85 protein-coding genes, 1 tRNA gene and 1 pseudogene are annotated in these 93,885 nt (G+C 60.6%); 40 read left to right on the forward strand and 47 right to left on the reverse strand.

Features of this window, described 5'->3' with window-relative positions; translation table 11 throughout:
• The 6 genes and pseudogenes from CKW07_RS22355 to cmoB all read left to right on the forward strand — a co-directional run.
• Positions 1-194, forward strand: a pseudogene (locus CKW07_RS22355) (DDE-type integrase/transposase/recombinase); the annotation flags it as partial.
• Positions 195-515: 321 nt separating this feature from the next.
• Positions 516-2,936, forward strand: coding sequence for an endopeptidase La (gene lon / locus CKW07_RS22365; RefSeq protein WP_095147081.1), 2,421 nt, complete (start codon positions 516-518; stop codon positions 2,934-2,936).
• Between the two features lie 146 nt (positions 2,937-3,082).
• Positions 3,083-3,475 (forward strand): protease inhibitor I42 family protein, encoded by a 393-nt coding sequence (locus tag CKW07_RS22370; protein WP_095147082.1) that lies wholly within the window; start codon positions 3,083-3,085, stop codon positions 3,473-3,475.
• Between the two features lie 2 nt (positions 3,476-3,477).
• Positions 3,478-4,113: a lysoplasmalogenase gene (locus CKW07_RS22375; protein ID WP_095147083.1), complete on the forward strand. Its 636-nt coding sequence runs from the start codon at positions 3,478-3,480 to the stop codon at positions 4,111-4,113.
• Between the two features lie 134 nt (positions 4,114-4,247).
• On the forward strand, positions 4,248-4,991 hold the full coding sequence (gene cmoA / locus CKW07_RS22380) for a carboxy-S-adenosyl-L-methionine synthase CmoA (protein ID WP_095147084.1): 744 nt from the start codon (positions 4,248-4,250) through the stop codon (positions 4,989-4,991).
• Entirely contained in the window at positions 4,988-5,944 is a 957-nt protein-coding gene (cmoB, locus tag CKW07_RS22385) for a tRNA 5-methoxyuridine(34)/uridine 5-oxyacetic acid(34) synthase CmoB (protein ID WP_095147085.1), read from the forward strand. The genes cmoA and cmoB overlap by 4 nt, the downstream gene beginning before the upstream one ends.
• Positions 5,945-5,982: 38 nt before the next feature.
• Here cmoB and tadA read toward each other — a convergent pair whose 3' ends face one another.
• Positions 5,983-6,480 carry a tRNA adenosine(34) deaminase TadA gene (gene tadA / locus CKW07_RS22390; RefSeq protein ID WP_095147086.1) on the reverse strand — a complete coding sequence of 166 codons (498 nt, stop codon included), beginning with the start codon at positions 6,478-6,480 and terminating at the stop codon, positions 5,983-5,985.
• Positions 6,480-7,856 (reverse strand): multicopper oxidase family protein, encoded by a 1,377-nt coding sequence (locus CKW07_RS22395; RefSeq protein WP_095147154.1) that lies wholly within the window; start codon positions 7,854-7,856, stop codon positions 6,480-6,482. The genes tadA and CKW07_RS22395 overlap by 1 nt, the downstream gene beginning before the upstream one ends.
• Before the next feature lie 576 nt (positions 7,857-8,432).
• Here CKW07_RS22395 and CKW07_RS22400 point away from each other — a divergent pair.
• Together CKW07_RS22400 and CKW07_RS22405 are read left to right on the forward strand one after the other, a co-directional pair.
• Positions 8,433-11,099: an AAA family ATPase gene (locus CKW07_RS22400; protein ID WP_095147087.1), complete on the forward strand. Its 2,667-nt coding sequence runs from the start codon at positions 8,433-8,435 to the stop codon at positions 11,097-11,099.
• Between the two features lie 157 nt (positions 11,100-11,256).
• Positions 11,257-12,261, forward strand: coding sequence for a protein NO VEIN domain-containing protein (locus CKW07_RS22405; protein ID WP_095147088.1), 1,005 nt, complete (start codon positions 11,257-11,259; stop codon positions 12,259-12,261).
• Between the two features lie 352 nt (positions 12,262-12,613).
• On the opposite strand, the gene guaA is transcribed toward CKW07_RS22405, so the two are convergent.
• The 4 genes from guaA to CKW07_RS22425 form a co-directional block, all read right to left on the reverse strand.
• The gene (gene guaA, locus CKW07_RS22410) at positions 12,614-14,191 is read right to left on the reverse strand and encodes a glutamine-hydrolyzing GMP synthase (protein ID WP_095147089.1); all 1,578 of its coding nucleotides are present in this window, start codon (positions 14,189-14,191) and stop codon (positions 12,614-12,616) included.
• A 99-nt stretch (positions 14,192-14,290) separates the two neighbouring features.
• Positions 14,291-15,760, reverse strand: a complete 1,470-nt coding sequence (gene guaB / locus CKW07_RS22415) for an IMP dehydrogenase (protein WP_095147090.1) — start codon at positions 15,758-15,760, stop codon at positions 14,291-14,293.
• 151 nt (positions 15,761-15,911) lie between these two features.
• Positions 15,912-16,460 (reverse strand): sugar ABC transporter ATPase, encoded by a 549-nt coding sequence (locus tag CKW07_RS22420; RefSeq protein ID WP_095147091.1) that lies wholly within the window; start codon positions 16,458-16,460, stop codon positions 15,912-15,914.
• Positions 16,461-16,549: 89 nt separating this feature from the next.
• Positions 16,550-17,317 carry a sulfite exporter TauE/SafE family protein gene (locus CKW07_RS22425; protein ID WP_095147092.1) on the reverse strand — a complete coding sequence of 256 codons (768 nt, stop codon included), beginning with the start codon at positions 17,315-17,317 and terminating at the stop codon, positions 16,550-16,552.
• Between the two features lie 102 nt (positions 17,318-17,419).
• On the opposite strand from CKW07_RS22425, the gene CKW07_RS22430 reads away from it, so the two are divergent.
• The 4 genes from CKW07_RS22430 (at position 17,420) to leuA (ending at position 22,618) form a co-directional block, all read left to right on the forward strand.
• Complete coding sequence (locus CKW07_RS22430) at positions 17,420-18,325, forward strand: LysR family transcriptional regulator (protein WP_095147093.1); 906 nt, start codon at positions 17,420-17,422, stop codon at positions 18,323-18,325.
• A gap of 77 nt (positions 18,326-18,402) precedes the next feature.
• The gene (gene xseA / locus CKW07_RS22435; RefSeq protein WP_095147094.1) at positions 18,403-19,782 is read left to right on the forward strand and encodes an exodeoxyribonuclease VII large subunit; all 1,380 of its coding nucleotides are present in this window, start codon (positions 18,403-18,405) and stop codon (positions 19,780-19,782) included.
• A 3-nt stretch (positions 19,783-19,785) separates the two neighbouring features.
• Positions 19,786-20,607: a M23 family metallopeptidase gene (locus CKW07_RS22440; protein WP_095147095.1), complete on the forward strand. Its 822-nt coding sequence runs from the start codon at positions 19,786-19,788 to the stop codon at positions 20,605-20,607.
• Positions 20,608-20,938: 331 nt separating this feature from the next.
• Complete coding sequence (leuA, locus tag CKW07_RS22450) at positions 20,939-22,618, forward strand: 2-isopropylmalate synthase (protein ID WP_095147097.1); 1,680 nt, start codon at positions 20,939-20,941, stop codon at positions 22,616-22,618.
• 93 nt (positions 22,619-22,711) lie between these two features.
• Here the strand turns inward: leuA and CKW07_RS22455 are convergent, their stop codons facing one another.
• From CKW07_RS22455 to trmJ, 21 genes are all read right to left on the reverse strand, one after another.
• Positions 22,712-23,503 (reverse strand): amidohydrolase, encoded by a 792-nt coding sequence (locus CKW07_RS22455; protein WP_095147098.1) that lies wholly within the window; start codon positions 23,501-23,503, stop codon positions 22,712-22,714.
• The gene (locus CKW07_RS22460; protein ID WP_095147099.1) at positions 23,491-24,639 is read right to left on the reverse strand and encodes a pyridoxal phosphate-dependent aminotransferase; all 1,149 of its coding nucleotides are present in this window, start codon (positions 24,637-24,639) and stop codon (positions 23,491-23,493) included. The genes CKW07_RS22455 and CKW07_RS22460 overlap by 13 nt, the downstream gene beginning before the upstream one ends.
• A gap of 191 nt (positions 24,640-24,830) precedes the next feature.
• Complete coding sequence (gene der, locus CKW07_RS22465; RefSeq protein WP_095147100.1) at positions 24,831-26,294, reverse strand: ribosome biogenesis GTPase Der; 1,464 nt, start codon at positions 26,292-26,294, stop codon at positions 24,831-24,833.
• A gap of 136 nt (positions 26,295-26,430) precedes the next feature.
• Positions 26,431-27,582, reverse strand: a complete 1,152-nt coding sequence (gene bamB, locus CKW07_RS22470; RefSeq protein ID WP_095147101.1) for an outer membrane protein assembly factor BamB — start codon at positions 27,580-27,582, stop codon at positions 26,431-26,433.
• Positions 27,575-28,216 carry a tetratricopeptide repeat protein gene (locus tag CKW07_RS22475; RefSeq protein ID WP_095147102.1) on the reverse strand — a complete coding sequence of 214 codons (642 nt, stop codon included), beginning with the start codon at positions 28,214-28,216 and terminating at the stop codon, positions 27,575-27,577. The genes bamB and CKW07_RS22475 overlap by 8 nt, the downstream gene beginning before the upstream one ends.
• A 40-nt stretch (positions 28,217-28,256) precedes the next feature.
• A complete protein-coding gene (gene hisS, locus CKW07_RS22480) occupies positions 28,257-29,546 on the reverse strand; it encodes a histidine--tRNA ligase (protein ID WP_095079953.1) in 1,290 nt (429 codons plus the stop codon).
• 22 nt (positions 29,547-29,568) lie between these two features.
• On the reverse strand, positions 29,569-30,678 hold the full coding sequence (ispG, locus tag CKW07_RS22485; RefSeq protein ID WP_095147103.1) for a flavodoxin-dependent (E)-4-hydroxy-3-methylbut-2-enyl-diphosphate synthase: 1,110 nt from the start codon (positions 30,676-30,678) through the stop codon (positions 29,569-29,571).
• 3 nt (positions 30,679-30,681) lie between these two features.
• Entirely contained in the window at positions 30,682-31,704 is a 1,023-nt protein-coding gene (locus CKW07_RS22490) for a RodZ family helix-turn-helix domain-containing protein (protein WP_095147104.1), read from the reverse strand.
• Positions 31,704-32,462 (reverse strand): type IV pilus biogenesis/stability protein PilW, encoded by a 759-nt coding sequence (gene pilW, locus CKW07_RS22495; RefSeq protein ID WP_095147105.1) that lies wholly within the window; start codon positions 32,460-32,462, stop codon positions 31,704-31,706. Before pilW ends, CKW07_RS22490 begins: the two co-directional genes overlap by 1 nt.
• Before the next feature lie 12 nt (positions 32,463-32,474).
• On the reverse strand, positions 32,475-33,623 hold the full coding sequence (rlmN, locus tag CKW07_RS22500) for a 23S rRNA (adenine(2503)-C(2))-methyltransferase RlmN (RefSeq protein ID WP_095147106.1): 1,149 nt from the start codon (positions 33,621-33,623) through the stop codon (positions 32,475-32,477).
• A 28-nt stretch (positions 33,624-33,651) separates the two neighbouring features.
• Positions 33,652-34,077, reverse strand: coding sequence for a nucleoside-diphosphate kinase (gene ndk, locus CKW07_RS22505; RefSeq protein WP_007916882.1), 426 nt, complete (start codon positions 34,075-34,077; stop codon positions 33,652-33,654).
• Positions 34,078-34,167: 90 nt separating this feature from the next.
• Positions 34,168-34,368: a Fe-S cluster assembly protein IscX gene (iscX, locus tag CKW07_RS22510; RefSeq protein WP_007941386.1), complete on the reverse strand. Its 201-nt coding sequence runs from the start codon at positions 34,366-34,368 to the stop codon at positions 34,168-34,170.
• A gap of 14 nt (positions 34,369-34,382) precedes the next feature.
• Positions 34,383-34,724 (reverse strand): ISC system 2Fe-2S type ferredoxin, encoded by a 342-nt coding sequence (gene fdx, locus CKW07_RS22515; RefSeq protein ID WP_095079940.1) that lies wholly within the window; start codon positions 34,722-34,724, stop codon positions 34,383-34,385.
• Positions 34,725-34,726: 2 nt separating this feature from the next.
• Positions 34,727-36,589: a Fe-S protein assembly chaperone HscA gene (hscA, locus tag CKW07_RS22520; RefSeq protein WP_095147107.1), complete on the reverse strand. Its 1,863-nt coding sequence runs from the start codon at positions 36,587-36,589 to the stop codon at positions 34,727-34,729.
• Between the two features lie 51 nt (positions 36,590-36,640).
• Complete coding sequence (hscB, locus tag CKW07_RS22525; RefSeq protein ID WP_095147108.1) at positions 36,641-37,162, reverse strand: co-chaperone HscB; 522 nt, start codon at positions 37,160-37,162, stop codon at positions 36,641-36,643.
• 8 nt (positions 37,163-37,170) lie between these two features.
• On the reverse strand, positions 37,171-37,494 hold the full coding sequence (gene iscA, locus CKW07_RS22530) for an iron-sulfur cluster assembly protein IscA (RefSeq protein WP_095147109.1): 324 nt from the start codon (positions 37,492-37,494) through the stop codon (positions 37,171-37,173).
• 34 nt (positions 37,495-37,528) lie between these two features.
• The gene (gene iscU, locus CKW07_RS22535) at positions 37,529-37,915 is read right to left on the reverse strand and encodes a Fe-S cluster assembly scaffold IscU (RefSeq protein WP_028620148.1); all 387 of its coding nucleotides are present in this window, start codon (positions 37,913-37,915) and stop codon (positions 37,529-37,531) included.
• A gap of 95 nt (positions 37,916-38,010) precedes the next feature.
• Complete coding sequence (locus tag CKW07_RS22540; protein WP_095147110.1) at positions 38,011-39,225, reverse strand: IscS subfamily cysteine desulfurase; 1,215 nt, start codon at positions 39,223-39,225, stop codon at positions 38,011-38,013.
• Between the two features lie 50 nt (positions 39,226-39,275).
• Positions 39,276-39,767, reverse strand: coding sequence for a Fe-S cluster assembly transcriptional regulator IscR (gene iscR / locus CKW07_RS22545; protein ID WP_019693470.1), 492 nt, complete (start codon positions 39,765-39,767; stop codon positions 39,276-39,278).
• A 183-nt stretch (positions 39,768-39,950) separates the two neighbouring features.
• The gene (cysE, locus tag CKW07_RS22550; RefSeq protein ID WP_095079929.1) at positions 39,951-40,727 is read right to left on the reverse strand and encodes a serine O-acetyltransferase; all 777 of its coding nucleotides are present in this window, start codon (positions 40,725-40,727) and stop codon (positions 39,951-39,953) included.
• Between the two features lie 2 nt (positions 40,728-40,729).
• On the reverse strand, positions 40,730-41,500 hold the full coding sequence (gene trmJ / locus CKW07_RS22555) for a tRNA (cytosine(32)/uridine(32)-2'-O)-methyltransferase TrmJ (RefSeq protein ID WP_095147111.1): 771 nt from the start codon (positions 41,498-41,500) through the stop codon (positions 40,730-40,732).
• A 302-nt stretch (positions 41,501-41,802) separates the two neighbouring features.
• Between trmJ and suhB the strand changes: the two genes are divergently transcribed.
• On the forward strand, positions 41,803-42,621 hold the full coding sequence (gene suhB / locus CKW07_RS22560) for an inositol-phosphate phosphatase (protein WP_095147112.1): 819 nt from the start codon (positions 41,803-41,805) through the stop codon (positions 42,619-42,621).
• A 333-nt stretch (positions 42,622-42,954) separates the two neighbouring features.
• Here suhB and CKW07_RS22565 read toward each other — a convergent pair whose 3' ends face one another.
• The 6 genes from CKW07_RS22565 to queA all read right to left on the reverse strand — a co-directional run bounded on the left by CKW07_RS22565 (position 42,955) and on the right by queA (position 49,052).
• Positions 42,955-43,503, reverse strand: a complete 549-nt coding sequence (locus tag CKW07_RS22565) for a glycine zipper 2TM domain-containing protein (RefSeq protein ID WP_095079924.1) — start codon at positions 43,501-43,503, stop codon at positions 42,955-42,957.
• A gap of 119 nt (positions 43,504-43,622) precedes the next feature.
• Entirely contained in the window at positions 43,623-44,537 is a 915-nt protein-coding gene (gene secF, locus CKW07_RS22570) for a protein translocase subunit SecF (protein WP_095147113.1), read from the reverse strand.
• Between the two features lie 9 nt (positions 44,538-44,546).
• On the reverse strand, positions 44,547-46,415 hold the full coding sequence (gene secD, locus CKW07_RS22575; protein ID WP_095147114.1) for a protein translocase subunit SecD: 1,869 nt from the start codon (positions 46,413-46,415) through the stop codon (positions 44,547-44,549).
• A 62-nt stretch (positions 46,416-46,477) separates the two neighbouring features.
• Complete coding sequence (yajC, locus tag CKW07_RS22580; protein WP_095147115.1) at positions 46,478-46,813, reverse strand: preprotein translocase subunit YajC; 336 nt, start codon at positions 46,811-46,813, stop codon at positions 46,478-46,480.
• A 44-nt stretch (positions 46,814-46,857) separates the two neighbouring features.
• Positions 46,858-47,973 (reverse strand): tRNA guanosine(34) transglycosylase Tgt, encoded by a 1,116-nt coding sequence (gene tgt, locus CKW07_RS22585; protein ID WP_176465364.1) that lies wholly within the window; start codon positions 47,971-47,973, stop codon positions 46,858-46,860.
• A gap of 14 nt (positions 47,974-47,987) precedes the next feature.
• Entirely contained in the window at positions 47,988-49,052 is a 1,065-nt protein-coding gene (queA, locus tag CKW07_RS22590) for a tRNA preQ1(34) S-adenosylmethionine ribosyltransferase-isomerase QueA (RefSeq protein ID WP_095147117.1), read from the reverse strand.
• 108 nt (positions 49,053-49,160) lie between these two features.
• On the opposite strand from queA, the gene CKW07_RS22595 reads away from it, so the two are divergent.
• The 5 genes from CKW07_RS22595 (at position 49,161) to CKW07_RS22615 (ending at position 52,298) form a co-directional block, all read left to right on the forward strand.
• Positions 49,161-49,245, forward strand: a tRNA-Leu gene (locus CKW07_RS22595).
• A 93-nt stretch (positions 49,246-49,338) separates the two neighbouring features.
• A complete protein-coding gene (locus CKW07_RS22600) occupies positions 49,339-49,668 on the forward strand; it encodes a hypothetical protein (protein WP_095147118.1) in 330 nt (109 codons plus the stop codon).
• Between the two features lie 71 nt (positions 49,669-49,739).
• Positions 49,740-50,513, forward strand: coding sequence for an alpha/beta fold hydrolase (locus CKW07_RS22605; RefSeq protein WP_176465365.1), 774 nt, complete (start codon positions 49,740-49,742; stop codon positions 50,511-50,513).
• A 318-nt stretch (positions 50,514-50,831) separates the two neighbouring features.
• Positions 50,832-51,719, forward strand: a complete 888-nt coding sequence (locus CKW07_RS22610) for a serine hydrolase (protein WP_095147120.1) — start codon at positions 50,832-50,834, stop codon at positions 51,717-51,719.
• 123 nt (positions 51,720-51,842) lie between these two features.
• A complete protein-coding gene (locus tag CKW07_RS22615; protein ID WP_095147121.1) occupies positions 51,843-52,298 on the forward strand; it encodes a glycine zipper 2TM domain-containing protein in 456 nt (151 codons plus the stop codon).
• 48 nt (positions 52,299-52,346) lie between these two features.
• On the opposite strand, the gene CKW07_RS22620 is transcribed toward CKW07_RS22615, so the two are convergent.
• A complete protein-coding gene (locus CKW07_RS22620) occupies positions 52,347-53,645 on the reverse strand; it encodes an ATP-binding protein (RefSeq protein WP_371850669.1) in 1,299 nt (432 codons plus the stop codon).
• A gap of 41 nt (positions 53,646-53,686) precedes the next feature.
• The gene (locus CKW07_RS22625) at positions 53,687-54,397 is read right to left on the reverse strand and encodes a response regulator (protein WP_095147122.1); all 711 of its coding nucleotides are present in this window, start codon (positions 54,395-54,397) and stop codon (positions 53,687-53,689) included.
• A gap of 168 nt (positions 54,398-54,565) precedes the next feature.
• Here CKW07_RS22625 and CKW07_RS22630 point away from each other — a divergent pair, with 168 nt between their 5' ends.
• The 9 genes from CKW07_RS22630 to CKW07_RS22670 all read left to right on the forward strand — a co-directional run bounded on the left by CKW07_RS22630 (position 54,566) and on the right by CKW07_RS22670 (position 63,323).
• The gene (locus CKW07_RS22630; protein ID WP_095147123.1) at positions 54,566-55,357 is read left to right on the forward strand and encodes a VacJ family lipoprotein; all 792 of its coding nucleotides are present in this window, start codon (positions 54,566-54,568) and stop codon (positions 55,355-55,357) included.
• Positions 55,347-55,625: a hypothetical protein gene (locus CKW07_RS22635; protein WP_095147124.1), complete on the forward strand. Its 279-nt coding sequence runs from the start codon at positions 55,347-55,349 to the stop codon at positions 55,623-55,625. Before CKW07_RS22630 ends, CKW07_RS22635 begins: the two co-directional genes overlap by 11 nt.
• A 179-nt stretch (positions 55,626-55,804) precedes the next feature.
• The gene (locus CKW07_RS22640) at positions 55,805-56,842 is read left to right on the forward strand and encodes a DUF1254 domain-containing protein (RefSeq protein WP_095147125.1); all 1,038 of its coding nucleotides are present in this window, start codon (positions 55,805-55,807) and stop codon (positions 56,840-56,842) included.
• Positions 56,843-56,967: 125 nt separating this feature from the next.
• Positions 56,968-58,890, forward strand: coding sequence for an alkaline phosphatase D family protein (locus tag CKW07_RS22645; protein ID WP_371850670.1), 1,923 nt, complete (start codon positions 56,968-56,970; stop codon positions 58,888-58,890).
• A gap of 111 nt (positions 58,891-59,001) precedes the next feature.
• Complete coding sequence (locus CKW07_RS22650) at positions 59,002-59,427, forward strand: VOC family protein (protein ID WP_095147126.1); 426 nt, start codon at positions 59,002-59,004, stop codon at positions 59,425-59,427.
• A 549-nt stretch (positions 59,428-59,976) separates the two neighbouring features.
• Positions 59,977-61,650: a monovalent cation:proton antiporter-2 (CPA2) family protein gene (locus CKW07_RS22655; RefSeq protein ID WP_095147127.1), complete on the forward strand. Its 1,674-nt coding sequence runs from the start codon at positions 59,977-59,979 to the stop codon at positions 61,648-61,650.
• Positions 61,651-61,835: 185 nt separating this feature from the next.
• Positions 61,836-62,558, forward strand: a complete 723-nt coding sequence (gene fnr / locus CKW07_RS22660; RefSeq protein WP_095147128.1) for a fumarate/nitrate reduction transcriptional regulator Fnr — start codon at positions 61,836-61,838, stop codon at positions 62,556-62,558.
• Positions 62,559-62,817: 259 nt separating this feature from the next.
• Positions 62,818-63,072 (forward strand): type II toxin-antitoxin system prevent-host-death family antitoxin, encoded by a 255-nt coding sequence (locus CKW07_RS22665; protein ID WP_095147129.1) that lies wholly within the window; start codon positions 62,818-62,820, stop codon positions 63,070-63,072.
• A complete protein-coding gene (locus tag CKW07_RS22670; protein WP_095147130.1) occupies positions 63,069-63,323 on the forward strand; it encodes a Txe/YoeB family addiction module toxin in 255 nt (84 codons plus the stop codon). Before CKW07_RS22665 ends, CKW07_RS22670 begins: the two co-directional genes overlap by 4 nt.
• On the opposite strand, the gene CKW07_RS22675 is transcribed toward CKW07_RS22670, so the two are convergent.
• The gene (locus tag CKW07_RS22675) at positions 63,317-64,507 is read right to left on the reverse strand and encodes an acetylornithine transaminase (protein WP_141234473.1); all 1,191 of its coding nucleotides are present in this window, start codon (positions 64,505-64,507) and stop codon (positions 63,317-63,319) included. The genes CKW07_RS22670 and CKW07_RS22675 overlap by 7 nt on opposite strands.
• A gap of 87 nt (positions 64,508-64,594) precedes the next feature.
• On the opposite strand from CKW07_RS22675, the gene CKW07_RS22680 reads away from it, so the two are divergent.
• Positions 64,595-65,506: a LysR family transcriptional regulator gene (locus tag CKW07_RS22680; protein WP_095147132.1), complete on the forward strand. Its 912-nt coding sequence runs from the start codon at positions 64,595-64,597 to the stop codon at positions 65,504-65,506.
• Positions 65,507-65,705: 199 nt separating this feature from the next.
• Here the strand turns inward: CKW07_RS22680 and msrA are convergent, their stop codons facing one another.
• From msrA to msrB, 3 genes are read right to left on the reverse strand one after another with little or no spacing between them, the layout of a single operon-like run.
• The gene (msrA, locus tag CKW07_RS22685) at positions 65,706-66,413 is read right to left on the reverse strand and encodes a peptide-methionine (S)-S-oxide reductase MsrA (protein WP_095147133.1); all 708 of its coding nucleotides are present in this window, start codon (positions 66,411-66,413) and stop codon (positions 65,706-65,708) included.
• A 39-nt stretch (positions 66,414-66,452) separates the two neighbouring features.
• Positions 66,453-68,261: a cytochrome c biogenesis protein DipZ gene (locus tag CKW07_RS22690; protein WP_095147134.1), complete on the reverse strand. Its 1,809-nt coding sequence runs from the start codon at positions 68,259-68,261 to the stop codon at positions 66,453-66,455.
• Between the two features lie 44 nt (positions 68,262-68,305).
• Positions 68,306-68,824, reverse strand: a complete 519-nt coding sequence (msrB, locus tag CKW07_RS22695) for a peptide-methionine (R)-S-oxide reductase MsrB (RefSeq protein WP_095147135.1) — start codon at positions 68,822-68,824, stop codon at positions 68,306-68,308.
• Positions 68,825-68,976: 152 nt separating this feature from the next.
• Between msrB and CKW07_RS22700 the strand changes: the two genes are divergently transcribed.
• The 3 genes from CKW07_RS22700 (at position 68,977) to CKW07_RS22710 (ending at position 72,113) form a co-directional block, all read left to right on the forward strand.
• Positions 68,977-69,693, forward strand: a complete 717-nt coding sequence (locus tag CKW07_RS22700; protein WP_095147136.1) for a response regulator transcription factor — start codon at positions 68,977-68,979, stop codon at positions 69,691-69,693.
• Positions 69,690-71,219, forward strand: coding sequence for a HAMP domain-containing sensor histidine kinase (locus CKW07_RS22705; protein ID WP_095147137.1), 1,530 nt, complete (start codon positions 69,690-69,692; stop codon positions 71,217-71,219). Before CKW07_RS22700 ends, CKW07_RS22705 begins: the two co-directional genes overlap by 4 nt.
• Positions 71,220-71,408: 189 nt before the next feature.
• Complete coding sequence (locus tag CKW07_RS22710) at positions 71,409-72,113, forward strand: hypothetical protein (RefSeq protein WP_095147138.1); 705 nt, start codon at positions 71,409-71,411, stop codon at positions 72,111-72,113.
• A 687-nt stretch (positions 72,114-72,800) separates the two neighbouring features.
• Here CKW07_RS22710 and cyoE read toward each other — a convergent pair.
• From cyoE to hmpA, 7 genes are all read right to left on the reverse strand, one after another.
• Positions 72,801-73,688 carry a heme o synthase gene (gene cyoE, locus CKW07_RS22720; RefSeq protein ID WP_095079872.1) on the reverse strand — a complete coding sequence of 296 codons (888 nt, stop codon included), beginning with the start codon at positions 73,686-73,688 and terminating at the stop codon, positions 72,801-72,803.
• 10 nt (positions 73,689-73,698) lie between these two features.
• Positions 73,699-74,040 carry a cytochrome o ubiquinol oxidase subunit IV gene (gene cyoD, locus CKW07_RS22725; RefSeq protein WP_095079870.1) on the reverse strand — a complete coding sequence of 114 codons (342 nt, stop codon included), beginning with the start codon at positions 74,038-74,040 and terminating at the stop codon, positions 73,699-73,701.
• On the reverse strand, positions 74,041-74,661 hold the full coding sequence (locus CKW07_RS22730; RefSeq protein WP_095147140.1) for a cytochrome o ubiquinol oxidase subunit III: 621 nt from the start codon (positions 74,659-74,661) through the stop codon (positions 74,041-74,043).
• Between the two features lie 3 nt (positions 74,662-74,664).
• Positions 74,665-76,695, reverse strand: a complete 2,031-nt coding sequence (gene cyoB, locus CKW07_RS22735; RefSeq protein ID WP_095147141.1) for a cytochrome o ubiquinol oxidase subunit I — start codon at positions 76,693-76,695, stop codon at positions 74,665-74,667.
• Between the two features lie 3 nt (positions 76,696-76,698).
• The gene (cyoA, locus tag CKW07_RS22740; RefSeq protein ID WP_095147142.1) at positions 76,699-77,643 is read right to left on the reverse strand and encodes a ubiquinol oxidase subunit II; all 945 of its coding nucleotides are present in this window, start codon (positions 77,641-77,643) and stop codon (positions 76,699-76,701) included.
• An 817-nt stretch (positions 77,644-78,460) separates the two neighbouring features.
• A complete protein-coding gene (locus tag CKW07_RS22750; RefSeq protein ID WP_095147143.1) occupies positions 78,461-78,970 on the reverse strand; it encodes a disulfide bond formation protein B in 510 nt (169 codons plus the stop codon).
• A 291-nt stretch (positions 78,971-79,261) separates the two neighbouring features.
• On the reverse strand, positions 79,262-80,443 hold the full coding sequence (gene hmpA, locus CKW07_RS22755) for an NO-inducible flavohemoprotein (protein ID WP_095147144.1): 1,182 nt from the start codon (positions 80,441-80,443) through the stop codon (positions 79,262-79,264).
• Between the two features lie 157 nt (positions 80,444-80,600).
• On the opposite strand from hmpA, the gene norR reads away from it, so the two are divergent.
• Positions 80,601-82,157 (forward strand): nitric oxide reductase transcriptional regulator NorR, encoded by a 1,557-nt coding sequence (gene norR / locus CKW07_RS22760; protein ID WP_095147145.1) that lies wholly within the window; start codon positions 80,601-80,603, stop codon positions 82,155-82,157.
• Positions 82,158-82,312: 155 nt separating this feature from the next.
• Entirely contained in the window at positions 82,313-83,215 is a 903-nt protein-coding gene (locus CKW07_RS22765) for a chemotaxis protein CheV (protein ID WP_095147146.1), read from the forward strand.
• 131 nt (positions 83,216-83,346) lie between these two features.
• Here the strand turns inward: CKW07_RS22765 and CKW07_RS22770 are convergent, their stop codons facing one another.
• The gene (locus tag CKW07_RS22770; RefSeq protein WP_095147147.1) at positions 83,347-83,592 is read right to left on the reverse strand and encodes a hypothetical protein; all 246 of its coding nucleotides are present in this window, start codon (positions 83,590-83,592) and stop codon (positions 83,347-83,349) included.
• 243 nt (positions 83,593-83,835) lie between these two features.
• Here CKW07_RS22770 and CKW07_RS22775 point away from each other — a divergent pair, with 243 nt between their 5' ends.
• The 7 genes from CKW07_RS22775 (at position 83,836) to CKW07_RS22805 (ending at position 93,719) form a co-directional block, all read left to right on the forward strand.
• Positions 83,836-85,005: an efflux RND transporter periplasmic adaptor subunit gene (locus tag CKW07_RS22775; RefSeq protein ID WP_095147157.1), complete on the forward strand. Its 1,170-nt coding sequence runs from the start codon at positions 83,836-83,838 to the stop codon at positions 85,003-85,005.
• Entirely contained in the window at positions 85,002-88,097 is a 3,096-nt protein-coding gene (locus CKW07_RS22780) for a multidrug efflux RND transporter permease subunit (RefSeq protein ID WP_095147148.1), read from the forward strand. The genes CKW07_RS22775 and CKW07_RS22780 overlap by 4 nt, the downstream gene beginning before the upstream one ends.
• 8 nt (positions 88,098-88,105) lie before the next feature.
• The gene (locus CKW07_RS22785; protein WP_095147149.1) at positions 88,106-88,783 is read left to right on the forward strand and encodes a heavy metal response regulator transcription factor; all 678 of its coding nucleotides are present in this window, start codon (positions 88,106-88,108) and stop codon (positions 88,781-88,783) included.
• Complete coding sequence (locus CKW07_RS22790) at positions 88,773-90,137, forward strand: heavy metal sensor histidine kinase (protein ID WP_095147150.1); 1,365 nt, start codon at positions 88,773-88,775, stop codon at positions 90,135-90,137. Before CKW07_RS22785 ends, CKW07_RS22790 begins: the two co-directional genes overlap by 11 nt.
• 177 nt (positions 90,138-90,314) lie before the next feature.
• Complete coding sequence (locus CKW07_RS22795; protein WP_095147151.1) at positions 90,315-90,539, forward strand: hypothetical protein; 225 nt, start codon at positions 90,315-90,317, stop codon at positions 90,537-90,539.
• A gap of 245 nt (positions 90,540-90,784) precedes the next feature.
• Positions 90,785-92,053 carry an OprD family porin gene (locus tag CKW07_RS22800; RefSeq protein ID WP_095147158.1) on the forward strand — a complete coding sequence of 423 codons (1,269 nt, stop codon included), beginning with the start codon at positions 90,785-90,787 and terminating at the stop codon, positions 92,051-92,053.
• A 157-nt stretch (positions 92,054-92,210) separates the two neighbouring features.
• On the forward strand, positions 92,211-93,719 hold the full coding sequence (locus tag CKW07_RS22805) for a sensor domain-containing diguanylate cyclase (RefSeq protein ID WP_095147152.1): 1,509 nt from the start codon (positions 92,211-92,213) through the stop codon (positions 93,717-93,719).
• Positions 93,720-93,885: the final 166 nt, after the last annotated feature.

Below are 93,885 nucleotides of genomic sequence, written 5' to 3' on the forward strand. Positions count from 1 at the left end.
TGATCACTGACGCCTACTCACGGAAAATCGTGGGTCATCATGTGCATGAGAGCCTGCACACCGCGTCAGTGATCAAGGCGCTCAAGAACGCCGTCGGACAGCGCCAAACCAAGCAGACGCTGATCCAGCGTTCAGACCGTGGCGCCCAGTACTGCTCCGATCTTTATCAGCGGCTGCACATCAAGCACGGCATGGTCAGATCCTCGGAATCGACCAGTGCCAGTTAAAGACTGTTACCTATGTGCTTGAACTGTTTTGTTACCTATGTGGGTGAGTCATACCGGCGAGACCTTTTGGGTACTTTTGGGGCGTTTGCCAAAAGTGCCTCGCCGTAAGGGCGAAACCGCCAGCCGCCATGACCGCAGCAACGGATATGTACACCAGAAAAAGAAGGTCGGCAGTCAGGCCACGTAACAACCCGCTTACCAAACAAATCCCCCCCAAAGCCCCCTGAACATTGAAACCGCCCCCCACCTGCCCCATCTAACTTTCATACCCCATTGCGCAGGTGCCCCATGAGCGACCAGCAAGCATTCCCGAAAGACCCCAGCGAATACGCCGCACCCGAAAACGCCGAACACCACCACGCCGCCGGTAAAGGCCTGGCCCTGCCCGAGCAGAACCTGCCGGACAAGGTCTACATCATCCCGATCCACAACCGGCCATTCTTCCCGGCGCAAGTGTTGCCGGTGATCGTCAATGAAGAACCCTGGGCCGAGACCCTGGACCTGGTGGCCAAGTCCGAGCATCACTCGCTGGCCCTGTTCTACGTCGACACCCCGCTAGACGACCCCCGGCATTTCGACACCTCCGCCCTGCCGCTCTACGGCACCCTGGTGCGGATCCATCACGCCAGCCGCGAGAACGGCAAACTGCAATTCGTCGCCCAGGGCCTGACCCGCGTACGCCTTAAAACCTGGCTCAAGCACCATCGCCCACCGTACCTGGTGGAAGTCGAATACCCGCACCAGCCGAGCGAACCGACCGACGAGATCAAGGCCTACGGCATGGCCCTGATCAACGCGATCAAGGAACTGCTGCCGCTCAATCCGCTGTATAGCGAAGAGCTGAAGAACTACCTCAACCGCTTCAGCCCCAACGACCCGTCGCCGCTGACCGACTTCGCCGCCGCCCTGACCTCGGCCACCGGCAGCGAACTACAGGAAGTGCTGGACTGCGTGCCCATGCTCAAGCGCATGGAAAAAGTCCTGCCGATGCTGCGCAAGGAGGTCGAAGTCGCGCGCCTGCAGAAAGAAATCTCCGCGGAAGTGAACCGCAAGATCGGCGAGCACCAGCGCGAGTTTTTCCTGAAAGAACAACTCAAGGTGATCCAGCAAGAGCTGGGGCTGACCAAAGACGACCGCAGCGCCGACATCGAGCAGTTCGAGCAGCGCCTGACCGGCAAGGTCCTGCCGGCACAGGCGCAAAAACGCATCGCCGATGAAATGAACAAGCTGTCGATCCTCGAGACCGGCTCACCGGAGTACGCGGTGACCCGCAACTACCTGGAATGGGCGACGGCAGTGCCGTGGGGCATTTATGGGGAAGACAAGCTCGACCTCAAGCACGCGCGCAAGGTGCTCGATAAACACCACGCCGGACTGGACGACATCAAGGACCGCATCCTCGAATTCCTCGCCGTGGGCGCCTACAAAGGCGAAATTGCCGGTTCCATTGTCCTGCTGGTCGGCCCGCCGGGCGTGGGCAAGACCAGTGTCGGCAAATCCATTGCCGAGTCCCTCGGGCGGCCGTTCTATCGCTTCAGCGTCGGCGGCATGCGCGACGAAGCCGAGATCAAGGGCCATCGCCGCACGTATATCGGCGCCCTGCCGGGCAAACTGGTGCAGGCGTTGAAAGACGTCGAAGTGATGAACCCGGTGATCATGCTCGACGAAATCGACAAGATGGGCCAAAGCTTCCAGGGCGACCCGGCCTCGGCACTGCTGGAAACCCTGGACCCGGAACAGAACGTCGAATTCCTCGACCATTACCTGGATTTGCGCCTGGACCTGTCGAAAGTCCTGTTCGTCTGCACCGCCAACACCCTGGACTCGATCCCGGGCCCGTTGCTGGACCGCATGGAAGTGATTCGTCTGTCGGGCTACATCACCGAAGAGAAAATCACCATTGCCAAGCGCCACCTGTGGCCCAAGCAGCTGGACAAGGCCGGCGTGGCGAAAACCAGCCTGTCCATCAGCGACAACGCCCTCAAGGCCCTGATCGACGGTTACGCCCGCGAAGCCGGGGTACGGCAACTGGAAAAGCAACTGGGCAAGCTGGTGCGCAAGGCCGTGGTCAAGCTGATGGATGATCCGCAATCCGTGATCAAGATCGCCCCCAAGGACCTCGAAGCCTCCCTGGGCATGCCGGTGTTTCGCAACGAGCAAGTGCTGTCCGGCACCGGCGTCATCACGGGGCTGGCCTGGACCAGCATGGGCGGCGCGACCTTGCCGATCGAAGCCACCCGCATCCACACCCTCAACCGCGGCCTCAAACTCACCGGGCAACTGGGTGATGTGATGAAGGAATCGGCCGAGATCGCTTACAGCTACATGACCTCGCACCTCAAGCAGTTCGGTGGCGATCAGAAATACTTCGACGAAGCCTTCATCCACCTGCACGTTCCGGAAGGCGCGACCCCCAAGGACGGCCCGAGCGCCGGCGTGACCATGGCCAGTGCTCTGCTCTCGCTGGCACGCAACCAGCCGCCGAAAAAAGGCGTGGCCATGACCGGCGAACTGACCCTGACCGGGCATGTGCTGCCGATTGGCGGTGTACGGGAAAAGGTGATTGCCGCGCGCCGGCAGAAGATTTTCGAACTGATCCTGCCCGAGGCCAACCGTGGCAGCTTCGAAGAACTGCCGGACTATTTGAAAGAAGGCATCACCGTGCACTTTGCCAAACGCTTTACGGATGTGGCCAAGGTGCTGTTCTGAGGTTTCTGTAGCGCCTGGACCGGCCTCTTCGCGGGTAAGCCCGCGAAGGCGTCGGCACTGACGACTGCATCCCGGTCTAACCGTCACAATTTGTCTCATCTTCGGTTATGCTCGCCGTTCGTCGCAAATCCGGAGCGCCTGACCCCATGTCCCCAACCCGCCTGTTGCTGCCCTTGAGCCTTGCCTTGCTGACCGCCTGTGCCACCCAGTCGAAACACAACGTGACGCTGGAGCAACAGAGCCAATGCCCGGTGCAGTTGAACAACGGGCAGAACCTGATCCTGACCCTGCCGAGCAACCCGACCACGGGCTATCGCTGGGCCATTCAGGATTCGGCGGGGGGCGTGCTGCGGGCGATCAGCCCTGAGGTGTACACCAACCCCGAAGAAAGTGGCCTGGTGGGTGCGGGCGGACAATCAACCTGGCGCTTTCAGGCCTTCGCCAGCGGTAACGGCCGCTTGCGTCTGACCTACCAGCAGCCGTGGGAGCCGGAAGCAGAACCGGCGCAGACCTTCGACTGCACGATCACGGTGAACTGACCATGGGCTGGCTGATTCTGGCGCTGATGGGCGCATCGACCTTTCTCTACGGGGTGAGTGTTCACGCCGAGTTGCTGTGCCTGCTGGTCAAGCCGTTGCCGGTGCTGGCCCTGCTGGGCTGGTTGCACGACGCACCGCCCAGCGAGTATCGACGCTGGATCAGCCTGGGCCTGATCTTTTCCCTGCTTGGAGACGTGCTGTTGGCGTGGCCCGGCGACCTGTTCGTGTTTGGCCTGGGCGCGTTCCTGGTGGCTCACCTGGCGTACCTCAAGGCTTACTTGAGCGATTGCCGACGCTTGGCACTGCTGCCGCTGATCCTGGCGGTCGTCGTGGGTGGACTGTTGCTCAGCCTGCTGATTTCCCACGGCCTGGGCCCCCTGCTGATTCCGGTGATTGTCTACGCCACGGCCATCAGCGCCATGCTCTGGCGCGCCCTGGCCCGCCTGGACAGCGATGTCCCCAAGCGTTCGGCACTGCTCGCCGCCGCAGGCGCCGTGGCCTTTGTGTTCTCCGACAGCGTGATCGGCATCAGCCGCTTCGTGATGCCGTTCGACGCCGCGCCCTACGTGATCATCATCAGCTACTGGCTGGGGCAATGGGGGATCGCGGCGTCGGCCTTTTCCCAGAAGCAACGTTGAACCACCGTGGCGAGGGAACAAGCGCCCTCGCCATACCCATTGCCTGATGCTGGCGGTTTATCAGACAACCCGCGCATCCACGCGCCAACTTGGCTAAAATACCGGCCTTTTCCACATCCGCCGCTGGAACCGCCGTGAGCAAACAACCCGATCGCCTTTTCGCCCAGCCTTTGGCCCAGGTGCCTGACTTCGCCTTTAACGAGGATGTGGTGCGGGTGTTCCCGGACATGATCAAGCGCTCGGTACCGGGTTATCCGACCATCGTCGAAAACCTCGGCGTGCTCGCCGCACAGTTCGCCCAGCCCAACAGCGTGCTCTACGACCTTGGGGCCTCCCTGGGCGCCGTGACCCAGGCACTGCGTCGTCACGTGCGCACCGACGGTTGCCGGGTGATCGCGGTGGATAACTCTGCGGCAATGGTCGAGCGCTGCCGTGAATACCTCAACGGCCAGGACTCGATGTTCCAGGAGTTGCTGCCGGTAGAAGTGATCGAGGGCGACATCCTCGCCCTGCAATTCCGCCCTGCCTCGGTGGTGGCGTTGAACTTCACCCTGCAATTCATCGCCCCGGACCAGCGCACGGCGTTGCTGTCGCGCATCCGTCAGTCGCTGTTGCCCGGCGGCGCCCTGATCCTCTCGGAAAAACTGCGCTTCGAAGACGAGCAGGAGCACGCGCTGCTCACCGACCTGCACATCGCCTTCAAACGCGCCAACGGTTACAGCGAACTGGAAATTGCCCAGAAGCGCAGCGCCATCGAAAACGTCATGAAGCCCGACAGCCTCGAAGAACACCGCGAACGCCTGCTGGCGGCCGGGTTCTCGAAAGTCGTGCCGTGGTTCCAGTGTCTTAACTTTGCCTCGTTGATTGCCTTGCCATGATTGATCTGTCTCCCCTCGCCCGCCGTCTGGCCGGTACCCCGCTGGCCGACTGGGCCAATACCCTGCAAGCGCAACTCGATAGCAAAATGGAAAAGGGTCATGGCGATCTGGAGCGCTGGCAGAGCGCGCTAGACGCCTTGCCCAGGATCCAGCCGAGCGAAGTCGACCTGCTGAACGGCCTGACTCTGGACACCGACTGCGATGACCAGACCCGTGCGCAAATGCGCACCGCACTGATGGGCCTGTCGCCGTGGCGCAAGGGGCCGTTCGACCTGTTCGGCGTGCATGTCGATACCGAATGGCGTTCGGACTGGAAGTGGTCGCGGGTCGCCCCCCACCTGGACCTTGCGGGCAAGCGCATCCTCGATGTCGGCTGCGGTAACGGGTACTACATGTGGCGCATGCTCGGCGCCGGCGCTGACAGCGTCATCGGCGTTGATCCCAACTGGCTGTTCTTCTGCCAGTTCCAGGCCGTGCAGCGTTACTTGTCCGAGCCCAACGCCTGGCACCTGCCGTTCCCGTTCGAAGACCTGCCACCGAACCTGGAAGGCTTCGACACCGTGTTCTCCATGGGGGTGTTCTACCATCGCCGCTCGCCGATCGAGCACTTGCTGGCGTTGAAGGATTGTCTGGTCAAGGGTGGCGAACTGGTGCTGGAGACGCTGGTGATCGAAGGTGACGAGCAACAGGTGCTGGTGCCGGAAGACCGCTACGCGCAGATGCGCAACGTGTGGTTCCTGCCATCGGTGCCGGCGCTGATGCTCTGGCTGCGCCGCGCCGGGTTCAGTGATGTGCGTTGCGTGGATGTAAGCGTGACCACGATTGAAGAACAACGCGGGACCGAGTGGATGAAGTATCAATCGCTGAGCGACTTCCTCGATCCCGAGGATCACAGCAAGACGATTGAAGGGCTGCCAGCGCCGATGCGGGCGGTGATTGTGGCCCGCAAGTAAGCCGATCGCCCGATCATTCGAGATCAACATGTGGGTGTTTAGTCTGAAGGCTTCGCTCGCCGCGCCTTGAAGAATTCGCTCAACACCGCCCCGCACTCCTCGGCCAGCACCCCGCCTTCATACAACACCCGATGGTTGAGAAAACCCTGAGTGAAGAACTGGCCCTGGCTCTGCACAATCCCGGCCTTGGGCTCCAGCGCCCCATAGACCACCCGGGCAATCCGCGAGTGCACGATCAGCCCGGCGCACATGCTGCACGGCTCCAGCGTGACGTAGAGCGTACTGCCCGTCAGGCGATAGTTGCTGACGGCCTGGGCGGCGGCACGGATGGCGACCATCTCGGCGTGGGCGCTGGGATCGCTGCCACTGATCGGGCAATTGAAGCCGCGACCGATGATCTCACCGTCCTGCACCACGACCGCGCCGACCGGCACTTCTCCCAGGGCCGCACCTTGTGCCGCGAGGGCCAGGGCTTCACGCATGAAGTGCTGGTCGCGACTACGGTCGATGATCTGCGCGGGGCGAATCTGACGCATCAGGCCACCTCGATCGCGGCCATCAGGCCGGTTTCCATGTGGTCGATGACGTGGCAGTGAAACATCCATACCCCCGGGTTATCCGCCACCAGCGCGACGCGCGCGCGCTCGTTCTTGCCCAGCAGGTAAGTGTCGGTGAAATACGGGACGACCTTGTGCCGGTTCGAGGCAATGACCTTGAAGCTCATGCCGTGCAAGTGGATCGGGTGTTGGTACTGGGTCATGTTCTTCAATTCGAAAATATAGCTCTGGCCTTTCTTGAGCGTAGCAATCGGCCGGTCGGCGCAGGTCTTGTCCGTGATATCCCAGGCCTGGCCGTTGATCTGCCACAGGCTGGGCGGCTTGCCATTGTCGACGTTTACCGACACCGAGCCCACCCACTCGAAATTGAAGTTGAGTTTCTCGGCAGTGGCCATGTCCGGCTCGGCAATCGGATTGGCCGGCAGTGCGGGCGGCCACTCGGTGGGTGCGTCGCTGTTGGCCACCGAACGGAAGGTGCCCAGACGCACCGGACCGTTGCGCAGCGCCAACTCCTCACCCGCCGCTGGCGCCTTGATCGCCAGGCAAATGCGCATGCCCGGCCCCAGCCAGTATTCTTTGCCCAGCGGGCGCGGTTCGATCGGGTTGCCGTCCAGTGCATAGATCCGGGCTTCGACTCCCGGAATATTGATGCGGTAGGTCAGGGTGTTGTCCAGGTTGAGCAAGCGCACCCGAGTGATCTGCCCGGCCGGCAGCTCGATCACCGCCTGCGGCACTCCGTTGATGGTCGACAGGCGCCCCGCCGTGCCACCCCGCGCAGCCTCGCGTGGAATGCTGAAGGGTACGAACGAACCTTCCTCATCCACATGCCAGTTCTTCAGGCTCAGGGTTTTCTCGTGCTTGAAGCCGTTGGGCTCACGCTCTTCGACAATCAACGGCCCCACCAGCCCGCGGCCCAGCTCTTCGCTGCTGCTCACATGAGGGTGATACCAGTAGCTGCCGGCGTCCGGCACGCGGAACTTGTAATCGAAGTACTCGCCCGGCAAAACCGGCAGCTGCGAAACGTAGGGCACGCCGTCCATTTCCAGAGGCAGGCGGATGCCGTGCCAGTGAATGGTGGTGGCCACTGGTAGGTGGTTGATGAAGCGCACCCGCAGCCACTCGCCCTGGCGCACCCGCAACTCGGTGCCCGGTGCCGATGGGCCGAATGCCCAGGCTTCGGTCTTGTGCCCGGGCACCAGTTCAACGTCCAGGGGCGCGGCGATCAGTTCGTAGTCATGCCCTGCGTTGGCGTCCGCCCGCTTCCCCAGCCAGTAACGCGACGCACCACCGACCCCGACACCTACCACTGCCAGACCGGCCAGACCACCCAGTATTTGTCGACGGGTAAAGGACATGGACTCAACTACCTCACGTATCTGCCGCAGGCACAGGGCCCGCAAAAGGCGAATACGATACACCCGCAGTTGTGAAAGAAACAGCAAAGCGGGCGTGACCACGGGACGCAGGCAAGCCGGACGACCGCCCCCCACAACGCAAAAAGGCCGCATGAACACGAGGTTCACACGGCCTTTTTCGATACCGGCAATCAAGCCATCAAGGCTTGCGCGGGATCATTCCCACTCTATTATCAATGGGAGCAAATTGGCCTTCAAAATAGGCATATTTGCCATGAGCGAAAAAAAGATACCACGACAAATACCATTTCTGGCCCCCAATCGCTTTTCTGTTGGTCGGCATCCGCGAGGATTGAACTGTTTGAACAACGGCTGTGCCACCTTTCTATCAACTGGTTCGAGTATAGAGTGGAAGCCCGGCAACGACCGAGCCTCGCATCGCAAGGCTCGAGGCGCCGCAACTCCCACCCTTATATTCTGGTTTATGCTTGAATTTCATATGTAGCAAAAGAATGCGCTATCAACGTGACATCACGATAAGCTAGACGCAAAATATCGCCAAAAAATGGAGAAGATATGGCATCAGCTCGGCAGGATTTTGAGCGTTTTGTGGGATGGCTCTATCAGCCTGAGAAACAGATCCCGTCTGATGTCCGTTGCCTAGCCACCTTGGTATTGGCTAAGTTCGACGAATTGGCTGGGACCTCGCGCCAACGAAGTCAGCGATCCATCTATCTCGTTGACCTGATTCGTCGAGAACTCGAGCGCACCGCTGACGTTGCTCCAGTCGCGGCTGCTCAGGCTGATGTCGGCACATGGCCCTGGGCCAGACTTCGCCATCTGACACTCGGCCCGTTTCGAGGCTTTCGAGCACCCGAGCCGTTCGACCTCACAAAGCAAATCATCCTCTTCTACGGCCCCAACGGCAGCGGCAAGACCAGTCTGTGCGAAGGACTGGAGTATGCCCTTTTGGGCGATGTCGAAGAGGCTGGAAGCAAACGCATTGCAGCCCGGACTTATCTCGCCAATGTCCACGACGGGCGATTCGACGCACCAATACTGAAAGCGACTGATCAGCAAGGACGGGAGGTCGACGTCGTTGCCAACGCCGACACTTATCGCTTCAGCTTCGTAGAAAAGAACCGGATCGACGCGTTTTCCAGAATCGCCGCACGTCCCAACGCCCAGCGTGCAGAACTGATTGCCACCCTCTTCGGCATGGATCAGTTCAATGAGTTCGTGAGCCACTTCAATGAGAGCATCGATGGGCAGCTTGTCCTTCTCGGCGAACGACAGACCGAATTGACTGCTCGCCGAAATGCATTGGCAGCAGATCAAACGACCGTTGAAGGTGAGTCAGCATCCCAGCAAGCACTGGTGGAAGAAGAAACCGCCCTGGCGAAGGAATACGACGCCGAGATCACATATGAGGCGCTCAAAGAGCTAATCGGTACCGCCGAAGTCCCGGCTCGCCTTCAGGAGCTCGAAGCGATTCTGGAAGCGGTACCGCTTAATGTGCTCGGCGTAACGCGCCAAGGCCTCCTGGATGCTTTTGAGAAGGCGCATAAATGCGATGAGGAACTCAACGCCATCGTTGCAGCGCTCCGCGCCAAAAGCGACCAGGTCTCTTTCAAGGCGCTGTATGACTCGGTTCTGGCCCTACAAGAGGTCGTGGGAGATCGGTGCCCTGCATGCGACACCCCGCTGAACGGCCAGACTCACGTAGCGGCAGATCCATACCAAAAGGCGACCGAAGGACTGAAGCAGCTTGAAGAGCTCGGCGTTCTTCAGGAACAGCAGCAGATCGCGCAGACCAAGCTTGGGCAAGCGTCGCGCGAGTTGCGCCAGATGCTCAGTCCTGTTGCAGCGTTCATCGGCGCTCGACACGAAGAAGATACGGCGACCGGCCAGTGGGTTGGTCAGCTTCCAGACGAGCCGGCAGGGTGTTGGTGGTCAGGCATCTTTCCCCAAGCACCGGCCATTCAAGATGAACCGTCGTCGCTGGATGAGATCCTGGCCGTGGTAGATCGCATGACAGCGCAAGACGATGCTTCACGGCGGGCCCAGCAGGATCGGCAGCCGCACGTTGCCGAGCGCCGGCGGCTCAGCGAATTCCAGCTCAAGGTTCAGGCACAGGATCTCAAGCGACAGCAACTGCAAGAGAACGTCGAGGCCGCGAACAACCGTATCAAGGCATTCGACGTAACAAATGCTGAGCTGATTTCCCAAGCGGATCAGGAGAAGCTCGATATAGAGCGGGACACCCCGTTCAAGGCTGCCTATGACCGGTTCCTCGAAAAATTGAGGGCCTACAGGAACCAGCTCCCTGGACAGTTGATGGCGGGCCTCAACGACGCTGCCAAGGATCTTTATAACGCATTCAATCGCAACGACCGGGATGAGGACAAGCTATCCGCTCTGCATCTTCCATTGGGTGGTGATGGGAAGATTGAGATCTGTTTCCGCGGGAATCCGCGCGCTCGGGTCGATGCACTTCATGTACTTAGCGAAGGCCACATTCGCTGCCTTGGGTTGGCGATCCTCATGGCTAAGGCGAAGAGCATAGAGTGCCCGGTCATCATCTTCGACGACGCCATCAATGCAATCGATCACGACCATCGAGGCGGCATCCGAGAAACTATCTTTGAGAGCGACCACTTCGCTCAAACCCAATTGATCGTCACCTGTCACAGCAATGAGTTCATCAAGGACATCCAGCAACATCTTCCCGTCCAGCGACGCAATGGATGCCAAGTCTATCTGTTACGCCATCATGATGGTAACTATCACCCCAGAGTGACCGGCAACATCCCTAGCGCGAACTACATCGCAAAAGCCAGGGCCGCAAGAGAGGCCCTGAATGATAGAGATGCCTTGGCCGCGTCACGCCAAGCCTTAGAAATGTTGTCAGAGAAGACATGGCGTTGGCTCGGCAGCCACGACCAGAGCGTCTTGAATCTCATGCTCCCCGGGGTCGGCGCCGAGCCCGCTTTGAGAAATCTTTGTGAAGCCCTGGTCAAGAAGTTGCGGGACGCACAGACCTTCAACCACGCCAACAAGCCCCCCCTCCTAACTGCCTATGGCCGCATTCTGGGTATTCCAGTCAATAACCTTGTGTGGACCTACCTCAACAAAGGCACGCACGAAGAAGCTGATCGAGATGACTTTGATGGTGAGTACGTTGAATGGGTCGTCCAAACTCTAGAAGAACTTGATCGCCTTGATCTACGGCCTGGTCGGTAGTGATTTGATCTTTCGTGTCCCTGCCCCCACCCGGCCTAAGTGCCTCGATGGAAAAGCTGATGCAGAACCGCTGCAATATTACGCAAACCCACGCGAGGGTGCATGAGGTTAAGGTCAAGCGACACACGGGAATAAATACGAAGAAGGGAGATGGCCGGTGAAAAAGGTTCTATGGGTCAAGTTCGGCTGGTCAGATTTTTATCGCGGCGGACCAGTCGATGGCAATTTTGGCTGGCTCAACGATAACAAGGGAAAAAAGAACGAGGGGCGCGGACACGAAGCATTCAACTTCAATCCTGGGCCTGATGGAACCTATTATTGCTATGTTCCGCCACAGAAAAAGGAATACGCGCCTTCAAACCATGATCCAAATGGCTGGACTGTCATCTGCCTCGCGAAGAATCCGAAGCGCACTGGCGTCCATGTTGTCGGATGGTACGAAGATGCCACCCTGCATGGTGAGTGGCTCGATCCGCCTGACGGTATTATCAAGAAGCGGGGGGATGCTGTTCACCCGGCCTATGACTGGTCGTATTGCATCACCAGCAAGACCGCATACTTCATTCCGCCCAAATATCGGAGAATGCCATTCTCGGATGCCTCTATCAGGCAGGGGAAGTATTCCTTCCTCGAAGGGCCAGACGTGGACACCAACGACAACAAAAAGCGTGTGCTCAAGCTCCTCGAAGGCCGCCTGAAGGAAATGGTTCCATTTGCCATCAAGAACCCTAACGAAGGCAAGCTACCCGACCCCGAACTTGATGCGGCCGATCCCTTGAAAGGATTCGGCACGCCAGAACATCGGAAGAAGGTTGAGAAAGCAGCTGAGTGCGCCGTCATCGAGTATTACAAAACAAAAGGATACACCTACGAGCGCGTTACGCACCTGCCCTGCGGTTATGACTTCGTTTTCACCAAGGGCAGATTGGAGTTGCATGTCGAGGTCAAGGGAACGGCTAGTTCTTCTCCCCAGTTCTTTCTTACCCGGAATGAGCATGGGAAAGGCCTACAATCTAATCCAGCATGGCGTCTTGTCATGGTCACGTCCGCCCTGTCCGCCGCTCCGGACATTACCGAATATAATGCTGTCGAACTGAAGCGGGCGTTCGATCTCGAACCCTACGTGTATATTGGCTCGTTTATCCCGAAGCCGGAGAGTTAATCAATAGGCGCGCGCGCCCCATTCGCCCAAAGCCTCAAGTAAGTCGGCACGTTTAATGGTAATGCCCCCATTTTGCACGGGACTCATACGAATGAAGCGTCCGTCACAACTCCAACATGCTCTCGACTGAGCATTCTCGATACCTTGTTCGGGTGACTAATGCCGACATGGTATCGAGCCCCAAACATGGCATCAGGTCAAAATAGTACTATCAACCATGCCATGGAAAGGAACTGCTTGGCGATGCAGAACATTGCCAGCGGCTACCTATTACAGAATAAAAAAGCCCGCAATTACGCGGGCTTAGGGGTACTTTTATGCCGATCGGTGCCAGCGGTTGCCGGACGTTCGATCATTCCCACTCAATGGTCGCTGGCGGCTTGCTCGACACGTCGTAGGTGACGCGGGAGATGCCTTCGATTTCATTGATGATGCGGCCGCTGACGGTTTCCAGCAGTTCGTAAGGCAGGTGTGCCCAACGCGCGGTCATGAAGTCGATGGTTTCCACGGCACGCAGGGCCACGACCCAGGCGTAACGACGGCCATCGCCCACCACACCCACCGATTTCACCGGCTGGAACACCACGAAGGCCTGGCTGACCTTGTGGTACCAGTCGGCCTTGCGCAGTTCTTCGATGAAGATGTGGTCGGCACGACGCAGTAGGTCGGCGTATTCCTTCTTCACTTCACCGAGGATCCGCACGCCCAGGCCCGGGCCCGGGAACGGGTGACGGTAGACCATGTCGTACGGCAGGCCCAGTTCCAGACCCAGACGACGAACTTCATCCTTGAACAGCTCACGCAGGGGTTCAACCAGCTTGAGGTTCATTTCTTCCGGCAGGCCACCCACATTGTGGTGCGACTTGATCACGTGGGCCTTGCCGCTTTTCGCGCCAGCCGACTCGATCACGTCCGGGTAGATGGTGCCCTGGGCCAGGTACTTGATGTTGTCCAGCTTGCAGGATTCGGCATCGAACACGTCGATGAAGGTACGGCCGATGATCTTGCGCTTCTTCTCAGGGTCGGATTCGCCGGCCAGGTTACCGAGGAACTGCTCTTCGGCGTTGGCGCGGATCACCTTGACGCCCATGTTCTCGGCGAACATGGCCATCACTTGCTCGCCTTCGTGCAGACGCAGCAGGCCGTTGTCGACGAAGACGCAGGTCAACTGGTCGCCAATGGCCTTGTGCAGCAGCGCGGCAACCACCGAGGAGTCCACACCGCCGGACAGGCCGAGCAGTACGTTGTCGGTGCCGACCTGGGCACGGATGTTGGCAATCGCATCTTCAGCGATTTTCGACGGCGTCCACAGGGCTTCGCAGCCGCAGATGTCGAGGATGAAGCGCGACAGGATGCGACCGCCCTGCTTGGTGTGGGTCACTTCCGGGTGGAACTGCACGCCGTAGTAGCCGCGCTCGTCGCTGAACATGCCAGCGATCGGGCAGCTCGGGGTGCTGGCCAGGATGTGGAAGTCTTCCGGCATCTTGGTGACCTTGTCACCGTGGCTCATCCATACGTCGAGGCCGAACAGGCCGTCAGCGTCGATGTGGTCTTCGATGCCGTCGAGCAGGCGGCTCTTGCCGACCACGTCAACGCGGGCATAACCGAACTCACGCAGTTCGGAACCTTCCACCTTGCCGCCCAGCTGTTCAGCCATGGTCTGCATGCCGTAGCAGATACCGAAGACCGGTACGCCCAGGTCCCAGACCGCTTGCGGTGCACGAGGGCTGTCGGCGACGTGTACGGACTCGGGGCCGCCGGCGAGGATGATCCCTTTTGGCGCGAATTCGCGAATCGCTTCGTCGTCCATGTCGAACGGGTGCAGTTCGCAGTACACGCCGATTTCACGCACGCGGCGGGCAATCAGCTGGGTGTACTGGGAACCGAAGTCGAGGATCAGGATGCGGTGAGCGTGAATGTCGAGGGCCATGATTCAGTCTCGTCTAAGTAATTCAGAAACAGTCGTGATTCAGAAACAACTCGGGGCTGAATAGAACAGCCCCGGTTACTTAACTTTTTGCTTGAAGGCTCAACCTACGCGGTAGTTCGGCGCTTCTTTGGTGATCTGCACGTCGTGAACGTGGGACTCGGCCATGCCAGCGCCAGTGATCCGCACGAACTCAGGCTTGGTGCGCATTTCTTCGATGTTGGCGCTACCGGTGTAGCCCATGGAAGAACGCAGGCCGCCCATCAGTTGATGGATGATAGCGCTCAGGGTGCCCTTGTACGGAACACGCCCTTCGATGCCTTCCGGAACCAGCTTCTCGGCGCCGGCCGAGGAGTCCTGGAAGTAACGGTCGGAGGAACCTTGAGCCTGGGACATGGCGCCCAGCGAACCCATGCCACGGTAAGCCTTGTACGAGCGACCCTGGAACAGTTCGATCTCGCCCGGTGCTTCTTCGGTACCGGCGAACATCGAGCCCATCATCACGCAGGAAGCACCGGCCACGATGGCCTTGGACAGGTCACCTGAGAAACGGATGCCGCCGTCGGCGATCAACGGAACGCCAGTGCCTTCAAGGGCAGCGGCAACGTTGGCGATGGCACTGATTTGCGGCACGCCGACACCGGCGACGATACGGGTGGTGCAGATCGAGCCAGGGCCGATACCGACCTTGACCGCATCCGCGCCCGCTTCGGCCAGAGCCTTGGCCGCAGCGCCGGTGGCGATGTTGCCGCCGATGACCTGCACTTCAGGGAAATTCTGTTTGACCCAGCGAACGCGGTCGATCACGCCTTTGGAGTGACCGTGGGCGGTGTCGACCACCACCACGTCAACGCCGGCTGCCACCAGGGCGGCAACGCGATCGCCGGTGTCTTTACCGGTACCGACGGCAGCGCCGACACGCAGGCGACCTTGATCGTCCTTGCTGGCCAGCGGGTAAGCCTTGGCTTTTTCGATGTCGTTGACGGTCATCATGCCCTTGAGGGCGAACTTGTCGTCGACGATCAACACGCGCTCGATGCGGTGCTTGTGCAGCAGTTCACGCACATCGTTCTTGTTGGCGCCTTCCTTGACCGTGACCAGGCGCTCTTTAGGCGTCATCACTTCACGGACAGTGGCTTCCAGACGGTTCTCGAAACGCACGTCACGGGAGGTGACAATGCCGACCAGGTCGCCATTGTGCAGCACCGGAACGCCGGAGATGTTGTGCATGCGGGTCAGTTCGAACAGCTCGCGCACGGTAGCGTCGGCGTCGATGGTGATCGGGTCCTTGACCACACCGGCTTCGTAACGCTTGACCTTGCGCACTTCGGCAGCTTGCTGCTCGATGGTCATGTTCTTGTGGATGATGCCGATACCACCTTCCTGAGCCATGGCGATTGCCAGACGGGCTTCAGTGACGGTGTCCATGGCGGCGGAGACCAGTGGAATATTCAGCTCGATGCCACGGGTAAGACGGGTTTTAAGACTGACTTCGTTAGGAAGCACCTCGGAATAACCAGGCACTAAAAGAATGTCGTCGAAGGTCAGAGCTTCTTGGCTGATACGCAGCATCGCGGGGGCTCCCGAGCGGGAAAATGGAAGCGCGCCATTATACTCAGACACCCCCGCGGGCTCAATGTAAAAGTCTGTCTATTATTCGCATTGCTGATGTACGGGGATTTCGTTCTTTGTCGGCGCGGCCGAACGCTGCGCCTGCGGGTATTCAAAGTTCGACTTTTACCCAACTCACCGGCAAATCCAGCCACTCGGCAAACTCATCGATAAAACCCTGCTTGAACCCGGCCTCGGCCCAGTTATTGAAGATAAAGCCCAGGTTGGAAAACCCGCACTCCTGCAGGAACAGGAAGCCATTGATGTCATCTTCATGCCCGCATTCGGGGCATATGAAGTTATCGGTGCGGCCCGGCATCCAGTCTTCAAGGCTTTCGAACAGTGCTTCGCCGATCTCCTTGCGGCATTCGGCACAACCGGCCTCCTCGAGAAAACCCTTGGCCGGGGTATAGATGCAGCGCTTGGTGATGATTTCCAGGCCGTTGACGGGATCGCCGAACGGCAGCGCTTCGGGATGCAGCACCACGGCCCGCGCGCCGGGCGCGATGGCATGGGCCATGCGATTGCCGGTACGGCCGCAGGTGGTGAGTGCCTCCTCAATGATGTTCTTGCGCACCAGCCACCGCACAATCGCCCGCGCCCGGGCCTCATGCACGGGCAGGGTAGAGATTTTCGGGACGATGATGCTTTGGGAATTCATGAGGCGGCCTGCGACTTCTGATAAGGATGTGCTGCGGTATTCGACCTGACGCCAGGGCGGTCGGCAGCATAATCCCTGCCCCGCTCAGGTCAAGTACTCAGGTACCGCCCGATCAACGCAATCCCGCTGGCCAGCACCAGCCAGGTGACCAGTCGCACAAAGGCTTCCCGGGACAACTTCATGGTCAACCGTCGACCCATCCACAGCCCCAGCACCATGGCCGGCAACAAACACAGCGCCAACATCAACAAGGGTAGCTCGGCATACACCCCGGCGATCACGAACAGGCTCAAGCGCACCACCGTACTGCAACTGATCAGCGCACTTTGCGTGGCCCGGGCTTCGTCCTTGGGCAAGCGACTGTTCAGGTAGATGGCATACAAAAAGCCCCCGCTGCCGAACAGCGCACCAAACATCCCGCCGACCGTGCCCATGGGCATTGCCCATACGGCGGACAACCGGGCTGGCCGCGCCTTCACCCACAGGCTATAGACCGCATAGACGCTGATGAACAGCCCCATCAATAACAGCAACAGGTCGGACTTGAGGTTCAACAGGAAGATCACCCCCAGTGTGCAACCCAGCGCCATGCACGGCAGCAGGCGCAGCAGTTCGGGCCTGGCCACGTCCCGGCGCGAGGGCAACAGATTGCCGAGCGCCGCGACGAAATCCAGCAACACCAGCAGCGGCACAATCTTCGACAACGGCATGAACAGAATCAGCACCGGGCCCGCCACCAGCGCCGTGCCAAAGCCGGCGATGCCAAACACGATATAGGCCAGGACAATCCCCGCGCCGATCACCAGCCAATCCACAGAGCCAAACGGCCATTGCTGCAACAACTCGATAACACTCATCGGTTCGACGTCCTGAGTCCAAGGTGAAATGACTTTAGCCAGCGACGAGCCTTGCGACTAATATCTTCAGCGCCGCCTACCCATCTCGAAAAGGCATGACTCGTGCTCTCCATCCGCCAACTGCGCTACTTCGTCGAAATTGCAGAAACCGGCAGCTTCAGTGCTGCCGCCGAACGATTGTTCGTGGCCCAGTCGGCCCTGAGCCGACAGATCAAGGAAATGGAGAGCCGACTCAACACCCCGCTGTTCGAACGCACCGCTCGCCAGCCAAGGCTGACCGCCGCCGGCGAAGCCTTTTACCCTCGGGCCCGGAACCTGCTGATCGAACTGGGCAAAGCCAGCGACATGGCAACCCAGGTGGGCACAGGTCAATTGGGCACCTTGCGCCTGAGCCACTCCAGCACCGTTCCCTTGAGCGGCCGGTTGCTCAATGCAATCAGTGGCTACCTGGATCATTGCCCCGGCGTCTCCATGGAGATCGTCAAGCTGTCCTCCGAAGCACAACTCGAAGCGCTGGCCGAGGGCCGCCTGGACGTCGGACTGCTACGCCTGCCGGTGCTGCGCCAGCGCGAAGGGGTGAGCATTGTCCCGCTGTTCAGCGAGTCGTTATTACTCGCCGTCCCTCCCACTCATCCACTGGCAATCGATTATCCCGAACAGGCCATCGATCTGGCGCAATTGAAGGACGAAGCCTTTATCTCGATCCCCCATCCGCAGCGCGGGGGGCTCAGCTATTTATCCGCCGAGTTGTGCATGCGCCAGGGCTTTTTTCCCAAGGCGGCCCGCGTGGTGTCGCGCAAAACCACCCAGTTGCAGCTGATTCAGGCCGGTTTCGGGATTGCCCTGCTGCCGGAATCGATGCGCGACATCGCGCCAGCCAACATCCGCTTCCTGCCCCTGGCGGATCCGGACTGCCAGAGCACCGTCGCCCTCGCCTTTGCGCAAAATCCCACGGCGCTGGTCCAGCAGTTCACGCAACACTTCACCCAGTCTTGCGCACCTTTCTGAGGGAGCAGCGCCCACCCCACAAGGGATTTGCGCTGACTCATGGAGATTGATCGCCGAATGCCTTTAAACTGCGCCCCATGATTAAAGATCCCTTTGCAAGACTCGGCCTGGACCGTGAAGTCCTGACCGTCAGCCAGCTCAACGGCCGCGCGCGGGTGTTGCTCGAAGACGTGTTCAGCAACATCTGGGTCGAAGGCGAAATCTCCAACCTCGCCCGCCCGGCGTCCGGCCATGTGTATTTCACCCTCAAGGACAGTGGCGCCCAGGTGCGTTGCGCGCTGTTTCGGCAGAACGCGGCGCGGGTGCGCCAGGCGCTGAAGGATGGCCTGGCGGTGAAGGTCCGGGGCAAGGTCTCGCTATTCGAAGGCCGTGGCGACTATCAACTGATTCTCGACACCGTGGAGCCGGCCGGTGACGGTGCGCTGCGCCTGGCCTTCGATGCGCTGAAGGAGAAGCTCAGCGCCGAGGGCTTGTTCAGCGCCGAACGCAAGGTCGCGCTGCCGGCGCATCCGCAACGCATTGGTATCATCAGTTCGCCCACCGGCGCGGTGATCCGCGATATTATCAGTGTGTTCCGCCGCCGCGCGCCGCACGTGGCATTGACCCTGATCCCTACCGCCGTGCAGGGCCGTGAAGCCACCGGGCAAATTGTCCGCGCCCTGAAGCTGGCCGACGCCCGAGGCTTCGATGCCTTGATCCTGGCCCGTGGCGGCGGCTCGCTGGAAGACCTCTGGTGTTTCAACGAAGAAGCCGTGGCCCGTGCGGTGGACGCCTGCGTTACGCCGATCGTCAGTGCCGTCGGCCATGAAACCGATGTGTCGATCTGCGATTTCGTCGCCGATGTCCGCGCCCCCACGCCGTCGGCCGCCGCCGAGCTGCTGGCACCGGACTCCAGCGACCTGTTGCACCGTGTCGAAAGCCTGCACCGCCGACTGGTGATGCGCATGCGCGACCGCCTGATGCGTGACCGCTTGCGCCTGGAAGGTATGGCCCGGCGTTTGCGCCATCCCGGCGAACGCCTGCGTCAGCAGGCACAGCGCCTGGACGATCTGGACATGCGCCTGCGCCGCGCCTTCGAGCGCAACCTCACGGCTCGCCGCGAACGCTTGATCCGCCTGGAAACCCGCCTCGCCGGGCAGCACCCGGGGCGGCAACTGGCGCTCTTGCGCCAGCGCCTGGACAGCCTCGCCGAACGCCTGCCGCGTGCGATGCGCGAAGGCCTCAAGGCACGACACCTGCACCTGCAGACCCAGATGCAAACCCTGCACGTGGTCAGCCCGCTCGCCACCCTGGGCCGTGGTTACGCCATCTTGCTGGATGAGCGCGGCAATGCAATCCGCAGCGCCGCGCAAACCCAGAACGGCCAACGCCTGAAAGCCAGGCTGGGCGAAGGCGAACTGCAGGTCCGGGTCGAAGACAACCATCTGACGCCTGTCACCCTTTCTCTACTGGATTGATCCATGCCGCGTTTTTTCAGTGTTCTCTTTGTGCTGTGCCTGACCGTCAACGCCCACGCCGACAGCTACATCACCCGCTTGCTGAACAAGCCGGTTCCCGGAGGCGTTGCGGTGCTCGACCTGGGCACCTCGGCCCAGGCGCCAAAGGCCAGTTACCAGGGCAAACCGGTGCTGGTGGTCAAGGAGCAGAACAACTGGCTGGCGATTGTCGGCGTGCCCCTGACGGTCAAACCCGGTACCCAGCAAATCAGCAGCGGTGGCCGCACCCTGAGCTTCAGCGTCGGTACCAAGCAGTACCCGGAACAACGCATCACCCTGAAGAACACGCAGCAGGTCAACCCGAACCCGACCAATCTCAAGCGCATCGAGGGTGAACTGGCCGAGCAGCTCAGCGCCTACCGCACCTTCAGCCCGAACATTCCGAGCAACCTGCTATTGGACAAACCGGTCAACGGGCCGCTGTCGAGCAAGTTCGGCGTGCGCCGGTTCTTCAACGGCGAAGAGCGCAACCCCCACGCTGGGCTGGACTTCGCGGTACCCGCCGGCACCCCGATCAAGACCCCGGCAGGCGGCAAGGTGATCCTGATCGGCAACTACTTCTTCAACGGCAACACGGTATTCGTCGACCACGGCCAGGGTTTTATCAGCATGTTCTGCCACATGTCGAAAATCGACGTGAAGGTCGGCCAGCAGCTGGCCCGCGGCGGTGTCGTCGGTAAAGTCGGCGCCACCGGCCGCGCCACCGGACCGCACATGCACTGGAACGTCAGCCTGAACGACGCCCGCGTGGACCCGGCGATATTCATTGGCGCGTTCCAGCCATAACCCGCCCACAGGGATTGCGCATGACGAACGGTCTGCGCAATACCCAACAACATTTCCACATAATCCACGAATAAAATCTCGCCAATAACGACTTTTCGAGTATTCCTCTCAAAGTTTTTCGACTGCTTGCCATCCTTCCTCGCCGCGGTTAGGGTTGAAGGCATGAAAACCTCTCACACCCTCATTCAGCTTCGCCAGCACCGCAGCCTGTGCCTCGTCAGCGCACGACTGCCGGGCTGAATCGCAGTGCCTCGCCCCCGGTTTTATCCCACGTATTTTTGATCCACCGGCAGGCCGCCACTTTTCGGCCAACAGAATAAGGACTTCCCAGATGAGCATGCTCAAAAACCCGTCTTCCAAATACCGCGCGTTCCCGACCATCGACATTGCGGATCGCACCTGGCCGTCGAAGACCATCACCGCCGCGCCGATCTGGTGCAGTTCCGACTTGCGCGACGGCAATCAGTCGCTGATCGAGCCAATGGACGCGGTGAAGAAGCTGCGCTTCTGGAAAACCCTGGTGTCGGTGGGCGTGAAGGAAATCGAAGCTTCCTTCCCGGCGGCCTCGCAAACCGACTTCGACTTCGTGCGGACCTTGATCGAAGACGGCCACATCCCGGACGACACCACCATTCAGGTGCTCACCCAGGGCCGTGAAGACCTGATTGCGCGCACCTTCGAATCCCTTCGCGGGGCGAAAAAGGCCATCGTCCACCTGTATAACGCGACCTCCCCTTCCTTCCGCCGGATCGTCTTCAACCAGGACAAGGACGGCGTCAAGGAAATCGCGGTCAGCGCGGCCAAGCTGTTCGTCAAATATGCCGCCCAGCAGCCGGAAACCGAATGGACGTTCGAGTACTCGCCGGAGACCTTCAGCGCCACCGAGCTCGAGTTCGCCAAGGAAGTCTGCGACGCCGTGATCGAGGTCTGGAACCCGACCCCCGAACACAAGATGATCCTCAACCTGCCCGCCACCGTTGAGTGCGCTACACCGAATATCTACGCCGACCAGATCGAGTGGTTCGGTCGTCACATCAACCGTCGTGACAGCGTGATCATCAGCCTGCACACCCACAACGACCGTGGCACTGGCGTTGCGGCCACCGAACTGGGCTTGATGGCCGGCGCCGACCGCGTCGAAGGCTGCCTGTTCGGCAACGGCGAGCGCACCGGCAACGTCGATCTGGTCACCGTGGCCTTGAACCTCTACACCCAAGGCGTCAACCCTGAGCTGGATTTCTCCGACATCGACGGCGTGCGCAAGGTCGTCGAGGAGTGCAACCAGATTGCGGTTCACCCACGTCACCCGTACGTCGGTGACCTGGTCCACACCGCATTCTCCGGCTCGCACCAGGACGCCATCCGCAAGGGCTTCGCCCAGCAGCAACCGGACGCCCTGTGGGAAGTGCCGTACTTGCCGATCGACCCGGCCGACATCGGCCGCAGCTACGAGGCCGTGATTCGCGTCAACAGCCAGTCCGGCAAAGGCGGTATCGCCTACCTGCTGGAACAGGAATACGGCATCAACTTGCCACGCCGCATGCAGATCGAGTTCAGCCAGGTGGTCCAGCGCGAAACCGATCGCCTGGGCCTCGAGATGACGGCTCAGCAGATCCACGCCTTGCTGCACAGCGAGTACTTGCAGGCCAACACCCCGTACGCGCTGGTCAGCCATCGCCTGCAGGAAGAGAACGGCCATAGCTCGGTCGAAGTGGAAGTTTCCAGCAAAGGCCAGGGCGAAACCAACCTGCACTGGCGCGGCAAGGGCAACGGTGCCCTGGAAGCCCTGGTGGCCGGCTTGCCGATCCCGGTGGAAATCATGGACTACAACGAACACGCCATCGGCGCGGGCACCAATGCCAAGGCAGCGGCCTACATCGAGCTGCGTGTGAACGGCGAACGTGCAGTGCACGGCGTGGGCATCGATGAAAACATCACCACCGCCAGCTTCAAGGCCCTGTTCAGTGCCCTGAACCGCTCCCTGAGCCAGCCACAGGCCAAAGCGGCGTAACACGATAGCCACAGCGCAAAGGCCCCGGGGTGTGAACCTCGGGGCCTTTTTGTTGGCTTTCTATTTTGCGTTGCCTGTCAGGCAACAAGACTCTCAAGTGAACGCGAAGGTATCGGCATCCAGATCAGCCGGGAACCGTGTGCGGTAAGCGGCTAGCTCGGCAGCATCCAGCACCACCTTGAACACCCCGTCGGCCTCGCCGGCGCTGAGCAGCGTCTCGCCCTGGTAATCCAGCACCTGGCTGTCGCCGGTATAGGCAAAGCCCTTGCCATCGGTGCCAACACGGTTCACCGCTGCCACGTAGCACAGGTTCTCGATCGCCCGCGCCGGCAACAAGCGGTTCCAGTGCTGACGCCGGGCTCCCGGCCAGTTGGCGGTGTACAGCAACAGGTCGGTGTCGTGTGGGTCACGGCTCCAGACCGGGAAGCGCAGGTCGTAGCAAATCAGTGGACGCACCCGCCAGCCCTTGAGTTCGAACTGCACCTGACGCTCACCCGGGGTGAAATGGTGGTGCTCGCCCGCCATGCGGAACAGGTGGCGCTTGTCGTAGTGCCAGACCTCGCCGTCCGGTCGCGCCCACAATAGCCGGTTGCGATGACTGCCATCGGCCGCCTGGACGATCACACTGCCAGTGATCACCGCGCCCAGCTTCGCCGCCTGAGTCCGTAACCATTTACTGGTCGGGCCGTTTTCCGCTTCGGCGAGGGTCTCTGACTCCATGGAGAAACCCGTAGTGAACATCTCCGGCAGGATGATCAGGTCCGCGCCGCGTGCCTGCTCCAGCAACGGCTCGAAATGCTCGAGGTTGGCCTGACGGTCATGCCAAGCCAGCGTGGTCTGGATCAACGCAACATTAAGATTGGGCAAGGTACTCAGATCACGCATAGTTTTTCCGCTGCCTCTCGCAGGGTCTCCTCTCGCTTGGCAAAACACAGGCGCACCAGACGCTGTTCCTGCGGTGGATTCTGGTAGAACACCGACACCGGGATTGCCGCCACACCGTGCTCGCGGGTCATCCACATCGCCATGTCGACGTCGTTCAGGTCCGGGCGAATCGCGGAATAGTCGACCAACTGGAAATAAGTGCCGGCTGCCTTGGTAAAGCTGAAACGCGAAGGCAGGAGCAAATCGCAGAACAGATCGCGCTTGGCCTGATAGAACGCCGGCAACTCCTCGACATGCTCCGGATGCTCGGCCATGTAGTCGGCCAAGGCGTACTGCAATGGGGTGACACCACAGAAACTAACGTACTGGTGCACCTTGCGCAGTTCCGCGGTCAATGCCGGTGGCGCGACCACATAACCGGTCTTCCAGCCGGTAACGTGATAGGTCTTGCCAAACGAGCTGACCACAAAGGCGCGCTGATACAGCTCTTCGTGGGCCAGGACACTGACATGGGGCACGCCATCGAACACCAGGTGTTCATATACCTCGTCGCTGATCACATAGATGTCGCGGTCGCGGATCAGCTCGGCCAGTTGATCCAGCTCGGCACGGGAGATCAGTGCACCGCTGGGGTTATGCGGCGAGTTGAGGATGATCATGCGCGTGCGCGGGCTCAACGCTTCACGCAACTTCTGGAAGTCGATGGCAAAGTCCTTCACCCCAAGCTGCACATGCACGCAACGCCCGCCCGCCAGTTCCACCGAAGGCTCATAGCTGTCGTAGGCCGGGTCGAAGACGATCACTTCGTCGCCGCTGTGGATAACCGCCTGAATGGCGCAGAAGATCGCCTGGGTGGCACCGGGCGTGATGGTCACCTCGGTGTCGGCATCGACCCTGGCACCGTAGCTGCGGGCAATCTTCGCGGCCACTTGCTCGCGCAGCACCGGCAGGCCGGTCATGGGTGAGTACTGGTTGTGGCCACTGGCAATATGCCGCCCCACTGCATCGCGCAGGGCCTGCGGGCCATCGAAATCGGGAAATCCCTGGGACAGGTTCAGCGCACCGGTCTGCGCCGCGAGCTGAGACATTTGGGTGAAGATGGTGATGCCGACATTCGGCAGCTTGCTGGTGATCATCGGTGGGCCCCTGCAGGTGAGCTGCAAGTTTCAAGCGACAAGCTGCAAGCGGTCAAGCGTCAAACCGCCAGGCACAAAAAAGGGCCCCGAAAAGGACCCTTTCTTGGTGTCGGTGCGAGCTACAAGCTACAGAGTTGAAGCAGGCAAGCTCTTCACTTGCCGCTTACAGCTTACAGCTTGCAACTGCCCTTTTACCTTTTATCACGGCGCTTCTTGTCGGCTTTCTTGTGGTGCGACATCAAGCGACGCTTCTTGTTGACCTGACGGTCGGTGAGCGTGTTCTTGTTGGCTTCGTACGGGTTTTCACCCCCCTTGAACTCGATGCGGATCGGCGTACCGACCAGCTTCAAGACACGACGGTAGGTGTTTTCCAGGTAACGGACGTAAGAGTTCGGAACCTTCTCGACCTGGTTACCGTGGATCACGATCAACGGCGGGTTGGCACCACCCAAGTGGGCGTAACGCAGCTTGATCCGGCGGTTGTTGACCATCGGTGGCGCGTGCTCGCCAACGGCGTCTTCGAGGATCTGGGTCAGGCGGTTGGTCGGCCAGCGAGTGATCGCCGACTTGAACGAGTTCTGTACCGACTGGTACAGGTTACCCACGCCAGTGCCGTGCAGTGCCGAGATGAAGTGGATGTCGGCGAAGTCGACGAAGAACAGCCGACGCTCCAGTTCGACCTTCACGAAGTCACGTTCCGACGGCGTCATGCCGTCCCACTTGTTCAGGGCGATGACGATGGCACGACCAGCTTCCAGGGCAAAGCCCAGCAGGTTCAGGTCGTGATCCACCACGCCCTCACGGGCGTCCATCACAAAGATCACCACGTTGGCGTCTTTGATCGCTTGCAGGGTCTTGACCACCGAGAACTTTTCAACTTCCTCGTTGATCTTGCCGCGCTTGCGCACACCCGCGGTGTCGATCAGCGTGTACTTCTCCTCGTTACGCTCGAACGGGATGTAGATACTGTCGCGCGTGGTGCCGGGCTGGTCATAGACGATTACCCGGTCTTCACCGAGCATGCGGTTGACCAGGGTCGACTTGCCGACGTTCGGGCGACCGATGATGGCGATCTTGATGCCATCTTTTTCGCTTGGGCCAGGAATGCGCACCGCTTCTTCGCCTTCGGCGACGTCGGCGTTCAGGTCCTCTTCTTCGGTGTCACGCGGGAATTCGCTCAGGGCGGCTTCCAGCAGTGTGTTCACACCGCGACCTTGCGCACCGGCAACACCAATGGCGTGGCCCATGCCCAACGGAGCAAATTCAGCACGGGCCATTTCAGGATCGATGTTGTCGATCTTGTTGGCCACCAGCAGGGAGCGTTTGTTGCGCTTGCGCAAGTGCTCGGCAATCATCTGGTCGGCGGCGGTGAAGCCAGCCTTGGCGTCTACCAGGAACAGAACGACATCGGCTTCTTCGATAGCCAGCAGCGACTGCTGGGCCATCTTTTCGTCCATGCCGTGTTCATCACCGGAAATACCACCGGTGTCGACCAGGATGTAGGAGCGCCCTTGCCACTTTGCCTCACCGTATTGGCGATCACGGGTCAGACCGGAAAGGTCGCCGACAATAGCGTCGCGGCTTTTGGTCAGGCGGTTGAACATGGTGGATTTACCGACGTTCGGTCGGCCCACCAGGGCGATTACGGGAACCATGCGGCTCTCCACTTCGTTATTTCAGAAAATACAAAAGCCGCTGCGAGGCAGCGGCTGGTGCTCGGGGCAGCGCCTGCAAGCGCTGCAAACCCCGGAAATCCGGGGCTGCCTGGGGTATTAACCCCAAGCATAGTCCTTACTTGATGGTCAGGGCTTCCAGTTTGCCGCTGTTGCCATACACATAAATCGTGTCACCCACCACCAGCGGACGGGCACGAAGGCCGTCGCTGTCGATGCGTTCACGGCCGACGAAACGACCGTCCACCTGACTCAGCAGGTGCAGGTAACCTTCCAGGTCACCGACTGCAACGTAGCTGGAGAACACTTCCGGAGCCGACAATTGACGGCGGGCCAGCGAATCGTTGCTCCACAAGGCCGTGGTGGAACGTTCGTCGACGCCTTCAACCGTGCCTGAAGACAGGCTCACATAGACGTTACCGAAACCCTGGGCGACACCGGCATAGCTGGAAGCATCACGCTGCCAGAGCTGGCGACCGCTCTCCATGTCCAGCGCCGCAACGCGACCCTGATAGCTGGCGACGTACAGGGTACCGCCAGACAACAGCAGGCCACCGTCGATGTCGACCACGCGATCGAGTTCCGAACGACCTTGCGGGATCGCGACGCGAGTTTCCCACACCGGCACGCCGTTGGAGATGTTCAGCGCCACGACTTTACCGGTCGACAGACCGGCCAGCGCCAGGCGATTGGTCACGATCGGCGCACTGGTGCCACGCAGGGTCAGTACGGCCGGTGTGCTGTCATACAACCAGCGCTGGTTGCCAGTGGCCGCATCCAGGCCGATCAGGCGATCGTCCTGGGTTTGCACCACCACCACGTCACCGTTGTTCGCAGGCGGCGCCAGCACTTCGCTGGTCACACGAGCGCGCCACTTTTCTTCGCCGTTGATGGCGTCCAAAGCGACCACTTCGCCCTTGAGGGTGCCGATCATTACCAGACCGTAACCCACGCCGACGGCGCCGGAAACAGGCAGTTCAAGATCCTTTTTCCACTTGACGTCACCGTTGCCGCGATCCATCGCCACGACCACGCCGCTGACATCGCCGGCATAGATGGTATTGCCGTCGATTGCCGGCACCAGCATGTTGTAGGTTTCGCCCTGACCGTCACCGATCGAACGGCTCCACTGCTTTTGCAGGACCACTTCTTCCTTGAAGTCGACCAGCTCCGCCGGTGGCAGTTCTTTTTTGCTGTTGCTGCTGCAACCCGCGGCCAGAACGGCCAGAGCCAGCAATGCTGCATGTTTCCAACGGATCACGTCACGCATCCCCTTTGGCCAGGTCGTCCAGTTTGATTTGCAGGCCGCCTACCGCTGCTTCATCCGACAGCGCCGCCTTGGCTTTTTGATACGCCGCGTGGGCTTCGTCGGTACGGCCCAACTGGACCAGCAGGTCACCCTTGAGCTCTTCACGAGTGGCCAGGAATGCTTTGTCCGCATCGCCTTCAAGCAGTTTCAGGGCCTCATCGACCTTGCTCTGCCCAGCCAGCACCTGAGCCAGACGCTGACGCGCCACTTCACCCAGGGCTGCGTTGGCCGGCTTGTCGGCAACGGCCTTGAGTTCGCGTGCAGCGTCATCGAGCTTGCCGCTGTCGACCGCGACTTTCGCCACGAACAGGCTGCCGTATTGCGCGTAGGCAGTGCCGCCGAACTCGCTATTGAGCTTGTTCGACAGGTCCGCGACACGGGCCATGTCAGGCTTGCCGTCCGGGGTCAGCGTGGTTTCCAGCAATTGCTGATAGAGCATCGAGGCGCCTTGCGACTGGTTGCCCTGATACTTCTGGAACGCCTGCCAGCCGAACACGATGACCAGCGCCAACAGGCCGCCAGTGACCAGGGGTTTACCGTTGCGCGTCCACCAGTCCTTCAAATCCGCCAGTTGTTCATCTTCGGTACTCGACACCCCAATACTCCTTATTCGCTAAATCGGCTGTTGGACAGCTTCAACCCTGCACGACGCAGGTGGCCAGGTGAGCGGCGAGCGCATCCCAGGCAATGCTTTGTTGTTCGCCCTGGCCACGCAGGGGTTTGAAACCTACCACTTGCTGGGCCATTTCGTCGTCACCCAGGATCAGTGCGTACAGTGCACCGCTCTTGTCGGCTTTCTTGAACTGGCTCTTGAAGCTACCGGCGCCGGCATTCACTTGCAGGCGCAGGTTGGGCAACTGGTCACGCACCCGCTCGCTCAAGGTCAGGCCGGCCAGCTCGGCCGCTTCGCCGAAGGCGCACAGATAGACATCGACCTGACGGGAGATTTCCTGCGGGATCTGCTCCAGGGTTTCCAGCAGCAGCACCAGGCGCTCGATACCCATGGCGAAACCAACGCCCGTGGTCGGCTTGCCGCCCATCTGCTCGACCAGGCCGTCGTAACGGCCGCCCGCGCACACAGTGCCCTGGGCCCCCAGCTTATCGGTGACCCATTCGAAAACGGTCTTGCTGTAGTAATCCAGCCCGCGCACCAGCTTCGGGTTGATCACGTAAGGAATGCCGGCGGCGTCCAGGCGAGCCTTGAGGCCCTCGAAGTGAGCGCGCGACTCCTCGTCGAGGTAGTCGGCCATCTTCGGCGCATCAACCAGTACCGCCTGGGTATCGGCGTTCTTGGTGTCGAGCACCCGCAGCGGGTTGGTTTTCAGGCGGCGCTGGCTGTCTTCGTCCAGTTGGTCCAGGCGGGCCGACAGGTACTCGACCAGGGCCTCGCGATAACGACCACGGGATTCGCTGGTACCCAGGCTGTTGAGCTCGAGCTTGACCGCGTCACGGATGCCCAGCTCGCCCCACAGGCGCCAGGTCAGCACGATCAGCTCGGCATCGATGTCCGGACCATCGAGGTTGAAGACTTCAACGCCGATCTGGTGGAACTGGCGATAACGGCCTTTCTGTGGACGCTCATGGCGGAACATCGGGCCGATGTACCAGAGCTTCTGCACCTGGCCACCGCCCGTGATGCCATGCTCCAGCACCGCGCGCACGCAGGCCGCCGTGCCTTCGGGGCGCAGGGTCAGCGAGTCGCCGTTGCGGTCCTCGAAGGTGTACATCTCTTTTTCGACGATGTCGGTCACTTCACCGATGGAGCGCTTGAACAGCTCGGTGAACTCGACGATCGGCATGCGGATCTGCTTGTAACCGTAGTTATCCAGCAGACGCGAGACGGTACCTTCGAAATGACGCCACAACGGGGTCTGTTCGGGCAGGATGTCGTTCATGCCACGAATGGCTTGTAGAGACTTGCTCACAAAAATTCCTTAATTCGTTCGATCAGCCGCGAGCGATGACCGCTGCGTCAGCTTCGACCTTTTCGGCCGCTTTCTCGCGGATCAAGCGTTCAAGCTCATCCACGAGATTTTCATTCGTCAGTTTCCGCGACGGCTTGCCGTCGATATAAATCAGGTTCGGCGTGCCGCCGGTCAGGCCGATATGGGCCTCTTTGGCTTCACCAGGACCGTTGACCACGCAACCGATGACCGCCACATCCAGCGGCACCAGCAGATCCTCGAGGCGCCCTTCCAGTTCGTTCATGGTCTTGACCACATCGAAGTTCTGCCGCGAGCAACTCGGGCAGGCGATGAAGTTGATACCACGGGAACGCAGGTGCAGGGATTTGAGAATGTCGTAGCCGACCTTCACTTCCTCGACCGGGTCGGCCGCCAACGAGATGCGAATAGTATCGCCAATCCCTTCGGCGAGCAGCATACCGAGGCCCACGGCGGATTTCACTGTGCCTGAACGCAAACCGCCGGCTTCGGTGATCCCCAGGTGCAGTGGCTGCACGATTTCCTTGGCCAGCAGACGGTAGGCTTCAACGGCCATGAACACGTCGGAGGCCTTCACGCTGACCTTGAAGTCCTGGAAATTCAGGCGTTCAAGGTGCTCGACGTGACGCAAGGCCGACTCCACCAGCGCGGCCGGGGTTGGCTCGCCATATTTCTTTTGCAGGTCTTTTTCCAGGGAACCGGCGTTCACTCCGATACGGATCGGGATCCCGCGGTCGCGGGCCGCATCGACCACCGCACGCACACGGTCTTCACGACCGATGTTGCCCGGGTTGATCCGCAGGCAATCGACACCCAGTTCGGCGACGCGCAAGGCGATCCGATAGTCGAAGTGGATGTCGGCAACCAATGGCACCTTGACCAGCTGCTTGATGCGACCGAAGGCTTCGGCGGCATCCATGTCCGGAACGGAAATCCGCACGATATCGACGCCAGCCGCTTCCAGGCGATTGATCTGGGCCACGGTGGCGGCCACATCGTTGGTATCGCTGTTGGTCATGCTCTGCACAGCGATAGGCGCATCACCGCCCACCGGTACCGAACCGACCCAGATCTTGCGGGATTCGCGACGTTTGATTGGAGATTCGCCGTGCATGACTTATTGACCCAACTTCAGGCGAGCAGTCTCGCCACTGGTGAACGGAGCTACATCGACCGCTTGCCCGTTGTAGCTGATCTGCGCGCCACGGGCAAAGCCCAGGCGTACTGCAAAGGGTGGCTTGCCGCTGAGGTCGACGGCCTCGCCTTTACGCTTGAGACCGCTCAACAGCACTCTGCCGTTGCCATCGGTGACTTGTGTCCAGCAGTCGGCCACGAACTGGATCCGCACCTGACCGGCGCCGGCCACCGGAGCAGTCGGTGCTACCGTCGGGGCAGCAGGGACTACCGGAGCTACCGGGGCTGGCGCGACAGGCGCCGGAGCAACGGCGGCGACGGCCACGACCGGGGCGGCTGGTGTCACAGGCGCCACGACAACCGGAGCGGCCGGCGTCACGACCGGGGCTGCCTGGGCCGGTACCTGGGTGTTTTCCTGGACCTCGGCAGTTGCTGCGGCCTCAGGCAACTCCAGCGGCGTGGTGCTTTCGGTCTGGGCTTGTGCCACCGCCTGATCTTCCGGCTCGTCGAGCGGGTGGATCTGCGTGGTGCCATCGGCGCCTTCGACTTCGACATGTTCCGGGTTCAAGCCGATCAAATCCTTGGTGCGCAGCGAGGTTTGATCCTGCCACCAGACAAAACCGCCACCCACGACGGCGATCAGCAACAACAGGCTGACAATGCGCAAAATGGTGTGGGAAACGCGGCTTGGCTCTTCGATGCGACCCAGGCTGTGTACGTTGCTGCCTTTGGCATCGGTGCCGGTGTGCTGGTCGAATTGTTGAACCAGGACGGCCTGGTCCATGTCGAGCAGTTTGGCGTAAGCGCGGATATAGCCACGGGCAAAGGTGTGCCCTGGCAGCTTGTCGAACGCGCCGGCTTCCAGATTGCTCAGGGAAATCACAGTGAGATTGAGCTTCAGAGCCACTTCGCTCAGCGACCAACCATTGCTTTCACGCCCCTGACGCAGGGTCTGGCCAGGGTTTACGCGAGTCGCTGCTACAACTTCGGGATGCGCCGCTTTCATCATTGCTCCGACAGGTATTGCTGATATTCCGGTGTACCGGGATAGAGTCGTTTTAATTGCAGGCCTAAACTGGCGGCCTTGTCACGATCGTCGAACACGTCGGCCAGCCGAACGCCGAGCCATAGACTACGTGCATTTTGCTCGGCTAGCAGGCTAAAACGGTCGTAATAGTCACGCGACGGCACATAATGCCTGTCTTCGAAGGACAACTCAGCCATTTCCAGCAATGCACGGGGTTGTTGACGATTCAGGCGCAGGGCTTTTTCCAGCTGTTGCCGGGCCAGGTCGCGCTGCCCCAGCATCGCGGCGGTCATGCCCAGGTTCTCGAACACCCGCGAACGTCCAGGGTAAAGGCTATCGGCGGCAGCTTGCTCAAAGCGCTCGTAAGCTTCCTTGTAACGTTTCTCTTCAAAGAGAAAGCTGCCGTAGTTGTTCAGGATACGCGCATCATCCGGGCGGGCTGCCAGGGCCTTGCGAAAATGCTGGTCAGCCAGTTCAGGTTCCATTTCGGCCTGAAACACCAGGCCCAGGGCAGCATTGGCTTCGGCGTCCGAACCATCGAGCTCCAGGGCCTTCTTGAGCGGCACCTTGGCCTGCTCGGTCATGCCCTGTTGCAGATACCCCATGCCCAACTGCACGTAGGCAGTGCGCGCCTCGTCACGGCCCTTGCTGGTTTTCATCGGATCGAAGTCACCCGACAAAACACAGCCAGCCGACAGGCTGGCAAACAGCAAGAGCAGCGCAACGCGCAGGGACATAGAGATCCTCTCTTAGGTACGATTCGCAGCGTCTTGCGCGATATCGCTGTCGGCGCTCAACTCACGCACGGCAATATAACGTTCGCTACGACGGGTGCGATCCAGCACCTGTCCTACCAATTGACCACAGGCCGCATCGATGTCTTCGCCGCGTGTGGTACGCACGGTGACGTTGAAGCCTGCGTGATGCAGTTGATCCTGGAAACGCCGGATGGCGTTGTTGCTCGGACGCTCGTAACCGGAGTGCGGGAACGGGTTGAACGGGATCAGGTTGATCTTGCACGGGATGTTCTTGAGCAACTCGATCATTTCAACCGCATGCTCGACCTTGTCGTTGATGTCCTTGAGCAAGGTGTACTCGATGGTCAACACGCGCTTTTCGCCCAGGGACGACATGTAGCGCTGGCACGACTCGAGGAGCATCTTAAGCGGATACTTCTTGTTGATCGGCACCAATTGGTTACGCAATGCGTCATTGGGTGCGTGCAGAGACAACGCCAGGGAGACGTCGATGTGCTTGGACAGTTCATCGATCATCGGCACCACGCCCGAGGTGGACAGGGTCACGCGGCGCTTGGAGATCCCGTAGCCCAGGTCATCCATCATCAGATGCATGGCGGCCACGACGTTGTCGAAGTTCAGCAGCGGCTCACCCATGCCCATCATCACCACGTTGGTGATGGCACGGTCGGCGGTTGCCGGGACGCTGCCAAAGGATTTGTTGGCAATCCACACCTGGCCAATGACTTCGGCGGCGGTGAGGTTGCTATTGAAGCCTTGCTTGCCGGTGGAGCAGAAACTGCAGTCCAGGGCACAGCCTGCCTGGGACGAAACGCACAAGGTGCCGCGTTTGCCCTGGGGAATGTACACGGTCTCGACGCAGCTGCCGGACGCCACGCGCACCACCCACTTACGGGTGCCGTCGCTGGAAATGTCCTCGCTGACCACTTCGGGACCACGAATTTCAGCAACGACCTTGAGCTTTTCGCGCAAGGCCTTGCTGACGTTCGTCATGGCGTCGAAATCATCGACGCCAAAGTGGTGAATCCATTTCATTACCTGACCGGCACGGAAACGCTTCTCCCCGATTGAGTCGAAGAATTTTTCCATTTCCAGCTGAGTCAGACCCAGCAGGTTAGTTTTAACAGTCGATGTAGTCATGGATTCACCTTCACTCTTAAGCCAATGCTTAGCGAGTGGTTACTTCAGTAGCTGCGAAGAAGTACGAGATTTCGCGAGCAGCAGCGGCTTCGGAGTCCGAACCGTGTACAGCGTTGGCGTCGATGGAATCAGCGAAGTCAGCACGGATGGTGCCGGCAGCTGCTTCTTTAGGGTTGGTAGCGCCCATCAGCTCACGGTTCAGAGCGATAGCATTTTCGCCTTCCAGAACCTGGACAACAACCGGGCCGGAGATCATGAAAGCAACCAGGTCGCCGAAGAAACCACGAGCGCTGTGCTCAGCGTAGAAGCCTTCAGCTTCAGCCTTGGACAGTTGCTTCAGTTTCGAAGCTACAACGCGCAGGCCAGCTTTTTCGAAACGAGTGGTGATCTCGCCGATAACGTTTTTTGCAACAGCGTCAGGCTTGATGATGGAGAAAGTACGTTGAACAGCCATGGTGTAACTCCAGAAACGGTAATTTGCGAAAAATTAAACCCGCGAATTATACGCGGGTTCTTTGGTATTGCCTAACGGCGTACGGTGCGTTCAGTCGGCTTCTTCGATCCAGGCCGCTTGAATTGCTTCAAGCACCTTCTCGCCACCGCGGGTGGGGTCATCACTGAACTCCGGCAATGCCAGCACCCACTGGTGCAGATCGACGAAGTTCACGTAGCGCGGGTCCACATCCGGCTTGGACTCAGCCAGCTGGATCGCGATTTCCAGCACATCAACCCATTTAAGACTCATGACAATTCCTTGAATCAGTGCGGCGCTTCGGCAGCATGGTTGAGCGAGTATTTCGGAATCTCGACGGTCAGGTCTTCGGTCCCGACCTTGGCCTGACAGGCCAGGCGCGACACGGCTTCCAGCCCCCAGGCCTTATCAAGATAGTCTTCCTCCAGCTCGTCAGCCTCTTCCAGAGAGTCGAAGCCTTCGCGAATCAGGCAGTGGCAGGTGGTGCAGGCGCAGACGCCGCCACAGGCACTTTCCATCTCGATATGGTGCTCATGAGCCAGTTCGAGGATGGACACACCGGTCTCAGCCTCCACAACCATGCCGTCCGGGCAAAACTTTTCGTGTGGCAGAAAAATGACCTGCGGCATCGTTATTCCTCAATCTCATTCAGGTTGCGCCCCGCCAGAGCGGCTTTCACCGTCGAGTCCAGGCGGCGGGCAGCAAAAGCATCGGTCACTTGCGACAGACGCTTGGTCTGCTGCTCGATGGCATAACCATCGGTACCTTTCATCAGCTCGGCCAGTTCTTGCATCTGCAGTTCGATGACCATGCGTTCTTCGGCGTCGAGCAGACGATCACCGTCCGCATCGAGGGCGCCCTGCACCGCTTCGATCAAGCGCTGGGCATCGACTTGCTGCTCACGCAGCACACGGGCGACCTTGTCGTCGTTGGCGTGCTGGAACGAGTCCTTGAGCATGCGGGCGATTTCGCCGTCGGTCAGGCCGTAGGACGGCTTGACCTGAATGCTCGCCTCGACGCCCGAACCCAACTCACGAGCCGAAACGCTGAGCAGGCCATCGGCGTCGACCTGGAAGGTCACGCGAATCTTCGCCGCACCCGCGACCATGGCCGGAATACCGCGCAACTCGAAGCGCGCCAGGGAGCGGCAATCGCTGATCAGCTCGCGCTCGCCCTGCAGCACATGAATCATCATGGCCGACTGGCCATCTTTGTAAGTCGTGAAGTCCTGGGCCCGCGCGACCGGAATGGTGGTGTTGCGTGGAATCACCTTCTCCATCAGGCCGCCCATGGTTTCCAGCCCAAGGGACAACGGAATCACGTCAAGCAGAAGCAGTTCGCCACCATCGCGCTTGTTGCCCGCCAGGGTATCCGCCTGGATCGCGGCACCGATGGCCACCACTTGATCCGGGTCGATTTCGGTCAATGGCTGACGACCGAACGCCTCGGCCACGGCCTGGCGCACACGGGGAACGCGGGTCGAACCGCCCACCATCACCACCGCATGCACATCATCCAGCTCGATACCCGAGTCGCGAACGGCACGGCGGCAAGCCTTGAGGCTGCGGGCGACCATGGGCTCGATCAGCGCATCGAAAGCTTCACGCGTCAGTTCGGCTTTCCAGTCACCGTAAGCGACTTCGACCACCGAGGCGTCCGTCAGGGCTTCCTTGGCCGCGCAAGCGGTTTGCAGCAAGTGGCGCTGCGTGCCCGGATCGAGATCAGCGGACAGACCAGCGCACTCGATGATCCAGCCGGCAATCGCGTGATCGAAGTCATCGCCACCCAGGGCACTGTCGCCACCGGTAGCCAACACCTCGAACACACCACCGGTCAGGCGCAGAATCGAAATATCGAAAGTGCCGCCACCCAGGTCATAAATGGCGACCAGGCCTTCGGCCTGCTGGTCCAGACCATAGGCCACCGCTGCCGCGGTCGGCTCGTTGAGCAAGCGCAGCACGTTCAGACCGGCCAGCTTGGCCGCGTCCTTGGTGGCCTGGCGCTGGGCATCGTCGAAGTAGGCCGGAACGGTGATCACCGCACCGACCAGCTCGCCACCCAAGGTCGCCTCGGCGCGCTGACGCAGCACCTTGAGGATGTCGGCGGAGACTTCGACCGGGCTTTTCGGCCCCTGCACGGTGTCGATGAACGGCATGTGCGACTCGCCGTCGACGAAACGATACGGCAGTTGCTCGCCCAGCTGCTTGACGTCGGACAGACCACGACCCATCAAGCGCTTGACCGACAACACCGTGTTCAACGGATCGGCAGCGGCCGCCAGCCTGGCGGACTCGCCCACCTCGACACGGTCGGCGTGATAGCGCACCGCAGACGGCAGGATGACCTGTCCGGCAGCGTCGGCCAGAGGTTCGGAAAGACCACTGCGCAACGCAGCGACCAGCGAATTGGTAGTGCCCAAGTCAATCCCCACAGCCAGGCGACGCTGGTGCGGTTGAGGACTTTGGCCGGGTTCGGCGATCTGCAGTAGGGCCATCGTAATCAGGACTTATCTGTATATCAGGCGTGCAACCTTGGCGGCACTGGGTTAATCGTCGAGGCGCTCTTCTAACTGGCGCACTTCGTAAGTGAGCTTGTCCAGGAACTGCATGCGCCGCATCAGGCGCTCGGCCCGTTCACGTTGCACGGCATCGTTCCAGCAAGCTGCGAAGCTTTGGTTCAGTTCATCCTGGGCGACTTTCAGGCGGCGCTTGAACGCGGCAACGCCATTCAGGTCAGCACTGTCCTGCAGGTCTTCGAGCTCTTCACGCAACTCCATCTGCTGCAGAAGAAACTCCGGATCATGCACCGTGACCTCCAGCGGCAGCTCGCGACCGTCCAGGGCGAGCAGATAACGCGCGCGCTTAGGGGGGCTCTTGAGCGTCTGGTAGGCCTCGTTGAGGCTCGCGGATTTCTCTAGCGCCAGCCGCTGCTCACGCTCGGAAGCGTCGGCAAAGCGGTCTGGATGGACGCCGCGCGCCAACTCACGGTAGCGCGTAGCCAACTGGTCGAGGTCCAGGTTGAAGCTCGGTTGCAGCTCAAACAAAGCAAAATGACAAGGAGTACCCACGAGCAGCCTCAGATGTTGAAGCTTTCGCCGCAGCCACATTCACCGCGCACGTTGGGATTGTTGAACTTGAAGCCTTCGTTCAACCCTTCCTTGACGAAATCGAGCTCGGTGCCGTCAAGGTACGCCAGGCTTTTCGGATCAATGATCACTTTCTCGCCGTGACTTTCGAATACCTGATCGTCCTCGCCAACCTCATCGACAAACTCCAGCACGTAGGCAAGGCCGGAACAGCCCGTGGTGCGAACACCCAGGCGAATCCCATCACCCTTGCCGCGCCCGTTGAGGGAGCGTCGCACGTGTTGAGCAGCCGCTTCTGTCATGCTGATAGCCATCGGTGACTCCTTACTCGTCGCCAAATCTTGAAAGTCAGATCAAGCCTTTCTTCTGCTTGTAATCGCGAACAGCGGCCTTGATGGCGTCTTCAGCGAGAACCGAGCAGTGGATTTTCACTGGCGGCAGGGCCAGTTCTTCAGCCAGCTGAGTGTTCTTGATGGTTTCTGCCTCGTCCAGCGTCTTACCCTTCATCCACTCGGTGGCCAGGGAGCTGGAAGCGATGGCGGAACCGCAGCCATAGGTCTTGAACTTGGCATCTTCGATGATACCGGCTTCGTTGACCTTGATCTGCAGGCGCATCACGTCGCCACACGCCGGAGCGCCGACCATGCCGGTGCCGACATCAGGATCTTCCGCGTCCATCTTGCCGACGTTGCGCGGGTTTTCGTAGTGGTCGATGACCTTTTCGCTATAAGCCATGGTACTTATCCTCACTCATCAGAGAGTCGCTCTTCGGGCCCTGCACGCCTGCATTTCAATGCGCGTGACAGGACCCATGTGCGGCGACTTATATATCAGTGTGCCGCCCACTCGATCTTCGAAATGTCGACGCCGTCTTTGTACATGTCCCACAGCGGCGACAGGGCGCGCAGCTTGGTGACGGCCTCGCAGACTTTCTGCGCGGCGTAATCGATTTCTTCTTCGGTGGTGAAACGGCCGAAGGTGAAGCGGATCGAGCTGTGTGCCAGTTCGTCGTTGCGGCCCAGGGCGCGCAGTACGTACGAAGGCTCAAGGGACGCCGAGGTGCAGGCCGAACCGGACGACACCGCCAGATCCTTGAGCGCCATGATCAGCGACTCGCCTTCGACGTAGTTGAAGCTCAGGTTCAGGTTGTGCGGTACACGGGCAGTCATGCTGCCGTTGACGTACAGTTCTTCGAGGTCTTCGACCTGCTTGAAGAAACGGTCGCTCAAGGCTTTGATGCGAACGCTTTCGGCAGCCATGTCTTCCTTGGCCACGCGGAACGCTTCACCCATGCCAACAATCTGGTGGGTCGCCAGGGTGCCGGAACGCATGCCACGCTCGTGACCGCCGCCGTGCATGGTCGCTTCCAGGCGAACACGCGGCTTGCGGCTCACGTACAGCGCGCCGATGCCTTTTGGACCGTAGGTCTTGTGCGCCGAGAACGACATCAGGTCGACTTTCAGCTTTTGCAGGTCGATTTCGACCTTGCCGGTGGACTGCGCGGCGTCGACGTGGAACAGAATGCCCTTGGAGCGGGTCAGTTCGCCGATGGCCGCAATGTCGTTGACGGTGCCGATCTCGTTGTTCACGTGCATCACCGACACCAGGATAGTGTCATCGCGCAGCGCGGCTTCGATCATCTCGGGCGTCACCAGGCCATCTTCACGCGGGTCAAGGTAAGTCACCTCGAAACCTTCACGCTCCAGCTGGCGCATGGTGTCGAGGACCGCCTTGTGCTCGATCTTGGTGGTGATCAGGTGCTTGCCCTTGCTGCCGTAGAAATGCGCGACACCCTTGATTGCCAGGTTGTCGGACTCGGTGGCACCGGAGGTCCAGACGATTTCACGCGGGTCGGCGTTGACCAGGTCAGCGACCTGGCGGCGAGCGTTTTCGACCGACTCTTCGGCTTTCCAGCCGAATACGTGGGAACGGGACGCCGGGTTACCGAAGTTTCCGTCGACCAGCAGGCATTCACTCATTTTTTGCGCGACACGCGGATCAACCGGGGTGGTCGCAGAGTAATCAAGGTAAATCGGCAATTTCATGGACTATCTCCTAAATCAGGCTGGCTGGCGTGCCGCTAGCTCTTGGGCTGTCATTCGACGGCGGACGCTTCAATCTTGTCCAGACGCGGCGTCTTGCTGTTGCAACGACGCTGGTCCTGACGCTGGGCTACTTCTTGTACCTCACGGCGAGTGACAAGATCAGCCAAGCTGATACCGCTGAGAAATTCGTGGATTTGCAGGCTCAGATCACACCACAAGTGGTGGGTCAGACAGGTGTCGCCACCATGGCAATCACCCAGCCCCTGGCATTTGGTTGCATCGACCGATTCGTTCACCGCATCAATGACCTGAGCCACCTGGATCCCCTGCATATCACGCGACAGCTGGTAGCCGCCGCCTGGACCGCGAACACTGGACACCAGGTTGCTGCGGCGCAGTTTGGCGAAAAGCTGTTCGAGGTAGGACAGGGAAATGCCTTGGCGCTCGGAGATATCAGCCAGGGACACCGGCCCATGCTGCGCGTGCAACGCCAGGTCAAGCATGGCGGTGACAGCGTATCGGCCTTTTGTAGTCAGTCGCATGGACAATTACCACGGAGTTTCGGGATGGGGACGAGTATGCAATTCCCGAGTATTTAAGTCAACTATAAGACCTAGTACTTTAGTCAGGTTTACCCGTAAAAGAGCGCGCGCACTATAGCAAAGTCTGCGGCTTAATGGCACACCCGTGAGGCGCACCACACAGCCGCGACACAAACCATGCCATCAGCTCGCCTGACTTTCGTCCTTGCCCTTCACGCAGGCGAAGTCCTCCTCACGCAGCTCAGGCAGGTCCTTGGCACAGTACGGGCTACCCAGGTCCTTCAGCGCGCCGCACATATCCTCCAGCCGACCGTCCACCGCCTGCAGATGATCCAGCAACTGCCCGATGGCACGCGCCACCGGGTCCGGCATGTCTTCGCTGACGCCATAGGCGTCGAACCCAAGCTTCTCGGCCATGGCCTTGCGCTTGGCTTCCTGTTCGTCGTCAGACTTGACGATGATCCGCCCAGGAATCCCGACCACCGTCGCACCCGCCGGCACCGCCTTGGTCACGACGGCATTGGAGCCGACCTTGGCCCCAGCGCCCACCGTGAACGGCCCCAGCACCTTGGCGCCCGCCCCCACCACCACGCCATCTTCCAGCGTCGGGTGGCGCTTGCCTTTGTTCCAACTGGTGCCGCCCAGGGTCACGCCCTGATACAGGGTGACGTCATTGCCGATCTCAGCGGTTTCGCCGATGACGATGCCCATGCCGTGGTCGATAAAGAAGCGCCGGCCGACCTTGGCGCCCGGATGAATCTCGATCCCGGTCAGCCAGCGACCGAAGTTCGACACCAGTCGCGCCAGCCATTTCCAGCCCATGCCCCACAACGCCGACGACAGGCGATGAATCCAGATGGCGTGCATGCCCGGGTAGCAGGTCAGCACCTCAAACGCATTACGTGCCGCCGGGTCGCGGTGGAAAACGCTCTGGATATCTTCACGCAAACGCTCGAACATCATTAATCCTTCCGTTTAAGGAGCTCACCACGGGCCGCTTTCTGGGTTTCCGTGAGGATGCCACGCAAAATATTCATTTCCGCCCGGCTCACCGAGCTTCGACCGTACAACCGACGCAGGCGCGCCATCAAGTGCCGTGGCTTTTCCGGATCAAGGAACTCAATGGCCACCAGGGTCTGCTCCAGGTGCTCATAGAATCGCTCCAGCTCATCCATGGTCGCCAGCTCACCGCTTTTGGTGGACGCCACTTCGTCTTTCTCGACCTTGCTCGGCTGACCCTGTGCCGCCAGCCAGGACATGCGCACTTCATAGCTGAGCACCTGCACCGCCGCCCCAAGATTCAGCGAGCTGAACTCAGGATCCGAGGGGATGTGCACGTGAAAATGACATCGCTGCAGCTCTTCATTGGTCAGACCGGAATCTTCACGACCGAACACCAGAGCGATCTCGGCGCCCTGCCCGGCCTCTTCAACCACTTTACTGCCGCACTCACGCGGATCGAGCAACGGCCAGGGGATGCGACGATCCCGGGCACTGGTGCCCAGCACCAGGTTGCAGCCCACCAGGGCATCTTCCAGAGTGGCGACAACTTGGGCGTTTTCCAGGATGTCGCCGGCACCGGAGGCCCGCGCATCGGCTTCGTGGTGCGGAAAAATCCGCGGTTCGACCAGCACCAGCCGCGACAGCCCCATGTTCTTCATGGCACGCGCAGCCCCGCCGATATTGCCCGGATGGCTGGTATTGACCAGGACGACACGAATGTTCTGCAGCAAGGGAGGCGCTCTCTGACAGGGGATTTGGCGGCAAATCTTACAGTTCATCCAGGCATCCTGCCTCAAATATTACTGCCTGGCCCGACCCCACTCACTGTCGCCATGCTGCACCGACGCGCGCCTGTCGCCCGCCATGAATCGCAACGACGCCCCGCCCGGGCCCATTGACCGCTCGTCAAAAAGCCCGCGCTTTTAAAGGGCCAGATGCAAAGTTAAGCCACGAAAACGAACGTCGTCGTTCATCTGTAGAAACTTTCTGCTAGAATGCTCGGCTTTCTTTAACAACCTTAGGTGACACATCCATGCAGCCCATGCTGAATATCGCGCTGCGCGCCGCCCGCAGCGCCAGTGAATTGATTTTCCGCTCCATCGAGCGCCTGGATACCATCAAGGTCGACGAAAAAGACGCCAAGGACTACGTGTCCGAAGTTGATCGCGCGGCCGAACAGAAAATCGTCGATGCCCTGCGCAAGGCCTACCCGAACCACTCGATCCTGGGTGAAGAGACCGGCATGCACGCCGGCACCGGTATCGAAGGCGAAGAATACCTGTGGATCATCGACCCTCTGGACGGTACCACCAACTTCCTGCGTGGCATTCCACACTTCGCCGTGAGCATTGCCTGCAAATACCGTGGCCGCCTGGAACACGCCGTGGTCCTGGACCCGGTTCGCCAGGAAGAATTCACCGCCAGCCGTGGCCGTGGCGCCCAGCTCAACGGTCGTCGCCTGCGTGTAAGCGGCCGTACCAGCCTTGACGGCGCCCTGCTGGGCACGGGCTTCCCGTTCCGCGACGACCAGATGGACAACCTCGACAACTACCTGGGCATGTTCCGCAGCCTGGTTGGCCAGACCGCCGGCATCCGTCGCGCTGGTGCCGCGAGCCTGGACCTGGCCTACGTGGCCGCCGGCCGCTTCGACGCCTTCTGGGAGTCAGGCCTGTCCGAGTGGGACATGGCAGCAGGCGCCCTGCTGATCCAGGAAGCAGGCGGCCTGGTGAGCGACTTCACCGGCGGTCACGACTTCCTTGAAAAAGGCCACATCGTTGCCGGCAACACCAAATGCTTCAAGGCAGTCCTGACGGCCATCCAGCCGCACCTGCCAGCCTCGCTGAAACGCTAAGCGATTGGCACACAAAGGCACCCTTCGGGGTGCTTTTTTATGCCTGAAATTCGTACTCAGGAACACCACATCCCACAGGGATGCATGGCGACGCGAAAACTCCGCGCACAAAAAAGCACCCCGCAGGGCAATACCGATCAGTTAAGGAGATGAGGTCGAATGTGTAGGAGCGAGCGTGCTCGCGATGAACTCAAGAGCAACGCGTTTAATCAGAAAACACGCGCTATCGTTAACGTCCATCGCGAGCACGCTCGCTCCTACAAAGGTCGGCGCTCGCTTAACTGACTGGCATTGCCCCGCAGGGTGCTTCTTGTTGAGCTTGAGTTCAGCGGATCACTGAGCCGGTTCGTTCTGCCCCAGGATCAGCTGACCTTCCTTGTCGACCGGAATCTGGTTACCCGGATCACGATCCATACGCACCTTGCCTTCCTTGCCAGCCAGCGAATAACGCACGTCGTAGCCTACGACCTTCTCACTGATGTCATTGACCGTGTTGCATCGGGTTTGCGTGGTGGTGTAGGTATCACGCTCCTGCATGCCTTCCTGCACCTTGTTGCCGGCGTAACCGCCGCCCACCGCACCCGCGACCGTGGCGATTTTCTTACCGCTACCGCCACCGATCTGGTTGCCCAGCAGACCACCCGCCACCGCCCCCAGTACGGTACCGGCGATCTGGTGTTGATCTTTTACCGGCGCTTGCCGGGTAACAGCGACATCCTTGCAGACTTCACGTGGCGTCTTGATCTGTTGTTTGACCGGCTCGACCGCCAACACCTGAGCGTACTCAGGGCCGCTTTTTACCAGCTTATAGGTGGCAACAGCCCCCCCAGCAGTGACAGCGACAGCACCTAGCACCGCACCAACCAGCATCGACTTGTTCACATGAACCTCCTGACCATCACATGCGGGATAAACCCGCGCTTCTCCCAGCCTTGGAGCACAAAAAAAGGCGCGAGTTCAATACTCGCGCCTTTTCAGATATTACCAGAAGGAATGACGCCTCAAGGACGGTCGTCCACTTCCTTCTCGGTGTTGGCAGGAGGAATCAGGTCCTCGCTGCTCAGGTTCAGCCAGATCAGCACCACGTTGGCGATGTAGATCGACGAGTAGGTACCCGCCAGCACACCGATGAACAGCGCAATGGAGAAGCCGTACAGGTTGTCGCCACCGAAGAACAACAGGGCCGCGATCGCCAACAAGGTGGAGATCGAGGTTGCCATGGTGCGCAACAGGGTTTGCGTGGTCGAGATGTTGATGTTCTCGATCAGGCTGGCCTTGCGCAGCACCCGGAAGTTCTCACGCACCCGGTCGAATACCACGATGGTGTCGTTGAGCGAGTAGCCGATGATCGCCAGCACCGCCGCCAGCACCGTCAGGTCGAAGGTGATCTGGAAGTACGACAGGATACCGATGGTCACGATCACGTCGTGGATCAAGGATACGATCGCACCGACCGCAAACTTCCACTGAAAGCGGAACGCCAGGTACAGCAGGATGCCGCCCAGCGCCATCAGCATGCCGAGGCCGCCCTGGTCGCGCAGCTCTTCACCCACCTGCGGGCCGACGAACTCGACGCGTTTGACCACGGCCGAGTTGTCGCCACCGGACTTCTGCAGCGCTTCAGCCACCTTTTGACCCAGCAGCGGGTCATCGCCCGGCATCCGCACCAGCAAGTCGGTGGTCGCACCGAAGCTCTGGACCACGGCGTCGTTATAGCCCGACGAGGCCAGTTGCTCGCGCACCTTGGTCACATCGGCCGGACGCTCGTAGGTCAGCTCGATGAGCGTACCGCCGGTGAAGTCCAGCCCCCAGTTCATGCCCTTGGTGACGCAGCTGAACAAGGCCAGGACCGTAAGGAACAATGTGATGCCGAACGCAACGTTGCGAACGCCCATGAAGTTGATTGTACGTAACATGGCAGCCCCTTAAATCCACAACTTCTTGAAGTCACGACCGCCGAAGATCAGGTTGACCATCGCGCGGGTCACCATGATGGCCGTGAACATCGAGGTAAAGATCCCGAGGGACATGGTCACTGCGAAGCCCTTGACCGGGCCGGTGCCCATGGCAAAGAGAATGCCGCCGACCAGCAAGGTGGTCAGGTTGGCGTCGAGAATCGCAGTAAATGCCCGGCCGAAGCCTTCGTTGATTGCCCGCTGTACCGACATGCCCGCGGCGATCTCTTCACGAATCCGCGAGAAGATCAGGACGTTGGCGTCGACCGCCATGCCCATGGTCAACACGATACCGGCGATACCTGGCAGGGTCAGTGTTGCCCCCAGCAGCGACATCAAGGCCAGCAGCAGCACCATGTTCACCGACAGCGCGACCGTGGCGATCACGCCGAAGAAGCGGTAGATGGCGATGATGAACAGCGACACGAACAGCATGCCCCACAGCGACGCATCGATACCCTTGGTGATGTTGTCAGCACCCAGGCTTGGACCGATGGTACGCTCTTCGGCAAAGTACATCGGTGCCGCCAGGCCACCGGCGCGCAGCAACAGGGCCAGCTCCGAGGATTCGCCTTGGCCGGTCAGGCCAGTGATGCGGAACTGGGCACCCAGCGGCGACTGGATGGTCGCCAGGCTGATGATCTTCTTCTCTTCCTTGAAGGTCTGAACCGGTACGTCTTTCTCGACGCCGTTGACCATCTGCTTGACGTAGGTGGTCACTGGACGCTGCTCGATGAAGATCACCGCCATGCTGCGACCGACGTTCGAACGGGTCGCACGGTTCATCAGCTCGCCGCCGTGACCGTCCAGGCGAATGTTCACTTCCGGCGAGCCTTGCTCACCGAAACCGGCCTTGGCGTCAGTCACCTGGTCACCGGTGATGATCAGCCCACGCTCGATGAGCGCAGGAGGACGGTTGCCCTCACGGAACTCGAAGGTTTCGGAAGTGGCTTTCGAAGCACCCGGCTCTGCGGCCAGACGGAACTCAAGGTTAGCCGTCTTGCCCAGGATACGCTTGGCTTCGGCAGTGTCCTGCACGCCTGGCAGCTCGACCACGATGCGGTTGGCACCCTGGCGCTGAACGATAGGCTCGGCTACACCCAGCTCGTTGACGCGGTTACGTACCGTGGTCAAGTTCTGCTTGATGGAGTATTCGCGGATTTCCGCCAGCTTGGCCGGGGTCATCGCCAGACGCAGCACCGGCTGACCGTTGAGGTCGGCGGGAACAATGTCGAAATCGTTGAAGTTCTTGCGGATCAGCGTACGGGCCTGTTCGCGGGCCGCTTCATCAGTGAAGCCCAGCTGAATGGCGCCACCCAGTTGCGGCAGGCTGCGATAGCGCAGACGCTCTTTACGCAACAGGCTCTTGACGTCGCCTTCGTAGACTTTCATGCGGGCATCGAGGGCTTTGTCCATGTCCACTTCCAGCAGGAAGTGCACACCACCGGACAAGTCCAGACCCAGCTTCATCGGGTGCGCGCCAAGGCTGCGCAGCCATTGCGGGGTGGTTTGTGCCAGGTTCAGCGCGACAACATAATCATCGCCCAGTGCCTTGCGCACGACGTCCTTGGCTGGAAGTTGGTCTTCCTGTTTGGTCAGGCGTACCAGACCGCCCTTGCCTTTTTCCGCCAGAGTGGCGGCCTTGACGTTGATCCCGGCCTCGTTGAGCGCTTTGCTCACACGATCCAGATCCGCCTGAGTCACCTGCAGCGCAGTACTTGCACCACTGACCTGAATGGCCGGATCGTCAGGGTATAGATTGGGAGCGGAATAAATCAGACCGACCGCCAGCACCGCCAGGATCAGTACGTATTTCCACAGAGGGTATTTGTTCAGCATCACGCCGCCCGCTTATGACGCGGGGCGCCTTGCGCGCCCCGTCGATTGGTAGAAGATGAAACTTAGATCGCTTTCAGCGTGCCTTTTGGCAGCGTGGCAGCGATGGCGCCTTTCTGGAACTTCAGCTCTACCGAGTCAGAAACTTCAAGAACAACGAAATCATCAGCTACTTTGGTGATCTTGCCGGCGATACCGCCAGTGGTCACAACTTCATCACCTTTTTGCAGGCTGCTGAGCAGGTTCTTCTGCTCTTTAGCGCGCTTGGCCTGTGGACGCCAGATCATCAGGTAGAAGATGACCAGGAAGCCCACCAGGAAGATCCACTCAAAGCCAGTGCCAGCAGGGCCAGCAGCAGGTGCAGCGGCGTCAGCCATCGCATTCGAGATAAAAAAGCTCATTTAGCACTCCAGTTGCAGAATTAGTGTCTTAAACGTTTTAAAACTCAGTCCAAAGGCGGAACAGGCAACCCGCGCTTGGCATAGAAGGCATCGACAAAGGCGGCCAATGTACCCTGTTGAATAGCCTCGCGCAAACCAGCCATAAGCACTTGATAATGACGCAAGTTATGGATGGTATTGAGCATGCTCCCCAGCATTTCGCCGCACTTGTCCAGGTGATGCAGATAAGCGCGGGAGAAGTTCTGGCAGGTATAGCAATCGCAGGTCGGATCGAGCGGCGAATCATCATGGCGATGGAACGCGTTACGGATCTTCAGCACGCCAGTATCAATGAACAGATGCCCGTTGCGGGCATTACGGGTTGGCATCACGCAATCGAACATGTCCACCCCGCGGCGCACACCCTCAACCAAGTCTTCCGGCTTGCCAACACCCATAAGGTAACGAGGTTTGTCAGCCGGCATCTGGCCCGGCAGGTAATCCAGCACCTTGATCATCTCGTGCTTGGGCTCGCCCACCGACAGGCCGCCGATGGCCAGGCCGTCGAAGCCGATCTTGTCCAGGCCTTCCAGGGAGCGCATGCGCAGGTCCTGGTGCATGCCGCCCTGAACGATGCCGAACAGCGCCGCCGTGTTGTCGCCATGGGCTTCTTTCGAACGCTTGGCCCAACGCAGGGACAATTCCATGGAAATACGGGCGACGTCTTCGTCGGCCGGGTACGGCGTGCACTCGTCAAAGATCATCACAATGTCGGAGCCCAGGTCACGCTGGACCTGCATCGACTCTTCCGGCCCCATGAACACCTTGGCGCCATCCACCGGAGAGGCGAAGGTCACGCCCTCCTCCTTGATCTTGCGCATGGCACCCAGGCTGAACACCTGGAAACCACCGGAGTCGGTCAGGATCGGGCCTTTCCACTGCATGAAATCATGCAGGTCGCCGTGCTTCTTGATCACTTCGGTGCCAGGACGCAGCCACAGGTGAAAGGTGTTTCCCAGGATGATCTCGGCGCCGGTGGCCTCGATATCGCGGGGCAACATGCCCTTGACCGTGCCGTAAGTACCCACGGGCATGAACGCCGGGGTCTCGACGGTGCCGCGCGGGAAGGTCAGGCGACCACGACGAGCCTTGCCGTCGGTGGCCAAAAGCTCAAAAGACATACGACAGGTGCGACTCATGCTGTTTCCTCAGGGCCCGATTCACTAGGGGCAGTCGGCGCTGGATTACGGGTGATGAACATCGCATCACCGTAGCTGAAAAAGCGGTATCCATGCTCGACCGCGGCCTTGTAGGCCGCCATGGTTTCGGGATAACCGGCGAATGCCGAAACCAGCATCAACAGCGTGGATTCAGGCAAATGGAAGTTGGTGACCAGGGCATCGACCACATGGAACGGTCGGCCCGGGTAGATAAAGATATCGGTGTCGCCGCTGAACGGCTTGAGCACGCCATCACGGGCCGCGCTTTCCAGCGAGCGCACACTGGTGGTCCCCACGGCCACCACACGCCCACCGCGAGCCCGGCAAGCCGCGACCGCATCCACCACATCCTGGCCGACTTCCAGCCATTCGCTGTGCATGTGGTGATCTTCAAGGCGCTCGACACGCACCGGCTGGAAAGTGCCAGCGCCGACGTGCAGGGTCACGAACGCAGTCTCGATGCCCTTGGCGGCAATCGCCTCCAGCAACGGCTGATCGAAATGCAGCCCCGCCGTCGGTGCCGCCACCGCGCCCAGGCGCTCGGCGTACACCGTCTGATAACGCTCGCGGTCCGAACCTTCGTCCGGGCGGTCTATATAAGGAGGCAGCGGCATATGCCCGACACGGTCGAGCAACGGCAGCACTTCTTCGGCAAACCCCAGTTCGAACAATGCATCGTGGCGCGCCAGCATCTCGGCTTCGCCACCGCCGTCGATCAGGATCTTCGAACCAGGCTTGGGTGACTTGCTGGAACGCACATGGGCCAGCACGCGATGACGGTCGAGCACCCGTTCCACCAGGATTTCCAGCTTGCCGCCGGAAGCCTTCTGGCCAAACAGCCGCGCCGGAATCACCCGGGTATTGTTGAACACCATCAGATCGCCCGGGAGCAAATGCTCAAGAAAATCAGTGAATTGACGGTGTGCCAGAGCGCCGCTAGGCCCATCGAGGGTCAGCAGGCGACTGCCGCGCCGCTCGGCCAAAGGGTGGCGAGCGATCAGCGAATCAGGGAGTTCGAAAGTAAAGTCAGCAACGCGCATGATGGGGTTCGTCTAGCAGGGCCGGGAAGTCTAGCGGAAATAGTGAAAATAGACCATGAAACCTGATTGACCAACGGTAAACTCGTCTCTATACTTCGCCGCCATTGAGCCCTGATGGCGGAATTGGTAGACGCGGCGGATTCAAAATCCGTTTTCGAAAGGAGTGGGAGTTCGAGTCTCCCTCGGGGCACCAAAATTAAGAAAGGTCTTGCTTAGCAAGGCCTTTTTTTTCGCCTGCAGGAAAGTACCGACGACCGTCCTGCCAGACATCACAAGGATCCACCCCATGGAATTGCCACTGGAAACAGTCGCCCTTTTCTCCCTCAAGCTGGTGTACGAGACAGAAGGCCAAAGCCCGATTTTGCGGGATGATCCGATCATGGCCGACTATCAGCGGGAGATATTCGAGTTGCTGGTGCGCCGGGGTGATATCGAGGCGATCCAGCGTAAAGTGGCCGAATGCGTGGGATTGGCGCTGACCGCTTTAGGTGGTGTGGACAAACCCCTGGGGCGCGAACTGCACAGGTTGGCCGCTGATTTCAGCCAGGAGCAGACGATGGAGCAGTTGCAGGCTCCGCTCATTGCACTCAGGGATTACTTGAAAGATATTCAGTGACTGACAGGCTCGCCTAAAGCGCGGCTTATCGAGCTTTTACATGGATGATGCGGTTCAACAAGGAGAACACCATGAGGCAAATAACGGTCGCGGGATCGCAGGGCGATCTTGCGGTGATTGAAGCAGGACAGGGTGAAGGTTTGCCGGTGCTCTTCCTCCATGCGGACTCTGGCCGAGCCAGCCAGTGGGCGGGAATGCTCAAGCCTATCGGACGCGACCGGAAAGTCTATGCCCTGGATTCACGGGGCAGCGGAGAAAGCTCTCCGGCTGCGGATGGGGACTATTCCTATGCAGGGCGTGCGCAGGACATCATCGATGTCGCGGCAGCCTTGAAGCTAAAACGCTTCTTCATCGTGGCCCATAGCGGAAGTGCTGCCGCAGCGCTGGACTATGCCGCCCGATACGCCGAGCGGGTGGCGGGGCTGTTCCTGCTTGATCCCGCGACAGACCCAAGGGCACTTCCCAGCGACGTTCGCGCAAGCATGCTGGAGGCGCTCAAGGGGCCAACGAGCCTCGATGTGCAACAGGGGTTCTATGCCACGATCGCGGGCAATAACCCACAGGTACAGTCCAGAGTTCTGCAAGACTGTGCCGTGGTCGATCCGGCGGCACGGCTGGGGTTTGCGGTGGCGTTCGCCGACTGGAACCCGGAACCCGCACTGGATGCCTGGAAAGGTCCGGTTTTCCTCTTGGTCAGTAGCGCGAACGACAATCCAAATGCGCTCTATGCGTTACGGCCGCAGTTACCCCACGCTGTAGTGGCCGATACGGGGCACTGGATGCAGCTTGACCAGCCTGACAGGGTCGCGCAGGAAATCCTGAGCTTCATTGCCAGCCTGCGATAGCCAGTTAGTCGGAATTAGAAAAGAGAAAAGGGGACAGATTTGCTTTTATGCTGCGGTTGCACACCTCCTGCCTTTCGCCGCGCAGGCCTGGAACAAAAGTAACTCTGCCCCCCATTTTCTGTCTCTTCTTTGCATCCCTCCTTGCACCCCGAACTCCCAAATCAAATTCGAGGTCGGTTGTGTCACACAGGCTGATCCCGCTCGCTTGGTCGCGCAAGCGTGTTTTTACGATATACCCCATACCGCCTGCTTACGTTCATGATGCCGGGAAGTCAGGCCAACACGGACTTTTAGCCCCTCTCCATGAGCACGCCTTCGATGATGTCTGCCCTTGTACTGAACGGTCACCCACTCACACCCAACCCCTCCGATACCAGTGTCCCTTGGTGGAGTTTCACCAAAACGGTACTGGCCGCCACGGCGCTGTCCTTGGTACGCGATGGACTGGTTAGTTTGGACGACCCGGTGCTGGAAGGCCCGTTCACCCTGCGTCAACTGCTGCGCCATGAGGCCGGACTGGCGGATTATTCCGAACTGACGGAGTACCACACTGCGGTTGCCAATGATGAAGCCGCGTGGCCGGCCGATGAGATGCTGAGTCGTCTTGATGCATCTACGCTGCGATATGCCCCGGGAACCGGCTGGCGCTACTCGAACGTTGGCTATCTGTTCGTGGCACGGCTGATCGAACGCACCACCGGCCTGGCGCTGGAAGAGGCGCTGATCCAGCGGACCCTGAAGCCTTTGGATATTTGCCACGTCCGGCTCGCCAAACAACGCGCCGACCTGCAAGGCGTGCCTATGGGTGCAGCCTCCTGTTACGACCCCGCCTGGGTCTATCACGGCCTGCTGGTCGGGCCACTGGGGCAAGCGGCGACCTTCCTGGATCGACTGCTGGCCGGCCATCTGCTGCCGGAGACGCTGCTACAGGACCTGCAGACAGTCCGTCATCTGGGCGGGCCGATCCCCGGGCGGCCCTGGACTTCGCCCGGTTATGGCCTGGGTGTGATGCGTGGCCCGGTTGAGGGTGGCTTGCCCCTATGCGGGCATACCGGCGGCGGGCCGGGCAGTGTTGTGGCGGTTTATCGAGCGACTGACGGCGAAGCATCTGCGACCTGTGCAGTGTTTCAGGAGGGTGCCGATGAAGGGGAGGTCGAAGCCGCTGTCGTAAAAGACTTGCGGGGGGCCTTGGGCAAAGCGGGCTAGAGACAAATCCAAGGCCCGCGGTTCACGGCTTGCGCCGCACCAGTCTGATTCAATCCATGTGCTAGGCTTTTTCCCGATTGCCCATGGCCAATGAAGGCCGCCTCAGCACACTGGAGTTATCCGATGAATACATCTGCCTCGTGGTTGCTTGCACCGGTTTTTGCCTTGCTGCTCAGCGGTTGTGCCGCTGTGGGCGCGGGCAGTGGCGGTGCGGGGGAAATGGAGATTCGCAGCGGCAAGATCGAGCAGATCACGCTCACGCAGATGCAGACCAATCACGACAGCGGTGTCGGGGCGATTCTGGGCGGGTTGGCCGGGGTCGGTATCGGCAGCCTGATCGGCAATGGCACCGGCCGGGATGTGGCCATGGTCGCCGGAGCGCTGGCCGGGGCGGCGGGCGGTAATTACGCAGAGAAGAAACACTATGACCAGCCACAGCAAGCGCAGCAGGTTATCGTGCGGGTGAAGAGCGGTGTGCTGGTGTCGGTGACCCAACCGATCAATCCTGCGCTGACCAAGGGCAGCAATGTCTACATCGAAGGCAGTGGCAACGAGGCTCGGGTGGTGCCGCAGAGTTGAGGCCGCGGGGCAGGTTCATGGCACGTCTTGAGGCCTGTCTGCCTGCCCCTACCCCTCCAGCACCGGCAACACCACCCTCGCCTCCAGCCCGCCGATCTTGCGGTTCCTGACTGTCAACTCTCCCCCATGCTCCAGCACGATCGCCCGCGCGGCTGACAAGCCCAACCCCACGCCCCCCGTGTTTTTATTGCGCGAGCCTTCCAGCCGGTAGAACGGCACAAACACCTGTTCGTAGCGGTTGTCCGGGATGCCCGGCCCACGGTCCAGTACGCGAACGATCACTTGCTTCTCGTCGCCACGCAATTCGATGGCCGGCTCACTGGCGTACTTCAGGGCGTTTTCCACCAGGTTGGTGATGACGCGCTTGAGGCCCAGCGGGCGACCGACGTAGACCAGCCGGGGCGGGCCGCTGAAGGGGATCTCGATGGACTGGTCGCGGTAGTCGTCGATCAGGGTATGCAGCAGCTCGGCCAGGTCAAACGGCGTGGCTTGTTCCAGGCGCGCATCGTCGCGGAAGAAGTCCAGGCTGGAATTGATCATGGCGTGCATTTCATCGACGTCGCGGAACAGTTTTTTCTGCAGGTCCGGGTCACCGATGAACTCGCCGCGCAGGCGCATGCGGGTCAGGGGCGCACGCAGGTCATGGGAGATGGCCGCAAGCATCTGGGTGCGGTCCTTGATGAAGTGCTGCAACTGGGCCTGCATGGCGTTGAACGCAAGGATGGCCTGGCGGATTTCGTTCGGACCGACCGGCTCGATAGGCGGGGCGCGAAAGTCGACGCCAAAGCGCCGTGCGCCCTGGGCGAAGGTTTTCAGGGGCCTGGCCAGGCGGCGGGTGGCGATCAGTGCGACCAGGCCGGTGGACAACAGCACCAGCATGATGACGATCAGGTTGCGCGCCCAGTGTTCCAGCCCCCAGCTGCGCGAAGGCATGCCGAACATCAGCCAGGAGCCATCCGTCAATTGCATCACCAGGGCGTACTGGCCTTCCTGCTGTGGCCAATCTTGGGGTTGATAGGCTTCCAGGCGCGGGCTATCGAACAGCTGATGAGCCTTCGGGTTGTTCGTGCGGGTGCTCGCCTCGGGGGTGTCAGGCAGGTTCAGCGCGTCATGGCTGGCACGCCACTTGATGTCGAGGGTGCCGTCGCTGGCGGCCGTGGCCAGTTTTTGCCGCTGAGAGGGTTCCGAGGCCTCGATCACCCGGCTCAGGGACGACAGTTTTTCCAGCAGCCCGCTCTCGGTCAGCGGCGGATACGCCCACACGCCCGCCACTTGGGTGAACAGGGCGTAGAAGCCCAGCGAGGTGAGCATCGCCAGGATGGTGGTCAGGGCGATCCAGCGCGACACGGTGTCCCGCGAGCGCAGGCACCGGCCCCACTTGAGCCCTGTCACTGACGGGTCACGCTAGGGGTGAACAGGTAGCCGCCGTTGCGCACGGTACGGATCATCTCCGGGCGCTTGCTGTCGATTTCCAGTTTGCGCCGCAAGCGGCTGACCTGGACGTCGATGCTGCGATCGAATGCCTCATGGGCGCGCCCACGGGCCAGGTCCAGCAACAGCTCGCGGGTGAGGATGCGCTGCGGATGCTCGACAAACACCAGCAGCAGGTCGAACTCCCCGGCCGACAACGGGATCATCACCTGATCCGGTGAGCGCAGTTCGCGTCGCGTGAGGTCCAGTTGCCAGTCGGCGAACTTGATCAGCGGGTGTGGCACCTGGCCGGTCAGCGGACGCACTTCGCCCACCCGACGCAATACAGCACGCACCCGCGCCAGCAGTTCGCGGGCGTCGAAGGGTTTGCTCAGGTAATCATCGGCGCCCATTTCCAGCCCCACCACCCGGTCGCTCAACTCGCCCATGGCGGTCAGCATGATCACGGGCGTGGTGTATTGCTGGCGCAGGCGCTGGCACAGGCTCAGGCCGTTTTCGCCGGGCATCATCAGGTCGAGGATGATCAGGTCCGGCACCTGGCGCTCGATAGCGGCCCACAGTGAGACACCGTCGGTGGCGACCTCGACGGCATAACCTTGCTGCACAAAAAATTTACTCAGTAGATCGAGGACCTCAAGGTCGTCGTCCACGATCAAAAGATTGCTCACCGGCGCATCACTCAGCGTCTGATAGATCTGACATCTAAAACCATTCGGCGCGCCCCGTCATTTATTTCATCAAGGTCACAAAGCATCAACCCCGCAAAAAAGCAGACATCTTTAAGCAAGGTGCAGCTGCCAGCATCCAGCTTCCTCTTTTTCCAAAGACTGTCCGCCATGCCTGTGTTCAAGCGCTCCCAAGCACTGTTTCGCAATACCGCACTGCTGCTGACCTTGACCTACCTGTACGGCTGCACCAACCGTAACACGGCCGACACTTCAGCTACCTGCGCCCAAGTCAGCTACCCGCTGCATGACCCGGCCGAGCAGGTTAACCGCGGTATTTTCTCGTTCAACCAGGTGATCGATGAGTACGCCATCGCGCCGGTCGCTCGCGGTTATGGCTACACGCCGGATTTCTTCCAACTGGGCATGCATAACTTCACCACCAACTTCAACGAACCCACGGTGTTCATCAATGACCTGATGCAAGGCAACGGCAAGCGTTCACTCAACACCCTGGGCCGCTTCACAATCAACAGCACGGCCGGCCTGCTGGGGATGATCGACGTGTCCGACTCGCTGGCGATCCCGCGCCACACCTCGGACTTCGGCCAGACCTTCGGTGTGTGGGGCATCGGTGCCGGGCCGATCGTTGAAATGCCGGTACTGGGCACCGCCAACAGCCGCGACGCGGTCGGCAAGGTACTGGCCGCGGCCTTCAACCCGTTCGGCGACAACAGCGACACCGCCGAAACCCTGACCACCGTCGCCAGTGTCGGTGGTGTGATCGACAAGCGCGCCGCGGCATTACCGTTGACCGATACCCTGGCCCAACAACCGGATTACTACGCAGCCCTGCGTGACATCACCGCCGAAAAGCGCGCCAAATTCGTGCAGGAAGGCAAACTGGGCGAGTCCGACCCGCAACAGCAACGCTGCGAAGAAACTCCAACCGATGCCACGTGACACCCAATCGCTGGTGCTTGAGCAGCGCCAAGTCAAACGCACCCATACCCACCTGCACGGCAGCGAAACCAGCCTGCAGCTGTCCGATGACAAGCGCGAGTTGATCCTCAAGCGCTACATCGAAGTGTCCAGCCCCGAAAGCGTGCAGTGGGTGGAACGCAGTCATCGGGTGCCGGTGGCCACTCTGATGCGCTGGATAATCGCCCACGGCGAGGAGCAAGCGGTGGAGCAAGGCAATGAAGTGCCCGCCCACCGATCGGCGGTTTGAACCCGCTACCCGGCCAGTCCTGCTTTTGCTCACCCTCCCCTTTCAGCGCCCTGCCGGCGGCATCATCCGCTGCCTGCATCCTCTTGCTTTAGCGCCCCAAGCCCTTACTATCGCTGATTCACTCGAAGCGTCGTCCCCGCGGCACCGACGCCTGCCCTGCGCCTTGAAAGGACTCAACGATGAACAAAACCCGGATTGCCACTGCTGTCCTCACGGCCTTACTCGGCAGCGCCCAGGCTCAGGCCGCCACCACGCCGGCCGCCGATAAGGCGGTACCCGTGACCGTCGACAACTTCATCCGCGCCGAATCGGACATGTACGTGGGCGCGCTGACCCAGCAAGGCGGCCTGGGCAAACTGCTGCACCATCGCGAAGCCGCTTCGATCGAACACCAGACCGTCATCCGCCTGAACCGCGACACGCTCTACTCCTCCGGGGTGTTCGACCTCGACGCCGGGCCAGTGACCATCACCCTGCCGGAGCCGGGCAAGCGCTACATGGCACTGCAAGTCATCAACCAGGACCACTATGTGCCGAACGTGTACTACGGCGCCGGCAGCTACACCCTGACCCGCGAAAACGTCGGCACCCGCTATGCGGTGACGGCCATCCGCACCTTGGTCGACCCGGCCAACCCGGACGACGTCAAACAGGTGCATACACTGCAGGACGCGATCAAGGTCAGCCAAAAAGCCCCTGGTTCGCTTGAGTTGCCGCAATGGGACGCCGCCAGCCAAAAGAAAGTGCGCGATGCCCTGCTGGTACTGTCCTCGACCATCCCCGACTTCAAGAAAGCCTTCGGCACCCGGGACACCATCGACCCGATCCGCCACCTGCTCGGCTCGGCGTCCGGCTGGGGCGGCAACCCGGACAAGGACGCCACTTACCTGAACGTCACCCCGACGCAAAACGACGGCAAGACGGTGTACCGCCTCACCGTCAAAGACGTGCCCGTGGACGGTTTCTGGTCCGTGAGCCTGTACAACCCCGAAGGCTACTACCAGCCCAACCCGGCCAATGCCTACACCCTCAACAACCTCACCGCGAAGAAAGCCGATGACGGCTCGATTGCCATCCAGTTCGGCGATTGCCAGGCGACGACCGTCAACTGCCTGCCAACGGTTGCGGGATGGAACTACACCGTGCGCCTGTACCGTCCGCAGGCGTCGATCCTGAACGGCACCTGGACATTCCCCGAGCCGGTTGCGGTCAAATAATCAGTTGATGCGGGGCTGGTTGCCGGCCCCTTTTTTCACGTGCGCATATGTAAGCCTGGACATATTTCTGCGGGCCGGCTGCGGTATCATCGCCGGCTAATTTTCGCCAAGAGCCCCACCCCCGGATGTCCATGCCCGCCCTGCCCCTCGAGACTCAATCACCTCTACCCGCCGTGTTGGTCGGCCCGCTCCTGCGGCGCCTGGAACCGACGCGCCTGGTGCTGTGGCTGGTGGGATCGCGAGCGCTGACGTTGACGTTGCGCCTGTCGACAGGCGGCGACATCGCGCTCGACGCTAGCCGCTGCCAGGTGATCCCGGTCGGCAGCCAGGCCTTTATCCACCTGATCGACGTCAACCTGGACACTGCCCTGCCCTGCGACGTAGCGATTGAGTACGACCTGTTGATCACTCAGGCCGATGGCACGTCCAGCGGTATCGCCGAGTGGGCACCGCACCTGATGTATGGCGATGCGCAGCAGCCGAACTTTGTCCTGCGCAGCCGCATTGATCAGATACTCCACGGATCCTGCCGCAAACCTCACCATCACGCCCGTGACGGCCTGCTGTGTGTCGACCAACTACTGGCGACCAACCCTGTCGCCGAGCAACGACCGGCGCTGTTGATGATGAGTGGTGACCAGGTCTATGCCGACGATGTGGCAGGGCCGATGCTGCGGGCGATTCATGCCTTGATCGAGCGCCTGGGTCTGTTCGGTGAGCACCTGGACGGCGCGGTGGTGAACGACAGCGCTGCGCTCTACGGGCACCCGGCCAGCTACTACCATCGCGCCGATCTGCTGCCGGCGCTGTCGAGCAACGACACCCTGCGCGAGCGGTTTTTCGGCGGGGCGCGCAAGCCGATTTTCACCAGCAGCAGCGCCGACAATCATCTGGTGACCTTCGCCGAAGTCATGGCCATGTACCTGCTGGTATGGTCGCCAACTCCCTGGACGCTGATCGCCCCCCAACCGCCGGCCCTCACTGCGCCGCGAAAGGAGCGCTATGCCCTAGAGCAGGTGCGGATCGATGCCTTCAAGGAGGGGCTGGGCGGCGTGGCACGGGTGTTTGCGCACTTGCCGTGCCTGATGATCTTCGATGACCACGACATCACCGACGACTGGAACCTCAGCGCCCAGTGGGAAGAAACCGCCTACGGCCATCCATTTTCCAAGCGCATCATCGGCAATGCCCTGATCGCCTACATGCTGTGCCAGGGCTGGGGCAATAACCCCGATGCACTCACCGCGCTTGTGGATAAAACCCACGCCCTGAACGCCCGAGACGGTTACCTGGACAGCGCCGCGCAAGACGCGCTGATCAGCGACCTGCTGAAGTTCCAGCAGTGGCATTACGTGCTGCCGACCACGCCGGCGCTGGTGGTGCTCGACACCCGCACCCGTCGCTGGCGCAGCGAGTTCAACCTCAAGCAACCCTCAGGGCTGCTCGACTGGGAAGCCCTCAGCGAACTGCAACAGGAACTGCTCGACCACCCCTCGGCGATCATCGTCTCCCCGGCTCCGGTGTTCGGCGTCAAGCTGATCGAGACCGTGCAGAAAGTCTTCAGCTGGTGCGGTTATCCACTGCTGGTGGATGCGGAAAACTGGATGGCCCATCGTGGCGCGGCGCAGGTGATCCTGAATATTTTCCGGCACTCGCGCACGCCGGGTAACTACGTGATTCTGTCGGGCGATGTGCATTACTCGTTCGTCTACGAAGTACTGATCCGTCATCGCACCGCCGGCCCGCGCATTTGGCAGATCACCAGCAGCGGTATCAAGAACGAATTTCCGCCCAGCCTGCTCGAATGGTTCGACCGTCTCAACCGCTGGCTCTACTCACCGCGCTCGCCGCTCAATTGGTTTACCAGGCGCCGGCGCATGCAGGTGGTGCCCCATGTGCCGGAACACGCACAAGCCGGCGAGCGGCTGTGGAATTCGGCGGGCATTGGCCAGGTGTTCTTCAATGAACAGGGCCAGCCGCAGGCGATCTACCAGCACAATGCCAATGGCTCGCCGAAAACCCGGATGGCGCCGCCGTCCCAGGACTGACCGTCAGTATCATGGATACCAAACAGTGCCTGCGCGACAGGAGCGAGGTCATGCCTCTCCTCGCCCAGGCACAGACCACCCGCTGAAGTTCACCGCTTACGAAGGATACGTATGCTCACACGGAACAAGATGGTCCCCGAACTGATGGTCAGCGATCTCCAGCAGAGCCTGGATTTCTGGACCACGCTGATTGGCTTTCGCATCGCCTACGATCGCCCTGAAGAGGGTTTTGCCTACCTCGATTTCGACGGGGTGCAAGTGATGCTCGAACAGCACGACCCACTGGAGGGCCAATGGCAGACGGGGGCACTGGAAGTGCCCTTTGGCCGCGGCATCAACTTCCAGATGACCGTCGATGCCGTCGAGCCGATTCTGCAGCGTTTGGCCGAAGTCCAATGGCCGCAATTTCGCCCGTTTGCCGAAGCCTGGTATCGCTGCGGTGCTGTTGAAGTGGGCCAGCGTGAACTGTTGGTACAAGATCCGGACGGCTACTTGTTGCGCCTGGTCCAGGAACTGGGAGAGCGACCCGCCCGGTAGCCATCGGCGGCCTGATGATGACCGCGAGGCGGTGCCTGGGATACACCGCTTTCGCTTAATCCAAAAGATGATCATTATTTCACAGTCATCAACCCGGACCGCGAACACTCCATACTAATATAAATAACTAACCACTAAACTTAATGCATTAAATCTGACACACTACCAATGCCACTCACGATATAAACACAACACCAAACCTGAAACTTCCAGAACTCGCCAGCATGAGACTTAGCGGCTGTCAGGCACTCACCCCACTGCCACAAAAATCAGCCCTGACGCGCCCTTACGCTTTTATCAATTTATCAAAAATGTTTATTTATAATCAGTAAACATTGACCTCCCACGCCTCCCCCCTCCTAATTAACCGAGCCAGGCAGTCTGAAACCTGCTGCCCGGAAAGCACCTTGGCATGCAAAAAAATCGAGCATGCAAAACGCAACAGCGACGCAGCCCATAAAGCGCTGAGCTACGCTTTCTGCACATTGAACATTCATTCACTCTACAGCCTCCACCCGATACGCTGCGCAACCACACAGGGAACGATCAATGCTCAGAGATGTTTTAATTATTCTTACAGCATCGTTGGTAGTCATTGCACTGTTCCGACGCCTGAACCTGCCACCGATCCTCGGCTACCTGTGTGTCGGGTTGATCGTAGGGCCGCAGGCACTCGGCTGGGTGAGTGATTCAGAGGGTCTGCCCTACCTGGCGGAACTGGGTGTGGTGTTTCTCCTGTTTTCCCTGGGCCTGGAGTTTTCGCTGTCGAAAATGCTCGCCTTGCGCAAGGTGGTCTTCGGCCTGGGCAGCCTGCAAGTCATCATCTCCAGTGTGATTTTAGGCGGGGCCTTGTACATGGCGGGCTTGCAGGCGAGTGGCGCTGTGCTGCTCGGGGCCGGCCTGGCATTGTCCTCCACGGCCATTGTCAGCAAGGAGCTGACCAGCCTGGGCGAAGTCTTCAGCCCCCACGGCCAGAACGCGATTGGCGTATTGCTGTTCCAGGACGTGGTTGCGGTGCTGTTGCTGACGATGGTACCGGTGTTTTCCGGAACCTCCGGGCAAGCCTGGTACTGGGCACTGCCCATCACCTTGGGCAAGACGGTCGTGCTGTTCGTGGGCTTGTTCCTGATCAGCCGCTGGCTGCTGCCGAAACTGTTCCATGAGATCGCCGCCTCCCGCTCCGCCGAGTTGTTTGTGCTGCTGGCCCTGGTGATTGTCATGTTGACGGCCTGGCTGACCCATTTGCTTGGGCTCTCGCCGGCGCTGGGCGCGTTTCTGGCCGGCATGCTGCTGGGAGAAAGCAGCTATCGGCACCAGATCGAAGCCGACATACGCCCTTTCCGGGATATCTTGCTGGGGGTGTTTTTTGTCAGCATCGGCATGCTGATCGACCTGAGCATCTTCCAGAGCCACTGGCTCTTGATCATCGGTTTGACCCTGGCGTTGCTGGTCACCAAGGGCGTGGTCGTTGCCGTCATCCTCCGGCTCAATGGCAGCAACAGCGAAACGTCCTGGCGCAGCGGCCTGGCATTGGCTCAGGGCGGTGAGTTCTGCTTTGCCCTGATGACGCAAATGCAAGCCAACAGCCTGGTATCCAAGGAACTGAGCGGGCTCTTGCTGACCGCGACCTTCTGCTCGATGGTGGTGACCCCCCTGATGCTGCGAGTGGCCCCGGCCATCGCCAAGCGCCTGCACCAGACGCCGAACGATGAGGTCAACATCGATGAAATCGCCCTGCAAAGCCAGGAACTGCACGGCCATGTGATCATCTGCGGCTACGGTCGCGTGGGGCAGGCCATTGGCCGAGTCCTGATGGGTGAGCAACACCGGTTTGTGGCGGTCGATGATAACCCTGAGCAAATCCAGAACGACGCCGCCCAGAAGAATGTCCACTACGGTGACTCACGACGCCCCGAGTTATTGGCCGCCCTGGGTCTGAATCGCGCGCGCCTGGTGGTGATTGCCATCGACGATGCGGACGCCGCCATGACCATCATCCAGGCCATCAGGCACATCAACAGCACCATCGACATCATTGTCCGCACCCAGGACGACAGCCAGACCACCGAGTTGAAAGCGGCCGGTGCCACCGAGGTGATTCCGGAGGTACTCGAGTCGACCCTGACACTGGCCGCCCACACGCTGATCATGCTGGGCACTCCCAAAGAACGCGTACAACTACGGGTGGACGACGTCAGACGCAACCGCTACCACTTGCTGTAATCCACATCAAACCCGCTCAACAGTCGGTGATAACGGGCGCACTCAAGGATTGAGTGCGCCCTTTGAACACGCCAGCACCCGACGTTGTGAAGGTGACAGAAATAACCATTTTTTAGCGCCTGCATGATGCCGCCCGACATAGCGGCCAAGGCATTACGCACCCACGATTTCCTCAAGGCTAAAACATGCAAACCCCTGCCCCCCTGAAGCACGCCGAAACGCAGCACTGCAAAGATTGCAAGTTAGCCCCCCTATGCCTTCCTCTCTCGCTCAACAGTGAGGATGTCACCTCATTGAACGAGATCATCAAGCGCGATCGCCCGTTAAGAAAAGGTGATTACCTGTTTCGCCAGGGCGATCCCTTTACCTCTATTTATGCCATCCGTTCCGGCACGCTGAAAACTTCCAGCCTGAACAGTAATGGCGAAGAGCACATTATCGGCTTCCATTTGCCAGGCGAACTGATCGGCTTTTCCGGCATGGATATAAACGCCTACACCTCAAGTGCCCAGGCACAGGAAACCACCACGGTGTGCGAAATCCCCTTTGATCAACTGGAGAAGTTATCGGAGCGAATTCCGAAACTGCGACGCCAGTTGATCCACATCATGAGTCGGGAAATCCGTGACGATCAAAAAATGATGCGGCTACTGGCCAAGAAAAATGCCAACGAACGCCTGGCGGCCTTTCTGGTCAATCTGTCCCTGCGCTTTCACGCCAATGGTTACTCGGCCAATCAGTTTCGACTGAGCATGACCCGCAATGAAATCGCCAACTACCTGGGCATCGCCACCGAGACCGCCTGCCGCACCTTCACCCTCTTGCAACAGCAAGGGCTGATCGCAGCGCAGGGCAAATGCATCCAGATCATCGACACCACATCGCTGTGTGAACTGTCCAACCGGTAAGCGCTGCGGGTTCATCCAGGCCCGGCCGTGTTCCTGGAGAGCTGCAGCGGTGTGATCCAACTACAGGGATTCCAGACCACCATCACTCGGATCAGACCTACAGGGTTTGAAGAAGCGTCTTGAAGACGGCAAAGGTGTAGAGAGGGCTTAATCGAAACTGCTCAGGGAGCAGTTTCGATTTCCCGGACCACTCAGGGGTGCCACCTTGCAAACATGTACTCATTTCTGTACGTTCTTCGTATCAAGCGAGGACAAGACGATGCAGACCATCAATTACACCCATGCGCGCGCGCACCTCTCGGAAACCATGGATCGCGTCAATGAAGACCGCACCCCGCTGCTGGTAACCCGGCAAAAGGGAGAACCCGTGGTGATGATTTCCCTCGCCGAGTACAACGCGCTGGAAGAAACGGCCTATCTGCTCCGAACGCCAGCCAACGCCGAGCGCCTGATCAAGTCGATCCATAACCTGCGGGCCGGGAAAAGCAAGCCAAGACAGCTCATCGAAGAATGAACATCCTGTTCACTCCCGAAGCTTGGGAAGATTACCTCTGGTTTCAGCAGAACGATAAAGCCGGACTAAAGCGGATCAACCTGTTGATCAAGGCAACCCAGCGAGCCCCCTTTACCGGTCCCGGCAAGCCTGAGCCACTCAAACATAACCTGAGTGGCTTCTGGTCACGGCGAATTACTGCCGAGCATCGCCTCGTCTATTGCGTTGAGGGCGACGGTTTACAGATCGTGATGTGCAGATACCATTACTGAACGCTTACCAGCCGCCCTATCCCACGGACAATCATCTCCACCTCGCGCTCATCAATCGTCAGCGGCGGTAGCAGGCGAATGGTTTTACCCCGTGTCACATTGATCAGCAGCCCGTGGTCGCGGGCGGCGATGAGGGTCAGGTCGCGAATGGGTTGGGCCAGTTCGATGCCGATCATCAAGCCCTGACCACGGATCGCCAGCACGTTCGGGTGATCATCGAGTTCGGCGTGCAGCCGAGCCAGCAGCAGTTCGCCCTGGCGCCTGGCGTTTGCCAGCAGCCCTTGTTCTTCAATGATCTCAAGCACCGTGCAGCCGACCCGACACGCCAGCGGGTTGCCGCCGAAGGTGCTGCCGTGGCTGCCGGGGGTGAACAGCTCGGCGGCTTTGCCACGGGCCAGGCAGGCGCCGATCGGCACACCGTTGCCCAGGCCCTTGGCCAGGGTCATGACGTCCGGCACGATGCCTTCGTGCTGAAAGGCGAACCATTGCCCGGTACGGCCGATGCCGGTCTGGATCTCGTCGAGCATCAGCAGCCAGTTGCGCCGGTCGCACAGGCCACGCAGGGCTTTGAGATACCCGGTCGGCGCCAGTTGCACACCGCTTTCGCCCTGAATCGGCTCCATCAGCACCGCCACGATGCGTTGCCCATAGACCTGGTGAGCTTTATCCAGCGCCGCGAGATCGCCAAACGGCACCTTGAGAAAATCCCCCGGCAACGGGTGAAATCCCAGGCGCACCGCCGGGCCGTCACTGGCGGACAGCGTGCCAAGGGTGCGGCCGTGAAAGGCGTTTTCCATCACCACCACCAGCGGCTGTTCGACCCCTTTGTGCCAACCGTACAAGCGTGCCAGCTTCAGTGCGGTTTCATTGGCTTCGGCACCCGAGTTGTTGAAGAACACCCGCTCCAGGCCGGACAGTGCGGTGAGCTTTTCCGCCAGCCGTTGCTGCCAGTCGATGCTGTACAGGTTCGACGTGTGCAGCAACAGACCCGCCTGTTCAGTGATCACGCTGACCACCCGCGGGTGCGAGTGGCCGACATTGGTCACGGCCACGCCCGCCACCGCATCCAGATACTCACGGCCGGCCTGGTCCCACAGGCGGGTGCCCAGTCCCTTGGCAAAACTCAAGGCCAGTGGTTGATAAGTGCTCATCAGGTGGGTAGCGGTCATGGCATCAAGCTCCATCAGGTGTTGGTTTTTTTGCAGTATCGTTAGCCACCCGAGCTGGATAAACGCTGTATAACTTCAATCATTTTAAAGCTGAGCTTGATAATGGATTTATTCCTGGCGATGTCGGTTTACGTGAGCGTGGTCGAGTCCGGCAGCATGACCGCCGCCGCCCGGCAGTGCAGCCTGTCGACCACCATGGTGGGCAATCACTTGCGCGCCCTGGAGCAACGCCTCGGGGTCAGCCTGATCAATCGCACCACCCGCCGCCAACGCCTGACCGAGTTCGGCGCGGCCTATTACGAGCGCTGCCTGGAGGTGCTGGGCCTGGTCCAGGAGAGCGAACGGCTCGCCGAACAGGTCCAGGGCGAACCCAAGGGCCTCTTGCGCATTACCGCCCCGCCCAGCTTCGGTTCGGAGTGCCTGGCACCCGCCATGCATCTGTTCACCCAGCAATACCCGGAAATCCGCGTGGATGTGGTGCTGAGCAACCAGGTGGTGGACCTGATCGACAACAGCGTCCACGCCGCCATTCGCCTGGGCACGCCAGAGCCGTCGGGGCTTATCGCCCGGCCGCTGCAGGATTTCACCCTGACTATCTGCGCGGCACCCTCGTACCTGGAACGACGGGGCGTGCCCGCCCTTCCCGCCGACTTGAGCCACCACGCTTGCCTGGCCTACGCCTATCCCGCAGGCGATGAATGGAGTTCGATGGGAAAACAATGGCTGTTGACCGGCCCTGAAGGCGAGGTGCAGGTGCCGATCAGCGGCCCGATGGTGATCAACAGCGCACCGGGGCTGCTCCAGGCCGCCCGGGCCGGCATGGGTATCGTCATGCTGCCCGACGCCCTGGTGCATCAGGACCTGCGTGAAGGCAAGCTGGTCGCGCTGCTGCAGGATTACCAACTGCCGAGGCGGCCGATGAACCTGGTCTACGCGCCAGACCGCTACCGCTTGCCGAAGCTGCGCAGTTTTGTCGAATTCGCCTTGCAGATGTGGGGCAAGCGGAGTGGTTGATCAGTCGCCTTTAGAGGCTAATGCCAGTCAGTTAAGCGAACGCCGACCTTTGTGGAGCAGCCGGTCGACACTCGAGTGCTCGCGATGGACGTTAACGATAACGCGTATTGCCTGATTAAACGCGCGGCCCTTGAGTTCATCGCGAGCACGCTCGCGCCTACACATGCGACTCCATCTCCTTAACTGACTGGCATTGGGCCTACAGGCCTGCCTTCACCAACACCGGCTTGTGCGAATAACGCTCGGGGTACAACTGTTTGAGTTGCGCCACTTTCGGCAGGTCGTTGATCACGATGTAGGGATACGTCGGGTGCTCTGTCAGGAAGTCCTGATGGTAATCCTCCGCCGGATAGAAACCGTTGTAGGTTTCCAACGTGGTCACGATCGGCTTGCTGAACGCACGGGCCGCGTCCAGTTGGGCGATGTAGGCCTGGGCGACGGTTCGTTGTTCCGTGCTTTGCGCAAAAATGGCCGAACGGTACTGGGTGCCGGTGTCCGGCCCCTGGCGGTTCAGTTCGGTGGGGTTGTGGGCCACCGAAAAGTAGATTTGCAGCAAACTGCCGTAGCTCACCTGAGTGGGATCGAAGGTCACTTTCACCGCTTCGGCGTGACCGGTGTCGCCCTCGCTGACGCGCTCGTAGCTCGCGCTGTCAGCCGTACCGCCGGCATAACCGGAGACGGCACTCTGCACGCCTTTGACATGCTGGAACACCCCTTGTACCCCCCAGAAGCAACCACCGGCGAACACCGCGGTTTCGCTGCCAGTCTTGGGGGACTCATCAAGGGCGGGGGGCGCGATGATGACCGCGTCTTCAGCCACGCCGAAGGAAAACCCCAGGCATTGACCGACGACGCCGGCAAACGCCAGCCCCAGCAGGGTTTGACGCCAGCTGAATCGGGTTCTCATGGTGTCCACTCCTCAATGCTGAAAATACAAAAGCCGTGTTCAACCGAAGGTAAAGGCATAGGCCGAGACGCCGGGGTCGAGGAATTCGATGCTGAATGTGCGCTCTGCGACATCGCCGGGTTGACGCACCAACTGGTACAACCGTTGTTCGGTCACGCTGCCACTGCCATCCGGGGCGACATCCATGCCGTGAGCATCACCCGGCGCCTGGCCGTCGACCGTGACTTTGAAGCGCACCGGCTTGCCCTCCACGCCAGGTCCCAGCACCAGGTGCAGGTCTCGGGCATGGAAGCGGTAGACAATACGGCTGCCCGCAGCCGCCGAGGTGGCATGCTCGGCGCCAACGTTCCATTGCCCGTCCAGTGCCCAGTCGTTGAGCGCCAACAGCGCCGGCACCTTGTAGTCGGCTACCGCGTCGGGCGTCAGGCTCGCTGCGGGTACGAAATGCGCCAGGCGCTGATAGCCCACATAGGTTTCCGGTGACTTCACTTCACTCATCCGCGCCTCCCGCTGCATCCCTTGGGCACTGACGCTGATCAAGCCATCGGGCACCGTCGAAGCGCCGGCTTCGCGCAACAATTGTTGAATCACCCGCTCCGATTCGGCGTAGTTGCCCTCACCAAAATGGTGGTAACGAATGCGTCCCTGGGCGTCGGCAAAGTAATGAGCCGGCCAGTACTGGTTGTTGAAGGCCCGCCAGATCGTGTAATCGTTGTCGAGGGCCACCGGATAGTTGATGCCCAGTTTCTTCATGGCCCGGGTCACGTTATCGACGTCACGCTCGAAGGCGAATTCCGGTGCGTGCACACCGATCACCACCAGCCCCTGATCGCGGTACTTCTCAGCCCAGGCTTTGACGTACGGCAAGGTGCGCAGGCAGTTGATGCAGGAGTAGGTCCAGAAATCCACCAGTACCACTTTGCCCTTCAACGCCTGCGTGGACAGTGGCGGTGAGTTGAGCCACTGCACGGCACCGTCGAGGGACGGCAGCGGGCCTTCAATCGGCAAGGTGGTCGCGCCAGTGGCGGTCCTCTTCATCGCGCCACCGGCGGCCATCATCCTGGCGCCCGGTTGATCGCTGGCGGTCGGCAACTGCGCCATCATCGCCCCGCTGCCACCGGGTGACTGGCTGGCCAGTCGGGTGACCAACGCCTGTTCAAGGCCTCCCGTCGACGCGGTCGACAGCCGCGCCAGGACCCCGGTATCCAGGCCCAGCGCAATGGCAGCTACACCGGCGAGCATCGCTGCGCCCAGCCCCCGGCGCAGCCATTCACCGGCACCGATCGAGCGCTTCATCGCCGCGTACACTTTACCGCCCAGCAACAGGGCGACCGCCAGGGAGGTGGCGGCGCCCAAGGCGTACGCCAACAGCAGCAAGGTGCTGCCGATGTTGGCCCCTTGCAGTGCCGCGCCGGTCAACACCAGCCCGAGGATGGGGCCTGCGCACGGTGCCCAGAGCAGGCCCGTGGCGACTCCGATCAGCAACGAAGCGCCGGGACGCGGCCGGGCATCGGCGCCGGCCGCCTGCGACAGGCGACTGCCGGCGGCCACCAATGGGCGCGTCCAGCGTTCGGCCAGGCTTGGCAGCAGCAACGCCAGCCCGAACAGTGCTACGAACAGCAACGCGAGCCAGCGACCGTACTGATTGAGTTGCACCACCCAGGCACCGCCCACCGCGGCCAATGAGGCGACGAGCGCGAAGGTCAGCGCCATCCCCAGCAACAGTGGCAAGCCACTCTTGATGAACGGCTGCCCGGTGCGAGCGAAGACAAAGGGCAGTACCGGCAGAATGCATGGGCTGACGATCGTCAGCACACCACCGAGATAAGCGAGAACCAACAGCCACATAGTGATGACCTGCCTGCAAGTAAGAGAAGAACCTGAGCATGGGATCAGGCCGCCAGTGGTTCGAAGGTCAGCGCCAGGCCGTTCATGCAATAGCGCAGACCGGTCGGCGGTGGCCCATCGTTGAATACATGGCCCAGGTGCCCGCCGCAGCGTCGACAGTGAACCTCATCGCGCACCATCCCGTAGGAACGATCCTGGCGCGTGGCCACGGCGTTGGGCAGGGGCGCCCAGAAACTCGGCCAGCCGGTGTGGCTGTCAAACCGGGTGCTCGATGAAAACAGTGGCAGCGCACAACCGGCGCAGGCAAAGGTGCCGTCGCGATGTTCGTTGTTCAGCGCGCTGCTGTAGGCACGCTCGGTGCCCTCCTCGCGCAGGATCTCGTACTGTTCGGCGCTGAGCATGGCGCGCCATTGGGCCTCGGTGTGGTTGACCTCGAAGGTTTCGCCCGCGCTCGCCTCGCTGATCAGTGCCGTGGGGGCCAGTAGCCTTGGCAGGGCACCGAGCGCCAACCCCGCAACACCCAGGCCAGCGCCTGCCAGAAGAATCTGTCGCCGTGAATACATGGCCCTCTCCCTTATTTCGCCGTAGGTTTCATGGAACACAGCCTAGGCTTGAGGTGATCGCCAAATCCTCACGTGGAGTTAAACAATTCGTGATAACTCCCCCGTGGGAAAACCCGCACAATGGTTGCACCACGCAACAGGATCCAACCCCTATGGACCAGCCCAAACGCGTTCTGGTGGTCGAGGACGACACCCACATCGCCGACCTGATCTGCCTGCACCTGCGCGACGAGCAGTTCGAGGTGGTGCACAGCGCCGATGGCAACCAAGGCTTGCGCCTGCTGGAGCAAGGCAATTGGGACGCGCTGATCCTCGACCTGATGCTGCCCGGCACGGACGGCCTGGAAATCTGCCGCCGCGCCCGCGCCATGGCCCGCTACACCCCGATCATCATCACCAGCGCCCGCTCCAGCGAAGTGCATCGCATCCTCGGCCTGGAGCTGGGGGCCGACGATTACCTGGCCAAGCCGTTTTCGATGCTGGAGCTGGTGGCACGGGTCAAGGCCTTGCTGCGGCGGGTCGACGCCATGGCCCGCAACCTGAAGATGGACGCCGGCAGCTTGACCTGCGACGGCTTGTTCATCGACCCGATCACCCGTGAAGTGTCCCTGGAGGGCAAGCGCCTGGACCTGACGCCCCGCGAGTTCGACCTGCTGTACTTCTTCGCCCGCCAGCCGGGCAAAGTGTTCTCGCGCATGGACCTGCTCAACGCCGTATGGGGTTACAGCCACGAAGGCTACGAGCACACGGTCAACACCCACATCAATCGGTTGCGGGCCAAGATCGAAGCCGATCCGGCGCAACCGGTGCGCATCCTCACCGTGTGGGGCCGAGGCTACAAGTTCGCCACGGCGCAGGAGTCGCCATGAGACTGACCCTCAGCCAGCGCCTGTCGGCGGTGTTCGCCCTGTTGCTACTGGTGTGCAGTGGCACCTCGGTGTGGATGCAGGTGCGTTCCAACACCATGCATGAGCTGGAGGTGGTGCAGGGCTTGTCCCGCGACCTGGCCCGGCACATCGCACGCGACACCCAGTTGATGGACGCCAACGGCCTGAAACCCGAGGCCCTGCGCATGCTGTTCAGCCAGCTGATGCTGGTCAACCCGAGTGTCGAGGTGTACCTGCTCGACAATCAGGGTCGGGTGGTCGGCAATGCCGCGCCCGAAGGTCATCTGCGCCGCGAGCAGGTCGACCTGGCCCCCGTGCAGCGCTTGCTGAACGACGAACCGCTGCCGATTCTCGGCGACGATCCACGCAGCCTCCAGGGACGCAAGGTGTTCAGCGCCGCGCCGCTCAAGGTCAACGGCCAGCAGGCCGGATATCTCTACGTGGTACTGCTCAGCGAAGAACACGACCGCCTCGCCGAGCGCGGCGCCACCAGCGCGGCGTTGAACACCGCCTTGTGGTCGATCGGTATGGTGGCCTTGCTGTGCCTGATTGCCGGCCTCACCGCCTTCACCCTGATCACCCGGCCGCTGCGACAGCTGACCGATACGGTGGCGCATTTCGACATCGACGGCGCCCCCGCCGCACCGCCACTGCCCGCCCCCTCGGACAAGCCGGACAGCCTCGCCGGCCAGGACGAAATCGCCACCCTGGATGCGGCCTTCCGGCAGATGCAAAAGCGCCTGGGCGAACAATGGCGCTCCTTGACCCGCCAGGACCAGGAGCGTCGCGAACTGGTGGCCAACATCTCCCACGACCTGCGCACCCCCTTGGCCTCGCTGCATGGCTACCTGGAAACCCTGTCACTCAAAGACGCCAGCCTGACCCCGGACGAGCGCCGTCGCTACCTGGGCATCGCCCTGGATCAGAGCCGCAAAGTGGGCGGCCTGGCGCAATCGCTGCTAGAGCTGGTGCGCCTGGAACACGGGTTCGTGCAACCGGTGCTGGAGCGCTTCTCGCTGACCGATCTGGTGCAGGATATCTTCCAGAAATTCGAATTGGCCGCCGAAGCCCGGCAAGTGCATCTCAAGGCCAGCTTCGCACCGAAGGTGTCCGGGGTATGGGCTGACCTGGGGTTGATCGAGCGGGTGCTAACCAACCTGTTCGACAACGCACTGCGTCATACACCCATCGGCGGAGTGGTCGAGATCAGGCTCGTGCCACAGGGCGGTTTTGTCGAGATCACGGTCAGTGACAGCGGCCCTGGGATCGCGGCCGAACTGCGCGACGGGTTGTTCCTGCGCCCGTTCAACATCGGTGGCGCACGGCGCGATGGCGGATTGGGATTACGCATCGTGCAGCGGATCCTGGAGTTGCATGGTCGCGAGATCCGCTTGCTGGATGTCCCGGGGCAAGGGGCAACCTTCTGCTTTTCGCTGCCGGTGGACGAAGACACCGCGACCACCCTGGCGGTGCGCTCAATGAACCTGAACAGCCCGGGCAAAACCTGATCCTGGCTTAACAAAAGCGGGCCTTGTGGCGTAATGTTTGACCGTTCATGGGGTCCCATCGAGCAACGGACGGCCCTGATCGTCTGTTGGTCCGTGACAACGGCGCAGCGGTCCAATAGATTAAGCGCCCCCGAAAACACCGATGCTGTTCTCGGCTCACATCCTGTTTAAAGAAGTAGTGAAATTTCAATGTCAGATTCCAACACCGCTGAATCCGTAGTCACCTTGTCGTCCAAAGCGGAATACGAAAACTCCATCAATCTTTCACAACACGTGCCGCAGGCCAAAACCATCAGCGAGATGGTCCTGGACGCCTTCCACACCTCGAAGGAAAGCGACCAGATTCGCGAACTGCGCGCCGCCATCCGCCAGGCGCACGACAGCTTCGACGACGATAAGGCCTACGAGCTGATGGGCCAGCTCAAGCAACTCAAGGACGCCGAAGCCGCCGACATCGCTGCCCTGGAAGACCTGAGCAGCAAGTTCCCGATCAGCCGCATCCTGTCCAGCTTCAAGGACGACCCGAGCTTCCAGGAGCTGGTCTACGGCCTGGCCCTCAAAGTCCTGAACCAGACCCACCAGGCCATCAGCAACCCAAGCGGCGGTAAAGGCAAGGCCGCGCGCACCAAGAAAGAAGCCGAAGTGTTCAGCATCAGCAAGGACGGCATCACCGTCACCCTGCCCCTGCGCACCCCACGCTCCAAACCCAACGTCGATCGCGAAGCCTTCGAATTCCTGGGCTTCACCTTCGTCGGCGAAGGCGATGAGGCAGAGCTGGAAAACGAAACCTTCATCGACACCAGCGGCACCGAACAACCGGCCACCCGCAAAGCCATCATCACCGCCCTGCAACAGCAGACCGCGTTTGAGGGCTACGGCATCGTTCAGCAGTAAGCGGCAACGAAGGCACCGCTGAAACATCTCATTAGCCCCGCACTTCTCCCAAAGGCGGGGCTTTTTTGCTTGGCTTTGGCTTTCGCTTTGGCTTTTGATCTTGATCTTGATCCACCCGCCCCATCGGCAGGCTGAGCGCAGGTATTCATCCGGGGATTGGCGCGCAGCGCCGTTCGACGCAGTCGAACTCATTGCATGGAGGTCGTCGCGAAGCAGACCGGAGGGCAATGCCCCCGGATGGATGCCGGAGCGAAGGAACCCCGAGCCTCGGCGAGGGGCCGGACGCTCGGGGCGAAGCGTTTTTTTGCTTACTTTTTTTAGGCGCTTGTAAAAAAAGTGAGTCGCCGTCAGGCGAAACCATAAGTCGCCATGACCGCAGCAACGGATATGTACACCGCACCTGCAAGAGAATGGTTGGCTGTCAGGCCGCCTTCGCGGGCATACCTACGCAAGAGAATGGCCGGCTGTCAGGCCGCCTTCGCGGACATACCTACGCAAGAGAATGGCCGGCTGTCAGGCCCCCTTCGCGGGCAAGCCCGCTCCCACCCAATCAGCGGCCCCATGTAAGCCTGCATACGATCCAGGCTTGCATACCGTCAACGCAGACCAGCCAACGCTCACAAACACTACTCCATAAAAAACCCCGCTCTTCTCTCGAAGGCGGGGCTTTTCAACAGCGTCCGGCGCTCAAGGCGCGTAAGTCAGCAACAACTCACTCGGCACCTTGAAGTCCAGCGACATCATCACGCTCAGGGCCGTGATGGTGAAGATCGAGAACACAAACAGCTTGCGCGCCCAGACCGTGTCATCCACCGCCTTGTAGCCCGTCCAGGCCATGTACAACCAGTACATGCCCATGGCCGCCGCAACCGCGAGATAACTCATCCCGGCATAGCCACTGAACGTCAGCATCAAGGTCGCCACCAGGAACGCCAGGATGTAGAGCAGGATGTGCTTCTTGGCCACCTGGATCCCACGTTTCACTGGCAACACCGGAATCGATGCGGCCAGGTAATCGTTGAAACGGAAAATCGCGATGGCGTAGGAATGCGGCATCTGCCACAGACTGAACATCACCAGCAGGGTCAGCGCGGCCATGTCGAAGCTGTTGCTCACGGCCACGTAACCGATCACCGGCGGCATCGCCCCCGACAGACTGCCCACCAGCGTGCCGTGAACCGACTTGCGCTTGAGGTACAGGCTGTAGAAGCCGACGTAGATGACAAAGCCGATGACGGCAAACAGCGCGGCCAACGGATTGGCCACCGTGTACAACAGCGCAACGCCGACGACACCCAGGACGGTCGCATAGGCCAGGGCCAGTTTCAGGGAGATCAAGCCCTGGACCAGCGCCCGGTTCTTGGTGCGCTCCATCTTCAGGTCGATGTCGCGGTCGATGCAGTTGTTGAACACGCAACCGGACGCCACGACCAGGGACGTGCCGATCATGGCCGCCAGGAAAACAGCCAGATCGACATGCCCTTTCGAGGCCAGGAAAAACCCGCCTGCCACAGAAAGCACGTTACCGAAAATGATCCCCGGTTTGGTGATTTGGATAAAGTGCTTGAGCGACATCGGGTCTACCTCACTTCGCCATCATGAAGGTGTGGATGCTGAACATGATCCACAGCGACAGACCCACCAGGAGGACGATCACCAGCGCGGCGAACACAAACGCAATCACGTTGTTGCGCTGCGCGGCCGAACGGTCCAGGTGGAGGAAGTACACCAGGTGCACCAGCACCTGGATGATCGCGAACGCCAGGACGATCCACAGGGTGATCGACTTCGGCAGTGATGGGTACATCACCAGGCCGAACGGGATGACCGTCAGGATCACCGACAGGATAAAGCCGATGGCGTAGGACTTGACGCTGCCGTGGCCGGCTTCGTCGTGGCCATTGTGGGAATGTGATGCGTTAGCCATTTACATAGTCCCCATCAGATAAACAACCGTGAATACGCAGATCCACACCACGTCCAGGAAGTGCCAGAACAGGCTCAGGCAGCTCAGACGGGTCTTGTTGGTCGCCGTCAGGCCGTTCTTCTGCACCTGGTACATCATGATCGCCATCCAGATCAGACCGCTGGTCACGTGCAGACCGTGGGTACCGACCAGGGTGAAGAACCCGGACAGGAAGCCTGAGCGGCTAGGGCCGAAGCCTTCGGAGATCAGCAGGTGGAACTCGTTGATCTCCATGGCGATAAAGCCGGCACCGAACATGAAGGTCATGGCCAGCCAGCCCAGCACCTGATTCTTCTTGCCCTTGAACAACGCCAGCATGGCGAAGCCGTAGGTGATCGAGCTGAACAACAGCAGAGCGGTTTCGCCCAGCACGTAAGGCAGTTCGAAGATGTCGTGGCCCGACGGGCCACCGGCAACGTTGTTTACCAGTACGGCGTACACCGCGAAGATCGATGCAAACAGAATGCAGTCGGTCATCAGGTAGAGCCAGAAACCGTATACGGTCATCTCGCCCGAATCGTGGTGATGGTCATCGTGCCCATGGTCATGGGCGTGTCCAACATTGGTCACTAAGTTCGACATGGTTTAAGCCTGTTCCAACGAGGTTTCAACACGGGTGGCGGTGGCTGGAACTTTCCCGGCCGCTACCAGACGCTTGTGCTGCTCGGCTTCGATGCGTTCGATTGTCTCTACCGGCACCATGTAGCCCTGGTCATCACGGGCAGCGTGGATCACGAAGTACACCACGGTGCCGACCAGACCGAAGGCGGCCAGCCACCAGATGTGCCAGATCATCGCGAAACCGAATACGGTCAACAGTGCGCCCATGACCACACCGGTCGCGGTGTTGTTGGGCATGTGGATCGGTTCGTACCGGGCCGGAGCCTTATACGCGGTACCGTTTTCCTTGGCTTCGGTGAACGGGTCGATGCTTTCGGCTTTCGGCAGTACGGCAAAGTTGTAGAACGGTGGTGGCGACGAGGTCGACCATTCCAGCGTATGGGCGTTCCACGGGTCGCCGTGTTCGCACATGTTCTCTGGCTTGTTGCGGTCACGCACGCTGACGTAGAGCTGGATCAGCTGGCAGGCGATACCGACGGCGATCATCACCGCACCGAACATGGCCACGTACAGGTAAGGCACCCACTCAGGGTTGGTGGTGGCGTTCAGACGACGGGTCATGCCCATGAAGCCCAGTGCATAGAGCGGCATGAACGCGACGAAGAAGCCCGAGATCCAGAACCAGAACGCTGCCTTGCCCCAGCCTTCGTGCAGCTTGAAGCCGAACGCTTTCGGGAAGTAGAAGCCGAAGCCGGCGATGTAACCGAACACAGCGCCGCCGATGATCACGTTATGGAAGTGCGCGATCACGAACAGGCTGTTGTGCAGGACGAAGTCAGCACCCGGGATGGCCAGCAGTACGCCGGTCATGCCGCCGATGGCGAAGGTCACCATGAAGCCCAGGGTCCACAGCACTTGGCTGGTGAACTGCAGGCGGCCACGGTAGATGGTGAACAGCCAGTTGAATAGCTTCACCCCCGTCGGGATCGAAATCAGCATCGTCGCCAGGCCGAAGAAGGCGTTGACGCTGGCCCCCGAGCCCATGGTGAAGAAGTGGTGCAGCCACACCATGAAGCCCAGCACCGAGATCGCGCCACTGGCGTAGATCATCGAGTGATGGCCGAACAGTTTCTTGCCGGTGAAGGTCGAAATGACTTCGGAGAAAATGCCGAACGCCGGCAGGATCAGTATGTACACCTCGGGGTGACCCCAGGCCCAGAACAGGTTGACGTACATCATCGGATTACCACCAAGTTCATTGGTGAAAATGTGGAAATCCATGTAACGGTCAAGCGTCAGCAGTGCCAGGGTAGCGGTCAGGATCGGGAACGAAGCCACGATCAGGACGTTGGCCCAGGTGCAGGTCCAGGTGAAGATCGGCATGTCCATCAGCTTCATGCCCGGGGTACGCATTTTCAGCACGGTGGCCAGGAAGTTGACCCCCGTCAGCGTCGTCCCGAGTCCCGATAGCTGTAGCGCCCAGATGTAGTAGTCCATCCCCACGCCCGGACTGTATTGCAGGCCCGACAGCGGCGGATAGGCAACCCAGCCGGTCTTGGCGAATTCGCCAACGCCCAGGGACAGGTTGATCAGTACCACGCCGGACACCAGCAACCAGAAGCTCAGGGAGTTCAGGAACGGGAAGGCAACGTCACGCGCGCCGATCTGCAGCGGCACTGCCAGGTTCATCAGGCCGGTGAAGAATGGCATCGCCATGAAGATGATCATGATCACACCGTGAGCAGTGAAGATCTGGTCATAGTGTTCAGGTGGCAGGTAGCCAGGCGAACCCTCGGTGGCCATGGCCAACTGGGTACGCATCATGATGGCGTCGGCAAAACCGCGCAGCAGCATGACCATGGCGACGATGATGTACATCACGCCGATTTTCTTGTGGTCGACCGAAGTCAGCCACTCGGTCCACAGGTAAGTCCACTTCTTGAAGTAGGTGATTGCAGCGAACAGCGCCAGACCACCGAGCGCGATCATGGCGATGGTCACCATCACGATCGGCTCGTGGAACGGAACCGCTTCCCAACTTAATTTACCAAACATCGTTTACTCCTCTGCCCCGGCAGCTGAATGCGCGTTCATGTCCGATCCTTGCGTCGCGGCCACTTCTTTCTCTTTCTTCTCGTGCTTCAGCGGCTTGCCCGGTTTCATGCCTTCGTACTTGTCGACGATGATCTGGAACAGGTCTGGCGTGACCGAGGAGTAGAGCTCGACTGGGTTGTTCTGGCTTGGCTTGGAAAGGGCTGCGTATTCAGCTTGTTCAAGCTGTTTAGGTGCCTTTTTGACTTCACTGACCCAGGCGTCGAAATCTTCCTGAGTCGTTGCGATCGCTTTGAATTTCATGCCGGTGAAGCCCGCGCCGCTGTAGTTGGCGGAGATACCGTCGAGCTCAGCGTTCTGGTTGGCAATCAGGTGCAGCTTGGTCTGCATGCCGGCCATCGCGTAGATCTGGCCACCCAGGCCCGGGATGAAGAACGAGTTCATCACGGTGTCCGAAGTCACCTTGAAATTGATCGGGGTGTGGGCCGGGAACACGATCTTGTTGACCGTGGCGATGCCTTGTTCCGGGTAGATGAACAACCACTTCCAGTCCATGGCGACCACTTCGATGGTGATCGGCTTGACGTCCGATTCCAGCGGGCGGTACGGGTCCAGGGCGTGGGTCGACTTGTAGGTGACGTAACCCAGGGCGATGATGATCAGCACCGGTACGGTCCACACGGCGATTTCGATCTTGGTGGAGTGGTTCCACTTCGGCGCGTAGTCGGCCTTGGTGTTCGAGGCGCGGTATTTCCAGGCGAAGGCGAAGGTCATGATGATGACCGGCACAACGACCAGCAGCATCAACAGCGTGGCGGTGATGATCAGGTTTCGCTCATCCAGGCCAACCTGGCCCTTGGGATCGAGCAAGGTCATGTTGCAGCCTCCCAGCAACAGCGTGCCGAGCAGCGGCACTAGGCCTAGTAATCTGGGGTACCTGTTTTTACTCATCTCACGACCTCTAAAGCAGCTTGCGCAATGCAGTTGGGTTTTGATCGCCAACACTTCGCCCTGCCAAGGGTTGGCATTTTTCTTGGATTGAATAAGGGCCTGCCCGTCGCGCTTACATGGCGATCGACACATCCTGGGCTAGCGTTGAGTTCTTATTCGAATTCGTGGTCAAAGGCCTAGTTACAGACCAATTCCATTTGGTGCGGATACTTGGAAGGCGCCGACACCCGGGGTCGCATGAAGCCTTGAAACGGCTCCTCGACCACCCTTCTCTGCTCAGGGGTGAGCAGTGCCGGAATTTCAGTGCGGGCGATTGTAGATATGTAACGTTTTATAAACCATGTCTCATCTCGAAATAATTTTTATCGGATACGGCAACAATCATTAACGAATCCTGTAAAGATTGCCGATCTTATCGCGATTAATTCTCAACAAGAACCCCAAAAAAAGTAGGCCTACTGCCAGCAATTCAGACCGCTTAGCGACTGTCCCGGGTATCCCCCGACTCGCCAAAGCCCCCTTTTCACAAGGCCTGCGGCCATTCACCCAAGCCTGTTAAAACTGCCCGCTGCACAGTCTCGTGGGGGTTCAGTTACCGTGCTTGCCCGGGCTAATTCTTTGTATCTTTCAATGACTAAACGCAATTTTTGAAATGCCTTGCCACACCAAAGCTGTGACAACATGTCGCACATGCGCCGCACCCTTCTTTGCCCCACATCACGATGCCTCTACCGGGTGACTGAAATGCAAAACGCCCCGGCCTCTTGCGAGGACCGGGGCGTTTTCAATGGCTACTCCGCCGGGGTGGCGAGCGCCTTCAGTTCAGGTGCTTGCGGTTGCGCGAGACCAGCAACGGCACCAGTACCGCCGTCAACACGAAGGCCACCAGGGCCCACTGCGCCAGCGACAGACCCAGGACCGGTGGGTATGGCGTAGCGCAGAAACCGTCGACCTGGAACACCAACGGGAAGATCTTGGCCAGCGGCAAACCGTCAACGATCGGCTGCAGCACATCGATGCCGCAGCTGACGGCCGGGTAGAACTGGGTATAGACGTGATGCGCAGCCGTACCCGCGCCGGCCAAGGCAAAGATCACCACCAGCCCTTCAAACACGCTGATCCTACGACGGGTGCGCATGGCCGCCCCGGCGAAGGCACTGATTGCAATCAGCAGCAATGCATAGCGTTGCAGGATGCACAGCGGGCATGGCGCCTCGCCCAGCACAATCTGCATGTACAGGGCACCGCCGATCAGCGCCAGGCAGATCAGCCCCAGCAGCACCAGATAACGCCGCTCACGCGCCAACCGCATCATTTCCTCATTCATTCCGGTTTCCTTCGTCAAACATGCAGGTTGTGTTCGACAGATCCTTGGTCGCCAGGCGCCAGGCCTCTGTCAGGTATCAATGACCGCCAGTCTACACGCAGGCCGCGCCCGTTGAGCACGTCAGGTGTTGGCGGATAATCCGAGGGATTCAGCAGGAGGGAATTAACTGCAGGCGTATTAACAGGGGATTAAACGGTGGGATCTGAGGCGAGGCGAGTGACGCCTTCGCCGGCAAGCCGGCTGCCACAAGCCGGCTTGTCAGAGAGGGCGCCCGTGAGAGCGCCTGAATCGTTACTCCAGCGCCGCTGCCGGCCCGAAGAACTCGTAACGGCTCTGACTTTCTGGCACACCCAAGGCCTTCAGGTGACGCTTGATCGCCGTCATGAAGCCTTTGGGGCCCAGGAAGTACGCGTCCAGGTCTCGTTGCTCTGGCAGCCATTGCCCAAGCGTTTCCTGGCTCAACAACCCGACCCGATGCGCCGCCGGGCTGACGCCGTCATCCTCGGCATAGCAGTAGAAGCGCTTGAGCTGGGGATGACGCTCGGCCAGACCGTCGATCCAGTCGCGGAAGGCATGCACAGCGCCGTTACGCGCACAGTGGATAAAGTGCACCGGGCGCTCGGTGGCCAGTGCGGCTTCCAGCATGGCCAGGGTCGGGGTGATGCCGACACCGCCGCTGATCAGCACCAGCGGCTTGTCGCTGGCGGTCAGGGTGAAGTCGCCCGCTGGTGGGAACAACTGGATACTGGCACCGACCTGGAACTGGTCGTGCAGGTAGTTCGACGCACGACCACCGTCTTCGCGCTTGACGCTGATGCGGTACTGACCGTGATTACCCAGGGACGACAGTGAATAATTGCGACGGATCTCTTCCCCTTCCAGCACCAGCTTCATACCGATGTACTGGCCTGGCTCCGCAGCGAGGATCGGCCCTTTGTCCACAGGTTCGAAGTAGAACGAGGTGATTTCCGCACTTTCCTCCACACGCTTGGCCAGTGTGAATTCCCGCGCACCGCGCCAGCCACCGACAGCTTCGGCTTTCTGGTCGTAGATCGCGGCTTCGGCACCGATCAGGATGTCGGCCAGTTGACCGTAGGCGGCGCCCCAGGCACTCATCACTTGCAGCGTGGCGATTTCGTCACCCAGCACTTCGGAAATCGCTCGCAGCAGGCAACTGCCGACGATAGGGTAGTGTTCCGGAAGAATTTGCAGGGCCACGTGCTTGTTGATGATCTTGGCCACCAGATCGCCCAGTTGATCCAACTGGTCGATGTGCCGTGCATACATCAACACGCCATTGGCCAGCGCCCGAGGCTGGTCGCCGCTGGCCTGGTGAGCCTGGTTGAACAATGGCCGCACTTGCGGGTACTCAGAGAGCATCATGCGATAGAAGTGGGTGATCAGGGCTTCGCCGCCGCTTTCGAGCAACGGAACAGTGGATTTGACGATGGCACGGTCTTGCGCACTAAGCATAAGGGGGTACTCCTGAACGACTGCTTTTCTAATGAATTACCCTTTGGGTATCAGTTTTCATGCCAACAATTAAAACCTTATAAATCAATAGCTTGAATAATATGTAGTCATATCGACACAAGCAGGCTTATAGTCATCCCGACTACATGGAGTCAATATGACTGCAAAATCCTTGCTCACCACGCTGCTGCCGCTGGTCTCTGACCTTTCTCGTGAACTGCCCGAAGGCGAGCGCTACCGACGCCTGCTCGAAGCCATGCGCGCCCTGCTCCCGTGCGATGCTGCGGCCTTGTTGCGCCTGGATGGCGAATGGCTGGTGCCGTTGGCGGTGGATGGCCTGAGCACCGATACCCTGGGGCGACGCTTCAAGGTCAGCGAACATCCGCGCTTTGCCGCGCTGCTCAGCAGCCCCGGCCCGACGCGCTTCGACGCGGACAGCCACCTGCCGGACCCGTACGACGGGCTGGTCGATGGCCTCCATGAGCACCTGGAAGTCCACGACTGCATGGGCTGCCCACTGTTTATCGATGAACGCCCATGGGGCTTGCTGACGCTGGATGCCCTGGACCCGGAGCGTTTCGAACCCATCGAACTGGATGCCCTGCAAGCCTTCGCCAGCCTGGCCGCGGCGACCGTCAATGCGGCCGAACGCATCGAACGGCTGGCCAATCGGGTTGAAGACGAACACCAGCGGGCCGAGGTCTATCGCCAGGCCAGCGGGCAGCAGAATCGGGAAATGATCGGCCAGAGCAAGGCCCACAAGCGCTTGGTCGAAGAAATCACTCTGGTCGCAGGCAGCGACCTGACGGTGCTGATCACCGGGGAAACCGGGGTCGGCAAGGAACTGGTGGCCCAGGCCATCCATGCCGCATCACCTCGCGCCGACAAACCGATCATCAGCCTCAACTGCGCCGCCCTGCCCGACACGCTGGTGGAAAGCGAGTTGTTCGGTCATGTGCGCGGGGCCTTCACCGGGGCCACCAGCGACCGGCGCGGCAAGTTCGAACTGGCCAACGGCGGCACACTGTTTCTCGACGAGGTGGGCGAACTGTCACTGACCGTTCAGGCCAAGCTGCTGCGCGTGCTGCAAAGCGGCCAGTTGCAGCGCCTGGGGTCGGACAAGGAGCACCAGGTCGACGTGCGCCTGATCGCCGCGACCAACCGTGACCTGGCGGCGGAAGTGCGCGACGGCCGCTACCGCGCCGACTTCTACCATCGCCTGAGCGTTTATCCGTTGCAGGTCCCGGCGCTGCGTGACCGGGGTCGGGACGTGCTGTTGCTCAGCGGCTACTTCCTTGAGCAGAACCGCTCGCGCATGGGCCTCAACAGCTTGCGCCTGAACAGCGACGCCCAGGCCTCATTGCTGGCCTACAGTTGGCCGGGCAACGTCCGCGAGCTTGAACACCTGATCGGCCGCAGTGCGTTGAAGGCCCTGGGCAACACCCGGGAGCGACCGAAGATTCTGAGCCTCAGCGCGGCGGACCTGGATTTGCCCCACGACACACCCAACGCGCCCGTTGAACCTGCGGCCCACGCGCCACAGCCCCTGACGCAAGACGTCGGCGACCTGCGCCAGGCCACCGAGCACTATCAACGCCAACTGATCGGCGCCAGCCTTGAACGCCACCAGAACAATTGGGCCAGTGCTGCCCGTGAGCTTGGCCTGGACCGGGCGAACCTGGGGCGGATGGCCAAGCGGCTGGGGATGAAGTAACAACAACTGGACAGCCTCCTGTGGCGAGGGAGCTCATCGATTGACCTGTTGTGGCTGCCAAGGCTAAAGCCTGCCCCTGATACGTCGATAACCCGGTATCGATAGTGGCTGGCGCTCCTGTGATCGCCCACCACCTTTTTCCACAGAAGGTTTTTATGTCCTCCACCAAAGCCCGCGCAGACTCACTCTCGCTTCTGCTCTTTACCTTGCGCAGCGGCAAGCTGATGGCGATCAACCTGCTGAAAGTCAGTGAAATCATCCCCTGCCCGCCGCTGACCAAGCTGCCGGAGTCCCATCCTCACGTCAAAGGCATCGCCACCTTGCGCGGCACCTCGTTGTCGGTCATTGACCTGAGCCGGGCCATCGGTGAGCGGCCACTGGCGGACCCGGACGGTGGCTGCCTGATCGTCACCGACGTCAGCCGCTCCAAACAGGGCCTGCACGTTCAGGCAGTGAGCAAAATCGTCCATTGCCTGACCACCGACATCCGCCCGCCACCCTACGGTTCCGGCGGCGTGCGCTCGTACATCACCGGGGTGACCTCGGTCGACGGCACGCTGGTGCAGGTGCTCGACATCGAGAAAGTCATCCACGGCATCGCCCCGGCACAGATCGAGATGGCGCCCACCGAGCTGAGCATGGAAGACGCCGAAGTGCTGGGCAACGCGCGTATCCTGGTGGTCGATGACAGCCAGGTGGCGCTGCAACAGTCCGTGCACACGCTGCGCAACCTCGGCCTGCAATGCCACACCGCGCGCAGTGCCAAGGAAGCCATCGACTGCCTGCTGGACCTGCAAGGCACCGCGCAACAGATCAACCTGATTGTCTCGGACATCGAAATGTCGGAGATGGACGGCTATGCCTTCACGCGAACCCTGCGCGAAACCCCGGATTTTTCCCACCTGTACGTCCTGCTGCACACCTCCCTGGACAGCGCGATGAACAGTGAAAAGGCCTGCCTGTCCGGCGCCAACGCCGTGCTGACCAAGTTCTCCTCGCCAGAGCTGACCAAGTGCCTGATCGACGCCGCCAAAGCGGTGGCACAGCAAGGTCACTGAGCCTTGAGCAGGGGGCATTGCCTGTTGATGCCGCGACCTTGCCGGCTCATTGCCGGCCAGTGCCTGGCCTTCGAGGATCACCCTGGCCATCTACCATCGGCGCTGGCCACCCGATCAGCCGGGGTTGCGACTCAGCGCTTACCCATCGAGCGACGGGTGCCTGGAGGCGCTGCGCCCGGAACCTTGGTGTGCCCGTTCTTGGCGCCGTTCTTGTACCACGGCTGATTGCCTTGCTTGGCAGCGGCCAGCTCACCCGGGTTGAACGGGAACTTGAAGGCCGGGATCGCGGCGTTGCTTTCGCTGTCGGCGCTGGAGTCGACGCTGTCTGGCAGGTCAGCCTGGTCGTCAGCCGCAGGCGTTTGTGTCGGGGAATTCATGAAGGCTCCGGGTGTTGCATTGAGGCGGGTCCAGATGACCGGCCGCGAAAGCCGGCAGTATAGCGGGAAGAGCAGCTGCAAGCTTTAAGCTTCAAGTTTCAAGCGCATCTGCTCTGACGTGTCGTTTACGGCTTGAATCTGTCCTCCCTGTCAGTTTGCAGTCACGGTGCTGACCGGATCGAAGGGCTATAACGGGAGCATACTGACCCCTCTTCCGACTCATCTGCTTTGGCGTTCGATGTGATGCCCATCAAAAAAAAACCGCTCCTGCTCCTCGGCACCCTCGTCGTTCTGGTCGCCCTCGGTGCCTGGGCCCTGACCCGACCAGCCAGCACCCGACTCGCCGCCCCGACGGCGATCCCGGTGCGGGTGGCCAGCGTCGTCGAGCGGGATGTGCCGCGCTATGTCAGCGGGATCGGCTCGGTGCTGTCGTTGCACAGCGTGGTGATTCGCCCACAGATCGACGGCATCCTGACCAGGCTGCTGGTCAAGGAAGGTCAATGGGTCAAGGCCGGCGACCTGCTGGCCACCATTGATGATCGCGGGATCCGCGCCAGCCTCGATCAAGCCCGCGCGCAATTGGGGGAAAGTCAGGCCCAGCTGCAAGTGGCGGTGGTCAACCTCCAGCGCTACAAGCTGCTGAGCGTCGATGATGGGGTTTCCAAACAGACATACGATCAGCAACTGGCCTTGGTCAATCAGTTGAAAGCCACCTTGCAGGGCAATCAGGCGGCCATTGATGCCGCACAAGTGCAGCTTTCCTACACGCAGATTCGCTCGCCCGTAACGGGTCGGGTCGGGATTCGCACCGTGGACGAAGGCAATTTCCTGCGCATGAGCGATACCCAGGGCTTGTTCTCGGTGACCCAGATCGATCCGATTGCCGTCGAGTTTTCCCTGCCGCAACACATGCTGCCCACCCTGCAGGGGCTGCTCGGGGCCACGCCGGCGGCCGACGTCCATGCCTATCTGGGCGCCGACACCGATGGCCAGACCGGCGACTTGCTCGGTACAGGACACCTGAGCCTGATCGACAACCAGATCAATGCCAACACCGGCACCCTCCGCGCCAAGGCCGTGTTCAGCAACCCCGGGCAAAAACTCTGGCCCGGGCAGCTGGTGACCATCAAGATCCAGACCGCTTTGGACAAGAATGCCCTGGTAGTACCGCCGACGGTGGTCCAGCGGGGCCTGGAGCAGCATTTCGTGTACCGGATCAAGGGGGACAAGGTCGAATCGGTGCCCGTGCAGATGGTGTATCAGGACAGCGCCCTGAACATTATCAAGGGCGTGCAGGCCGGTGACGTGCTGGTCAGCGACGGCCAGTCGCGGCTCAAGCCGGGGGCCAGCGTGCAGATTCTCCGCGCCCCGCCCGAACTGACCGGGACCACCGGCACGGAGCAACAGCCATGAAGGCCCGTGGCGGGATCAGCGCCTGGTGCATCGATCACCCGGTGGCCACCGTGCTATTGACCTTCGCCCTGGTGTTGCTGGGGCTGATCGCCTTCCCGCGCCTGCCGATCGCCCCGCTGCCAGAGGCCGAGTTCCCAACCATTCAGGTCAACGCCCAGTTACCCGGTGCCAGCCCGGACACCATGGCCTCGTCCGTGGCGACGCCGCTGGAGGTGCAATTCAGCGCCATCCCCGGCATGACCCAGATGACCTCCAGCAGCGCCCTGGGCTCGACCAACCTGACCCTGCAGTTCACCCTGGAGAAGAGCATCGATACCGCGGCACAGGAAGTCCAGGCGGCGATCAACACCGCCGCCGGCAAGTTACCCAAGGACATGCCGACGCTGCCGACCTGGCGCAAGGTCAATCCGGCCGACAGCCCGGTGCTGATTCTCAGCGTCAGCTCGACGCAAATGCCCGGCACTGAGCTGAGCGACTACGCCGAGACCCTGCTGGCACGCCAACTGAGCCAGGTCGACGGCGTCGGCCAGGTCAACATCACCGGCCAGCAGCGCCCGGCGATTCGGGTACAGGCCTCCGCCGACAAGCTCGCCGCCATCGGCCTGACCCTGGCCGACATTCGCCTGGCCCTTCAGCAAACCAGCCTCAACCTGGCCAAGGGCGCACTGTACGGCGAGTCGAGCATTTCCACGCTGTCGACCAACGATCAACTGTTCCAGCCGGATGAGTACGCCCAATTGATCGTTTCCTACAAAGACGGTGCGCCGGTCCACCTGCGTGACGTGGCCAAGGTGGTCAACGGTTCGGAGGATGCCTACGTGCAGGCCTGGTCCGGCGAGCAACCGGGGGTCAACCTGGTGATTTTCCGGCAACCGGGGGCCAACATCGTCGACACCGTGGACCGGATCCAGGCCGCGTTGCCAGACCTTGAGGGCATGCTCCCGGCGTCGGTGCAGGTCAAGGTACTGATCGACCGGACCCAGACCATCCGCGCCTCGCTGCACGAAGTGGAACTCACCCTGCTGATCGCCATTTTGCTGGTGGTCGCGGTGATGGCGCTGTTCCTGCGCCAGCTGTCGGCGACGCTGATTGTCTGCGCGGTGCTCGCGGTCTCGCTGATCGCCAGCTTCGCCTTGATGTACGTGATGGGCTTCAGCCTCAACAACCTGACGCTGGTGGCAATCGTGATTTCGGTGGGCTTTGTGGTCGACGATGCGATTGTGGTGGTGGAGAACATTCACCGGCACCTGGAAGCCGGCGACAGTATGCGCGAGGCCGCGATCAAGGGGGCCGGCGAGATCGGCTTTACCGTGATCTCGATCAGCGTCTCATTGGTGGCCGCTTTCATTCCGCTGCTGTTCATGGGGGGGGTGGTCGGGCGCCTGTTCAAGGAGTTCGCGCTGACCGCCACGTCCACCATCATGATATCGGTGGTGGTGTCCCTGACCCTGGCACCGACACTGGCCGCCCTGTTCATGCGCGCGCCGACACATGATGCCCACGCCAGGCCCGGCGTTGGTGAGCACCTGCTAAGTCTGTACGAGCGGGGGCTGCGCCACGCCCTGGCTCACCAGAAGGTCATGCTGGGTGTCTTCGGCCTGACCCTGAGCATGGCCGTCGCCGGTTATGTCTTTATCCCCAAGGGGTTCTTCCCTGTGCAGGACACCGGATTCGTCCTCGGCACCACCGAAGCCGCCGCTGATATTTCCTACGACGACATGGTGAAAAAACATTTGGCGATGGCCAAAATTGTCGCCGCCGACCCCGCCGTCCAGACGTTTTCCCACTCGGTGGGTGTCTCCGGTAGCAACCAGACCATCGCCAACGGCCGGTTCTGGATCGCCCTGAAAAAACGCGCTGACCGTGACGTGTCGGCCAGCCAGTTCATCGACCGGATTCGGCCACAACTGATGACCGTCCCGGGTATCGTGCTGTACCTGCGCGCCGGGCAAGACATCAACTTGAGCTCCGGTCCCAGCCGGGCCCAGTACCAATACGTGCTCAAGAGCAACGACGGCCCGACGCTGAATCAGTGGACCCAGCGCCTGACGGAAAAACTGCGGGGCATCCCGGCATTCCGCGACCTGTCCAACGACCTGCAACTGGGCGGCAGCATCACCCACATCACCATCGACCGGACGGCGGCCGCACGCTTTGGGCTGACCGCCAGCGACGTCGACGAAGCGCTCTACGACGCCTTCGGTCAACGCCAGGTCAACGAGTTCCAGACCCAGATCAACCAGTACAACGTGATTCTCGAACTCGACACCCGGCAACGGGGCAAGGCCGAAAGCCTGGCGTACTTCTACCTGCGCTCGCCCCTGAGCGGCGAGATGGTGCCGCTGTCGGCGCTGGCCCGTTTCGACGCCCCCAGCAGCGGCCCGCTGTCGATTGCCCACGACGGCATGTTCCCGGCGGCCAACCTGTCATTCAACCTGGCCCCCGGCGTAGCCCTGGGCGATGCGGTGATGCTGCTCAATCAGGCGAAAAACGAGATCGGCATGCCGACTTCGGTCAACGGCAACTTCCAGGGCGCGGCCCAGGCGTTCCAGAGTTCGCTGGCCAGCCAGCCCTGGTTGATCCTGGCGGCGCTGGTGGCGGTGTACATCATTCTGGGGGTGCTCTACGAGAGTTTCGTGCACCCGCTGACGATCATCTCGACCCTGCCGTCCGCCGGCCTCGGGGCGCTGATCATGCTATGGATCCTCGGCCAGGACTTCTCGATCATGGCCCTGATCGGCCTGGTGCTGCTGATCGGCATCGTCAAGAAGAATGGCATCCTGATGATCGACTTTGCCCTCGACGCCCAGCGCAACGGCGGGCTCGGTCCCGAGGAGGCGATCTACAAGGCCTGCCTGACACGGTTCCGGCCGATCATCATGACCACCCTCGCCGCCCTGCTAGGCGCCCTGCCGCTGATGCTCGGCCACGGAACCGGCGCCGAATTGCGCCAGCCGTTGGGGATTGCCGTGGTCGGCGGGCTGCTGGTCAGCCAGGCGCTGACGCTGTTTACCACGCCGGTCATATACTTGTGGCTTGAGCGGCTGTTTCATCGGCCTACACCAGCGCCCGCGCTGGCGACCACACACTGAGGCGGGCCATGCGCGTTCTGATTATCGAAGACGAAAAAAAAACCGCGGACTACCTGTACCGCGGCCTGACCGAACAGGGCTACACCGTCGACCTCGCCCCCGATGGCGTCGAAGGCCTGCACCTGGCGCTGGAAAGCGATTACGCGGTGATCATCCTCGACGTCATGCTGCCGGGCCTCGACGGGTATGGGGTGCTGCGTGCCCTGCGCGCGCGCAAACAGACCCCGGTGATCATGCTCACCGCCCGTGAGCGCGTGGAAGACCGGATCCGCGGCCTGCGCGAAGGCGCCGACGACTACCTGGGCAAGCCCTTCTCCTTTCTCGAACTGGTCGCCCGCCTGCAAGCCCTGACCCGGCGCAGCGGCGGCCACGAGCCGGTACAAGTGACCATTGCCGACCTGTGGATCGATTTGATCAGCCGCAAGGCCACCCGTGGCGGCACGCGCCTGGACCTGACCGCCAAGGAGTTTTCGTTGCTCAGCGTACTGGCCCGGCGCCAGGGTGAAATCCTTTCGAAAACTTCGATTACCGAGATGGTCTGGGACATCAATTTCGACAGTGATTCCAATGTGGTCGAAGTGGCGATCAAACGCCTGCGGGCGAAAATCGACGGGCCGTTCGAAGAGAAGCTGCTGCACACCATTCGCGGCATGGGCTATGTGCTGGAGAGCCGTCGTGCCTCGTAATTCGATTGCCTTGCGCTTGAGCGCAATGTTCACCCTGGTGGCGGCGCTGGTGTTCCTGTTGATCGGCTGGGCGCTGTACCAACAGGTCGACAAGGGCCTGGGCCTGTTGCCGGAAGCCGAACTGGATGCGCGCTACAGCGTGCTGGAGTCCACGATGGGCCGTTACGGCACACCGGAACATTGGGTCAAGATCAACAACAAGCTCAAGTTGTTGGCCGAAGAAGACAAGCGCATCGACTTCTGGATCATCAGTGGCGACAGCCATTACGAATACGGCGATATCACCCCGCAGATCCGCGCCTTCGCTGCCGGCCCGACGGGCAAGCGCGACCTGAAACTAACGGACCAGCCCTACCCGCTGAAGGTGCTGGTCAGCCAGTTCCCGGCCAAGGACCAACGCCCACCGCTGCGGTTCATGATCGGCATCGACACTCAAACGTTTTACCAGACCCAGCATCACTTGCTCATCGCCCTGATCAGTCTGGCGATCATCGGCGTGCTGCTGGCCTCGACACTGGGTTACTGGGTGGCACGGATCGGCCTCAAGCCGCTGATCAAGTTGTCTCAGGAAGCGCAACGCCTCGCGCCGCCATTGCTGTCGGCGCGGTTGCAACTGTCGCCGTTGCCGCCGGAGCTCGATCAGTTCGTCAGCGCCTTCAATTCGACGCTGGAACGAGTGGAGCAGGCCTACACACGCCTGGAGTCGTTCAACGCCGATGTGGCCCACGAACTGCGCTCCCCCCTGACTAACCTGATCGGTCAGACCCAGGTGGCTCTGACGCGCGGACGTTCGGCGGAGCACTACTTCGAAGTGCTGCAATCGAACCTCGAAGAACTGGAGCGGCTACGCTCGATCGTCAACGACATGCTGTTTCTGGCCAGCGCCGACCAAGGCAGCAAGGCCACCAAACTGACCACCACTTCGCTGGCGAGCGAAGTCGCAACCACCCTGGATTACCTGGACTTCATCCTCGAGGACGCCCAGGTTCAGGTGCAGGTCAGCGGCGATGCCCAGGTACAGATCGAAATCGCGCACCTGCGCCGGGCGCTGATCAACCTGCTCAACAACGCTGTGCAACACACCGCCCCCGGCCAGGTCATTCAGGTGCAGATCCAGACCCGTGGACATCAGGTCAGCCTGGGGGTGGCCAACCCCGGCGAGCCGATTGCCAGCGAACACCTGACGCGCCTGTTCGAGCGTTTCTATCGGGTCGATGCCTCACGCAGCAACAGCGGCGCCAACCACGGCCTGGGGCTGGCCATCGTCAAGGCGATTGCGCTGATGCACGGTGGTGATGTGTTTGTGCGCAGTGATGACGGGGTCAATACCTTCGGGATCTATTTGCCGGTGTGACCTCCCCCGATTACCCGTGGCGAGCGAGCTTGCTTGTTGATCGTTCCCACGCAACTCACTGTGCACTATTGCCTTTAGTGCAACAGTCCTTTCTGCAATCCGCTCTGTTTCCCCACGCCCCTGGCCCTTATCGTTGCCCGCACCAAACAGCACTTGCCAAGCAAGAAGGTTTTCCAGATGTCCAACAGTATGGGTATTGCCAGCGCGTTCGTATTGTCTTCCTTGTTCCTGTCACCGTTCGCCATGGCTGAAGAGTCACAGGCCTTTGTCGCGCACAACGCCGCGCGCGCCGACGCCTTCGACAAGGCCCGGGCCGAGCTGACCGCCAAGGCACAAAACCCTGAGCAAGCCCGTAAAACATCGGCTCTCCAGGCTCAACCACAGGTTGAAAAAGAGAGCTGAGCGACAGCACTTCGACGTTTCCCTCGACACTCTACCCGGCTCTTTCCCGCGTGAAGTTGTCTTAAAAGCCGCTGCTATCAGCGGCTTTTTTTTGTTGTGTTTTCACCGTTCCGTGCTTCGTCGCTACTGAATAAGAAACACCGGATTTCAAACAATAACTCCACAGGTTATTGACCCAAGGAGCTGTACCCCACGTGAGCATCACCGCAAAACTCAGTCCACTGTTCATTGCAATTGCCGCAACGATGACCACCCATGCCCAGGCCTCGGAAGATCCCGATCGCCAAGGCTTCGTTGAGGGTTCAAGCCTGAACCTCAGCGCCCGCAACTACTACATGAACCGCAACCGCCTGCAGCAGACCGACGACAACATCGAATGGGGCCAAGGGTTTCTCGGCATTTTCGAGTCGGGATACACCCAGGGCCCCATCGGCGTTGGCGTCGACACCCATGCCATGCTCGGGCTCAAGCTCGACGGCGGTGGCGGCACCGACAGCTCCAGCATCCTGCCGGTCAGTGATGGCAACGGCAAAGCCCCCGGCTCATTCTCGACCGGCGGCGCCACCCTGAAAATGCGCGCTCTGGAGACCGAATTCAAAGCCGGTGACCTGTTCCTCAACAACCCGGTGATTGCCGGTGGCATGAGTCGCATGCTGCCGCAGACCTTCCGCGGCGTCAGTCTGAGCAACCACAGCTTCGACGGCTGGCTGATCGAAGGTGGCCAGGCCAGCTTCACCAAACCTTACAACCAGAGCGGGCACCAACGCATCGGCACCTCCTACGGCAAGCTGGCCGAGGGCGACGAAAGCCAGCACCTGAACTGGGCCGGCGTGGCCTGGAGCAGCGTGCCGGATCTGACCAGCAGCCTCTACGCCTCCGAGCTCAAGGACGTGTGGAACCAGTACTACTACGACCTGGACTACCGCTACGCGCTGAATGAACGGGTCAGCCTCAACCCGGGCCTGCACTACTACCACACCCAGGACACCGGCGATGCGCTGCTGGGTACGATCGACAACAACACCTACAGCCTGCACTTCACCGTCGAGGCAGGTCACCACAGCGTTACCGCCGCTTATCAGCGCGTGAACGGCAACACGACCTTCGACTACATTGCCCAAGGCGACAGCGTCTACCTCGACAACTCGCAGCAGTACTCCGACTTCAACGGCCCGAACGAGCGCTCGTGGAAACTCAAGTACGCCTATGATTTCGCGGAGCTGGGTGTTCCGGGCCTGAGCTCGGCGATGTCGTATTCCCGTGGCACCCTGGACCTGACCAAGGTCGACCCGGACAGCCGGGGTTATGCCAGCTACTACAATGCAGAGGGTAAAAACGCCAAACACTGGGAGCGCGACCTCGACCTGCGGTACGTGGTTCAGGGCGGCAAGACCAAGGACCTGGCCGTCCGCTTGCAATGGGCGACCAACCGAGGTGGCAACGGCTATGGCGCGCTGGATACCGACACCGATGAGTACCGGGTGATCGTCGATTACCCACTGAACGTTTTCTAGCAAAACCGCTAAAATGGCCAGCCTTTGCGCTGGCCTTTTTCATGCCCGGGATTTATACAGGCGGCCAGGCAAAAACCATCAACAAACTGATATCTGCACCGCCTCCTGACTCGTTCGGGAACTACGCTGATGACGTCTCTCTGCAGAAATCAGAACCATGACCCCAAGCCGCACCGACTTTCATATGACAGGTACTACACGTCGGCCAGAGCTCATGCTGATTCTTGGCAGCTCGCTGACAGTGATCGCCATCCTCGCCATCGTCACCTTCCTGCTGATTCGCGAACACGCCAATGCCATGCAGTCGGCCACCCGCAGTGCGACCAATATCGTCCAGTTGATCGATGCTGATGTGCTGCGTAACGTCGAGCTCTATGACCTGTCACTGCAAGGGTTGATCACCGCCGCCCAGCGTGACGATCTGAAGCAGGTATCGCCGCAAATTCGCCACTTGGTGCTGTTCGACCGCTCCAGCACGGCGCGCTTCAAGGGCGATCTCCTGCTGCTGGACAGGTATGGCAACGTCATCGCCGACTCCTCACTGGTTGAGCCCAAGCCGGGCAATTTTGCCGACCGCGACTACTTCCTCGCCCACGCCTTCAACAGTGACACCGGGATGTTTATCAGCCGCCCGTTCAAAACCCGCTGCGACTGCGCCGACGCCAATCAGTGGCGCATCAGCTTCAGCCGCCGCATCTCTTCGCCCTCTGGGGATTTTCAGGGCGTGGCGGTCGCCTCCATGCGCCTTGCCTACTTTGACGAACTGTTCAACAGCCTGAACATCGGGACTGACAGCACGCTTAATGTGCTCGACAAGGACGGCATAATGCTGGCGCAAAAACCGATGCTGGAGGATGACAACATCGGCAAGAACTACGGCAGCCGGCCGAACGTCATACGCATCATGCGTGAGGGCAGTGGCAGCTTCAGCAGCGTCTCGAGCATGGATCAGCGCGAGCGCCTGTACACCTTCTCCCGGGTGGGCAACCTGCCGTTGACGGTCAGTGTGGCCTTGTCCATGGATGAGATCTTCGCGTCCTGGAAACGCACCGCCTACGTGATCAGCGGGGCCACCGGCGTGCTCTGTATCGGCTTGATGTGGCTGACGTTGCTGCTGTGTCGCGAGCTGAGACTGCGCCAGCACGCCGAGAGCGAGCTGGCACAGCTGGCGGCCACGGACTCGCTCACCGGCGTCGCCAACCGCCGCACCCTTGACAAGGTGCTGCAACGCGAGTGGGCCCGCGCACAGCGCTCGGGCAAGCCGATGTCGGTGCTGATGATCGATGCCGACCACTTCAAGGCCTTCAACGATCGACATGGCCATCAGGGCGGTGATGATGCGTTACGGGTGCTCGCCAGGGTCATCAATGAGAACATCCGCCGACCGGGTGACCTCGCCGCACGCTACGGCGGCGAAGAGTTTTCGGCGGTGCTGCCCGAAACCGACACCACCGGTGCACTGCGCATTGCCGAGAACATCCGGGCAGCGGTTGAACGCCTGCCACCATTTGAAAACGACGAATCGCCGATGACCGTCAGCATCGGCCTCAGCACCTCCACCGGACATCCGGCGCAAAGCCTGGAAAACCTGCTGTACACGGCCGACAAGGCGCTGTACCAGGCCAAGCGCGCCGGACGCAACCGGGTGATCAGCGCCCAGGCATAGCCCGCGTGCTGATCACGACAAAAGCGCAGGCATAAAAAAGGTTCTTCACGGAATCCCGGGAAACACAGAAACAAGAACGCCGATTTGATTGATGATGTTCGTGCGAGCAAACACATCTAACAAACCGGCGTTCTTATGCGCGATATTAATACTTTCCTTCCTTTTT

The sequence above is a fragment of the Pseudomonas sp. Irchel s3b6 genome, assembly GCF_900187415.1.
Lineage (GTDB): Bacteria > Pseudomonadota > Gammaproteobacteria > Pseudomonadales > Pseudomonadaceae > Aquipseudomonas.

Excerpts from the sequence above, each read along its gene's own strand:
- lon (WP_095147081.1), top strand. The coding sequence starts at position 516 with ATGAGCGACCAGCAAGCATTCCCGAAAGACCCCAGCGAATACGCCGCA.
- CKW07_RS22370 (WP_095147082.1), top strand. The coding sequence starts at position 3,083 with ATGTCCCCAACCCGCCTGTTGCTGCCCTTGAGCCTTGCCTTGCTGACC.
- CKW07_RS22375 (WP_095147083.1), top strand. The coding sequence starts at position 3,478 with ATGGGCTGGCTGATTCTGGCGCTGATGGGCGCATCGACCTTTCTCTAC.
- cmoB (WP_095147085.1), top strand. The coding sequence starts at position 4,988 with ATGATTGATCTGTCTCCCCTCGCCCGCCGTCTGGCCGGTACCCCGCTG.
- tadA (WP_095147086.1), bottom strand. The coding sequence starts at position 6,480 with ATGCGTCAGATTCGCCCCGCGCAGATCATCGACCGTAGTCGCGACCAG.
- CKW07_RS22395 (WP_095147154.1), bottom strand. The coding sequence starts at position 7,856 with ATGTCCTTTACCCGTCGACAAATACTGGGTGGTCTGGCCGGTCTGGCA.
- CKW07_RS22400 (WP_095147087.1), top strand. The coding sequence starts at position 8,433 with ATGGCATCAGCTCGGCAGGATTTTGAGCGTTTTGTGGGATGGCTCTAT.
- guaA (WP_095147089.1), bottom strand. The coding sequence starts at position 14,191 with ATGGCCCTCGACATTCACGCTCACCGCATCCTGATCCTCGACTTCGGT.
- guaB (WP_095147090.1), bottom strand. The coding sequence starts at position 15,760 with ATGCTGCGTATCAGCCAAGAAGCTCTGACCTTCGACGACATTCTTTTA.
- CKW07_RS22420 (WP_095147091.1), bottom strand. The coding sequence starts at position 16,460 with ATGAATTCCCAAAGCATCATCGTCCCGAAAATCTCTACCCTGCCCGTG.
- CKW07_RS22425 (WP_095147092.1), bottom strand. The coding sequence starts at position 17,317 with ATGAGTGTTATCGAGTTGTTGCAGCAATGGCCGTTTGGCTCTGTGGAT.
- xseA (WP_095147094.1), top strand. The coding sequence starts at position 18,403 with ATGATTAAAGATCCCTTTGCAAGACTCGGCCTGGACCGTGAAGTCCTG.
- CKW07_RS22440 (WP_095147095.1), top strand. The coding sequence starts at position 19,786 with ATGCCGCGTTTTTTCAGTGTTCTCTTTGTGCTGTGCCTGACCGTCAAC.
- leuA (WP_095147097.1), top strand. The coding sequence starts at position 20,939 with ATGAGCATGCTCAAAAACCCGTCTTCCAAATACCGCGCGTTCCCGACC.
- CKW07_RS22455 (WP_095147098.1), bottom strand. The coding sequence starts at position 23,503 with ATGCGTGATCTGAGTACCTTGCCCAATCTTAATGTTGCGTTGATCCAG.
- CKW07_RS22460 (WP_095147099.1), bottom strand. The coding sequence starts at position 24,639 with ATGATCACCAGCAAGCTGCCGAATGTCGGCATCACCATCTTCACCCAA.
- der (WP_095147100.1), bottom strand. The coding sequence starts at position 26,294 with ATGGTTCCCGTAATCGCCCTGGTGGGCCGACCGAACGTCGGTAAATCC.
- bamB (WP_095147101.1), bottom strand. The coding sequence starts at position 27,582 with ATGCGTGACGTGATCCGTTGGAAACATGCAGCATTGCTGGCTCTGGCC.
- ispG (WP_095147103.1), bottom strand. The coding sequence starts at position 30,678 with ATGCACGGCGAATCTCCAATCAAACGTCGCGAATCCCGCAAGATCTGG.
- CKW07_RS22490 (WP_095147104.1), bottom strand. The coding sequence starts at position 31,704 with ATGAAAGCGGCGCATCCCGAAGTTGTAGCAGCGACTCGCGTAAACCCT.
- pilW (WP_095147105.1), bottom strand. The coding sequence starts at position 32,462 with ATGTCCCTGCGCGTTGCGCTGCTCTTGCTGTTTGCCAGCCTGTCGGCT.
- rlmN (WP_095147106.1), bottom strand. The coding sequence starts at position 33,623 with ATGACTACATCGACTGTTAAAACTAACCTGCTGGGTCTGACTCAGCTG.
- ndk (WP_007916882.1), bottom strand. The coding sequence starts at position 34,077 with ATGGCTGTTCAACGTACTTTCTCCATCATCAAGCCTGACGCTGTTGCA.
- iscX (WP_007941386.1), bottom strand. The coding sequence starts at position 34,368 with ATGAGTCTTAAATGGGTTGATGTGCTGGAAATCGCGATCCAGCTGGCT.
- fdx (WP_095079940.1), bottom strand. The coding sequence starts at position 34,724 with ATGCCGCAGGTCATTTTTCTGCCACACGAAAAGTTTTGCCCGGACGGC.
- hscA (WP_095147107.1), bottom strand. The coding sequence starts at position 36,589 with ATGGCCCTACTGCAGATCGCCGAACCCGGCCAAAGTCCTCAACCGCAC.
- iscA (WP_095147109.1), bottom strand. The coding sequence starts at position 37,494 with ATGGCTATCAGCATGACAGAAGCGGCTGCTCAACACGTGCGACGCTCC.
- iscU (WP_028620148.1), bottom strand. The coding sequence starts at position 37,915 with ATGGCTTATAGCGAAAAGGTCATCGACCACTACGAAAACCCGCGCAAC.
- CKW07_RS22540 (WP_095147110.1), bottom strand. The coding sequence starts at position 39,225 with ATGAAATTGCCGATTTACCTTGATTACTCTGCGACCACCCCGGTTGAT.
- iscR (WP_019693470.1), bottom strand. The coding sequence starts at position 39,767 with ATGCGACTGACTACAAAAGGCCGATACGCTGTCACCGCCATGCTTGAC.
- cysE (WP_095079929.1), bottom strand. The coding sequence starts at position 40,727 with ATGTTCGAGCGTTTGCGTGAAGATATCCAGAGCGTTTTCCACCGCGAC.
- suhB (WP_095147112.1), top strand. The coding sequence starts at position 41,803 with ATGCAGCCCATGCTGAATATCGCGCTGCGCGCCGCCCGCAGCGCCAGT.
- secF (WP_095147113.1), bottom strand. The coding sequence starts at position 44,537 with ATGTTACGTACAATCAACTTCATGGGCGTTCGCAACGTTGCGTTCGGC.
- secD (WP_095147114.1), bottom strand. The coding sequence starts at position 46,415 with ATGCTGAACAAATACCCTCTGTGGAAATACGTACTGATCCTGGCGGTG.
- yajC (WP_095147115.1), bottom strand. The coding sequence starts at position 46,813 with ATGAGCTTTTTTATCTCGAATGCGATGGCTGACGCCGCTGCACCTGCT.
- tgt (WP_176465364.1), bottom strand. The coding sequence starts at position 47,973 with ATGTCTTTTGAGCTTTTGGCCACCGACGGCAAGGCTCGTCGTGGTCGC.
- queA (WP_095147117.1), bottom strand. The coding sequence starts at position 49,052 with ATGCGCGTTGCTGACTTTACTTTCGAACTCCCTGATTCGCTGATCGCT.
- CKW07_RS22600 (WP_095147118.1), top strand. The coding sequence starts at position 49,339 with ATGGAATTGCCACTGGAAACAGTCGCCCTTTTCTCCCTCAAGCTGGTG.
- CKW07_RS22605 (WP_176465365.1), top strand. The coding sequence starts at position 49,740 with ATGAGGCAAATAACGGTCGCGGGATCGCAGGGCGATCTTGCGGTGATT.
- CKW07_RS22610 (WP_095147120.1), top strand. The coding sequence starts at position 50,832 with ATGATGTCTGCCCTTGTACTGAACGGTCACCCACTCACACCCAACCCC.
- CKW07_RS22615 (WP_095147121.1), top strand. The coding sequence starts at position 51,843 with ATGAATACATCTGCCTCGTGGTTGCTTGCACCGGTTTTTGCCTTGCTG.
- CKW07_RS22630 (WP_095147123.1), top strand. The coding sequence starts at position 54,566 with ATGCCTGTGTTCAAGCGCTCCCAAGCACTGTTTCGCAATACCGCACTG.
- CKW07_RS22635 (WP_095147124.1), top strand. The coding sequence starts at position 55,347 with ATGCCACGTGACACCCAATCGCTGGTGCTTGAGCAGCGCCAAGTCAAA.
- CKW07_RS22640 (WP_095147125.1), top strand. The coding sequence starts at position 55,805 with ATGAACAAAACCCGGATTGCCACTGCTGTCCTCACGGCCTTACTCGGC.
- CKW07_RS22645 (WP_371850670.1), top strand. The coding sequence starts at position 56,968 with ATGTCCATGCCCGCCCTGCCCCTCGAGACTCAATCACCTCTACCCGCC.
- CKW07_RS22650 (WP_095147126.1), top strand. The coding sequence starts at position 59,002 with ATGCTCACACGGAACAAGATGGTCCCCGAACTGATGGTCAGCGATCTC.
- CKW07_RS22655 (WP_095147127.1), top strand. The coding sequence starts at position 59,977 with ATGCTCAGAGATGTTTTAATTATTCTTACAGCATCGTTGGTAGTCATT.
- fnr (WP_095147128.1), top strand. The coding sequence starts at position 61,836 with ATGCAAACCCCTGCCCCCCTGAAGCACGCCGAAACGCAGCACTGCAAA.
- CKW07_RS22665 (WP_095147129.1), top strand. The coding sequence starts at position 62,818 with ATGCAGACCATCAATTACACCCATGCGCGCGCGCACCTCTCGGAAACC.
- CKW07_RS22670 (WP_095147130.1), top strand. The coding sequence starts at position 63,069 with ATGAACATCCTGTTCACTCCCGAAGCTTGGGAAGATTACCTCTGGTTT.
- CKW07_RS22675 (WP_141234473.1), bottom strand. The coding sequence starts at position 64,507 with ATGGAGCTTGATGCCATGACCGCTACCCACCTGATGAGCACTTATCAA.
- CKW07_RS22680 (WP_095147132.1), top strand. The coding sequence starts at position 64,595 with ATGGATTTATTCCTGGCGATGTCGGTTTACGTGAGCGTGGTCGAGTCC.
- msrA (WP_095147133.1), bottom strand. The coding sequence starts at position 66,413 with ATGAGAACCCGATTCAGCTGGCGTCAAACCCTGCTGGGGCTGGCGTTT.
- CKW07_RS22690 (WP_095147134.1), bottom strand. The coding sequence starts at position 68,261 with ATGTGGCTGTTGGTTCTCGCTTATCTCGGTGGTGTGCTGACGATCGTC.
- msrB (WP_095147135.1), bottom strand. The coding sequence starts at position 68,824 with ATGTATTCACGGCGACAGATTCTTCTGGCAGGCGCTGGCCTGGGTGTT.
- CKW07_RS22700 (WP_095147136.1), top strand. The coding sequence starts at position 68,977 with ATGGACCAGCCCAAACGCGTTCTGGTGGTCGAGGACGACACCCACATC.
- CKW07_RS22705 (WP_095147137.1), top strand. The coding sequence starts at position 69,690 with ATGAGACTGACCCTCAGCCAGCGCCTGTCGGCGGTGTTCGCCCTGTTG.
- CKW07_RS22710 (WP_095147138.1), top strand. The coding sequence starts at position 71,409 with ATGTCAGATTCCAACACCGCTGAATCCGTAGTCACCTTGTCGTCCAAA.
- cyoE (WP_095079872.1), bottom strand. The coding sequence starts at position 73,688 with ATGTCGCTCAAGCACTTTATCCAAATCACCAAACCGGGGATCATTTTC.
- cyoD (WP_095079870.1), bottom strand. The coding sequence starts at position 74,040 with ATGGCTAACGCATCACATTCCCACAATGGCCACGACGAAGCCGGCCAC.
- CKW07_RS22730 (WP_095147140.1), bottom strand. The coding sequence starts at position 74,661 with ATGTCGAACTTAGTGACCAATGTTGGACACGCCCATGACCATGGGCAC.
- cyoB (WP_095147141.1), bottom strand. The coding sequence starts at position 76,695 with ATGTTTGGTAAATTAAGTTGGGAAGCGGTTCCGTTCCACGAGCCGATC.
- cyoA (WP_095147142.1), bottom strand. The coding sequence starts at position 77,643 with ATGAGTAAAAACAGGTACCCCAGATTACTAGGCCTAGTGCCGCTGCTC.
- CKW07_RS22750 (WP_095147143.1), bottom strand. The coding sequence starts at position 78,970 with ATGAATGAGGAAATGATGCGGTTGGCGCGTGAGCGGCGTTATCTGGTG.
- hmpA (WP_095147144.1), bottom strand. The coding sequence starts at position 80,443 with ATGCTTAGTGCGCAAGACCGTGCCATCGTCAAATCCACTGTTCCGTTG.
- norR (WP_095147145.1), top strand. The coding sequence starts at position 80,601 with ATGACTGCAAAATCCTTGCTCACCACGCTGCTGCCGCTGGTCTCTGAC.
- CKW07_RS22765 (WP_095147146.1), top strand. The coding sequence starts at position 82,313 with ATGTCCTCCACCAAAGCCCGCGCAGACTCACTCTCGCTTCTGCTCTTT.
- CKW07_RS22770 (WP_095147147.1), bottom strand. The coding sequence starts at position 83,592 with ATGAATTCCCCGACACAAACGCCTGCGGCTGACGACCAGGCTGACCTG.
- CKW07_RS22775 (WP_095147157.1), top strand. The coding sequence starts at position 83,836 with ATGCCCATCAAAAAAAAACCGCTCCTGCTCCTCGGCACCCTCGTCGTT.
- CKW07_RS22780 (WP_095147148.1), top strand. The coding sequence starts at position 85,002 with ATGAAGGCCCGTGGCGGGATCAGCGCCTGGTGCATCGATCACCCGGTG.
- CKW07_RS22785 (WP_095147149.1), top strand. The coding sequence starts at position 88,106 with ATGCGCGTTCTGATTATCGAAGACGAAAAAAAAACCGCGGACTACCTG.
- CKW07_RS22795 (WP_095147151.1), top strand. The coding sequence starts at position 90,315 with ATGTCCAACAGTATGGGTATTGCCAGCGCGTTCGTATTGTCTTCCTTG.
- CKW07_RS22800 (WP_095147158.1), top strand. The coding sequence starts at position 90,785 with ATGACCACCCATGCCCAGGCCTCGGAAGATCCCGATCGCCAAGGCTTC.
- CKW07_RS22805 (WP_095147152.1), top strand. The coding sequence starts at position 92,211 with ATGACCCCAAGCCGCACCGACTTTCATATGACAGGTACTACACGTCGG.